The sequence below is a fragment of the Aliirhizobium wenxiniae genome (assembly GCF_014201355.1).
GTDB classification, from domain to species: Bacteria; Pseudomonadota; Alphaproteobacteria; order Rhizobiales; family Rhizobiaceae; genus Neorhizobium; species Neorhizobium wenxiniae.
Map to the genome: position 1 here is coordinate 171131 of NZ_JACHEG010000002.1, position 112891 is coordinate 284021.

A 112891-nucleotide genomic window follows, 5' to 3' on the forward strand; every position below is an offset into this window, starting at 1 on the left:
GTTCCCGCCTCCAGCACCGCATAACCTGCATCTTCGAGCGTGTCGGCGATCGTGAAGCGGATCAGCGCCTCATCCTCCACGACCAAAATCGTCTTCTGCCGGAAGCTATCCATATGCAATGCCCTCGCTCTGGTTTCAGAACATCAACGCATATGGATGGGAAAGGATTACGGCAGAGCCTGTGCCAATTCGAAACATGTTTAATAAAATGCGAACGAATGACTTCAGCGACCGGTAGTTATGGCGCTCAGTCTGCCCATTCCGGATCACTGGTAAAGACGATGGTCAACCAGCGATCGGGCCCCTCGCCGCCGATCGCCTCGCCGATCTCGTCACGGATCGCATCCCATTCGGAAAGATGACGCGGCGGCCAGTCGGATGGGGCGATGAAGAAGAGCTCGATCTGCCGGCCGCGGCCGACACGAGCGACATAAGCGCGGTATGAGAGAAAGCCATGGCGTTCGACGATCGCTTCTGCGACCGCATCGACATGCTGTTTCAGCTCGACCGGGGTGACCAGGAGAATATCGGCCACTGCCTGGCGCACATTCGAAAGCGGCACCGGCGCGATGATCAGGCAGATGAGCGCGAGCGCCCCCGGATCGATATAGGGGCTCAGCCATTCGAACTCCGTTCCCTCGATTGCGTGGCCGGCGGCAAAGGCGACCAGCAAAGCCGAGGTCAGTGCTGCGGTCATCGCCCATGCCTGGCTGTCGAGGGCAACGAAGCTTGAATTCAGCTCCCGATTGGCGCGGCGGCAGAACAGCCACATGAAAAAAGAGACCGTCACGGTGACGATCGTGAAGATTACGGCGGGACCGAAATCGATCGGCCGTCCGCCAGAAAGCAGGCTGCCGACGGCGCTGATGAAAGCGTAGACTGCAGCGCCCATCAGAAGCGTGCCGTTCAGGCCGAGCACCATCGGCTCCAGATGCCAGAAACCGACACTGAAACGATCGATCAGCTTTCCTTTTGCCGTCGGCTCCGCCGAAGTGACGATCAGCCTTGAGACCAGCAAGGCCAAGAACGTCATGAAGGCGTCGGTCAGGGAATAGAAGCCATCGAAGACGATGGCGAAAGAGCCGGACACGAGACCGACGGTAATGCCGAATGCAGCCAATAAGGCCGTGACGGCGATGGACAGCCGAAGAAGTGACTGCTCGCTCACGGGTATTCTCCATTGGAGCAGAGGCTCACGCCCCTGCCCTTTCTTTGATTTTCTCAGGGCGATGCCCTGCCGCGGCATGCAGGAAGACAGCCGCCACAGTCAGCCGATAGCGGCCGACCATGTAGAAATGATAACATGAGTGGCTTCTATAGAAGCGTCAGCTCACTTTCGACAAGGCCTGTTCGATATCGGCGATGATATCGGCTGCGTCCTCGATGCCAATCGACAGGCGCACGACGTCTGGACCGGCACCGGCTGCAATCTGCTGCTCCTCGGTCAACTGGCGATGCGTCGTCGATGCCGGGTGAATGACGAGCGAGCGGGTGTCTCCGATATTGGCGAGATGGGAGAATAGCTGCAGCCCCTCGACGAAACTCTTGCCGGCCTCGTAACCGCCTTCAATGCCGAAAGTGAAGACCGAGCCTGCTCCCTTGGGCGAATAATGCTGCTGCAGCAGATGGTTTGGATTGTCCTCAAGGCCTGAATAATTGACCCAGGCGATTTTCGGATGCTGCTTCAGCCATCTGGCGACCGCCAGCGCATTGTCGCAGTGTTTCTGCATCCTGAGCGGCAGGGTCTCGATGCCGGTCTGGATCATGAACGCATTGAAAGGCGAAATGGCCGGCCCGAGATCGCGCAAGCCAAGCACGCGGGCAGCGATGGCGAAGGCGATATTTCCAAAGGTTTCGTGCAGGACGATACCGCCATATTCGGGCCGCGGCTCGGACATCATCGGATATTTGCCGGATTTCGACCAGTCGAAGGTGCCGCCGTCGACCAGAATGCCGCCCATCGAATTGCCATGGCCGCCAAGGAATTTTGTCAACGAGTGCACAACGATATCGGCGCCGTGTTCAAGCGGCCGCAACAGATAGGGGCTTGCCATCGTGTTGTCGACGATGAGCGGCAGGCCGCGGCGGTGAGCAATGTCAGCGACTGCCGAGATATCGACGAAGGTGCCACCCGGATTGGCGAGGCTTTCGATGAAGATCGCGCGGGTCTCCCCGTCGATCGCCGCTTCGAAACTTGCCGGGTCGTCGGTATCGGCCCAGCGCACATGCCAGTCGAAATTCTTGAACGCGTGGCCGAACTGGTTGATCGAGCCGCCATAAAGACGCCGGGCAGCGACGAAATTCGCGCCGGGCTGCATGATCGTGTGGAAGATCAGCATCTGCGCCGCATGACCGGATGCGACGGCGAGTGCCGCTGTGCCACCCTCGAGCGCCGCCACCCTCTCCTCAAGGACAGCCTGGGTCGGGTTCATGATCCGGGTATAGATATTGCCGAACTGCTGCAGGCCGAAGAGCGCCGCCGCATGGTCGGCATCGTTGAAGACGAAGGAAGTCGTCTGGTAAATCGGCGTTGCCCGTGCGCCCGTGGTCGGGTCGGGTGCCGCACCGGCATGAACGGCAAGCGTGGAAAATCCCGGATTGAATGGCGGCATCATACCCTCCCCAAAATGTGACTTGTTTTATCTTGTCGCAGCAAAGCGCGGACGTTGACGGGGATCAAGGAATATAATTCTGCCGGGCGCATCTTTCTCGAAACGAAGGAGGACGTCATGGGAAGGATGGCATTCGAGGAACATACGAGCATTTCGCGAAGGTTCCTTAGCTGGTGCGCGGAGGCATGGTCGGCTGCGGCGGAAGCCGAGGAAATCGCGATGCTGGATGAAGCAACGATCCGGCAGATTTCCAAGGATTGCGCAATCGCGCCGGATGATCTGCTGCAGCTGGTCAAGGCAGGACCACACGCCGCGGATGAAATGATCGAGATGATGCGTGCACTCAACATCGATCAGAGCGACGTGGCGGTCCTGCATCCGGCTCTATATCGGGAGATGCAACTGACGTGCAGCAAATGCAGGTCCAAAAGCCGCTGTCGACACGATCTTGAGGCTGAAGTAGCCGACAGAGAGTTCGTCGGCTATTGCGGCAATGCGGTAAGCCTGAACACGATGCGCGCCGACCCGGAATTGCTGCAAAGCTGAGAGGCTGCCTTGAAGCGTGGCGGTGATCCGAGGGATCCCGACACGCTTCTCTATTGTCAGCCGACGAGCCTCGGATATTCGATCGCCGGGCAGCGGTTCATCACGACCTTGATGCCTGCCGCTTCGGCCTTGGCAGCGGCCGCGTCGTCGCGCACGCCGAGCTGGCCCCAGATCGCGGCCGGCGGGGTTTCCAGCGCCAGCACTTCATCGACCACACCATCAAGATATTCCGGCGCTCGAAATACATCGATCAGATCGATCGGCTCCGGGATGTCGGCAAGCGTCGCATAGGTCTTGCGGCCAAGAATATCCTTGCCGGCCTGCCCCGGATTGACCGGATAGACGTTATAACCACGTTCGAGCAGGAACCGCATGACGCCAAAGCTCGGCCGATCCGGCTTGGGCGATGCCCCGAGCAGCGCGATCGTGCGGGTCTCCTTCAATACCCCGGCGATATAGTCGTCGTCATAACGATCATGGTTCATATACGGCTCTCCCGGCGGTTCCGTCCGCTCATTTGGTCGTCTCTACCTCTATCTAGTCTCTCGGATCCTCTGCCGCCAACATGTTGCGGCGCTTCACATGGTCGCGAGGACCGACCCAGGGATGCATTCAGGGATTTGCCTCATTTGTTGCGGGAACATTCCAGCTTTGTTCGCAACACTTTAGAGAGGGCTAACAATTTAACGAAAGATTACCGACAAAGGTTATTGCTGCCGCCCTCCCATCGCCCCACCCATCAGCGGAAGGTCGGCGACGTAAGGGCGATAAATTTGTGGCATTAAAATACCACATGCATAACGCGCTGTTTTTGCTTGGTTTATTTTTCGAGTTGCCAAATCGTCAAAGTTGACCGGCTGCACGCGTCACGCTATAAGCGCGCCAGATTGCGGACCTTAACGGGCCCGCTTTCTTTTTGGCGCCTGAAAGGCTGCCAATACAAGCAACAAGAAACGCCCCGGCGACCGGTTTCCGGGCTCGGGGATCAAACGAAAGAGAAAATCATGTCTACCTTCGTTCAGAAGCCTGCAGAGGTGGAGAAGAAGTGGGTGATCATCGACGCCGAAGGGCTCGTTGTCGGCCGCCTCGCCACCATTGTTGCCAACCGTCTGCGCGGCAAGCACAAGGCTACCTACACCCCGCACGTTGACGATGGCGACAACGTCATCATCATCAACGCTGAAAAGTGCGTCCTGACCGGCAAGAAGTACACCGACAAGAAGTACTACTGGCACACCGGTTACCCGGGCGGCATCAAGGAGCGCACCGCACGCGCCATCATCGAAGGCCGCTTCCCGGAGCGCGTTCTCGAGAAGGCTATCGAGCGCATGGTTCCGCGCGGCCCGCTCGGACGTCGCCAGATGAAGAACCTGCGCGTTTACGCCGGCTCGAACCATCCTCATGAAGCACAGCAGCCGGTCGTTCTCGACGTGGCTTCGCTGAACAGCAAGAACACAAGGAGCGCCTGATAATGGCCGATCTTTCCTCTTTGAAGGACCTCGCTCCGGCTGAAGGCCAGGCAGCACCGGTTCACGTCCGCAAGGTCGATGCGCAGGGCCGTTCCTACGCAACCGGCAAGCGCAAGAACGCCGTTGCCCGCGTTTGGGTTAAGGCTGGCTCTGGCAAGATCATCATCAACGGCCGCGATTTCACCGCGTATTTCGCACGCCCGGTTCTTCAGATGATCCTGCAGCAGCCGCTGGTTTCGGCTGCCCGCACCGGTCAGTTCGACATCATCGCTACCGTTGCCGGTGGTGGTCTTTCCGGTCAGGCCGGCGCCGTTCGTCACGGCCTGTCCAAGGCCCTCACCTACTTCGAACCGGGCCTGCGCTCTGTTCTGAAGAAGGGTGGCTTCCTGACCCGCGACAGCCGTGTTGTTGAACGTAAGAAGTACGGTAAGGCCAAGGCTCGCCGTTCCTTCCAGTTCTCCAAGCGCTAATCGCTTCCGGATTTATGCTTTTCGAAAGGCGGGGCTTCGGCTCCGCCTTTTTCTTTGCGCGTTCGACAGCACGGCAAGCGCGATCCAACAAAAAGCCGCCGCCTTCCTTTCGGTAGGCGACGGCTGAAAATCGAGGACGAGGCTTTGCGGTCAGTTGATCAGTCGCACGGCACTCGAACCGGAGCTTGAGCCCGGCTGACTGGACGAGGAGCCGCCCTCATAAGGCTCGATATTCCAGTTGGAGGAGTTCATGATCATCGTGTTGACGACCATATTGATACGGCTGGTCTGGTTCGTCTTCGAATTATAGGTGACGTTGCGGTTCGGCAGATAGATGATGCCGCTCAACGTCTCGCTCACAGATCCGTTGAAGATATACTGCTGCTTGTTCGAGTTGTTGGAAGCGCTGCTGGTGGCCTCGTACATCAGGATCCCGCCGTACGGGCCCGACGTGGGAGCAGAAGCATTGAAGGTCAGGCCGCCATTGGCGCGGATCTCGCTGTTGACATCGGGAAAGTAGAAGGTCACGCCCTCCGCCTTCACCGTCGCGCCGGAATTTATGATCATGCGCCCCTTGATGATGTGAAGGCCGGGCGCGAACGTGATCGTCGGGCTGCCGTTGAACGTCACGTCACAATGCATGCCTGGCTTCAAGGTGAAGGTCGAGCCGTTCGGCACGCCGGATGTCTCGCATTTCGCGGGCAGCACCGGCTCCGCGAACCTGCCAGCATAAGGGTCGGGGGCAGCAGCACAACCGGTCTTCAAGTTTGTCAGCGTGCCGCCGTTCCTGATGTAGTTCGTGCCCTTGACGCAGAAGCGCGGCGTCTCGATCTTGGCTCCGGCATTCATGATGAAGGCCGGGTTGGAGGTGGAAAGAACGTCCACGCCACAGTTCTCCGATTTCACGTTCGCACCGGAATTGATCAGCACGGCCTGAGACGTGTTGGCAAGCACGTGAATACATGCCGCCCCGTCACTAACGGCCTCTCCGCCAGATTTGCTGGTTGCCATGGCTGTTGCGGTGACAACCAGTTTGAAATTATCGATGCCGACAATACCGAGAAAGGAATTCGGCATCGTGTAGGTATAGGTGCCGGTTACGCTGCCATCGCTGTTATTGGTCACGACGAGAGGGTTCTGGCTCGTACCGGTCGATACTGCAGGCATGAAGCCTGCCGCAGTGGCCGGGCGCTTGGCGCTATCGCTTTCACCGGCCGCGGCCAGAACGGCTGCATCGAGTTGCCCCTGGATCCTGCTTCGCTCGAAATAGGCGGAAGATGCATCAACAGCACCGCCACCCGCCACAATCAGGACCGGCAACATGACCGCGGTGGCGATTGCAAAGTTGCCACCGCGATCGCCACCCAATCTGCGCACGCCGGCCAAGGCTACATTCAAAAATACTAACATTATCAACGCCCAACCCGAAATCATGATATGATGTCCGAATAAGCGGGAGGCTTTAAATGTACTTGAATGAAATACTTCCGATTTTATGCTTCACCAGATCTTAACTATCAGACACGCTGGAAATCGATGAGAAGGTCTCGCTCCGATACAGAAATCGAGGCGAGCAAGGTGGCGGTTTGCCGCTTCCGATCCATCAAGATTTGAGATTTGCCTATCACGCCCCGATCGCCAACGTGACGGATTGCGAAACGATGAAAGAGCAATACATGTCCAGCCTGCCGGCCACTTCTTTTGCCCAACTTCCCGCCCCGCCCTATTATGTCGTCGCCTTTTCGTCCTGTCGCACCGCAGGCGACAATGGATATGGCAATATGGCCGATGCCATGGTCGAGCTTGCCAGCCAGCAGCCGGGCTTTCTCGGCGTCGAGAGTGCGCGTGGCATTGACGGTTTCGGAATAACCAATTCCTATTGGAAGGACGAAGACAGCATCAGGGCATGGAAGGCTGTGGTCTCGCATGCCGCGGCCCAGAAACTGGGCCGGGAGCGCTGGTACGAGGATTATCAGGTGCGGATCGCGCGGGTGGAACGAGCCTACGGGTTCGAGAAACAGGGATAGGGATGGCAAGCAAATCGATCGACAACGCCTTTACGGCGAAAGCTTCAAGGGGTGCTGCGACCGACCCGACCTATGCGGGCGCTCTTTCCTTCATGCGGCGGCGTTATTCCAAGGATGTCGAGGGCGCAGACGCTGTCGTTCTCGGCATTCCCTTCGATGCCGCCGTCTCCAACAGACCCGGCGCGCGCTTCGGGCCGCAAGCGATCCGCCGCGCCTCGGCGATCTTCGACAATGATCCGCAATATCCCTTCGCACGCGACCTGTTCGAAGCCATGGCCGTGGTCGATTACGGTGATGTCCTGCTCGACTACGGCAATCATCAGAAGACGCCGGGCCTGATAGAGGAGACGGCAGCCGGGATCATTGCCTCCGGCGCTTTCCTGCTGTCGCTGGGCGGCGATCATTTCGTTACCTGGCCGTTGCTGAAGGCCCATGCCGAAAAACATGGCCCGCTTGCTCTTGTCCATTTCGATGCGCATCAGGATACATGGGATGACGATGGCGAGCGGATCGACCATGGCTCGTTTGTCGCCCGCGCCGTGCGCGAGGGCGTGATCGACGCGGCGCACTCGATCCAGATCGGCATCCGCACCCATGCGCCGGAGGATTTCGGCATACGCATCCTGCACGGTTACGATGTCGAGGATATGGGCGCGCAACAGATCGCCGATACCATCCTCGCCCATGTCGGCAATCTTCCGGTCTATCTCACCTTCGATATCGATTGTCTCGACCCGGCATTCGCCCCGGGCACAGGCACACCGGTCGCCGGCGGGCCGTCCAGCGCGAAGATCCTGTCGGTCCTGCGCAAGCTCGGCAGGCTCGACATCCGTGGTACCGACGTGGTGGAGGTGGCGCCGGCCTATGATCATGCCGATATTACCGCCATTGCCGGGGCAAGCGTTGCAATGTATATGCTCGGGCTCAAGGCCGAACGTCTGGCCCAAGAAAAAGCAGCTCTTTAACAAACTGATTCAACGGGCTGGTAAAGTGATTCCGGCTCCTTCTCCAAGGCACTGATTTAACAGGATAAAGGCAATGACACCGAAGATCTTCATCGATGGCGAACACGGCACAACGGGACTGCAGATCCGCACCCGCATGGCCGGCCGCCGCGACGTTGAGCTTCTGTCTATCCCAGAAGCCAAACGGCGCAACGCCGCCATGCGCGAGGATCTGCTCAACAGCGCCGATATCGCCATTCTCTGCCTGCCCGACGATGCGTCGAAGGAAGCTGTCGGCATGCTGTCCGGCAACAACAAGGTGCGCATCATCGACACCTCGACCGCCTATCGGATCGCGCCTGACTGGGCCTATGGTTTTGCCGAGATGGACAAGGCGCAGGCAGACAAGATCAAGGCCGCCCGACATGTCGCCAACCCCGGCTGCTATCCGACCGGTGCGATCGGCCTCATCCGTCCCTTGCGCGCTGCCGGCATCCTGCCGGACGGTTATCCCGTCTCCGTCAATGCGGTCTCCGGTTATACGGGCGGCGGCAAGCAGATGATTGCGCAGATGGAAGACCAGTCCCGCGAGGATGCGATCTCGGCCAACAATTTCGTCTATGGCCTGACGCTCAAGCACAAGCACGTGCCGGAGATGAAGACCCACGGCCTGCTCGACCGCGCACCGCTGTTTTCTCCTTCCGTCGGCCGCTTCGCGCAAGGCATGATCGTGCAGGTGCCGCTGTTCCTCGATGACCTGAAGGATGGCGCAACGATCGAAAGCATCCATGCGGCGCTCGTTGCCCATTATGCCGGCCAGGATATCGTCACCGTCGTGCCGCTCGAAGAAAGCGCAAAGCTCGGCCGCGTCGATGCGGAAGAACTGGCCAATACCGACCGCATGAAGCTCTTCGTGTTCGGCACACCGGGCGGCGCGCATGTCAATCTCGTCGCCCTGCTCGACAATCTCGGCAAGGGGGCTTCGGGTGCGGCCGTGCAGAACATGGACCTGATGCTGTCTGCCTGATGACCGCTTATGCCCCATCCCTCCCTGCAGATCTTGTGGAGCGATGGGACATCCAATCTGCAGAACTGATTGCAGATACGCGCACGAGTCTCGTCCATCGCGTTATTCGCCGCGATGGCTCCGGGGCGATCAGCAAGCAGCTGAAACCCGAAGGACTGCACGAACTGTCCGGCGTCGATTTTCTCGATTGGCGCCAGGGCAGTGGCAGCGTTCGGGTTCTTGATCGCGTAGAGACGGCCTGCCTGCTTGAAGATGCCGGAACGCTGATGCTGAAGGATTACCGGCTCGCGCATGGCGAAGATGCCGCCAACGACATCATCCTCTCGGTTTTGGCTGAACTGCATTTGGCATCAGCGGACACGCCAACTGACAGCCTCGTTCCGTTACGGTCGCATTTCCGGCCCGTGTTCGATCGGGCATCCAGGGAGGATAGACCCGAGCTTTCGGCCGCTCTGACCTACAGCGCCTGTATTGCGGACGATCTTCTCTCATCTCAGACCGATATCCGCCCGCTGCACGGCGATCTGCATCATGAGAATATCGTCAGCGGATCGGAGCGAGGCTGGCTCGCGATCGATCCTCAAGGGCTTCTCGGCGATCCGGCCTATGATGTCGCCAATGTCTTTGGAAATCCGGACGGCGCGTTTACGGATATCATCGACCCGCGGCGGATCATCCGCCTTGTCGACCTGTTTGCGCCGGCCATAGGCTGCACCAGAGAGAAGATCCTGCGTTACGCGATTGCCCATGCAGGCCTGTCGATCTGCTGGTCTCTGGAGGGCGGCGACAGGATTTCAGGAGAAGGCAATGCGATGGAGCGCTTTGCCTTCCTGAATGTTGCGAGACGAATGCTGGAAGAGCCTGCCGTCAGCCTCTGACTTCGATCACCGCTTCCCGTTGATATTCGCCGAAGAAGGCGCGGAAATGCGCGACAGCGAAGCCGAGCACGATCAGCGCCATGCCCTGATGCGCAAGCGCCATGTCGAGCGGGACCTGAAAGATGAGTGTCGAGATGCCGATTGCCGCCTGAATGCAGACGAGAATGAACAGCAGCACGGCGCGGCGCGCGTGGGTCGTTGCCGGAGCCTTCGAGAGCGAAATGATCATGTGCAGGAAGACTGCCGCGAGGAGAACATAAGCGCCGCAGCGATGCACGAACTGCACCGTCTTGGGGTTTTCGAAGAGATTGATCCACCACGGATTCTGGATGAACAGATCACCGGGAATGAAGGCGCCGTCCATCAGCGGCCAGGTGTTGTAGCTCAGGCCCGCATCGAGGCCGGCAACGAGTGCGCCGAGATAGATCTGGAAGAGCACGAGGAAGGCGATCGCACCGGCCGCCCATTTCGACCTCTCCGTCGGCGCACGGTCCTTCGCATGAGGCGCCAGCCCCCGCATGATCCACACACAGGCGGAAAAGATCAGACAGGCGATCACGAGATGGGTGGCAAGGCGGTATTGCGAGACGCTTACGAGTTTGGTGAGGCCGGACGAGACCATCCACCAGCCGATGAAACCCTGAAAGCCGCCGAGCGCAAGCGTGCCGAGCAGCGGCAGGCGCACCCGCTTTTCAATGCGGCCCGTAACCCAGAAGAAGGCAAGCGGCAGCGCGAAGATGAGGCCGATGGAGCGGGCGAGGAAACGGTGCGCCCATTCCCACCAGAAGATCGACTTGAACTCATCGACCGTCATATGGCTGTTGAGCAGTTGATATTGCGGGATGCGCTGGTAAAGCTCAAACTCTTCCTGCCATTCGGCGGCATTGAGCGGCGGGATGACACCGTGGATCGGTTTCCATTCGGTGATCGACAGGCCGCTATCGGTGAGCCGTGTGGCGCCGCCGACCAGGACCAGACAGAAAAGCGTAAAGATGACGAGACCGAGCCAGATGCGGACCGCCTTGCGGTTCCGGTCCAGCCGTCCGGTTTCGCGCGTCGCTTCGATAATGATCGTGTCCGTTGCCGACATGGTGACGACTCCTGCCATTCATGGCTTCATTCGGGCCGCAATCGGGGGTGCTCATCGGCCCGTTTTCATGGGACGCCGTGAGACAACGCGCCACAGCGGCACATCGTCTCCGGTTTCCACGTTGCTTTGCCTCATGGACCCGTGCAAAACAAGCCCCAAGGCTTTGCGGCATCCGGTCGCGGCCGCGAAGGTCATGGAGGATGTTCGGTGCCGCGTTGGAGAAGTTTTGTCGGTACCATCCTGATCATCATCCTGGTGATCACCTATGCGCTTGCCGCAACGACCATAGCAACGCTGACGCTCGCCACCTCCCCGTGGTGGGTGCATTTCCTTTACTTTCTTCTGTCCGGCCTGCTGTGGATCCTGCCTGCGATGCTGATCATCAAATGGATGGCCGGTCCGAGACCGAAGCGATAGACGTATACCGCAGGTTAACCAGACCCAACGCTTCCAACCGGCCTGTCAGTGGCATAAACCCATTCTTCTTGCTCACCGCCCAATATAGCAACGATCATATGGGTGATGGATGACCGCAAGGGTAAATCATAACGACACGCATACTCCAGTGGCTCTCTCGGGGACGGTGGAGAAACCGGTGATGCATTTCGATGAACTCGAGATCACGCTGGTACGCGACATTTCTTCCATCGAAAACGAATGGCGGCGTCTCGAAAACCGCGAATGGAATTCACTCAATCAGAGCATCGACTGGTGCCGTGCCTGGACTTCGGCGCATCAGAGCGCGCTTTTGGCCGTCACTGGCTCGGTCGGCTCCCGCATCCTGTTCCTGCTGCCGCTGGAGATCGCCCAAGGCAGGTTCGGGCGCATTGCGCGGCTACCGGGCGGGCGGTTCAACAATCTCAACACCGGGCTTTTCGACGAGGCGCTTGTTACGCCGGATGCGAATGCGCTGCGACGGTTCAGGGCCAATATCATGCGGTCCTTGCGTGGTGTTGCCGATCTTCTCGTGATTGATGAAACTCCATTGCGCTGGAAAGGTATCTCGCATCCGCTCAGCGAGCTGGCCTCAATCGAAAACCAAAACCATTCGTTTCAGTTGACGCTCCTAGACACGATGGAGGCAACACTTTCGCAGATCAACGCCAGGACACGGCGCAAGAAGTATCGCGTCCAAGTCCGCCGTTTGGAGGCGATCGGCGGTTTCGATTATATCGTGGCCACTACGCCGGACGAACAGCACACGCTTCTTGAGCGGTTCTTTTCCCAGAAAGGCGAAAGGCTGAAAGCGTTCGGCCTACCGGATGTGTTTGCCCCTGCCCCGACACGTGATTTCCTGCACCGGCTGCTGGACACACCGGCACAAGGCAAGGACAAGTCGCTATCCATGCATGCGATACGCCTGAAGGGAGAACATGACGGCCATATCGCGGCGGTCACCGGCCTTTCGCGCAAGGGCGGCCACGTGCTTTGCCAGTTCAGCTCCATCGATGACAGCATCGGAGCCGAGGCAAGTCCGGGGGAGCTGCTTTTCTGGCTGGCGATCGAACGCAGCATCGAAGACGGGGCGACGCTTTTCGATTTCGGCATCGGCGACCAACCCTACAAGCACAGCTGGTGCAATCAGGAAACCGTGCTGCACGACATGGTCTTGCCAATCAGCAACAAGGGTTCTGTGCTTGCTGGCCTGTATCTGGCGCAGACCGGCATAAAGACTGCGATCAAACGGAACCACAGGCTCTATGCCCTGGCCCAGCGCTGGCGCTCCCGTCGCGACGGTCAGGATTGACAGAGTTTCAAGCGGCGCTGCGGCGGCGCGATGACGGCGACTGGCTGTCGTCCGGCTGTGCCATGACGAGCAGATTGCGGAAACCGGCATCGGCATAGGTGACGACAAGCTCGGCAATGGCATCTTCGGTAAAGCCCGGAACCGAAAGAATGATCTCCGTTCCATCCGCGCGCAAAAGACGCTTCAGGCTGCCTGTATCTGCAGGACCACATTCGATCAGCACAAGGTCATAGGCGTCGGAAAGCGCATCGATGATCATCGTCAGGCGATCTGCGGCACGCATCGCACGAACAGGATCGGAGATGCCCTGCGGCACGATATGGGCCTCTGAGAGGCGATCGGGATGGATGGCCTCGCCGAAGGCGGTTTCTCCGCAGAGAAGATCAGTGATCCCTGGTAGCCGGTCATGCTCGGCCATCAGACGCGTCGGGCAGGCAGATCCGGTCAAATCGATAAGGATCACGTTTCGACCGGCTTCCGCCACGGCGCGGGCCAGCATGACGCTGGCCGTCGAGCCGCCATCACCATTCGGAGACACGGCAACGGCGACGGGTACAGCGTGACGCTGGAGGTAATGGGCAACCGAGCCGATTGTGAAGCTGGTATCGACGACGGGAGCGATTTCAGTCTCGTCGGATCCGACAGGTTCCGGGCTGGCTACATTGATCTCTTTTGCCGGTGGAGCGGCTGCCGGTGCGGGCGGCAGGACGGCGGTGCGAACCTCCTCCTTCCGTTCAATCACGGCTCTCTGCTCCGGCAGCGCCGTGGTCTCGACCCGCGTTTCACGCGAGACGATGGCGGCGGCTGGCGCTGCGGCCGGCAACGGCGCTTCTGCAATCTTCTCTCGTTCCTGAACCGGCGCAGGCTCCAGCGAAACCTCGCGATTGATCGGTCGGAGTGCCCGGCCGCTGAACAGTTCGGAAATCATCACGATCAGGCAGCTGACAATCAGTGCCGCGAGCGTCACGACGGTGACGATCGGGATAACCTTGGGGAAATAGGGCTCGGACGGTTCAACTGCTTTGGACACGACACGGGCATCGGCTGGCGAGGCATTGCCATCGAGCCGGGAAGTCGCCTCACGATAACGAGCAAGATAGGTTTCAAGCAATTGCCGCTGGGCGGCGGCCTCGCGTTCCAGTGCGCGAAGACCCACCTCTTCCTCTCCGGCGCGAGCGGAATCTGCTTTCAACGTATCGAGCTGTGCCATCAACTGCTGCTCGCGCAGGCGAGAAACCTCGGCCTCGCTGTCGAGGCTCGCCAGAACCTTACGGGTTTCGCTGGCAATCTGCTGTCGGATTTGCGCCAGCTGTGCCCGCAGGCCCTTGATCCGGGGATGGCCGTCGAGAAGTGATGTCGCCTGATCCGAAATCTGCGCCTGAAGATTTGTCTCTGCTTCCTTGAGCCGCTGGATGACCTGCGATCCCGCAACATCCGCAATTGTATCGGGTGCCCGCCCCGCACTCAGCGCGGTGCGAACATTTTCCACTCTCGCCTCGGCATTGGCCCGCTCTCCGCGCACACGGGTGAGTTCGGTCGAGATATCATTCAACTGCTGACTGGAGAAGCTGTTGGTTTCATTCGTCCGGAACAGTCCATTTCTGGACCGATATTCGGCAACCTTGCTCTCGGCCTCCTTGACCTTCTGCGTCAGATTGGCGATCTCCGGCTCGAGCCATTTGGCCGTTTCCGAATGCGTATCGAGCTTGGCGCCACTCTGGAGCTGAAGATAGACCTCGGCCATATTGTTGGGAATGGTTGAGGCAAGGATCGGATCGTGTGAAGAGAATTCGACGCCGATGACGCGGGAGTTTTCAACCGCGTAGACTTGCAGCCTCTCGCGGAATTTCTCCACGACGCGGTCTTCGGGATCGAGCGTCATGGGGTCGGGTTTCAGACCCGACATGACCAGAAAGTCAGGTAAAAGCGATCGAGCGGCCGGATCGAATTCCTTGTATTGGGCAAGGTTCAGTTCGCGAGCGACACGACGGATCAGATCGGTCGACTGCAGAAGCTGCGCCTGGCTGGTGATATTGAGACTGTCGAGCACCGGATCGTTCCCGGCCCCCCCGCCCTGCCCACCCGTGAGGTTCGGGGAACGGGCTTCGATCAGCAGTCGCGTCTCGGCCTTGTAGCTCGGCGTCATCATGCTGGTAACGACAAGAGAGGCGACGGCCGCAAAGGCAGTAACAGCGATGATCCGCCCTTTGCGCGCCCACACGGCGGCGATCACGCGGCCCAGATCGATATCCACGTCCTGGTAATTGCCGTTGGCACCCGACATCACACACTCCAGCGTCTCAAGTCAGCGAATGGTAAAGGACCATGGTAACGCTGCGGTTAATGAACCCATGTTTTCGAAGTTGCTGGTCTTGAGCTCCACCTTTACCCGCCATTAACCCTAACAGATCCATAACAAACAAAATGATACGAACAGCCGGAGCCTGAGTGGGACATGGTCGTTGCCCGACGCAGACAAGTGCAGACCCGTAAGGTGCTGGCAGCGGCCTTGGCCGTCACGGCCGCACTGTTGAGCGGCTGTGCCTCCAGCCCGCCGCCGGCAAAGGGCTTTGAGACAGCTGCATTGCAGCCCTATCGGCTGGATAGCGGTGACCGTCTGCGAGTCACCGTGTTCGAACAGCCGGGACTGACAAACACCTACACGGTCGATCAGGCCGGCTATATCGCATTCCCGCTGGTCGGACAGGTCGCGGCCCGTGGCCAGACCCTGCCCGCGCTAGAAGGCTCTATTGCGGGCCGTCTGAAGCAGGGTTACCTGCGAGATCCCGACGTCAGCATCGAAATCGATCGCTATCGCCCCGTTTTTGTCATGGGTGAAGTCGGACGGCCGGGCCAGTATTCTTACGTGCCGGGCATGACGGCGCAAAATGCGATCGCCATTGCTGGCGGGTTCACCCCGCGTGGCAACGAGCGGGACGTCGACGTGACACGCAAGGTCAATGGACAGGTGGCGACCGGCCGCACGGCAATCACCGCCCCGATCCTTGCCGGCGACACGATCTATGTCCGCGAGCGCCTGTTCTGACCCAAGATGCGGCCCCTTCCCCCCTTGCGCATCCTGCATTGCTTCCGCAATCCGATAGGCGGGATCTTTCGGCATGTGCGCGATCTGGTGGAAGAGCACAGCGCCGCTGGTCATCAGATCGGCATTTTGTGCGACAGCTCGACGGGCGGCGCCTACGAGGACGCGCTGTTCGAGACCATCAGGCCGAAGCTCGCCCTGGGACTGACGCGTCTGCCGATGCGGCGGGCCATTTCGCCCTCGGACATGATCGCTCTTGCCAAGAGCTATCGGCATATAAAAAGTTTGCAGCCGGACGTCCTGCACGGACATGGCGCCAAGGGTGGCGCAGTGGCCCGGACGATTGGCTCAGTGTTGCGGGTAAACAGGTATCGCGTAGCCCGCGTCTATTCTCCGCATGGCGGCAGCCTGCATTTTGCCCGGTCATCACCGACCGGGCAGATTATCCTCAGGCTTGAGCGCTTCCAGGAGAATTTCTGCGATGCCATCGCCTTCGTCTGCGATTACGAGAGGCGGACCTACGAGGCGAAGGTGGGAACACCAAGACCACATTCGCAGGTCATCTATAACGGTATAAACGAAGCCGAATTCGCACCCGTCTCGCTGGAGCCGCAGGCAGCGGATTTTCTCTTTATCGGCATGATGCGCGACATGAAGGGGCCGGACGTGTTTATCGACGCCTTCCTGCGCACCGAACGCCGCATCGGCCGGCCTTTGACCGCAATGATGATCGGCGACGGTCCCGATGAAGACAAATACCGGGCCATGATCTCGGAGCTCGGGCTTGATCGGCGCATGCAGATGCTGCCCGCCATGCCTGCCCGCAAGGCTTTTGCGCTGGCCACAACAATCGTGGTTCCGTCCCGCGCGGAGGCAATGCCCTATATCGTGCTCGAAGCACTCGCGGCAGGCAAACCCGTTATTGCATCCAGGGTTGGCGGCATACCGGAAGTGCTGGGCGAAAGCAGCGAGGCACTTGCCATTCCGGGTGACGCCCAGGACCTCTCCAGCATCATGACAGCCGCCGCAACACAACCTGATTGGCGTGTCCGCACCATGCCGAAACCCTCCGCCTTCAAGTCAGTGTTCTCCGCACAGGTGATGGCGCGCGACATGCTGGGGCTCTATCGGGATGCCCTGCAGACCGGCAGTAAAAAGTCAGCCTAAATGCTTCCTTAGCATCTTGCTGATAAGCGATTTTTCATGATCTCTCCGTTTACAACCGGGAGACAAGGGACCGTTTCATGAGCGACTTGGGCAATCGGCAGGACCTGGACCTAGAGGCATTGCGCCGCAGCATCGCGGATGGCGGATCACATACGGTACCGGCAACGCCCGTCGAGCTTAATCCGTTCGCCAAACAGATAGCCGACCAGTTTCGCGACAACAATTATTCACCGACTATGCTGATCGGACAGTTTCGCCTGTTCGAACTCGCATCGCTTCTCGCGATAGGTCTGCTTGCATGCTATTTGCAGCCGGTTCCTGCTGACAGTCATTTCCTTACTCGTTTCGTTGTAACTGCCGTTGGCGCAACGTTGACGGTGCTGTTTCTGCAGCTAGCCGATACTTATCTGATACCCTCGATCCGTGCGGCGCGACGGAATGCCGGCCGAGTACTCGCCGCGTGGGCGATGGGCTTCATTCTGACCTATCTCGGCGTCTCGATCGCCGAAGGTGTGCTTTATCCCGTCGGCGCCGCAACGATCTGGTTCCTGTGCGGCTGCACCTTCCTGCTCGGCGAACGCCTTCTGACCGCCTATGCGATCCGCCACTGGGCGCGCAACGGCGTGATGGAACGCCGCGCCGTCATCGTTGGCGGCGGCGAGCCTGCGAAGCAGTTCATCCGTGCACTGGAACAGCAGCCGGACAATGACATTCGCATCTGCGGTATCTTCGATGACCGCGGCAGCGACCGTTCTCCGAGCGTCGTGGCCGGTTATCCTAAACTCGGCACATTTGCCGAACTGGTCGAATTCGCGCGGCTCGCGCGCATCGACATGCTGATCATCGCCTTGCCGGCAAGCGCAGAAGCGCGCATCCTGCAGCTCCTTCGCAAACTCTGGGTGCTTCCCGTCGACATCCGGCTTGCGGCTCATGCGAACCGTCTGCGTTTCCGTCCCCGCTCCTACTCGCATGTCGGCTCGGTGCCGATGTTCGACATTTTCGACAAACCGATCCGCGACTGGGATTCCGTTGCAAAACGTGCCTTTGACATCGTTTTCACACTCATTGCGATCGTACTTCTGTGGCCGATAATGCTGGCCGCCGCGATCGCGGTCAAAACGACGTCCGAAGGCCCGATATTGTTTCGGCAGAACCGACATGGTTTCAACAACGAGACCATCAAGGTTCTCAAGTTCCGTTCCATGTATACGAACATGAGCGACCAGACGGCGGTCAAAGCGGTCACCAAGGGTGACCCGCGTGTTACCCCGGTGGGACGCTTCCTGCGCAAATCATCGATCGATGAACTGCCGCAGCTCTTCAATGTGCTGAAGGGCGAACTTTCTCTGGTCGGCCCACGCCCTCACGCCGTTCACGCTCAGACGGGAGAACGCAAATATGTCGATGTCATCGAAAGCTATTTCGCCCGTCACAGGGTCAAGCCCGGCGTCACCGGATGGGCACAGGTCAAGGGCCTGCGCGGTGAATTGGATTCGGATGAAAAAATCCGTGCCCGTACCCAGCATGACCTGGACTATATTGAGAACTGGTCATTGCTCTTCGATCTCAAAATCCTGTTTCTGACCCCGATCAGCCTGTTCAACACGGACAACGCGTATTGAGCACGGCGAATTTCGAAACCCGGGCCCAGCGCCTTTCCGCAGCACAAATTGCCCGGCTTCTCGGGGCCGGCCTGCTGGCGTTCGGTGTCTTCCTGTCCGGTTTCGTCATCTCGGAACCTGCGCCATACGAACTCGTCATGGTGATGCAGATTGCCATCTGGTTCCTGCTTGGCCTGCGCATTTCGCGCACTGTCTGCCTTCTGCTTGCCCTGCTTATGGTCTTCAATATCGGCGGCATGTTCTCCATTACCGTCATGAAGGATATGAGCGGCGCGCCGATGTATATCGCCGTCTCGATCTTTCTTGCGTTAAGTTCGGTCTTCTATGCCGCGATCATCGAGGATGATCCGGGCAAATTCGAACTGATCTTTCGCGTCTGGGTGGTTGCAGCGATCATAACGGCGCTTCTCGGTATTCTCGGCTATTTCAACGCCTTTCCCGGCGCCCATATGTTTACCCGCTACGATCGCGCCATGGGTGCGTTTCAGGATCCGAACGTGTTCGGGCCTTATCTCATCGCCCCGATCCTCTACATGCTCTATCGGCTGCTGACAGGTCGCATCATGGAAGCGCCGTTTCTGATCGCCGGCATACTGGTACTGGTCATAGGCGTATTCCTTTCATTTTCCCGTGCAGCCTGGGGGCTACTGCTTTTCAGCGGCATTGCGCTTGTCGTCGCTATGCTTTTGAAGGAACGGACAACCGCGTTTCGGCTGAAGATCCTGATGATCTCAGCAATTGCAGCACTAGCGCTCATTCTTGCCCTGGTCATTGCTCTTCAGATTCCTCAGATCTCGGACCTTTTCACCAACCGTGCCAAGCTGGTGCAGTCATACGACGGAGCAAGATTCGGCCGTTTCGAACGGCACCGGATCGGCTTCCTGATGGCTATGGAGCGCCCATTCGGGCTGGGCCCAATGGCATTCGGCAAGATCTATGGCGAGGACGAGCACAATATCTGGCTGAAATCACTGACGACCTATGGCTGGCTGGGTGCCGTGACCTACCAGATCATGATCTGGTCGACGATCTGGATGGGTTTCCGCTACCTCCTGCGGGAGCGACCATGGCAGCCCTATCTGATGATCTGCTGGGTCATGATCCTTGGCCATTCGCTCATCGGCAACGTCATCGACACCGACCACTGGCGACATTTCTATCTGCTTCTCGGCCTCCTGTGGGGTTGCTACGCGCTTGAGCATAGGCATATGCGGCGGCAACGCGCCATAACCGCTACAGCAGATGCTGCAAGCGCTTGACTTCAGCCGAAGCCATTCCAATTCATAAGCATGATCACTGCAGCACAATTGCGCGCAGCCCGCGCCATGATCGGGCTTTCGATCGAAGAGCTTGCAGAGGCGGCCAGCGTCTCTGGCAACAGCATTCGTGATGCCGAGGCTTCAACAGGCAATCCCGAGCCGGAGCTTTCAAGAAAACTGAAGCACGCGCTTGAATCCCGCGGCATCATCTTTGTTGCCACCGGACAGCAGGATGCCTCCGGTCCCGGAGTCCGGCTGCATCAACAGCGTGCGGACGAAGGTATCAGGCCTCAGAATCTAAATTCGACTAATGACGACTAGATTCCATAAATTTTCTGGAACCATTTGAGTCGAAACGCGTTTCTCCGCCGAAATCTACATCGGGGACATGCATGACACGCAGCAACAACCTTTATCTCATTATCGGCGCACTGATCGTAGTGGTAGCCGGCCTTAGCTTCTATCTCTACCGCGAAGAAACAAAGCCTGAAGGCGTTTCGATCAGCATCGGGGAGAATGGTGTGAAGGTTGAAGGACAATAAAAGTAAAATTGCGTATATAAACTTAACTACATAAGCGCATCCTTTAATTCACATTACCTTTGGCAAAGTCGCTGAACACGAAGAGGGGTTCACATGACATCGCATCTCAGCACTGCTGACATCGAGGAAAAAGGATTGAGGAAAGTATGGAGCGTCGCCGATTTTTCGCGCCGCTATCGCCTCGATACCGAAGAGGAAGCAAGACTTCTGAAGCTTCTAGGCCCTTTCGCTACCCAGCAGGAACTGCTGATGAACGCGAGCCGGTCTCCGCGTTTCAGATAATATCCCGGAAAAATATCAGGAAGCACTCGTCGATCGAGTGCTTCCAATTCTGCGCTTGATTATTTCCTATACTTAAAAGCAAACTTCCACTGCGGCGGAACATTTTAATCCGCCAGCGGGTTACTTCTCCGTGGATTTATCATTTATGCGCGACGCTGAGGCTTACGCGCGGAGGAGAAGAGATGTTCAGGATGGTTTCAAAATTCGGACTTGCGGCGGCCCTTTCTGTCGCAACGTGCTCGGTCTTTGCCATGCCGGCCGCGGCACAGGATGTGGAACTTCGCATCGGACCGGATGGAGTACGCCCGGTTATACGCGACCGCGACCGGGATCGTTACGGCGATCGCGACCGCGACCGCGGCTGCAGTCCCGGTGAGGCACGTGCCGCTGCACGCGACGAAGGACTTCGTCGTCCCGAGGTGGTTCGCGTGACATCACGCAGCGTGACCGTTGAAGGTATGACACGAAGCGGTCCTGACCGCATCACGTTCGCAAACCGACGAGGTTGCCCAATCATCTGATACGGGATGCTTTTAGGAAATCAATCTTGTCCTGCCCTACCTTGCGCGTGGGGCAGGACTTTTTCGTCGGATCATGTGCAACCTGCATCAAGACCGGGATTTTTCGCTTGCGCCAGGAATGTCATGCCAGTATGGAAGTCTTGCTCTCGAAGCAGGTCGGAATGTAGCGCAGCCCGGTAGCGCACTTGACTGGGGGTCAAGGGGTCGTGGGTTCGAATCCCGCCATTCCGACCAATTATCCCCCATATAAAATCAGTTTGGATTTTATCTCTCGCGGTTCGCACTATGGATCGTCGAAGGGCGTTTTTTCGCCGTTCCCCTCTATCTCGACAACGGCTCTTCCCGCAAATCGCAAGTCCCCTTCACCCGATAAAAAAATGCCGCCCCGTTGTACGGAGCGGCATCGCAGATCCCGGAAAGATCGAACACCTTAACGATAAGGCGAGTAGCACTGCTGGCGGGGGCCGTTATAGGGCTGGAAGGTGTTGTCATATGTCCGGTATGAACGATAGCGAGCATAGCACCAGTTCACGTGGCTATTGCCGCCGACATAACTGCGCTCCGACGGAGCGTAGCGAGGCGCGGCCAGTGCGCCGCCGATGATAGCACCAGCTGCGAGCCCGCCAATGATGGCACCTGCGTTCGAGCCGCCGTGATGGCGATGGTGACGCCAGCGACGATCACTGTAATACCGGCGATCATCACGCCAGCGACGGTCGTCACGCCAGCGACGATCAGAATAACGTGGTCCGTAACGTCGCCAGTCATGACGGCCTTCACGCCATTGGACCTTTTCAACCTGCTGTGAGGCTTGAACCGAAGGGGCGCTTACCATCGGAAATGCATTTGCCGGTGCAATGCCAGTCAATGCGGTAACCGCGGACACCAGGATAATTGCAAGTTTCTTCTTCATTTCATTCTCCTCGGAATGTCTCCCTGAGGTAAATGATCTGATTTACGTGCTGAACCAGAGGTGAACGATCAAATTCCAGTGATCACATATAGTTGTAGTGATCTGTGCCAGTTATTTCAGCGCACCTGATCGAGCAGCCGCTTGCATTCCAGGAGATCGAACAGCGCCTCTTGAAGTAAGGCGCGATCCTCCTTGCCCACACTCGACTTTCCGATCGACACTTCCGGAGTGCCGTCGTCGCCGGACGAACCGAAGCCGAAAAAGCGACCACTGGGCTTTACTTTCGGCCGGCCCAGAACCTGGTCTTCCTCGGTTGCTCCAACTTTGGGCTCAGCATGTTTTTCGCTATTTGAGGCAATGATCGCGTCCATGGTGGCAACATCGCCCGAGGCGATAGCCGCAACGAACTTGTTGCCATTCGTCTTCAGAAGCTTCTGCACGCCTTTGATCGTATAACCGTGATCGTAGAGAAGATGACGGATGCCTTTCAGCAATTCGACGTCCTCAGGCCGGTAATAACGACGACCACCGCCCCGCTTCATTGGCTTGATTTGCGTGAAACGAGTTTCCCAGAAGCGCAGAACGTGCTGCGGCAGATCGAGATCATCTGCCACTTCGCTGATCGTGCGGAATGCATCCGGGCTCTTGTCCACGCTCAAACCTCCAAACAGCGGCTGTGAAGCCGACCCAAGCCATGCCATCTCGCTTCAGATCTGACTCGAGAACGGCCGGGTGACAATTCATAATCCTGGTATCGCATGCCGATTCCGGCTTTCGTGGCGATGCGCCAGACTACGCCCGGTTTCCCACTTATCTCAATGGGTTGAGAGCGAGGATTCAAGCATGTTCACAGGAATGAGATAAAATAGGGGCTTGCGCAGAACGTTTCCGCTTTTCTTCAAAGCGCTAAATCGCTCTATCTCTTTGTATGACGAAATTCCGCACGCAAAATCGGTGCCCGATTTGGCCGGAATTTCTCCAAGCTCAGGCGACCGGAGCCGCAGACTTCTGCTTGGCCTTGCGGCTGGTATGAGACTTCAAGATCCGTTGCTTCAGGACATTGGAAGCCTTGAAGGTCATGACCCGGCGCGGAGAAATCGGCACTTCCTCACCGGTTTTCGGGTTGCGTCCGATACGCTCGTTTTTCGAGCGGACCTGAAAGGTCGCGAAGGAGGAAAGCTTCACGACCTCGCCGCGAATGATCGCGTTGCAGATCTCATCGATTACCGTCTCTACGAGCTCCGCCGACTCAGTCCGGGAGAGCCCAACCTTGCGAAACACCGATTCCGCCAAGTCTGCACGCGTCACTGTCTTTCCGGCCATGATCCCCGCCCAGTTTGCAAATTGATCTCGTCAAAGCCACCCAAGACTATTTTGCTTGGCGATCAGGGTCAAGCACCTGTCGCCAATCAGTTATTTGTTCCGGAAGGCCGTGGTATTCCTACCAGCGAACGAGAACAGAACCCCAGGTAAATCCACCGCCCATCGCTTCGAGCATCACCAGGTCGCCCTTCTTTATCCTGCCGTCCGAAAGGGCCACTGAAAGTGCGAGCGGGATCGATGCCGCGGACGTGTTCCCATGAAGATCCACAGTCACGACCACCTTCTCGGGCGGAATGCCGAGCTTTTTGGCAGACGCATCAATGATACGGCGGTTGGCCTGGTGTGGGACAAGCCAGTCGATATCATCGGCTGTTGTGCCAGTAGCTTCGAACGCGCCTTCGATAACGTCCGTGATCATGCCGACAGCATGCTTGAAGACCTCGCGGCCTTCCATGCGCAGGTGGCCAACCGTTCCGGTAGAGGACGGGCCACCGTCGACATAGAGCTTTTCCTTGTGGGAGCCATCAGAGCGTAGCTTGGCAGTCAGGATGCCACGATCGCCCACGGTCCCCTCGCCTTCCTGGGCCTCGAGCACGAGTGCGCCCGCACCGTCGCCGAACAGAACGCAGGTAGTGCGGTCCTTCCAGTCGAGGATACGCGAGAAGGTCTCAGCGCCGATTACAAGTGCGCGGCGTGCCATGCCGCCGCGAATATGCAGATCGGCCGTTGCCATCGCATAGACAAAACCGGTGCAAACGGCCTGCATGTCGAATGCGTAGCCATGCTCCATGCCGAGACGGCGCTGAATATCGACTGCGGTTGCCGGGAAAGTATTGTCCGGCGTAGAGGTCGCGACCAGAATGAGATCGATGTCGTCAGGCGTCAGACCGGCGTTATCAAGCGCTGCGCGTGCGGCCTGTTCACCGAGCGAGGCCGTGGTTTCGCTTTCGCCGGCGATATAACGCTGCGTGATACCCGTGCGCTGGACGATCCATTCGTCGGTCGTATCGACGATGTCTTCCAACTCACGATTGGTCACTACCCGTTTCGGGAGCGCTGCCCCATAACCACGAACTACTGATCGGATCATTCTCAATCACATCCTGTCGTCATGCAGCTTCAGGACCAGCCGGAGGCTGATGCTTGGCATGATAAAGTGTCAAATCCTGCGCGATCTTCGCGTTCAGGTCGTTGCGCGCCATGTCATAAGCGACATCGATCGCTGCGGCAAAGCCATCGGCAGTAGTACCGCCATGGCTCTTGATAACAATGCCGTTCAGGCCAAGGAATACGCCGCCATTGACCTTGTTCGGATCCATCTTCTCGCGCAGCCGGTCAAAGGCGGGTTTAGCCAAAAGATAGCCGATCTTGGCAAGGAATGTGCGGGACATCGATTCGCGCAGCAACGTCGCGATCTGCTTGGCAGTGCCTTCAGCCGTCTTCAGCGCGATATTGCCGGTGAACCCTTCGGTAACGACAACGTCGACCGTACCCTTGCCGATATCGTTGCCTTCGACAAATCCGTGATAGGCGATCGTCGGAAGGTTAGCCTCGCGCAGTAACCGGCCGGCTTCCTTGACTTCTTCCTGCCCCTTCACCTCTTCAACGCCGACATTGAGAAGGCCAACCGTCGGGCGGTCGATCTCGAACAGGGCGCGCGCCATGGCGCCGCCCATCAGGGCGAAATCGAGAAGCTGCTGGCTGTCAGCGCCAATCGTGGCCCCAATATCCAAAACAATGCTTTCGCCTTTGAGGGTTGGCCAGATGCCGGCGATTGCCGGGCGCTCGATATTGGCCATCGTCCTCAGACAGAACTTGGCCATAGCCATCAGAGCGCCGGTGTTTCCAGCAGAAATGCAGACATCCGCCTCTCCGAGTTTCACCGCCTCGATGGAGCGCCACATGGACGAAACGTAACGGCCCCGCCGCAGGGCTGCGCTCGGTTTTTCGTCCATGGTGACGGCGACTTCGCACTCGTGAAAAATAGAGCGGTCGCGCAGTTTCGGGTATTTGGCCAGCAACGGCTCGCATTCGGCCTTCAACCCATAGATGATGAAGGTCGCCTCGGGGTGCCGTTCGAGGGCCTTTGCAGTACCGGGTATGACAACCTCGGGACCGAAATCACCCCCCATGGCATCCACAGAAATTCTGATCACGCGTATCTGATCCTTATCTTCGACCAACCGGACCTGCCGTTGAAAGCCGTCCGGCTGTCGTCGCCAGCATTCCGGCCATGCTCATGCTTGGCCCTGCCGGCGAAATCGTGGCCAAAATATAGTTTTCGCCGCCCCTTACAACAGGCCTAGTCTTTTTTCCAGTCCTTGAGGGCAGCGAACGGATTGGGCCGGTCATTCTTGCTGTCGGCAGTGCTCTCGATATGGTCGGAAAATTCCACGCCCGATTTGCGCGGATAGGGATCGATCGCCAGCGCCGCGAACTCCGTGATCGCCTCGCCAATATCGATCGAATCTCCGGCAAACTCCTGCGGGAGATCCGGCCCGTCCGGATCGAGCACCATCTCGGCCGCGTCCTTGGCGACCACGCGGGCAAGTTTTGAACCCTCAGGCACAAATATCTGCTCGAAATCTTCATTGATGCGCGTTTCGACCGGCTCCAGCGTTACAACGCAGGCCTGGACAATCTCAGCCTCGACGCGGCCCTTGACGCGCACGCCGTCCTTCTTCCAGCGCGACAAATAGACTTCCGCCTGGAGCGACTTCACATCCAGCACCTGCCACATCTCGGCGAGGTCCTTGCGCTCGCGGTCATCGGCAGACACCTTGACTGTAACGGCATTGGCCGAAATGTTTCCGACTTTGACCGGATATGAAAATGGCGGCTTTCCCGCCGAATTGTTATCGTTCTTCATCTTTCCTCACTTTCCCGTTTCAGCCGTCCAAGGGCTGCGGGATAACCGCGTTGCCGCGGGCGATATCGTCTTCCGGCGTTGCAGCGAGATGCCGCTCCGCCTCGGCCATCCATGCTGCCAGCCGCGCCATATCGGGCGCAGACTGGTTTTCCGGATATATGTTGCGGGCAAGCCCTTTCGCCAACTCTTCAAGATCGCCTGCGTCGAGCGCCTTGGCATAGGTCTCAAGCCGCCCATAAAACATGCCGGCGAGTTTCTTCATGCGTTTGGGAACGCCCTGATCACCGATCCCGAGCTCGCGGATCGAATGATCGAGATCCTGGAAAAACGCATCCACAATTTCCTGCGCCAGTTCCTGCCCGCTGGTCGGAGACTTCGCAGTCCGGCGAAAAAACAGGATCATTGTGATCGAGAGCATTTCGTAGCGGCCCATGACCGTGTCGGGCACGCCAAGGTCCGTGTAGAACATCGGCACGCGGGCAGCCGAGGTCAGAGCCGCATATTGCCGGTCGACAATGGCCCGATTGTGTTTTTTCTTTTTGAACAGCCCGAAGATCATCGATAACTCCCGCGAATGTCCGGGCCTAATGTTGCATGGAGACGAAAGCTGGTTTACCGAAGCAGGCGCGAATTGCAATGCCGTTCGGCCGGGGCCGCAGACGGGATGCGTTCGATCCGGAAAAGGTTTGGCATTGCAGGGTTCTCTTCCCCGGAATAGCCACAATGGTGATGAACAGCAGAAGTCCGGTCTCAAGCGCCGGTCTCGTTTACCTGGGGGATCCCGTTGAAGAAGCGGACTGTCGAGTACGGTATGAATTTTCTGAATAAAACCGCCATCAGCCTTGTGCTTGTCGCTTCTGTCACCGCCGCTGGCTGCACGTCGATGAATATCGGCGACACCATGTATAACGGCTATGTGATCGACCAGAAGTCGCTTGCCCTTATCCCCGAAGGTTCGAGCCGCGAACAGGTGCTGCTGACGATGGGCACGCCATCGACAACGGCGACCTTCGATTCGGAAGTGCTCTATTACATTTCCCAGAGGCGCGAGCGCGCCGCCGCCTTCATGAAGCCGAAGCTGGTCGAGCAGTCTGTGCTCGCTATCTATCTCAACAAGGACGGCGTCGTCGCCCGCAAGGCGAACTACACGCTTCAGGACGGTAAGGTATTCGACACGATCTCGCGCACCACGCCGACCGGCGGTCGCGACCTGACCTTCCTGCAGCAGATTCTCTCGAGCGGCTCTGGCCCCGGTGCAGGTGCGGCAGCCATGCGCAGCCTGCTTAAAAACTAAAAAAGCTCATCTGATGCAAAGAAGCCCGCGGATCGCTCCGCGGGCTTCTTTGCATCAGATGAGGTGGCAGGCAGTTCATCCCGCGAGGATCGCCAGCAGCAGCAGGGCCACGATATTGGTGATCTTAATCGCCGGGTTCACAGCCGGGCCTGCCGTATCCTTGTAGGGATCACCAACAGTATCGCCCGTGACCGAAGCCTTGTGGGCGTCGGAACCTTTCAGGTGGCGCTGACCATCCTTGTCGACGAAACCGTCCTCGAAGCTCTTCTTGGCGTTGTCCCACGCACCGCCGCCCGATGTCATCGAGATGGCGACGAAGAGACCATTGACGATCACGCCGAGAAGCGAGGCTCCGAGCGCTGCAAAAGCCGAGGCCTTGTCGCCGCCGGAGATCAGAAGAACCCCGAAATAGACCACGATGGGGGCCAGGACCGGCAGCAGCGACGGAATGATCATCTCGCGGATAGCCGCACGCGTGAGGATATCGACTGCACGACCGTAATCCGGCCGATCGGTGCCCTGCATGATGCCCGGCTTGTCGCGGAATTGGCGACGAACCTCCTCGACGATAGAGCCGGCCGCCTTGCCCACGGCGGTCATGGCAATGCCACCGAAGAGATAGGGAATGAGGCCGCCGAAGATCAGACCTGCGACAACATAGGGGTTCGCAAGGCTGAACGAGATCGCCCCGACCCCTTCGAAGTAAGGATATTGCTGCGGATTGGCGGCAAAATACTGCAGGTCGTTGGAATAGGCGGCGAACAATACGAGTGCACCAAGACCGGCGGAACCGATGGCGTAGCCCTTGGTGACCGCCTTGGTCGTATTGCCAACGGCATCGAGCGCATCGGTCGACTTGCGCACTTCCGGCGGCAGATGAGACATCTCGGCGATACCGCCGGCATTGTCGGTGACCGGGCCGAAGGCGTCGAGCGCGACGATCATGCCGGCAAGGCCGAGCATGGCGGTCACGGCAATACCCGTGCCGAAGAGACCACCCAACTGATAGGTGGCAATGATGCCGCCGACGATGACGATTGCCGGAAGCGCCGTCGATTCGAGCGAAACGGCAAGCCCCTGGATAACGTTGGTGCCGTGACCGGTGACCGAAGCCTGGGCAATCGAATTGACCGGGCGTTTGTTGGTGCCTGTGTAATATTCGGTGATGACGACGATCAGCGCAGTGACGACAAGGCCGACAAGACCGCAGACGAAGAGGCTGGTGCCGGTAATTTCCTTGCCGGCGACGGTGCCGATCACACCCCAACCGACCGTCATCGACGTGGCGACTGCGAGACCAAGGATGGAAAGCACGCCGGTTGCGATCAGGCCCTTGTAGAGAGCCCCCATGATCGAGCCGTTGCTGCCGAGCTTGACGAAGAAGGTACCGATGATCGACGTGACGATGCAGACGCCGCAGATCGCCAGCGGATAGAGCATTGCCGATTCGAGCACCGGAGCGCCGGCAAAGAAGATTGCCGCAAGCACCATGGTTGCAACCACGGAGACCGCATAGGTTTCGAACAGGTCAGCTGCCATGCCGGCGCAATCGCCTACATTGTCGCCGACGTTATCGGCAATCGTTGCCGGGTTGCGCGGGTCGTCTTCGGGAATGCCGGCCTCTACCTTGCCGACGAGGTCCCCACCGACATCCGCACCCTTGGTGAAGATGCCACCGCCGAGACGAGCGAAGATCGAGATAAGCGAAGCGCCGAAGCCGAGCGCGACTAGCGCGTCGATGACCTCACGCGAGCTGCTTGCATGCCCGAGACCGGAGGTCAGCACCCAGTAGTAGATCGACACACCGAGAAGTGCGAGACCGGCAACCAGCATGCCGGTGATTGCACCCGACTTGAAGGCGATATCAAGCCCCGCAGCAAGGCTATGGGAAGACGCCTGCGCCGTGCGGACATTGGCCCGGACAGAAACATGCATGCCAATAAAACCTGCAGCGCCGGACAGAACCGCGCCGATTATAAAGCCCAAGGCAGCCGTGCCGGACAGAAGCAGCCATGCAAGAATGGCAACGACAACGCCTACGGCGGCAATCGTCATATACTGGCGTGTCAGGTAGGCTTGAGCCCCCTCACGAATGTAGCCGGCAATTTCCTGCATGCGTTCATTGCCCTGGTCGGCGGCAAGTACGGAACGCGTCGCCCACACGGCATAGATGATCGACAGCAGACCGCAGACGATCACACCCAAAATGACTGTCATACTATTTTCCTCTCCCTGATCGCCGGGACGAAAAATCCCGGCTGCGCATTTCCCTGCGGATGCTCTCCCCTCCCAAGGAAGCGTTTCCGCCATGCGAAGCGAGATTGCGGTGGAGATGAAATGACGTCAAGCCCCGCCCGGGCAAGGGCTCAAATGGACGCAGGTTGTAATATGAGTTAATACTCGCCTTACAACGACTTCGCCGACGAACGCCTGAACAGCAGGGCCGCGATCAACAGCAGGCAGATCACGGCAACCGGCCAGATGACCATGTTGATGAAGGACCAACCCCAGGTGACGAACACCTTGCCGGAGGAGAAGGAGGACAGCGCCACCGTGCCGAACAGCACGATATCGTGAAAACCCTGAACCTTGTCGGCTTCATGCGGCCGATAGCTGGATGCGACGATTGCGGTCGACCCGATAAAGCCGAAATTCCAGCCGATGCCGAGCAGGACGAGTGCGCCCCAGAAATTCCACAGCTCGATGCCGAGATGCGCGACGACGGCACACGCCATCATCACGAAAATGCCGATTGCAACGACCTTCTCCGCACCGAACCGGGAGATAAGCGAGCCGGTGATGAAGCTCGGCCCGAACATGGCGAGCACATGCCACTGGATACCCAAAGTCGCCATTTCAGGCGGGAAACCGCAACCGATCACCATGGCAAGCGGCGCTCCGGTCATGACGAAGGTCATCAGTGCATAGATGCAGATGCCGCAGATCATGCCGGTGAGAAAGCGCTGCGTCAGCACGATCTCTTTCAGAGGTCGTGCCGGCTCCAAGCTCTGGGTGGCCGTCTTCGTCTGCGGAAGCTTGAGGAAGGAGAATATGCCGATCCCCGCCAGGCAAATCGGAATGAGCGCGATGAAAGCTCCCGCAAAAGTCACCGGGGCAAACAGGTCCTTTGCCCAGATGACGATCTGCGGACCTAAAATCGCCGAGACGATGCCCGCACCGAGGATCCAGGAGATTGCCTTGGGCTTGTAGGAGGACGGCGAAGCGTCTGCGGCGGCGAAACGGATTTTTTGGGTAAAGCCGGAGGACGTGCCGATGAACAGAAGCGCCAGGGCGAAGAGCCAGAAGCTCTCGCGAAAAAGTGCGATCGCGGCGAAAGCACCGCCGGCAGCCCCGATCAGGCAACCGGCCATGAAGGCTTCACGGCGACCGAGAAAACGCGACAGAATGGCGATGACGACTGCACCGCAGGCCGTTCCGACATTGAAGGCGGTGATGGGGGCTGTGGCGAGCGATTTGTCGTCGCCGAGCAACTGATATCCGGCAAGCGAGCCGATGGCGATCGACAGAGGCGCTGCCGAACCGAGGATCGCCTGGCTAGTGGCAAGCAATGTGACATTGCGGCGGGCGGCGCGCACTTGCGTCTGAAGACCGTCCACCACGCCATCCATTTTCTGCCCGCCTGTTATTTCTTGTCGCTACGGACCTGTTTGGCGATACGGTCGAGAACCGCATTGACGATGCGCGGCTCGTCTTCCTCAAAGAAGGCGCGTGCGATCTCGACATATTCGGTGACGATGACCGGAACCGGAACGTCCTTGCGCTCGAGGATTTCAAATGTGCCGGCGCGCAGGATGGCGCGGAGCGTCGAATCGAGACGCGAGAGCGGCCAGTCTTCCTGCAGCGAGGAGCGAACGATCGGGTCGATCTTGGTCTGGTCGCGTACGACGCCCGAAACGATCGAGCGGAACCAGGACGGGTCGGCCTTCAGATAGGTGTCGCCGTCGAGTTCCTGGCCGAGGCGATGGGCCTCATACTCGGCCACGACCTCAAGCACGCCTGTGCCGCCGATATCCATCTGGTAAAGCGCCTGCACGGCTGCGAGGCGGGCTGCACCGCGCTGGTTGACCGGTTTGACCTGTTTTTCTTCGTTAGACATCAGCGTGCACCGTTCAGCTTTTCGCGCACGGCAATCATGGTCAGCGTCGCACGGGCTGCAAAGCCGCCCTTGTCCTTGTCCGAGCGGCGCGCGCGCGCCCAGGCCTGATCGTCGTTCTCAACGGTCATGATGCCGTTGCCGATCGCAAGCGATTCCGACACAGCAAGATCCATCAATGCGCGCGAGGATTCGTTGGAAACGATATCGAAGTGATAGGTCTCGCCGCGGATGACCATGCCGAGGGCGACGAAACCGTCATATTCGGTGCCGCCATTTTCGGAAGCGTCGAGCGCCATGGCGATCGTCGGCGGAATTTCCAGCGCACCGGGAACGGTAATCACGTCAAAGGTCGCTCCCGCCTCCTTGAGCGCCGAGGTTGCACCGTCGAGCAGGGCATCAGCCATATCATCATAGAAGCGAGCCTCTACGATCAGGATGTGTGGAGCGGTTTCGAGCGACATGGATCACCTTAAGATACGTGTATTCGGTCCGGCAAGTGGCGGACTTCTAGCATGGGCGCGGTCAAAACACGCCCGGAGGCACTTGGCAAGCGATTTTGCGGGAACGAGGCCTGCATGCCGGGAATAGGATCGTCTCAAGACGCTCCACAATACTTTATCAATCCCGGTCCGGATCATCTCCATAGCCAGTAATTAATTATCTGTTAAACTACAGAAACAAAGCGTATCACTCTTGCCACCTTCGTTTTATTAGACATCTATTATTCGACGCATAGATGCAGGTGAATAATGGACAAGCACCGTTTCCAGATGGATGAGATGGACGACCTGCTGCTGAAGATATCGATGGCCCGCGGTCTGGAAGAGATCATGACCGTGGTCAGGCAATCCGCGCGCCGACTGATCGGCGCCGATGGTCTCGCCTTCATCCTGCGTGACAAGAATGAATGCTATTATGTCGACGAAGACGCCATCCAGCCGCTGTGGAAAGGACAACGTTTCCCTATGGAGGCCTGCATTTCCGGCTGGGCGATGCAGCATTCGCAAGTGGTCGTCATAGATGACATCACCAAGGACCCGCGTATTCCGCAGGATGCCTACCGCCCGACTTTTGTCAAAAGCCTCGCCATGGTGCCATTGCGACCCGACGATCCGCTTGGCGCGATTGGAGCCTACTGGTCAACCGTCGGCACGCCGTCGGACGACAGCGTCTACAGCTTGCAGCGTATTGCCAATACGGCGGCGGTGGCGATGGCCAATGTGGCACTGACCAATTCACTTGCCGAAGCGCGCGACGAAGCGGCACGCGCCCGCGATGCGATGATCCTCGCCATGGCATCACTTGCCGAAACACGCGACCACGAGACGGGCGACCATATCCGTCGCACGCAACATTATGTGCGCGTGCTTGCCGAGGCGCTCAACCGGCGCGAACCGGAAACGACGGGACTCGATGAAGAATTCGTCGACTTGCTCTACAAGTCGGCTCCGCTTCACGATATCGGCAAGGTCGGTATTCCTGACCGCATCCTGCAGAAGCCGGGCCGGCTCGACCGGGCGGAATACGACATCATGAAGACCCATGCCGATCTCGGCCGCACGGCGATCGCCACAGCCGAGCGTTATATCGGCTCGAGCAACCCGTTTCTCAGCCTCGCCAAGGAAATCGCCCATTGCCATCATGAAAAATGGGATGGAACCGGTTATCCGCGCGGGCTGAAGGGAGAAGACATTCCGCTTGCAGGCCGGATAATGGCTGTCGCGGACGTCTATGATGCGCTGGTGTCAGAACGGGTCTACAAACCCGCGATGAGCCACAACGATGCCGTTACCATCATCACCGGCGAAAGCGGCAAGCATTTCGATCCGGCCGTTGTTGCGGCATTCGGCGATGTTGCCCCGCAGTTTGCGGAAATCCATCGCCAGTTCTCACAACCGATTTGAAGCTGAAAGACCTCAGGCCTTGGCCGGAAACTCCGCCAGGCGGGCCGCATAGCGCGCCATCGTATCCACTTCGAAATTGACGAAATCGCCGGGCTTGCGGTCACCCCAGGTGGTTACGGCAAGTGTATGGCGGATCAGCAGGATATCGAAATCGGTGCCGTTGACCGCATTGACGGTCAGCGATGTGCCATCAAGGGCGATGGAACCCTTGGGCGCGACGAAACGTGCGAGATCTTCCGGCGCGCGCAAGGTGATGCGAACCGCCTCGCCTTCCGCTTCGACCGCAAGGATCTCGGCCTTGCCATCAACATGACCGGAAACGATGTGGCCGCCGAGCTCGTCGCCGATCTTCAGCGCCCGCTCGAGATTGATCCGCGTGCCTTTGGTCCACGATGAGATCGTCGTCAGGCGCAGCGCTTCTTCCCAGGCCTCGACTTCGAACCAGCGTTCGTTGCTGCCGTCTTCAGGAAGCGTGGTCACCGTCAGGCAGACTCCCCCATGGGCGATCGAAGCGCCCATATCGATGGTCTTCGGGTCGTAATTGGTGGAGATGCGCAGCTTCACGCCTTCATCCAGAGCGGTCAGCTCGGAAACCGTGCCGATATCGGTGACAATACCCGTAAACATCAAAGGCCTCTTTCATATTCGAAGCTGCGGTCGGCGCCGAAACGCTCCTGCCGCACGCACTGAAATCCTGCCGGAATATCGGAAGGCGTCGCCGGCGATTCAATCCCGCCCGCACCGACAACAAGCTCGGACTGAGCAAGAACGAGGCGATCGACCAGGCCGGCATCGAGGAAGCTACGACCGACCCTTGCTCCACCCTCGACCATAAGTGAGGAAATTCCGCGTGTAGCGAGATTGGCCAGAAGGTCGCGCAGATTGGCCGCCTGCAGAACCTCGACACCTGCGGACATCAGCGCGCGCAGGCGCTCCTCGTTCGACGGATGCGTCTCGCAGAAGGGATCTGTGACGGCGACGACCGGAACCGTGCCGGTTGATTTAACCAGCTTGGACGACAGCGGCAGTTCCAGACGACGATCGAGAACGATCCTCAATGGCGAGCGGCTTTCCAGTCCCGGCAGGCGAACCGTTAGTTCGGGATCGTCAACCAGCGCGGTACCGATGCCGACAAGAATGGCGTCGTTTTCCGCACGCATCATATGCACCTGGGCGCGTGACTGCGGGCCGGTGATCAGCAGTTCCTCGCCACGTCGGCCGAGCATGCCGTCAGCAGAAACCGCAAGCTTAAGAGTCACATAGGGCAATCCCCTCGTCTGACGCGAGAGGTAGGCCGAAAGCACGCGACGCCCCTCGTCCTGCAGCAGACCGGTCTCAACGACGATACCGGCTTCGCGCAGGATTCCGAAACCGCGACCGGAAACCCGAGGGTCAGGATCATTGAGGCAAACGACGACACGGGCCACGCCTGCAGCAACCAGGGCGTTGGCACAGGGCGGCGTGCGGCCGTAGTGCGAACAGGGTTCGAGCGTAACGTAGGCCGTTGCCCCCCTCGCCCGCTCGCCGGCAACGGCCAGCGCCTGCGTTTCCGCATGGGGGCGACCGCCAACGGCGGTCACGGCCTGTCCGACGATCTCACCGTCCTTGACGACGATGCAACCGACGGAAGGATTGGTTGCCGTCAGACCGGCATGCCATCGCGACAGCCGCAAGGCGGCTGCCATGAAGCGACCGTCGTCGGCAGCACTCGTCAAGAGCCCTCTCCGGATTCCAACCCCGGATCTCGGGCAAGCTTGGCGTTGATCTCCTCGATCACCTTCTCGAAATCTTCCGCGTGGGAGAAGTCGCGGTAAACCGAGGCGTAACGAACGAAGGCAACGTCATCGAGGCTTTTCAGGGCCTCGAGCACCTGCAGACCGATCTGCTCGGATGAGATTTCCGCCTCACCCGAGCTTTCCAGCCGGCGAACGATACCGGATACGGCACGTTCGATGCGATCGGCATCCACCGGCCGCTTGCGAAGCGCAATCTGGAAGGAACGCACAAGCTTGTTGCGGTCGAAAGGTGCCTTGCGGCCGGTCTTCTTCAGCACCATCAGTTCGCGCAGCTGGACGCGTTCGAAGGTGGTGAAACGACCGCCGCAATCCGGGCAGATGCGACGCCGGCGGATGGAGGTGAAATCCTCCGCCGGACGGCTATCCTTGACCTGAGTGTCTTCAGAGCCGCAGAAAGGGCAGCGCATCGGCTCTCCTTACAGGTAGGGGTACATCGGGAAACGGTCGGTCAGTGCGACGACCTTTTCGCGAACTGCAGCTTCCACGGCAGCATTGCCTTCATCGGAATTGGCAGTCTTCAGACCGTCGAGAACCTCGACGATGAGGTTACCGATTTCCTTGAACTCGGCCTCCTTGAAACCGCGGGTCGTGCCGGCCGGCGTGCCGAGACGAACGCCCGAAGTGACGAAGGGCTTTTCAGGGTCGAACGGAATGCCGTTCTTGTTGCAGGTGATGTAACCGCGGCCAAGGGCAGCCTCGGCGCGCTTGCCGGTGGCGTTCTTCTTGCGCAGATCGACCAGCATCAGGTGGTTGTCGGTACCGCCCGAGACGATGTCGAGACCGCCGGCAACCAGCGTTTCCGAGAGAGCCTTGGCGTTCTTGACGATCTGGGCTGCGTAATCCTTGAATTCCGGCTGCAGCGCTTCACCGAAGGCAACGGCCTTGGCGGCGATGATGTGCATCAGCGGACCGCCCTGCAGACCGGGGAATACGGCCGAGTTGAACTTCTTGGCCAGATCCTCGTCGTTCGTCAGGATCACGCCACCGCGCGGGCCACGCAGCGACTTGTGGGTCGTGGTCGTGGCAACGTGGCAATGCGGGAACGGCGACGGATGCTGACCACCGGCAACGAGACCGGCGATATGCGCCATGTCGACCATAAGATAAGCGCCGACTTCGTCAGCGATCTCGCGGAAACGCTTCCAGTCCCAGATGCGGGAATAAGCGGTGCCGCCGGCGATGATCAGCTTGGGCTTGTGTTCGCGCGCCTTCTTGGCAACGTCGTCCATGTCGAGCAGGTTGTCGTCTTCACGCACACCGTAGGAGACGACGTTGAACCACTTGCCGGACATGTTGACCGGCGAACCGTGGGTCAGGTGTCCCCCGGAATTCAGGTCGAGACCCATGAACGTGTCGCCCGGCTGCAAGAGCGCGAGGAAGACGGCCTGGTTCATCTGCGAACCCGAGTTCGGCTGGACGTTGGCGAAGTTGACGCCGAACAGCTTCTTGGCGCGCTCGATTGCAAGCTCTTCGGCGATATCGACGAACTGGCAGCCGCCATAATAACGCTTGCCCGGATAACCTTCGGCATACTTGTTGGTCATGATCGAGCCCTGGGCTTCGAGCACGGCGCGCGAGACGATGTTTTCAGATGCAATCAGCTCGATCTCGTGGCGCTGACGACCGAGTTCCCTCTCGATCGCGCCAAAGATTTCCGGGTCGGTTTCGGCGAGCGGGCGGGAGAAGAATGCTTCGGTATTCGACATGAGCAAGGCTCCTGGGAGAGGTAAGAAAGCGGTGTGAGGCGTCTTAGCGCTCTGCCCGTTGAAGGGCAAGACAAAGAGCGACATTTGCGCGCTCTGCCGCGGTATCAGAGATACTGTATCCCGCCTCTTTTCAATTCATTCAGGCTTTAAGCCCGAGAAACTGATCAGCCTCGCCTAAACTGCAAACAATAGGAAAACTGAGCCGTCGAATTCGTTGCTGCGATCGGTATCAACGGAAAAAGGCCGGGCAACACGACCCGGCCTTTCATCAAGATATTACCGCCAGTTTATTGCGGCAGCAGGTCACTTTCAGTGAGCGCCCCTTGGCGCTGTTCAATGCCGGTGGTCGTCTGGAGCGCCAGTTCCTGATTGCCATCCTTCTGGTAGATATCGTCGCGGAACTGGACGACACGGTCCTTCGCCGACCATGCGGTGATGTAGACGATATAGACAGGCACTTCCTGGGCGAGCTTGATCGGATTGTTCTGCCGGGTCGAGATGACGCGTTCGATCTCCTGACGCGACCAACCTGGCGTATCACGCAGCAGCCAGGTGATCATGTCGCGAACGTTCTGGACGCGCATGCAACCGGAGGATTCGAAACGCATCAGCTTGTTGAACAGGCCCTGCTGCGGCGTATCATGCAGATATTCGTTGTTCGGGTTGTGGAAGTTGATCTTGGTCGAAGCCATGGCGTTGATCTTGCCTGGATCCTGACGGAACATCAGGTTTGGTGCCTTAGTTGCGTTCCAATCTACGGTTTCCGGCGCCACTTCCTGACCACGACCGTCGAACAGTCGAATCTGGTTGCGGGTCAGGTAGGTCGGATCCTTGCGCATCAACGGGACAATATCTTTCTCGACGATCGAGCGAGGTGCCGTCCAGTACGGATTGAGAATTACTTCATAGATCTTGGAGTTGATCGCATGGGTCGGACGGTCGATACGGCCAACAACGGCATTAGTGCGCAGGGCGACACGGTCGTTCTCTACGGCCTCTATATACATGGCCGGGATATTGACCATGAGATAACGCTGACCGAGATCACCTGACATGGACTGAAGCCGCACGAGGTTGGTCTGCAACTGCATCAGTCGCGTCTGTGCCGGAACGTTGAGCGCCTTCACAGTGAATTCGCCAAGTACACCATCTGCCGGGAGACCGTGCCGAGCCTGGAAACGTTTCACGGCGCCATCGACATAGCTGTCGAAAGCCGTCGACATGCCGGCACCCTCGTCAAGGTCTCCGGAAATGGTGAGGCGCTGGCGAAGCTGCTGAACGCTAGAATCGGCGACGCCGAGCTGCAGGCGGGTCGACGGACGCACTTCCGGCCAGCCGCCGTTGGAAACGATCGACTGGTAGGTGTAAATTGCCTGCTGGATATTGGCAGGACCTTCGGTGCCCAGGATCGGGTTGTTCGAGACAACACCAACAGCAGTGCGCGAGCCCCGCGCATCGAACTGATCGTCCCAACTGCCGCGCCGCGGGGCATTGATGAGTGAATCAATCGGGCTCTGTGCAAGCGCCGGTGCGGCCAATGCCGCGGCACCCGCCGAAACAGCAGAACGCAGCAGCGCGCGGCGAGACAAAACTTCAAGTCCGATTTTCTTCGACATCATTCAATCCATCTGATCCCGGTCAACAGAACAGCGCTACAGGGATATGGTTAAAAAGGCGCAAAAGCCAAGCAGGTGCCCTTTTCGGCCCGCTCTGCCTCAATCGGCAAAGCCCCTTTTTACCGATTGCTTGAACATGCCCGGTCCCATAGCAATATGGCCAATTCGTGTCACCAGGCGAAGGGTCACAAGCCTGTGTTGCGCTGTGACTTTTCTGCCGTATCCCAGGCATAAAATTCACACTTCGGTTTGGCGCATGTGGCTGACAGCTGGCCGGATCTTCGTTTGGCAACGAAATTCGTCGTAGCCAGAAGGCACCCCGGCACGGGAGCATCAAGCGTGCGCCTTCATTTTACAGTCTTGCCCTTTTTATCGCTTTCCGCAAAACAGGCGACCATTGAAGAATCACCCTCGGCGCGAGCAATCGTCCGAGAACGCAACTTCCCAACAAAGCGCCAGTTTCAAGCAAGGCGACAGCAATAAATTCTATGACTTATAAATATAGGGGTGGAGAAATTAAATGCAGTGGAAACCGATAAACACTCTCATTCCAAACAAGCTGGTCTTTCTATTGTTCGATCATCTTGAGAGCGCTCAGTGGGTCGGTTACGTCAACGAAGACGGCATTTGTGAATGGCCTGACAAAGTCCGCGGATATCGTCCGACAGGCTGGCAGGAGGTGATTGTGGACCTGACCCGTATCAAGGCCATCGGCGGCTGATTCTACACCATTTCCGGATACAAAACGAGCAAAACGGAGCGTAGGCCTTACGCTCCGTTTTGCTTTTGTGCGTCACCGCATGACTGGAGGCAATGTGGAACGCCAAGCCCTTAGTGGTTTAAAGGCAGATCGCAGTTCCGGTCCGATTACATCCGGTAAGCGATCGAGTCGTTCCAGAAGCGATCGAGGCGCTGCAGAAGACGATTCATCTGGGAGAATTCGCCTTCGCCGATACCGCCGACCTTTTCGATCGAGCCGATGTGGCGTTCGTAGAGCTTTGCGACGGTTTCGGCGATTTCCTGGCCGGCCGGCGTCAGGCTGATGCGAACCGAGCGACGGTCGATGCGCGAACGGGCATGGTTGATGAAGCCCAGATCGACCAGCTTCTTGACGTTGTAGGAAACGTTGGAGCCGAGATAGTAGCCGCGGGAGCGGAGTTCACCGGCTGTCAGTTCCGAATTGCCGATGTTGAAAAGAAGGAGTGCCTGGACGGCGTTGACATCATCGCGACCCTGACGGTCGAACTCGTCCTTGATGACGTCGAGGAGACGGCGGTGGAGACGTTCCACCAGATGCAGCGATTCCATGTAAAGTCCACGGATCGTATCTTCGTGCGGATCTGCGACTGCCGGTGCCTGCGGCTTGAGCTTCGTGTTCATCATAACTGCCTCACTGTTTTGTTTGGCGGTGTGTTTGTTTGTTCCCGCCTTGAGACAGACCCTATCGAATGCGCATAAAATTCGACTTAAAACACTTGATTAACAAAAGCCTACCGGCATTTTCGGATTTTGTCGGCACTGTGGCGAAGACCTTCCTCTCGCTTTTTCTGCCTATAAAAATCAACATCTTAGCTCGGAAAAATCGCTAAAATTCGAGCTAAATGCCTTTAGGATCAAGGTGAATCAATCCTTACCTTCTCCTCTTTGCGCCTGCCTTCCAGCCATAATGCGAGACGAAATACGACATAAAGGCTTGCCACGAGAACGTTCAGAAGCGGGACGAGATGGTTCTCGCCGAAAATTTCGGGCCAAACGACATACATTAGAATTTGGATGATAGCCGCCATTGTCCACAAGACCGCGCCCCAGGATACGGCAAGCCACAAACCAAGAGAAGCAACCGGGAAAAGAACAGCAAGTGCCGGAGCGGTAACTCGCCAAGGCAAGTCCAGCAGATCGAAACGAGCTCGGCCTTCGAGCGAATACCCGACGAGCATCGCCCAATATTGCATGCCGAACCAGAAACAGGTGGCGGCAATCATCCTCATGAAGAAGACGAACAGGAGCTCGGTCAGCGTGCGCCGTGGCGTCGTGGGTGAATCAGGTTCCATGGACATCGATATATAGGCGCATCAGGCCAGCCGCCAGCCACACGCATGGCAGCAATGCTTGATCCTGACCATTCATAAACAACTTGTCGCATGCTAAGGACCGGCCAACAAAAATAACGGAGACACCGTCATGGATAAGACGCATCTCGTCGACGAGATCACCGGGCACCGCAGGATGCGGCGCAATCGCAAGGCAGACTGGGTCCGCCGCATGGTGCAGGAAAACCGGCTGACGGTCGACGACCTGATCTGGCCGATCTTCATTACCCACGGCACCGGCATTTCCGAGCCGCTGGCGGCCATGCCGGGTGTCAACCGGATGAGCGTCGACAAGGCAGTGGAAGCGGTGAAAGAAGCGGCCGATCTCGGCATTCCGGCAATCGCGCCCTTCCCGGACATCGAGATGGAACTGCGCGACCCGACCGGTTCGCACATTCTCGACGCCAACAATCTGATGAACAGGTTCATTCGCGAGACCAAGAAGGCCGTGCCTAATATCGGCCTGATCACCGATGTGGCGCTCGACCCGTTCACCAGCCATGGCCATGACGGCATCCTGCGCGAAGGCATCATCGTCAACGACGAGACCGTTGATCATGTGGTGAAGGCCGCCGTGATGCAGGCGGATGCGGGCGCCGACATCATCGCACCGTCGGAAATGATGGACGGCCGCATCGGCGCCATCCGCCGCGGCCTGGATGCGGCAGGCCATCAGGATGTCGGCATCATGTCCTATGCGACGAAGTTCTCGTCCGGATTTTACGGTCCCTACCGCGAGGCGATCAATACCGGGGGCCTGCTGAAGGGCGACAAGAACAGCTATTACATCTCTCCTGCCAACGGCACCGAAGCGCTGCGTGATGCTGCCCTCGACGTCGAAGAAGGCGCCGACATGATGATGATCAAGCCCGGCCTTCCCTATCTCGATATCTGTTGGCGCGTGAAGGAGGCTTTCGGCCTTCCGACCTATGCCTATCAGGTCTCGGGCGAATACGCGCAGATCAAGGCGGCCGCGATGAACGGCTGGATCGATGGCGACCGAGTGATGATGGAAACGCTTCTCTGTTTCAAGCGCGCGGGCTGCGACGGTATCCTCACCTATTTCGCCGTCGACGTTGCCAAGAAGCTGGCAAAGGGCTGATGCTGCACGCGCGCGTCAGGACCTGGCCGAGACTTGCTAAGGTTGCAATCTCTCCCCATATGATTGGGGAGAAACAGGAGACCGGTTATCAATGAGCCTCGACCCGAACCCGACTTATGCCGCACCGCAGGACTGGCGCGCCTATAGCGGCGTTCTTTCACGCCGGGTGTTCGCCTTCATTCTCGACTATCTGATCGTGCTACTGCTCTGCATTCCGGCGGCGGTGATCGTCTTTTTTCTCGGCATCATCACGCTCGGCCTCGGCTTCATGCTTTATCCGGCGCTGTTTGTGATCGTGGCGCTTCTTTATTTCGGCATGACGCTGGGCGGCCCGTCGCAAGCCTCACCCGGCATGCGCGCCATGGGTATTACGCTGATGCGAACCGATGGTCGGCGATTGGATTTCATGACAGCGATGGTCCACACAGTGCTGTTCTGGCTGATCAACTCGATCCTCACGCCGCTCATCCTGCTTGTCGGCCTGTTCACCGAAAGGTCACGTTTGGTGCATGACATGCTGCTCGGCACGGTTATCGTCAGGGCATCCTGACCACTGCTCCAAGCACGGCCAGCTATTCGATTTTGGTGATTGGCCGTGCTTAAAACCAAGCCCCGAAAAGCGCATGGTTGACGTTTTCCATTTATGCGCCATGGTATGACATTTCTCACTCCATGACGGGATCGGCCATACATCCATGAATACCCAGACAACGCCTTCCCCGCAGTTTTATCTGACGGCTCCGGCAGTTTGTCCTTATCTTCCGGGTGAAATGGAACGCAAGGTGTTCACCCACCTCGTCGGCCCCCGTGCGGCGGAGATGAACGATCTCCTGACCCAGGGCGGTTTCCGTCGCTCCCAGAATATCGCCTATCGACCGGCCTGCGAAGCCTGCCGCGCCTGTGTGTCGGTGCGCATACTTGCCGGTGAGTTCGAGCCGACACGCTCGATGAAACGCGTCATGTCGGCAAATCGCGACCTGATCGCCACCGTCCAGCCGGCCCAACCGTCGACCGAGCAGTTCGCGCTGTTCCGACGCTATCTGGATGACCGGCACCAGCATGGCGGCATGTCGGACATGTCCGCCCTCGATTATGCGATCATGGTGGAAGACACGCATGTCAACACGCGGCTGATCGAATACCGGATCCGCGAACCGGGATCCGGTCTCAGCAAGCAGCCACAGGGAGAGCTGATTGCCGTCGCACTCACCGACATGATGAGCGACGGGCTTTCTATGGTCTATTCCTTCTTCAACCCGAAGTACGAAAAACGTTCGCTCGGGACCTTCATGATCCTCGATCACATCGACCGCGCACGTTCGCTCGGCCTGCCGCATGTCTATCTCGGTTACTGGGTCAAGGGATCACCCAAGATGGACTACAAGACCCGCTATCAGCCGCAGGAACAGTTGATGGCGCGCGGTTGGGAACGGTCTCTGCCTTCGGCAACAGATAGCGACGACTAGCGGGCGTTGATGAACAACCATCGCCGCGGACTTTTTCTGACCATCGCCGGAGGCATTGCGCTCTCTTTCGACGTGCCTCTGGTGCGGCTGGGCGGCGGAGAACTCTGGCAGACACTGGCGCTACGCTCGCTTTCGACTTTCGCGCTGGGCGTTCTCATCTGGGCCCTGCTCTCCCGGCTTCAACCGGGCAATCCCGTACTTCGCCCCGGAAAGGCCGGCCTGCTTGCCGGTCTTTTCTATGGGTTTTCGACAATCACCTTCCTTGGCGCCGTCTTCAATACAACAACGGCGAATGTCGTCTTCATCGTCGCCTTCACGCCGATGTTCGCCGCACTTTTCGGCTGGGTACTACTGCGCGAACAGCTTTCAAGATCGACATGGATCACCATGATCGCGATGATCCTCGGGGTCGGGATCATCGTCTCAGGTGGCCTGTCCGGAGGCGAGTTACTGGGCAATATGCTGGCCCTGGCAACGACGCTTCTGCTTGCAGGCGCGATCACCATCGGCCGTAAGACAAGGGTCGATCTGGGGCTGGTGCCGCTTGCTGCAACTATTATTCCCGCAGTCTTCGGTCTGGCGATGATGCAGCCGGGTGGATTGATGTCTGTTCCCTCCCCTTTCTGGATCCTGCTCGACGGGCTGGTGATGCTGCCGGTCGCCTTCTGGTGTCTGGCGACCGGTCCTAAATACCTGACCGGCGCTGAAGTCGGCATGTGCTACCTGCTTGAAACGGTCCTCGCACCGATCTGGGTCTGGATGATTTTTGCCGAGGAGATGGAGGCACGGACGATGCTGGGCGGAGCGATCCTGATCCTTTCGCTGATCAGCCACGCGCTCTGGCAGATGCGACGCGGCAACCAGCGTCTGGGTCTCTCCTGAGCAATTTGCCGGGCAGATGGTCATTCGAAAGATCGGCAATTCCGAAGGTGTCATCATCCCCAAAGAGATCTTTGATCGGCTGGGCTTGAAGGCGGGAGATGAGGTCGAGATCCGTGGTTAATCGGATCAAATGGTGCTGAAACCGATGGAAGGCGATTTCGCGCGACAGTAACAGATCAACGAATATTATAGAGGTTGGCGGTGTCTATCTGCCTTTATCGATGGCAACAAAAGGATTGCCATTGTTGCCGCGGGTGTGCTCCTGATGGACAACAGTTTCGCCATCGAAACTGATGAAGTGATCCTGTTTCCTTCGTCCGCTCCCTTGCCGCCTGGAATATCGACGAGGATGGCGCAACTCGCTTTCTTCGCGACCACTGCGTTCCCTATCCCGCGTAGGCGCCGATCATAGCCGAAACGATATCGCAGCCCCCGAAAACGTGATATCGTCTCAGCTCAATCCGTGGAGGGCGGTATGGGCGAGACAGTGACGATCCAGAGGATCGGGGACAGATGCGGCATCATGTTGCCGCAGGAGCATCTTGATAAGCTAGGTTGGAAGGAAGGGGATCTTATCGAGATCCGCTCCGATCAGGTTCATCTCGAATTCATCGCACCGCATGACGAGGAAAGCGAGGAGCCTAGATCCTTTTCTCTGACGAATGGAACCGCGATGAGAAACTACCTCACGGCACTCAAGGAACTGGCCAGACATTAAAAGGCGCCGCCCATCAGGAATGATGAACGGCGCCAGATTTCAGTGGCTTCACATCAGCCAGCAAATTTTCCGCTGCGTGGAAAACCCTTTGGAACGGTACGTCCGGCCGAAGCGCGATCACCCATCCATTCGAGCAGCTCGTCCTTCGTGCGGTTGAAGGCACGGCCGGCGCTGTCTTCCCAGGAAAGACCGGCGTCCATGGCAAAGCACTTGATGTCGGAAATGCCGCCATCCTTGTAGCGCTGCAGGCGCACACCCTTGCCGCGGGTCATTTCCGGCAGTTGCTCGAGCGGGAAGACCACCATCTTGCGGTTTTCGCCGACGATCGCCACGTGATCGCCCGAAACTGGCACGACGAGCTTCGTCTCGTCCGGCATGCCGACATTCATCACCTGCTTGCCCTTGCGGGTATTGGCGACCATCTCGCTCTCGGCGACAATGAAGCCGTAGCCGGCGGTCGAGGCGATGATCATCTTGCGATTTGCGTCATGCACGAAGGCGGTCAGGATGTCCTGATCGTTTTCCATATCGACCATGATACGGATCGGCTCGCCATGGCCGCGACCACCCGGCAGCTTGTCGCCTCCGAGCGTATAAGCCTTGCCACCGGTCGTCACGAGGAGAAGCTTGTCTGTCGTTTGGGCTGGGAAAGCGATCTTCGGCCCGTCACCTTCCTTGAAGGTGAGGCTCGACGTATCGGCCACATGACCTTTCAGCGCACGGATCCAGCCCTTCTGCGAGATGATGACGGTGATCGGTTCCTTTTCGATCATCGCCTGCTGGATGGCTTCGATATCGGCTTCCGGCGCTTCGGCAAACTGGGTGCGGCGGCGGCCGAGTTCGGTCGCCTTGGCATAGGTCTTCTTGACGTCCTGGATCTCGACCTCGATCATCCGCCACTGCTTCTCGTCGGATGCGAGCAGCGCCTCGATGTCGGCCTTTTCCTTGGTCAGCTTGTCGTTCTCGGTGCGGATCTCGAATTCCTCGAGCTTGCGCAAATTGCGCAGCCGCATGTTGAGGATCGATTCCACCTGGAGATCGGTCAGAGACCAACGCTCGACCATGACCGGCTTTGGCTCATCCTCTTCACGGATGATGCGGATCACTTCGTCGATGTTGAGATAGGCAATCAGCAAACCGCCCAGGATCTCCAAACGCCGATCGATCGCAGCCAGACGATGGCGCGAACGGCGAACGAGCACGTCCTTGCGATGTGCCAGCCATTCGACCAGCACTTCGTTCAGTGCCATGACCTTGGGCACGCGGCCCATGGACAGCACGTTCATGTTGAGCGGAATGCGGCTTTCAAGCTCGGTCAGCTTGAACATCGATTCCATCAGCAGCGTCGCATCGACGGTACGGCTCTTCGGCACGATGACGATGCGCACGTCTTCCGCCGATTCATCGCGGATATCGTCGAGCAGCGGAAGCTTGCGAGCAATCAGCAGTTCGGCGATCTTTTCGATCAGGCGCGATTTCTGTACCTGATAGGGAATTTCGGTGACGACGATCTGATAACCGCCACGACCGAGATCTTCCACTTCCCACTTGGCACGGACACGGAAACCGCCGCGGCCGGTCCTGTAGCTCTCGATGATCGATTCACGGCTGTCGATGATGATGCCGCCGGTCGGAAGATCCGGGCCGGGCACGAAATCGACCAGCTTCTCGACGGTCGCATCAGGGTGCCTGATCAGGTGAAGCGCCGCGTCGCAAAGCTCATGGGCGTTATGCGGCGGGATGGATGTCGCCATGCCGACCGCGATACCCGTCGCGCCATTGGCGAGCAGGTTCGGGAAGGCGCCCGGAAGAACCGTCGGCTCCGAATTGCTTTCGTCATAGGTATCGCGGAAATCGACGGCGTCCTGATCGATGCCTTCCAGCAGGAGCTCGGCCACCGCCGTCATCTTGCTTTCGGTGTAACGCATCGCAGCGGGGCTATCGCCGTCGATATTGCCGAAATTGCCCTGGCCGTTGACGAGCGGATAGCGCAGCGAGAAATCCTGCGCCAGGCGCGCCAGCGCATCGTAGATCGCCTGGTCGCCATGCGGGTGATAGTTACCCATCACTTCGCCGACGATCTTCGCGCATTTGCGGAAGGCGGTGTTGGGGCGAAGGCCCATCTCGCTCATCGCATAAACGATGCGGCGATGAACGGGCTTCAAGCCGTCACGAACGTCCGGCAGCGCGCGGTGCATGATGGTGGATAGCGCATAGGCGAGATAGCGCTCTTCGAGCGCTGCCTTGAGGTCCACCGGTAAAATGTTGTCGCCGCCGTCGTCGCCGGGCGGATTCACGATCTGTCCCATGGGCTTTGACTAGCTCAAAGCCCGCTTTTCAGCAACAAAGCCGGGGATATCAGCCTGTGGAGAAACTAACGCTTTGATAAGGGCGTCACAAAAATGGCTCAAGCCCTTCGTCACAAAGCAATGGACGTTTCATCCACCAGACCTATAAATGCGTTTGATTTCACGGGCAGTTTTCTGCCGCAGGAGGCTTTTCATGCGTTACTCTTCCTCAATCAGGCTGCTTGCAGCCGGAACGACCCTCATTGCACTCGGCACACCTGCCCTGGCGCTTGATGGAAACGATCTGGTCAAGAAGCTCAACGGCGCCCTCTACATGCAGCAGGGTGCAGGCATTGTGCCGGGATCCGTGGAGGTCAACGGTTCCAACGTCACGCTCAGAAACAGCCGTTTCGAAGCCGGCACAGGCCAGGGCAGCCTGCCGCTCGGCACGATCGAGATGGAAGGCGTGGAAGAGGATGCCGGTGGCTATACGATCGAGACCGTGACATTCGAGAATGTCGACGTGCGGCAGGAAAAGACCGAAATCCGCGCCTCCGACATCGTCATGAGCGGCGTTACCGTGCCTGCCAGCACCACCGGCAATTCACTGGATTCGGTATTGCTCTATGACGAGGCAACGACCGGCCCGATGGAGATCAAGCTCGACGGCAAGAGCGTCGCATCGATCGGATCGTCGAAGCTGACCACGGATGTGTCCAACGACGACAAGAAGATCAGCTTCGACCTGCAGGTCGCCGACATCAAGGCTGATCTCGGTACGATCGACGATCCGGCCACGAAACAGACGATCTCGGACCTCGGCGTCACCTCGCTCGACGGCAAGGTCAGCATGACCGGAAGCTGGGACCTGGAACCCGGCACGCTGGCAATCGAGGAATATGCGTTCGACTTCGCCAATATCGGCAAGCTCGACATGGCTTTCAGCCTCTCCGGCTACACGCTCGATTTTGTCCGCTCCGCCAATGAAACGGCGCGTGCGATGGAAGCCAATCCGAACAAGCAGGAAGCCGAGCAGGCCGCCAACCTCGCCATGCTCGGTCTGATGCAGCGCCTGACCTTCAACAGCGCAATGATCAGCTTTGCGGATGACGGAATTACCGAAAAGGCACTGGATGTCGTCGGCAAGCAGCAGGGCACGAGCGGCGACCAGCTCGCCCAGATGATCAAGGCGATGACGCCGATCGTGCTTGCCCAATACAACGTTCCGGAACTGCAGAACGCGCTTAGCCAGGCGGTCAACACCTATCTGGACAATCCCGGCAGCCTGACGATCACAGCCCAGCCGCAAAGCCCGGTTCCCTTCCCGATGATCCTCGGCGCTGGCATGGGCGCCCCGAACACGCTGCCGCAGGTGCTCGGCGTAACGGTCAAGGCAAACGACTGATATCGTCATCTCAGGATTGTAAAAGCCCGGAGCGCACCTCCGGGCTTTTTTTGCGTCAGTGCGCCGGAGACGGCGCGAGAGAGGCATGCTCCTTGTCGTGGAGAGCGAAACGATCGATCATGCTGGCGCTGGCCTCATTGGCTCCCCTCACCTCGACCTCGGCGCCCCGGCGGCGGAACTTCAGGACGATCTGGTCGAGTGCATCGACAGCCGAAATATCCCAAAGATGGGCGCGGCTAACATCGATCGTCACATGTTCAGGTTTCTCTTCGAAATCGAAAGCCTGAAGTAGCGAATGGGTCGAGGCGAAGAAAATCTGCCCCTCAACCTCATAAATCCGCGATGCGTCCTCCAGCCTCGACGACACCTTGAACATGCGCGCCACCTTGCCGGCGAAGAACACGCCCGACAGCAGCACGCCGACTATCACGCCCTTGGACAGATCGTGGGTGAAAAGCACGACGGCAACTGTCGCCAGCATGACGATGGATGACGTGCCGGGATGGCGCTTCAGATCGACGATCGACTTCCACGAAAATGTGCCGATCGACACCATGATCATGATCGCCACCAGCGCCGCGACCGGCACGATGCGCAGGATATCATCAAGGACCAGAAGCAGGATCAGCAGGAAGGCACCGGCAACGAAGGTGGAGAGGCGTCCGCGGCCACCCGAAGAGACGTTGATTACCGATTGACCGATCATTGCGCAGCCACCCATGCCGCCGAACAGACCGGAGACTATATTGCCCGTGCCCTGCCCGACGCATTCGCGGCTCTTGCTGCTGACCGTATCGGTCATGTCGTCGACGATCTGCGCGGTCAGCAATGACTCCAGCAACCCGACCGCGGCAAGCGCCAGCGAATAGGGGAAGATGATCTGCAGCGTCTCGAATGTCAGCGGCACCATGGGAAGCGCAAAGACCGGAAGTGCGGTCGGCATTTCACCGAGATCGGCGACGGTCCGGACATCGATGCCAAAACTCAGCGTCACGATCGTCACGACGACGATGGCGACAAGCGGCGACGGCACGGCCTTGGTCAGATAGGGAAACAGATAGATAACAGCGAGCGCCAGCGCGATCAGCGGATAGGTGACCGCGGGAACGCCGATCAGCTGCGGCAGCTGGGCCGTGAAGATGAGGACCGCCAGCGAATTGACGAAACCGGTCATAACCGACTTCGAGACGAAGCGCATCAGCCGGCCAAGCTTCAACATGCCGGCGATGATCTGCAGCACGCCCATCAGCAATGTTGCGGCGAAGAGATATTCGATGCCGTGCTCCTTCACCAGCGGCCCCATCAGGACGGCCGTGGCTGCGGTTGCGGCGGAGATCATCGCGGGGCGGCCGCCGGTAATGGCTGTGGTGCAGGCGATCGCTACGGAAGCGAATAACCCAATCTTGGGGTCGACACCGGCAATGACGGAAAAACCCACAGCTTCCGGGATAAGGGCCAGAGCGACGACGATGCCGGAAAGAACATCGCCACGGATATTGGAGAACCACTCACGGCGGTAATTGGTCAAACTTGTCATGGAAAATCGCACACATTCGCGCATCGCCGCAGGAAATATCCGGGGTGTGAAAACGGCTGATGCTTTGCGTTGTCCGGCGGATCGGCGGCCGGAAGAGCCACCCGGGAGTTTCACCCGAGTCCTTGTGGTGTGTGCTGTTTAGACGCGGCTGCGAGAAGCAGCAACAAAAAATGACATAGCCCGGAAGGCTTCAACCTTCCGGGCTATGATTTCCGGTCGATCTGAAACGGTACTATCGATTTTACTCGAGAACCTGGATCACCGTGTGGGTCTGGGGATCGACGATCACACGTCGCTCATTGACGATGGTGTAACCGTAATTGTCATAGCCCTGAACCGGGCGGACTTCGACAGTATCGGGCAATACCCGCCCGACCAGTACATCGCCTTCATAAGGCACGGATTCGATCGGCTGTTCCATCACGTAGGTGCGCACTTCACCGGGCAGCACGACCGTGGAATTGGTGGTCACCGGATCCTGGGTGATCACGGTGGTTTGGGCGAAAGCCACACCGGAAAAAGCCATCGAGGCCGCGGATACGGCCAGCAGGAACTTACGCATGTTGTTTCTCCCTTGCTTCTGCTGGCAGTAACAACACGGTCGGGATGAGATGGTTCCGCATTTTTAACTGCCTTAATTGTGGCAGAAACCATGGCAAAACTGCAGCAATACATACGATCCTGCCCGAACGGGCAATTCGAACAGTCTGAACTTCGCCGGAGACTTGGATACGGTCAGGCGGCTTGGCTGTCGAGACGCCGATCCATTTGCTGCCTGGACGTCAGGCGGAACATGCCAACGAGCTCGCGCAGCCGCTGTGCCTCCGTCATCAGAAGCGCACTTGCCGCATTGTTTTCCTCGACCATCGCCGCGTTCTGCTGGGTGCCCTGATCGAGCAGATTGACTGCACTGTTGATCTCCCCCAGTCCAACCGACTGTTCCCGAGCGGAAACCGCTATCGCCTCGACCTGAACATTGATCGCCTCAATGCGCCTGCTGATCCCGGTCAGGGCTTCGCCGGTATCACGCACGGAACGGACACCATCCTTCACCTCGTCCGCCGAAATCCGGATGAGCTGCTTGATCTCGCGTGCGGCATCGGCCGAGCGGCTGGCGAGTGCCCGCACCTCCTGCGCCACGACCGCAAAGCCGCGACCCGCGTCCCCTGCCCTTGCGGCCTCGACACCGGCGTTCAGCGCCAACAGGTTGGTCTGGAAAGCGATCTCATCGATCACTCCGATGATACCTGAAATCCTTGCGGAGGATCCTTCTATACGCTGCATGGCATCCAGCGCATTCGAGACGAGGCCCCGCGTATGCTCCGCCGCCGTGTTCGCCTCGCTTGCAAGGCCATGTGCCTCCTGCGAGCGGCGCGACGAGTTGCCGACATTGGCGGTAATCTCGTCCAGAGCTGCTGCTGTCTCCTCAAGCGAAGCCGCCTGCTGTTCCGTGCGGCGGGAGAGATCATCGGCACTGCCTGCGATCTCGCGGCTTCCGCCTTCGATCGAGCCGCTCGCATGGGCGATTTCCGTCATCACATCCGCAAGGCGAGCCACAGTCTGGTTAAGGTCGCTTCTAAGCGCCTCGAAATCGGGAGCGAAAGGCTCCGACAGCGTGAAGGACAGATCACCCTCGGCCAGGCGCTGCAGACCGCCGGCGAGGCCACGCGTTGCCTGCTGAAGTATCCTGCGCGCTTCGGCTTCCGCTTCCTCGTGCATGCGCTTGCGTTCGTCCTCGGCATTGGCACGAGCCTCTGTAGCCTCCTGCTCAAGCCGCCTGTTGGCAATGGCAGCCTCGCGGAAAGTATCGAGTGCCTCGGCCATCGCACCGAATTCATTGCGACAGTGCAGCGCCGGGATGGTGATATCCGTCTGGCCATCGGCCAGCCTGCGCATGGCTCCCGTCATGGCGACGACCGGGCCGGTGATCGAACGCCCGATCAGCCAGACGCCTGCGGTCAACATGGCGATGGCGCCAAGAAGAAGTGCGGCGACGATGATGAGATTGCGTTCCGCAACCAGCTCGTTCTCGGCCAGTGTTTCAGCCCGTCGCGTCTCATTGGCTACGCGGACAGCTGCGACCTGCGGTTCGAGCGCCCGGTAGGCTTCAGACACGTCGGCTTCCGACTTTGCCTCCTTCAAGCTGCCATCTGCATAAAGTTTGAAAGCCGTCCGATAAACTTCCAATGCATCCATGACCCGGCTGCGCTGCGCGCCCGGACGAAAAGCCTGCTTGACCAGAACGGTAAAGGTCTCCGCCTCTGCTGCATGCTTTTCGAGATAGCCAGCATCACGACGCAGGATGAAATCCTTCTCGTGTCGCCGCATCATCAACATGCTGGCGCGAATGGCTACATCCTCGACAGACTGAAGGCGATCCTCGATCGAGTGTACGGCGGAGCGCATGGCGCCCTCAAGGCCGTTATTCTGGTCTAGCCCAAGATCCTGATTGTCTTTTACCAGCGTTGCAAAGGCGGCCTCATAGGCCGTAAGCCCCTCACCCAACCGGTCGAGATTGGCAGTAAGCTCACCGATTGCCGAAGACCTCAGCCCATCGAGCCGGGTATGAACACCCGCAATCGCCGTTTGAAACTTCTCTACCGCCGCGATGTCCTTGTTCAGCAGGAAATACTGCTCCCAAAGCAGGCTGTCGCTCACGCTCGCGGACATCATGGAGACCTCCGCCTGTCTTTCCGTCAGCGCGTCCGCAGTAGCCCGATAACTTGCCTCGATTTGTCTCTGGCCAAGAAAAATCGCCGAAATGGCCATGATGCCGACGAGAGCCATAACGGCGAGCAAAAGCACACGGTGAGAAATACGCAGATGAGAAAACAAGGCCAAGTCGTTAATCCCGAGGCAAATGAATATGCCGCGATAACTGCCTGTCAGGGTTTAAATAAACCTCAATCAGAAGATTAAAAGTTGTTCCCAATTTTGCAATGCAGCAATGCAACTTCGCATTGCACAGCTATGCAAAACGGCGACCCTAGGGCCGCCGTCGAGATTACTTGATAATGTTCAAATCGGAGGACTGAAATCAGTCCTTCTTAACCGGCGGGATCGGGCGGATCGCCAGTTCGCGCAGCTGCGTCGGGGTAGCTTCCGACGGGGCGCCCATCAGAAGATCCTGTGCCTGCTGGTTCATCGGGAACAGCGTGATTTCGCGCAGGTTCTTGGCACCGGTCAGGAGCATGACGACGCGGTCGACGCCGGCTGCCATGCCACCGTGCGGAGGCGCACCGTACTGGAAGGCGCGGTAGAGGCCGCCGAAGCGATCTTCCACGTCCTGCTGGGAAAGGCCGACCATTTCGAAGGCCTTGACCATGACTTCCGGCAGCTGGTTACGAATCGAACCCGAGGCGATTTCGAAGCCGTTGCAGACCATGTCGTACTGGTAGGCCTTGATCGTCAACGGATCCTGGTTTTCCAGTGCTTCAAGGCCGCCCTGCGGCATCGAGAACGGGTTGTGGGCGAAGTCGATCTTCTTGTCTTCTTCGTTGTATTCGAAGAACGGGAAGTCGACGATCCAGCACAGCGCGAACTGGTCCTTGTTGGCCAGACCCAGTTCGTCGGCAGCACGGTTACGGGCTTCGCCTGCGAACTTGTAAAACTTCTCCGGTTCGCCGGCGACGAAGAAGCAGGCATCGCCCGCTTCGAGGCCGAGCTGCGCTGCAATCGCTGCCGTACGCTCTTCGCCGATGTTCTTGGCGAGCGGACCGGAGCCGACAACCTTGCCTTCTTCTTCCTTCCAGAAGATGTAGCCGAGGCCCGGCTGGCCCTGCTGCTGCGCCCAGGCGTTCATGCGGTCACAGAATGCGCGGCTACCGCCGGTCTTTGCCGGGATTGCCCAGACTTCAACCTTCGGGTTCGAAGCGACCATGCCGGCGAAGACCTTGAAGCCGGAACCGGCGAAATGCTCGGTAACCGCTTCCATCTCGATCGGGTTGCGCAGGTCCGGCTTGTCGGAACCGTATTTGCGGATCGCGACGTCATACGGGATGCGCGGGAATTCCTTGGTGACCGGCTTGCCTTCGGCAAACTCTTCGAAGATGCCGCGCATGACCGGCTCCATCGTTTCCCAGACTTCTTCCTGGGTGACGAAGCTCATTTCGAGGTCGAGCTGGTAGAATTCGCCCGGCAGGCGGTCGGCGCGCGGGTCTTCGTCGCGGAAGCACGGAGCGATCTGGAAATAACGGTCGAAACCGGCAACCATCATCAGCTGCTTGTACTGCTGCGGAGCCTGCGGCAGGGCGAAGAACTTGCCGGGATGGATACGCGACGGCACGAGGAAGTCGCGTGCGCCTTCCGGCGAGGACGCGGTCAGGATCGGCGTCGAATATTCGGTGAAACCGCCGATCGTCATTTCGCGGCGCATGGCGGCGATGATCTGGGTGCGCTTGACGATGTTCTTGTGCAGAGTTTCGCGGCGCAGATCGAGGAAGCGGTACTTCAGGCGCACGTCTTCCGGATATTCCGGCTCGCCGAAGACCGGCAGCGGCAGTTCCTTGGCAGCCGACAGAACCTCGATTTCCTTGGCGTAGAGTTCGATCTCGCCGGTCGCCATGTTCTTGTTGACGGTGTCTTCCGAACGCGCCTTGACAGTGCCGTCGATGCGGATGACCCATTCGCCGCGAACGACTTCAGCCGTCTTGAAAGCCGGGCTGTCCGGGTCGCAGACCACTTGGGTCATGCCGTAATGGTCGCGAAGGTCGACGAAGAGCACGCCGCCATGATCTCGTACACGATGGACCCAGCCGGAGATGCGGACATTGGAGCCGACATCCGACTTGCGGAGGGCTGCACAGGTGTGGCTGCGGTAACGATGCATGACTTCAATCCTGGACTGATGCTTGGGAACGGCTTTTATGGCGTGCAAAGCACGGCCGCCGATCGCATGGAAAATCGGCGCGAAAAGCGCATGTGTGCTCCGATTTGTCAAGGTTGCAATGCCTCGGCAAGCCCGCTTAGCACATGATAGTCGGCATCCGCCAAGCTTCAGGCCATCATAAGGCTGCGTACTTATGTCCCTTCGCCGCCTCTTCATTGTTCAGGCCAAGGGTGCGATTATCGATCCATGGTCAAGTTTGTCCCGGTCATGCTGATGCTTCTGGCCGCGCTGTTTCTGGCGCGAGGGCCGGCCATCTATGGTGCACAACCGGCACGGGACCATATCCATGCCAGCCATGCCGAACTCACCCTGCATCGCGGGCTTACACCGGTAGACGGCCACCAGATCGAGATACAGTGCTCCAAAGCAGGATGCGCGCTTGCATCCTGCCAGGTGCAATCGGTCACGGCCGCCATTCTCCCGGATTGCCCGTCTGCAATTCAGCCATCCCGTTCACTGGCTTACGCTCTGCCGCGGGACGTAACATTGTCTTCGCTGCACAATGAACCCGCCTCGCCTCCTCCCAAATCTCCGATTGATCACCCTCAGGCGGCCTGACCGCCCGAAGCGAAACATTCGTTCGCCGATCCCAAGGAGATTATCGTGAACAGACAGAAATTTGCGGCGAGATCGCTCGCCTTCGCAGTCATGAGTGCTGCGTCCTTTATTGCCACTGGCGCTATGGCCGCGGAAATGGTGGTCTACAAAAGCCCCTATTGCGGCTGCTGCGAAGCATGGGCCGAGGCGCTGAAAACATCCGGCATCCCGCTTCGCATGGAAAATGTCGAGCACATGGACGCATTAAAGGCCGGTTACAAAGTGCCGGAAGACGCCTGGAGCTGCCACACGGCCGTAGCGGACGGCTATGTGTTCGAAGGCCATGTGCCGCTCGAAGCCGTCAATCGTGTGCTGGCGGAGCGTCCCGAGATCACCGGCATCGCCGTTCCCGGCATGCCGAGCGGCTCATTGGGGATGGGTGAGGATTCGTCGGCATCCTATGATGTCATCGCCCTCAACAAGGACGGTAGCCAGTCGGTCTACATGGAGATCAGACCGTAACAGCGGTCGTCCTGCCCCGATCGGTATCTGCACTCGAACATTCGCCCTTACCCTTCCCATACAAGGCCGAGGGCGAGTGACATTCAAGGTTTGAACACCACGTTTATCGGCAGGGCGCGCAATTTTCACACGGCGTTGTCAGCTTAAGTCATTTCCGGCCTGTCGTTTCCATGCGCATCACGCTACAGCTTTAGCGACACCCCCGCGTAAAGATTCCCTTCATGTCCCATATACGCCCCCTCGTGCCCCTTCTCGTCACCGCAGGCATCCTGATCGGTGGAAACGGGCTTCAGGGCACCTATATCGCGCTGCGCGGCACGGCCGAAGGCTTCACGCCCACGGTCATCGGCGTGATCGGCGCGGGATATAGCGTCGGCTTCGCGGTCGGCTGCATCTATGTCTCGCGGTTGTTGCGGTCGATCGGACATATCCGAACCTTTGCGGCAATGGCCGCGATCGGAGCCTCCTGCTCCGTCGTCATGGCGCAGGTGATCGATCCCGTCGCATGGGCATTGCTGCGTTTCCTGATCGGCATTGCGGTCGCCAGCCTTTTTGCAACGGTCGAAAGCTGGATCAATGCCAAGGTGACGAACGAAAACAGAGCCAGAACGCTTTCGATCTATCGTTTCGTCGATCTCGGCTCTGTCACCTTCGCTCAATATCTCATCCCAACTGTCGGCATCGAAGGACAGGCGATCTTTGCCATCATTACAATCGCCATGACGTTATCGCTCGTGCCGATTTCCGTTGCCGACAAATCCAGTCCTGCTCCGCCGGATGCCGTGGCCTTCGACCTCAAGGAAGTCTGGCGGATCTCGCCGCTGGCCGTCGTGGGCGTCGTCGCCGTAGGTCTCTCCATGGCGGCCTTCCGCAATATCGGGCCGGTCTATGCGCATGAGATCGGCATGGATATCACGTCGATTGCGACCTTCATGAGCGCCGGCATCATCGGCGGCGTGGTTTTGCAATATCCGCTCGGCCTTTATTCCGACAAGCTGGACAGACGGCGCGTGATCGTCTGGGCAACGATCGGTTCGATCCTGACCGGCGGTTATCTCTCCTTCGGCGCCGGCACCAACGAGACGGCCAACATCATTGCCGTTTTCCTGTTCGGCGCGTTTTCCATGCCGCTCTATTCGCTGTGTTCGGCACATGGCAACGACCATGCAAAGCCGGGGCAATATGCGCTGGTTGCCGCCGGCCTGCTGTTCTTCTGGTCGGTCGGCGCGATCGTCGGCCCGCTGCTAGCGGCCACACTGCTCCAGTATCTCGGCCCACGCGCCTTTTTTGCCTATACGTCCTTCATCTTTGCCGGTTTTCTGATCTTCACCATCATGCGCATGGGGGTAAGGCCGCCCGTGCCGCCATCGGAGCGGCATTCCCGCTTCCGCGCCCTTTTGCGCACATCCGCCTATTTCAACCGGCTGGCGGCACCGCCTGAAAAAGATGGCAGGGACTAACACCTCAGCGAGCCTCTCCCGGTCTTGACATGCGCGGCTCAAAGGGAAAGGAAGGTTGAACACCGCACGTGAACGGACCAATGATCGAAACAACCGCAGCTCTTCAAGACGCCTGCGCCAAGCTGGCGCAATCGGATTTCATCACCATCGACACGGAGTTTCTGAGGGAAACGACGTTCTGGCCGGAACTCTGCCTGATCCAGATGGCAAGCCCGGACATGGAGGTCCTCGTCGATCCGCTGGCAAAAGGGCTGGATCTTGCGCCCTTCTTCGAGCTGATGGCGAACCCAGCAGTGGTGAAGGTTTTCCATGCCGCAAGGCAGGATATCGAAATCGTCCACCACCTCGGCAAACTGGTGCCGCATCCGATCTTCGACACTCAGGTTGCCGCCATGGTCTGCGGTTTCGGCGACAGCGTCTCTTATGACCAGCTCGTCAGCCGCATCAAGAACGTCCATATCGACAAGTCATCCCGCTTCACCGACTGGAGCCGCCGGCCGCTTTCCGAAAAACAGCTCGATTATGCACTGGCCGACGTCACCCATCTGCGCGACGTCTATCTGGCGCTCAAGGAACAGCTGGAACGTGAAGGCCGTGCGCTTTGGCTGACCGAGGAAATGGCGATCCTCGAAAACCCGTCCACCTACGACCTGCATCCGGACGACGCGTGGCAGCGGCTTAAAGCCCGCCTGCGCAAGCCGACCGAGCTTGCCATTCTGAAATTTGTCGCCGCATGGCGCGAGCGCGAAGCCCGCAGCCGCAATGTGCCGCGTTCGCGGGTGCTGAAGGACGACGCTATCTACGAAATCGCGCAGCAGCAGCCGAAAGATACCGAAGCGCTCGGTCGCCTGCGCACCATTCCCAAGGGCTGGGAGCGTTCAGCCTCGGGTACAGCTATCGTCGAAGCGGTCAATGCCGCGCTCGCACTGCCGAAGGCCGACATGCCGCATCCGCCCAAGCACACCCATGTGCCGGAAGGCACTGCTGCCGCCGTCGAATTGTTGAAGGTGCTGCTCAAGCTCATCTCCGACAAGCAGGGTGTGGCCGCCAAGGTCATCGCCAATACGGACGATCTGGAAAGGATCGCGTCCGAAGGCGAAAATGCGAACGTGGCGGCACTTTCCGGCTGGCGCAAGGAACTGTTCGGCGACACGGCGCTGAAACTGATCGAAGGCGGTGTGGCACTGCGCTTCGTCAACAAGAAGGTCGAGGCGGTCGAGCTTTAAGCTCGACCAGTTCTCAGCCGAAAGATCGATCGCCGGTCACGGATGCATCTTCGCGCCCTTGGTGATCTTGTCGACCACCTTCTTTTCTGCTCTCAGCGCGATGCCGACCAGCTTGGCATCATCAGGGCCAAACCGCGAGAAGACCTCGCGATTGGCGGCATCGTGACCGGTCGCGAACATCTCTTCGATATAGGCTGATGTGATGACTTCGCGCTCCAGAGAGCGCTTGTGGATTACACGCATCGTCTGCTGATCAGCGCCAAGCACGACAATCGGCTGGATCGACAGTGGATTATAGACATTATCCACCACGTCCCGATATGCTTCGCCGATGATCGCCGGTGACTGAGCGATAATGCCGCTCGTCAAAAATGCGGTAACGTTGAGCTTCTGCCAGGTGGTGAGGTCATCACGGACAACAATCGCGATCTTGGTATCGAACATGCAGGAAAACTCCATTCGGGGTATCGAAAGAGCCGAACACTTAGCGGCTGCCGGTGCAGACGGTCTTGAACGTTCGTGCAAAGGGCAATTCCGAGACGGCATGCGCGTTGCCATGCCGAGCAGAGGTGTAGAGCGTATCGAGGCGCGCTTTCACGGAAACGGCTTTTCACCGCACCGCCACGATACCTATGCGCTGGGACTGACGCTTCATGGCGTGCAGACATTCCGCTATCGAGGTTCCGAACGGTTCAGCAATCCCGGCAATGTCATCGTCCTGCATCCGGACGAAGTGCATGACGGTGCGGCCGGCACCGATGACGGGCTTATCTACCGGATGATCTATCTGCCGCCAGAACTGATCGGGGCAGTCGAAGGCCATCACACTGCGCTGCCTTTCGTCGGAAATCCTGTCGTCGCGGATGCCGGCCTCTGGCAGGCACTTGCCGACATTCTCGACGATCTGGATCATGAACCGGATGCGCTCGCACTCGACGATTCAGTGATGCGGATCGCCGCCGGCCTTTCGCGCCAGGCGGGCATGCCTCGCAAGGTAGTGACGGCTACGGCCCGAACCGCAGTTATGTCCGCCCGCGATTTTCTTGAGGATCACAGCGCCGAGACGGTACGCTCGAACGATCTGGAGACGATTACCGGCCTCGACCGTTATGAACTGGCGCGGCAGTTCCGCCGACTTCTCGGCACCAGCCCGCACCGCTATCTCGTCATGCGTCGGCTGGAACAGGCGAAAAGGCTGATGTCGATCGGTGCCGGACTTGCCGAAACCGCTGCCGACGCGGGGTTTTCCGACCAGGCGCATTTTACCCGGCACTTCCGCAAAGCCTTCGGCATGACACCGGGCCGCTGGAACGATTTGCGCACCAGATCGCGATAATCACAACCCGATCCACGGCGATCTGGCCCGTTGAAATTCCAGTCATCAAATCTTCATCGCACCATCACTTGCGCGTCATGCGAGCATTCTATCGACGCTCGCATGTTCAATGCGAAACGATCAGGTGTTTTCATGACCAAAACCTTTATCACTTCCGTTGCGTTCGCGGCGCTCCTCGCCGGCTCCGCTCTTGCGGATGGCAAGGAGTTTCCCGCCAAGCTCGCCGGTCAGGCGATCCTGCCCGCCAACACGATGACGGCAGCTCCCGCCGATGCACCCGAGTTCCTCAAGACCTCGGGCAAATTCACGACGCCGGGCAAGCGCGTCGAGAAGCTCGGCACCGTTGACGGCAAGGACGGTGCACGTGTTACCGACGTCAAGCTGCCGCTCGATGGCCAGCCGATCCAGGGTTTCTCCGGCATCAAAGCAATGGCTGACGGCACGTTCTGGACGCTTTCCGACAACGGCTTCGGCTCCAAGGCCAATTCCTCCGACGCCATGCTTTTCCTGCATCAGGTGAAGTTCGACTGGGCGACCAACAAGGTCGACGTCGTCAAGAACATCTTCCTTTCGGATCCGAACAAGATCGCCCCCTTCCCGATCATCATGGAAGGTTCCGAGAAGCGCTATCTGACGGGCGCCGATTTCGACATCGAGTCGATCCAGCCGGTGGCTGACGGTTTCTGGCTCGGCGAGGAATTCGGTCCCTACCTGATCAAGGTCGATGCGCTCGGCCAGCTCACCGACGTCATCGCAACGGTCGTCGATGGCAAGCCGGTCAAGTCTCCCGACAATCCGACCCTCTCCATGCCTGCCAATCCGGCTGCCAAGGTCCCGGTCTTCAACCTGAAGCGCTCGGGCGGTTATGAGGGCATGGCCATGTCCAAGGACGGCTCCAAGCTTTACGGCCTGCTGGAAGGCCCGCTCTTCCTCGAAGACGGCAAGGTAGAACAGGTCGATGGCCGCACCGCGCTGCGCGTCATCGAATTCGACATCGCCTCGAAGAGCTTTACCGGTCGCTCCTGGCTCTATCCGCTGGCTGAAAAGGGCGTTGCCATCGGCGATTTCAACATGCTGGACGCAACGACCGCTCTCGTCATCGAGCGCGACAACGGCGCCGGTACCAAGGACAAGGCCTGCGCCGATCCGAAGCAGCCGAAGCCGGATTGCTTCGAGGCTCCGGCCGAACTGAAGCGCGTCTACAAGATCGAGTTCAACGACGCCAATGTCGGCAAGGCCGTCCGCAAGATCGGCTATATCGATCTGCTGAACATCCAGGATCCAGACAACAAAAAGAAGGTCGCCGGCGGTAAGCCGGGCGTCTATGACATGCCGTTCGTGACGATCGAGAACGTCGATCAGGTCGACGCCACCCATATCGTCATCGGCAACGACAACAACCTGCCCTTCTCAGCCGGCCGCGCGGTCGACAAGGCAGACGACAACGAGTTCAGCCTGCTGGAAGTCGGTGAATTCCTGTCTGCAAAGTAACTCCATTTGGCATCATGATCCGAAGGCGTCCGGACACACCGGGCGCCTTTTGCCGTTGCGGACTTGCGCCAGCTCAGACGCGATACCCAAGCGTGAAGCGCGTTGACTTTCGCGCGCCCGACCGTGTAATCGCGGGTGCGTTGCAACCAGCTTTTCGTCCTATCTTTTTCTGCATTTCCATCGGTTGCTTTTCCGCCATTCATTCCAGAGGTCAGCCATGGCAGACACTGTTTCGAAGCTGCAATCGGCACCGGAGCCTTCCCGAGGTCTAGCCGCGATGGCCGCGAACATGCCGGCAAGCTATTTCGGCATCGTGCTTGGCCTTGCCGGTCTCGGAAACGCCTGGAGGTCCGCAGCCCGCGCATGGGACTTGTCTGCTCTGGTCGGCGATATCATCCATGTCGTGGCGGCACTCGTCTGGGCTGTGTTGGTCATCCTCTACCTCATGAAGGCGATTACGGCGCCGGCGAAGCTTGTCGCCGAGGCAGAACATCCGGTGCAATGCTGTTTCATAGGCCTTGCCGGCGTCTCGACCATGCTGGTCGCTGGAGGACTTGCTCCCCATTGGACGGCCGCCGCCTATGTGCTTTTCGCACTGGGTTTCGCCTTCACGCTGGCTTTCGGCGTCTGGTATACAGGCAGCCTTTGGCAAGGCAGACGGGATATCAGCACCACGACGGCCGTCCTTTACCTCCCGACTGTTGCCGGCAGTTTCGTCTCAGCCACGGTCATTTCCGCGCTCGGTCATCCCGAGGTGGGGCAACTCGCCTTCGGGGCCGGGCTTTTCTCCTGGCTGGCGATGGAATCCGTTATTCTCAACCGGCTGCTCACCGGGCCGACACTTGCCATTCCGATGCGGCCGACGATGGGCGTCCAGCTCGCGCCAGCTCCCGTCGGCGCAGTCGCCTATATCGCTGTCAGCGGAGGCGCACCGGACCTTTTTGTCCATGCCTTGATTGGATATGGCGTTCTACAATTGCTGATCCTTGCCCGGCTCTGGCGCTGGGTTTTTGAGGCAGGCTCGGTGCCCGGGCTATGGGCCTTCAGCTTCGGCATCACGGCAATCGCCACCGCACCTACCCTTCTCACAGCCCACGCAGACGGCGGAGCTATCCCTGCCCTTGCCGCACTCCTCTTCGTCTTCGCAAACATCTTCATTGCTGCGCTGATCGGCATGACCCTGTCCCTCATCACCCGAGGCAGGATGTTTCAGCCGGCCTGAAAAAATGTGAGCCGGAACGTCGATTGACTGTCGGCATATAGGACCGATGCTCGTCCTATGAGCATCGATCCGGCAAAACAGGAGGAAACGAGCATGCCAAGCACGATAAAACTACACCGCGTCCTGGCAACGAGCCCTGAAAAGGTCTATCGGGCCTTCATCGAGGCTGATGCGCTGACCAAGTGGTTTCCGCCGAACGGCTTTACCTGCACCGTCCATCACCTCGATGCAAAAGTCGGCGGCACATTCCGAATGTCCTTCCGCAACTTCACTACCGGCCAGAGCCATTTCTTCGGAGGCGAGTTTCATGAACTCGTTCCCGGCGAGCGCATCCGCTACTCGGACAGGTTCGAAGACCCTAACCTGCCGGGCGAGATGCAGGTGACCATCCTGTTGAAAAAGGTTTCGGTGGGAACGGACCTCGACATCACCCAGGCGGGCGTGCCCGACATCATCCCGGCGGAAGCCTGTTATCTCGGCTGGCAGGAATGCCTGCGCAATCTCGCAAGGTTGGTGGAGCCGAATATCGAAGAATGATGCCGTCGGGAAACGGAGGTCGGCGGCAAGATATCTCGCCGACCTCGCTTTTATTACTCGAACTTGAAAGCCAGCCGCTTGCCGGTCAGCTTCGCCAGCTGCTGCAGGCGTCCGTCCAGACGCTCGCCGGCAAAATTGGCGTATTCGTGCGGGACGACGAACTCTAGATCCAGATCCGGCGTTGCCGACTGGCGGAAGGTCAGGTGGTTGACGAGGCCGGGCATGGATGCCGAGAACAGGTAAACCACACGCAGCAGCCCGCCCAAAAGCTTGGCAAGTTCGAGGAGACGCGGCGTTGCGATCGTCGCAAGCCCATCGGTATCACCGTTATCTCCAACACCCTCGAAGCGATAATAGTTCGCCAATGCCAGATAGGCTCGCCCGGGATGCGTAATGCCGACAAAAGACGAGTGCGCGATGACGTTCATGGCCTGAGCACCGCGATAATCCGGATGGGCACGCCAGCTGATATCGGCGACAAGGCAAGCGGCCTGTCGATAACGGCCTTCCTCTTCGGTCTCGTTGATGCCGAAAAACGGCACCATGCGGCCGGTCCAGTCGGCAAGCTCGCGGGCATGTTCCGGAGAGCGGGCACGCAGGATCGCGAGCTGGTCGGCGGCAACCAGAAGCGGGTCCGCGTCACGCTCGGTGTCCGGCAGCCGGGAATAAAGGTAACCTTCACGCACGCCCTGCGCCGAGAAGGTGATCCGGGCGGGCTTCATGACGCTCAGCACTTCCTGCATGGCGATCGCGCCATAGGGAAGAAGCGAGCGACGGTTCTTGGAAACCGCCTGCCATGCGCCTTCCTTCGAGTCCTTGGCTGCGATCACCTCATCGAGAAACTTCTGCATTTCCTCGAGCGACAGTTCATAGCCCTGCATCATGTGCAGCGGATAATTGGTCATCTCCATGTGGAGCTTGGCGATGTTACGCCATGTGCCGCCAACGGCGTAGAACGTCCGACCTTCGCCCTTTTCAAGAAAACGGGCGGTATTGACCTGCTTGCGGGCGAAACTGCGCGCCTTGGCAAGTGAGTTACCGGAGGATTCCGACAGTCTCAGGCCACCAAGCGGCAGGGTAATGCCGCGGCCGAATTCATGGCCCTTGATATCGATGAGCTCAAGCGATCCGCCGCCGAGGTCGCCGGCAATGCCATCCACATCATGGAAACCGCTGATGACACCAAGGGCGGAATACTTGGCCTCTTCCTCGCCGGAGAGAACCTGGATTTCCTGTCCGAGAATTTCTTCGGCATTGCGGATGAAATCGGGACCGTTGCTCGCTTCACGCGCTGCCGCGGTCGCCAGAACATAGATATCTGTGGCGCGCGCCTGGTCGGAAAGCGCCTTGAAGCGCTTCAACGCAACCAGAGCGCGCTCGACGCCCTCGTCGTCCATGCGACCATTCGCGCCCAAGCCCTTGCCCAGTCCACACAGTACCTTTTCGTTGAAAAGCACCGTCGGGGCCCGAGTCAGCCCCTCGTAGACAACCAGACGAACGGAGTTGGATCCGATATCTATAACGGAAACAGGGGCGATGCCCGGGAGCCGCCCCTGAGCTTCAGAACTTACCATACTGCCTATTTCTTACGGCCGGACATTACTCCGGCAATCAGTTTCGGTGCGCTTGACTTCAAGGCTTCCCCGCGGCCGGAAAGGCTCGGGTTGGTCATGAAGTAGTGCTGGGCGTTGAACGGTTCCTCACCCTGCCGCACCTCCATGCGCCTTGACGTGCCGTCGGGCAGTATCTCGTAGCTCTGCTGGTTGTCAATCAGATTGCCCAGCATAATCTGTGATAGAACCTGTTCATGCACCGTTGGGTTGAGCAGCGGCACCAGCGTCTCGACACGACGGTCGAGATTGCGCGGCATCATGTCGGCAGAGCCGATATAGACAAGCGCCTTGTCCGATGGCAGGCCCTGGCCGTTGCCGAAGCAGAAAATGCGGCTGTGTTCGAGGAAGCGGCCGACGATCGACTTGACGCGAATCTTGTCAGACAGTCCGGGAACCTGAGGACGAAGGCAGCAAATGCCGCGCACCACCAGTTCGACGTCCACGCCCGCATGACTAGCGCGGTAAAGCGCGTCGATGATCTCAGGATCGACCAGCGAGTTCATCTTCATCCAGATCGCGGCCGGACGACCGGCCTTGGCGTGAGCGATCTCCTCCTCGATATGACGAAGAATGCGGGGACGCAGCGTGTAAGGTGACACCGCCAGCTTCATGCTCTCCTTCGGCTCACCGTAACCGGTGATGAAGTTGAAGATATTCGCCATGTCATGGGCGATCTTCGGATTGCAGGTGAAGAAGGAAAGATCGGTATAAATCTTGGCGGTGATGGGGTGGTAGTTACCGGTGCCGAGATGGCAATAGGTCCTGAGCTTGCCGTCTTCACGGCGGACGACCATCGACATCTTGGCATGGGTCTTCAGTTCGATGAAGCCAAACACGACCTGCACGCCTGCGCGCTCGAGGTCGCGCGCCCAGCGGATATTGGCCTCTTCATCGAAACGCGCCTTCAACTCGACCAGCGCCGTCACCGACTTGCCCATTTCGGCAGCATCGATCAGCGCTCGGACGATCGGGCTGTCGTTGGAGGTTCTGTAGAGGGTCTGCTTGATGGCGAGCACGTCGGGGTCGCGGGCGGCCTGCAGAAGGAACTGCACAACCACGTCAAAGCTTTCATACGGATGGTGGACCACCATGTCCTTTTCGCGGATGGCAGCAAGGCAGTCGCCAGCATGGTCGCGAACCCGCTCCGGAAATCGGGCATTGTAGCTTTCAAAGCGCAGGTCTTCGCGCGGCGCCTTGGTGATTTCCGACATGGTGTTCAACGCGAGCAGGCCGGGAAGAACCGCAACGCGGTTTTCCGGCACGCCGAGTTCCTGCACGACGAACTGGCGCAGCGAGGCCGGCATTTCACTATCGGTCTCGATGCGGATGACCTTGCCGCGGCGGCGGCGCTTCAATGCCGTCTCGAAGAAGCGAACCAGATCTTCCGCTTCTTCTTCGACTTCCAGATCGCTATCGCGAATGATGCGGAACGTGCCGGCACCCCGGACTTCGTAACCAGGGAACAGACGGTCGGTGAACATGCCGACGACATCTTCCAGCGTGATGTAGCGGATCGTCGTGCCGTCATCCGGCAGGCGGACGAAACGATCGAGTGTCGTGGGCAGACGCAGCAGACCGGTCATCGGCTCCTTGCCGTGCAGGCTGTGCAGCTGCAGGCCCATGGAGAAACCGAGGTTAGGAATGAAGGGGAAAGGATGCGCCGGGTCGATCGCCAGCGGCGTCAGCACCGGGAAAAGGTCTTCCTCGAAATCGGTCGCGAGCCATGCACGATCTTCTGCGGAGAGTGCGTTCGGGCGGACGATGAGGATGTCTTCCTGCGCCAGATATTGCTGCAGCACAGCGAGCGAGGCCTGCTGCTCCATCTGCAGATTATCGATTTCCTGCAGGATCGAGTCGAGCTGCTCGGCCGGCGTCTTGCCATCGGGGCTGCGGATGACGATGCCCTGACGGACCTGACCTTCGAGGCCGGCAACACGCACCATGAAGAATTCGTCGAGGTTGGCAGCCGAAATGGACAGGAACCGGACACGTTCCAGAAGCGGATGCGCCGTATTCAACGTTTCTTCCAGAACGCGGCGATTGAACTGCAGCCAGGAGAATTCGCGGTTGATGAAGCGGTCGGAGCTTGCAAGCTGCTCCTCGAAGCTCGGGATCGCCTCAACAACAACTTCCTTGGCTTCAGGCGTTTCGGCGATCTGGTCCATGAGCTCCATCCTCAGTGTTAAGCCTTTCGGCCGTATAATGTTTTGACGACGGAACTGTGACAGTCAATCTCCCGCGTCGGCTTGACCGAAACTCTCCAGCACTTCCGCAGCCAGCATCCGGTTGATACGGGTGCCACGCGAGAGCGCCAGATGGTCCAGTTGCTCGACCACACGCTGCGCCGTATCGAGCGAACGCTCCATCCGATTGACGATATAGCTTATCAGTTTGTCATCAATGTTAAGCTGCCGGTCGGAAAACAGCTTGATCATCACCTGAGCGAGAAGCTCCTCGTCAGGCTCGCCGATTTCAACGACGGTCGCAGCCTTCAGCCGAGACTTCAGATCCGGCAGTTCGACGGCCCAAGAGGTCGGCCAGAGCCGCGACGTCATCAGCAATGTCTGGCCATGCTGGCGCACGGCATTGATGACATGAAAAAGCTCGGCATCGTCAAAACCACGGCGATCGGCATCCTCGAACAGGACCGGGCCGCCCGCGGCGATTTGCGATGCGTTGGAACCGACGACGGGATGGATTTCCTGCCCCCCCGACTGCTCGCACCAGATATGCGCGAGATGGGATTTTCCCGATCCGACCGGGCCTGCCAGCACGACCACCGGTGAAGGCCAGTTGGGCCACTCGTCAACGATCGACACGGCTGCGGCCATGCGTTCGGACACCATGAGGTCGTCGCGTCCGCGGGCGGCATCGTGGGAAAATCGCAGGGGCAGTTGTTCGCCCTTGCCTTGCGGGCGGTCCATAGGGTCAGTCATAAAATTTCAGTTATTCTCAGGAGCTTCGATTTCACGCGCGGCGGTCTTGTGGTCGACGGCGTGAGCTGCGCCCTCCTCCCAGGGAAGTTCGGCGGAGCGGCCATAATAGATATCGCTATCAAGATACCGTGCCAAGGCGAAACGGACAAGCACACCAACCACCGCAGCCGCAGGCACTGCGATCAACAGGCCAACGAAGCCGAAAAGTGCACCGAAGGCAAAGAGCGCGAACATCAGCCAGACCGGATGCAGGCCGACGCTCTGGCCGACCAGTTTCGGCTGCAGGATATTGCCCTCGAGGAACTGGCCGGAGAAGAATACGGCGGCGACAGCGAGGATCCAGGGAAAATCCGGCCAGAACTGCACGAGCGCCACGCCGATCGCCATGACAAGACCGATCAGCGAGCCGATATAGGGAATGAAGGAAATCATGCCAGCGACAAAGCCGATCAGCAGGCCGAAATTCAGCCCGACGAGCGACAGGCCGACTGCGTAGTAAATGCCGAGGATGAGGCAGAGCGACCCTTGGCCACGGATGAAGCCGGCAACGGATTGATCCATGTCGCGGGCGATCTGGCGGACGATCTGCACCTGATCCCGAGGGATCCAGCTATCGACCTTGCGCACCATGCGATCCCAGTCGAGCAGGATGTAGAAGGCGACGACCGGGGTGACGACCAGCAGCGACATGACGTCAACGATCGCCTTGCCGGAATTCCAAATCTGCGCCAGCAAGGATCCGACAAAACCTGCCCCCTGGCTCAGCACCTGGGAAAAGTTCTCCTTCACCGTTTCGATCTGGGTCGAGATCCAGGGCGGCAGGAAGGATGTCTGCGGGCTGGAGATGATCTGCTGTAGTTCTGTGATGTAGCCTGGGATCGCCGCCGCGAATTGGGTGAACTGGCTGATGATGATCGGGATCACGAGCATCAGTGCCAGCGCGAATATGGTGACGAAGCAGACGAGGATAACGATCGTCGCCATGGTGCGGCTGAGGCCCCGCCGTTCAAGCCAGTCGGCAACCGGATCAAGGAAATAGGCGAGCGCCATTCCGGCTACGAATGGCAGGAGAATGGACGAGAAAAACCACAAGAAAAGGATGAAGCCGACAAGCACGCCGAGCCAGAACAGGATGTGGCGCTTCAGGCTTGCGCCACTGACGTGATACGGCATATCTGCTCCTTGTGGATCGCGGATCGGGTTTCCCATGGCATATGAGGGGCTTGCCGGACGAGGTCAAGTTCACATCCCGGTTAGCGACCATGCCTGTGAAATGCCTTTAAAACATGGCCGAAACGCTTGCATATCCGGGCGTGCCGTGCAATTGGCGGCAGCTTATAGTTCCCTTTGGGTCCGGACTGGAGATGGATTATGAGCGAGGCAGGCAAGAACGGTCTCACCTATAGTGATGCAGGCGTCGACATCGATGCCGGTAACCTGATGGTCGAGAAGATCAAGCCGGCGGTGCGTTCCACCCGGCGTCCCGGCGCAGACGGCGAGATCGGCGGTTTCGGCGGCCTGTTCGACCTGAAGGCCGCGGGTTTCAACGACCCGATCCTAGTCGCGGCCAATGACGGTGTCGGCACCAAGCTGAAGATCGCCATCGACGCCGATTTCCACGACACGGTCGGTATCGACCTCGTCGCCATGTGCGTCAACGACCTCGTCGTGCAGGGTGCTGAGCCGCTGCTGTTCCTTGATTATTACGCAACAGGCAAGCTCGACCCCGACCAAGGTGCCGCGATCGTCAAGGGCATTGCGGCTGGCTGCGTCGAATCCGGCTGCGCGCTGATCGGCGGCGAGACGGCTGAAATGCCGGGCATGTATTCCGACGGCGACTATGACCTCGCAGGCTTTGCAGTCGGCGCTGCCGAACGAGGCCAGCTTCTGCCGGCCGGCGACATCGCGCCCGGCGACGTCATTCTCGGTCTCACCTCTTCCGGCGTTCATTCCAACGGTTTCTCGCTGGTGCGCAAGATCGTCTCGCTTTCCGGCCTCGGCTGGGATGCCCCTGCACCGTTCGCGGCAGACAAGAAGCTCGGCGAAGCGCTGCTGACTCCGACCCGCATCTATGTGAAGCCGCTCCTGAAGGCGATCCGCGAGACGCATGCGCTGAAGGCACTTGCCCACATTACCGGCGGCGGCTTCCCGGAAAATATTCCGCGCGTCCTGCCGAAGCATCTCGCAGCCGAGATCGAGCTCGGCAACATCCCCGTCCCGGCCGTGTTCTCGTGGCTTGCCAAAACCGGCGGCGTCGAGCCGAAGGAAATGCTGCGCACGTTCAACTGCGGCGTCGGCATGATCGTCGTCGTCTCGGAAGAAAACGCCAAGGCCGTCACCGATGTGCTTAGCGCCGAAGGCGAAACCGTCGTGCAGCTCGGCCGCATGGTGGAGCGCGCTGAAGGCAGCGCCGGCGTCATCTACAAGGGCACGCTCGGCCTCTGATAACACCAAGCCTGGTGAAGGGTTAAGATCATGAACTCGGCCAAAAAGCGCGTCGTCGTCTTCATCTCGGGCGGCGGCTCCAACATGGTATCGCTGGCCGATGCCTGCGCGGAACCGGGTTTTCCGGCCGAGATCGTCGCGGTTATCTCCGACAAGCCGACGGCCGGCGGGCTCGCCAAGGCCGAGGCGCGCGGCATCAGGACTTTCGTGTTTGAACGCAAGGCCTATGCCGGCAAGGTAGAACATGAGGCGGCAATCCTTTCCGCGCTTGCCGACATCAATCCCGACATCATCTGTCTCGCCGGTTACATGCGGCTGATCTCGGGCGATTTCATCCGCCCGTATGAGGGTCGCATTCTCAACATCCACCCTTCCCTGCTGCCACTCTTCCCAGGTCTTCACACGCATCAGCGTGCCATCGACGCCGGCATGAAGATCGCCGGCTGCACCGTGCATTTCGTCACCGAAGGCATGGACGAGGGTCCGATCGTGGCGCAGGCGGCCGTGCCGGTCATTTCCAATGACACCGCCGACACGCTGGCAGGACGCGTGCTGACAGTCGAACACAAGCTTTATCCGATGGCGCTGAAGCTGCTTTCCGAGGGCAAGGTGAGGATGGAGGGCGGGCGGGCTGTGTCCGCGCAGGCTACAGCGCCTGCGACCTTCCCGCAGATTATCTCACCGATCGAGGCTTGAACTCAAGCCGCCATCAGCTGCAGCGGATGCAGCGTGCCGTCGCTGTAGACGAAGCGGCCGTCGCGGAAAGTGGCACGGATGCGGTGGACGTCGCCGGTCTCGACAGCCACAAGATCGGCGCGCTGGCCGATCACGATTTCACCGCGATCGGTAAGGCCTGCCGCGCGGGCGGCATTTGAGGTTGCCATGGCGACGGCCTTGGGAAGGCCAATGGTCATGATATCGGCAAGTTTGAAGATTGCGGGAACGAAGGCGGCCGGATGGTAATCCGCTGCAATCGTCGACAGCAGGCCGGCGCTGGCTGCGTCGAGTGCGCTCAGATTGCCTGACATGGACCCGCCACGCAGCGCGTTCGGCGCGCCCATCAGCGTATGCAGGCCACGACGAATGGCTTCTTCTGCCGCCGCCATCGTCACCGGAAACTCGCTGATCGTCACGCCGAGATCGAACATCTCTATGACCTTTTCGGCGCTGTCGTCATCATGCGAGGCGAGCGACAGACCATGCTTCTTCGAAAGCGCGACGATTTCCTTCAACCGCGTTTCGATCTCCGGGTTGCTGCGCATCTCGATGCGCTTGTTGATCATCTCCTGGGCTGTCTCGATCGAGATCGAGCGACGCTCGGACATGCTCAGCACGTAAGCTTCGATATTGTTGTACTGGCCCTGCCCCGGCGTGTGGTCGGTCAGCGACACCATGTCGATCTCGCCGGCTTCAAGCAGCCGCTCCAACGTCGGCGCGGCACCGACATTGGTGATCTCGTAACGGGCATGAACGCGGTGGTCGATCAGAAGATCGTCACGCAGCCGGTTGATGCCCTCGATCACGGCCGAGGTGGTCTCCAGCGAGCGGACATTGCCGTAGACGCTTTCGGTGGCGAATGAGACGGCTGCATAGGCAGTCGTCACACCATGAGCGGCAAGCTTCTTGTCCAGTTCATGGATGCCGAAATCGATCGGCATCTCCGCCTTCGGACGCGGGGAAATCTCGCGCTCGATCATGTCACCATGCAGGTCGACGAAACCGGGCATCAGGTAACGCCCGCCGCCGTCGATCACGGCATCGGCAACCGGCTCGTCACGGATTTCGGCAATCGCGCCGTCCTCGATCCTGACCGAGCCGCCTTCAACGATCTGGTCCGGCAAAACGAGGGTGAAGTTGCCGAGCCACATGATCATCTCCTAATGCTTTCGGTCTGTCGGCTGGAGCCGTTAGGCGCGTTTCGTGACATTGGTGTGAAGCTGCAGAAATTTCACACAGCGGATGATACTCAGCCTGACGTCAATTCCGCACGATGCAGCATAGCCCACTGCAATGCGATGATCGTCTTGGCATCGGTGATCTCTCCTGTGGCGATCATCCTGTAAGCATCATCGAAGCCCAGAGTGACGATCTCGATATCCTCCGCCTCGCCTTCAAGGCCACCACCGAGACCGACCCTCTTATCGGCATCGACGCTGGCGAGGAAGAGCGACAGCTTTTCCGTCAGAGCGCCGGGGCTCGCATAAACGTCGCAGATATAGCGCGCCTTCTCTATGCTGAAACCGGTCTCTTCCATTGCCTCGCGAACAACGGCTTCGGCCGGTATTTCACCATCGTCAACGAGACCGGCAGGGATCTCCAGCATAAAAGCCGGGTCGCCATTGGCAAAGGCGCCGGAGCGGAACTGACGGACGAGAACGACAGTATCATCGGCTGGATTGTGCAGAAGAATGGCGGCAGCGCTGCCGTGATCATGGACTTCGCGAGTGACCGTAACGACACTCCCATCCCGCATCTGCTGCTCGAAGGTGAGCATCTCCAACGTCACAAATCCCTTCCACAGGGTCTTTCTCGATAAGAGGCGCACTCGGTCTGCTTCGGAAGTGTCGATATCGATCATGTCCGTTCCTGTACTTCTGATTCTCGTCGATGATGCAGGATCAGCTCTTGCGGAGCCAGACCTTGTTGTCGTGGACGGCTGCGCCACCGAAGGGAGCAACGGGGTCGGCGCCGGTCAGGACATTGATCCCCTCGCCGTCAAGATGCGCGTCGTTGGGCCATAGCCCTTCGGCGATCAGCACGCCCGGCTTTGCGCCCGGCACCAGCTTAGCATGAAGGCGGATTTCGCCACGGCGATTACCAAGACAGACGATATCACCATCGACAACGCCCAGACGTTCTGCATCGCTCGGTTCGATCATCACTTCCGGCCGGCCTTCCTTCTGTATCGAGCTTTTCGTCTCGGCAAAGCTGGAATTGAGGAAGCTGCGCGACGGAGAGGTCGCCAGCCGGAACGGATGCTCGGCATCAACCGTCTCGATCACCGCGACATGGTCCGGGAAGCGCGGCAATTCCGTGTGTGGGCCAAGCGGACCGACGCTATCCGGCGTGCGGTCGGGCGACGGGCCGTTTATCCAATCCGGCGAGAAACGGAACTTTCCATCCGGATATCCAAAGCCCTTGATATAATGGGCCGTGTCGAAATCCGGCTGGGCATCGATCCACTTGTCGGCCTTCAACTCGTCATAGGAGCTCCAGCCGCTATCGGCCAGGATACGGTCGATATGGCTTCGCTCATCCTTACCGAAGCCGGCGAAGTGATCGACGCCGAGGCGCTTTGCCAGTTCCTCGATGACGAAGAGATTGGTGCGCACCGTTTCCGGCGGCTCGACCAGCTTGGGCCCAAGCAGGATATGCTGCTGGCCGCCGGCGCGATAAAGATCGTCATGTTCGAGAAACATGGTCGCCGGCAGCACGATATCGGCCATCCTCGCCGTATCGGTCATGAACTGTTCGTGCACAGCGGTGAACAGGTCGTCGCGTAGAAATCCCTGCTTTACCAGGCGCTGCTCCGGCGCGATGTTCATCGGATTGGTGTTCTGGATCAGAAGCGCCGTGACCGGGCCGCGATGACGCAGCGCCACAGGATCGCCGGTCAGCACACGGCCGATCTGCGACTGGTCGAGCATGCGGATTTCCGGATCCATATAGGCGGTGCCCATCAATTCGGACTTGTTCAGCCGGAATATCTCGCCGTTATTATGGAAAGCGCCGCCGCCTTCATACTGCCAGGAGCCGAGAACAGTCGCGATCGAAAGCGCTGCATGCATCGCCGCCGTGCCGTTGCGCTGGCGGGAAAAGCCGTAACCGAGGCGGAAGAAGGTTTTCTTCGTCGTGCCGATCAGTTTTGCGAAGTCCTCGATCTCCTCGACCGAAAGACCGGTGATTTCCGACGCCCATTGCGGCGTGCGGGATTCCAGGTGCGCTTCGAGACCAGCCGGATCGTCGGCATATTTCGCCATATATTCGCGGTCGGCATAACCGTCGCGGAAGGCGACATGCATGAGGGCGCAGGCGAGTGCGGCATCGGTGCCGGGGCGAAGAACGATCTTCACGTCAGCCTGTTTCATCGTCGGATTGTCGTAGATGTCGACGACGACGATCTTCGCGCCACGTTCCTTGCGGGCCTTCACCGCATGGGTCATCACATTGACCTGGGTGGCCACCGCATTGGTGCCCCAGATGACGACGCAATCGGACTTGGCCATCTCGCGCGGATCAGGGCCGCGCAATGCGCCGGTGCCCATCACATAACCGGTCCAGGCCATGTTGGTGCAGATCGTGCCCATGAAGCCCGAATATTTCTTGGCGTGGCGAAGGCGCTCGATACTGTCGCGCTGCACCTGCCCCATCGTGCCGGCGTAAAAATACGGCCAGACGGCTTCGGAACCATGCTTGGCTTCGGCCTTGACGAAGGCATCGGCGATCTCGTCGAGTGCCGCTTCCCAGGAAAACTCCTGCCAATTGCCATCGCCCTTCGCACCTTTGCGGCGCTGCGGGACCATGAGGCGACCCGGATGATAGATGCGCTCAGAATAACGCGCGACCTTGGCGCAGATGACGCCAGCCGTATAGGTGTTATCAGACGACCCGCGCACACGACCGATCCTGCCGTCCTCGGTCAGATCGACATCCAGCGCACAGGCGCTCGGACAGTCATGCGGACAGACGGTATGGCCGACAGAATTGTGGCCGGGCTTGCTTTTGACAGAGATGGGGGTCGCGATGTTCATGGCTTTTCTATATTGCAAGCGAAGGCCCGCCAAAAGCGCCATTTGGCAGTCATCAATTTAATTCAAGCGAGACACAGGTTCAGATGAACTACCGGCATATCTACCACGCGGGCAATTTTGCCGATGTTCTCAAGCACGCCGTTCTGGCGCGGCTGGTTCGCTACCAGCAGAAAAAGGACAAGGCGTTCCGTGTGCTCGACACCCATGCCGGCATCGGTCTTTACGATCTGTCGTCGGAAGAGGCTCAGAAGACCGGCGAATGGGCGGAAGGCATCGGCCGACTGATGGAAGCCGAGCTTCCGGCAGATGTCGCCGAAATCCTCGAACCTTATTTCGCCGCGATCCGAGAACTGAACCCCAATGGCGGCATCAAGCTTTATCCCGGCTCGCCGAAGCTTGCCCGCATGCTGTTTCGCCCGCAGGATCGGCTTTCGGCGATGGAGTTGCATCCGGACGACTATAACCGCCTGCACAATCTGTTCGAGGGCGACTTTCAGGTTCGCGTGACCGAACTTGATGGCTGGCTGGCTCTCGGCGCGCATCTACCGCCGAAGGAAAAGCGCGGCATCGTTCTGGTCGATCCGCCCTTCGAGGAAGCTGGAGAATACGAGCGGTTGGCGAAGGGGCTGGCGACGGCGTATCGCCGCTTTTCCGGCGGCACCTATTGCCTCTGGTATCCGATCAAGAAGGGCGCGCCGATCAAGTCCTTCCACGAGGAACTTCAGGCGCTGGAAATCCCGAAAATGCTCTGCGCCGAGCTTTCGGTAAAAAGCGATCGCGAAACCACCGGGCTTTCCGGCACCGGCCTCATCATCGTCAATCCGCCCTTCACCCTGAAGGACGAGTTGCATGCGCTGCTGCCGGTGCTCAAGACCGTGCTCGGTCAGGACCGTTTTGCCTCACAGCGCGCCTTCTGGCTGCGTGGCGAAGAAGGCGGACGCGGCGAGGAATGATCGCCGGGAGGATCTCTAGGCCTTTTCCTGATGCTTGGCCCGCTGAATATCCAGTGGCTCGTGGCGGCGGAACTGTGAGCGCTCGAAAATGAAGATCACCACCAGCGCCATGACGAAGGGGATGATCAGGTAGAAGAGCCTGAAGACGAGCAGTGCTGCAATGACATCAGCCGGATTCATATCTGGAAGACCCATGACGAAGACGAGTTCCAGGACACCTAGACCACCCGGCGCATGAGAAAGAAGGGCGGCGGAAAAGGATACGAGAAAAATCCCGAGCACGACCATGTATCCGGGATTTCCGGCCTCCGGCAGAGCAAAATAGATGATCCCAGCAGCGCCGATCAGCTCGATCGGTGCGATCAAAAGCTGCGGCAGCACGACCCGCGGTGCGGGATAGACGATATTGACCGATCCGAGTTTCGACAGCCGGAGTGTCAGCGGCTTCAGCTTCATGAAGCTTGCGACGACATAGAGACCGATCAACACCAGCAGGAAATATCCCAGCGCCGCTGAGGCTTCGACCGGGATCAGATCACCGAAACGGGCAATCACTTCAGGCTCGATGACAAGAATGACGCCGATCAGCATCAGTGTCCCGAGAATGAAGGTGAAGGAACACATGGCGATGAGAACGCCGATTTCTGCCGGCGTCATGCCCCTTGTCGAATAGGCGCGGTAGCGGACAACGGCACCGGAGACAACAGAAGCGCCAATATTGTGCGACAATGCGTAGGTGGTGAACGAGCAGACGGTGATGAAAAACCAGTCGATCTTGCGCCCGAGATGCATCAAGGCGATTCGGTCGTAACCGGCCAAGGCCCAGTAGGCGACGAGGCTTGAAGCCGCGGCAAGACACCAGTGTGTCTTGGGAATAGCGGCAAGACTTACCCACAGATCATCGAGAGAAAGCCCCCTCAATTCCTTGTAGAGAAGCCACGCCGAAAGCGCTATCGTCAGGCCGCCCACGGCAGGCCACAGGTATTTCTTGAATGTCATTCAGCTGTTTCGCTCTTTGCTCCCCACCTCGATCACTGCATGCAGCCATCAGCGAATTTACACTCTATTCGCCTGGACACTGAACATTCAACAATTACAACGCTCTCGTGTTCCAATGGTGAGGATTCGTGATCATGATGAAGAAATCGTCAGCTCTCCGCGAGGTCCTTTTTGCCGCAGCGATCATGCTCGCAACAGCGGCTTTGACATTGTCCCCGGTCAATGCGCAGGAACGTCGCCAGGATCGAGCCCAGGACCGCGCCGGAAATTTCGACTTCTATGTGCTCTCGCTCTCATGGTCTCCGACCTTCTGCGCCACTGCCAAGGGCGGTCGCAACGACCAGCAATGCGGCATAGACAAACGGTTCCGCTTCGTCGTGCATGGCCTGTGGCCACAATATGAAAAGGGTTATCCGGACTTTTGCCGAACCTCCGAGCCTGAACGGGTACCGCGTACGGTTGGCGAAAAGATGTTCGACATCATGCCATCGATGGGACTTGTCGGCCATCAGTGGCGAAAGCACGGTAGCTGCTCCGGGCTGGACCAAGAGACCTATTTCGACAAGGTTCGCCAGGCCTATGAGCGTGTAGAGATTCCTGCCGACCTAACCCACGGCGACCGGCCGCTCAGCCTTTCCGCGGACGAAATCGAGCAAAAGTTCCTCAGCGCCAATCCTGGCATGAGCCACCGCGGCATCGCCGCGAGCTGCGAGGGACGCCAGTTGGAAGAAATCCGCATCTGCCTCACCAAGGATCTCGCTTTCCGCGACTGCGCCGAAGTCGACCGCCGAGGCTGCACGATCAGCCAGATCACCCTTCCGCCAGCACGCTGACAAATTTCAAAGAGGAAATCCGATGAAAATTCTTTATTCCCCCGCCTCCCCTTATTCAGCCAAGTGCCGCATGGCGGCGCGTCATCTCGGTATTGCACTGACCGAGGTGAAGACCGACACAAATTCGGCACCAGCGGAACTGACCGACAACAATCCGCTCGGAAAGATCCCCGTCCTGATCCGCGACGGCGAAGCGCCGATCTATGACAGCGTCGCGATCATGCATTTTCTCGACCGTAAGTCGGGCGGCAAACTTTATCCGAAAAAGGATGAGAAGCGCACCGAAGCGGAAGTGCTCGAGGCGCTGTGCGATGGTGTGATGGACTGCCTTCTTTCGATTGTCTACGAGCGCCGTTTCCGCGGCGAGGAAAACGCCTATCAGCCGTGGATCGACAAGCAGTGGGCCAAGGTCGTCAAATCACTCGACTACCTGGAAAAGAACCTGCCGAAGACCGGCAAGAAACTGCATGGCGGCCATTTCGCGCTCGCAGCCATGATCGGTTATCTCGACCTGCGCTTTAACGGCCAATGGGCCGAAGGCCGTCCGGAACTTGCTTCCTGGCCGGATATCTTTGCCAAGAAGTTTTACCATTATGCGGAGATGAAGGCAGCGGCGTAAATCTACCCGGACATTTCATGTCAGCCTGTTCGAACCAATCAAGGGGCCGGTTCAGGCCCCTTTTAAATTTTCACCGCCTCGCCGGTCGATAACGACCGAATATTCTTGCCATCACGGGCAATCGGATCGAGAACATATCATCCAAAAATCAGGGAGGTGACGATGGCCAAAGGTCAGGTTCGCAGCAACAAAGAAGTTCGGAAACCCAAGAAGGACAAGGGCGCTGAGAAAGTCGCGAAAACGCCCGGTTCGCAGGTGAAAAATTCCGAAAGCTCAATCACCAAGAAGTAACTCACGCCGCTGGGCGGAAGCCCGCGGCGGTTGGGGTGGTGGCCGGATCTGGCAAGATGACGAAAAAGCCTTTCCGGCCGGTACCGCATAAATTTTCTGTCGAGCGAAGCAGGAGAACTCGCTCCTGTAGGCCTAATCCGGCTGGCTACGCTCCCAACCCCTGGCAGAGTTAGACTTTCTTCCTAGTCGGCCAAACGGCTGAATAGCTTGCCCTACCCCGCTCGTCCGCTACCATGAGACGAACGGCGGGAGGCCGTGATGGAGGAAATCATATGACGATCACTCGATTGACGCGGCGCGCCGCGCTTGTTCTTGCCGGCTCTGCCCTGTCGGCTTTGTCTCTCGGCCAGCCGGCGGCGGCGCAGACATTTCCCGACCGGACGATCACGCTGGTCGTGCCTTTTGCCGCCGGCGGCTCGACGGACGTGGTCGGTCGCGTCGTTGCGCAGAAGATGGGCGATATCCTCGGCCAGCAGGTCGTGGTGGAAAACGTTGCCGGCGCAGGTGGCAATCTCGGTGCCGACCGCGTGGCCCGCGCAGACCCGGATGGCTATACGATCCTCATGGGCACCGTCGCAACACACGCACTCAACCCATTGATCCTGAAGCAAAAGCCGTACGATCCGGAAAAGGATTTCTCACCGGTTTCGCTGCTCGTGGTGGTACCGAACGTGCTGGTCGTCAACCCGAAGCTCGAAGTCAATTCCGTGGCAGAACTGATCGAGCTGCTGAAAAAGGAACCGGACAAATATTCCTATGCATCGTCGGGCAACGGCACGCCGCTGCATCTCTCCGGTGAACTGTTCAACAGCATGGCGGGTGTGAAGATGCAGCACGTGCCTTATAAAGGCGCCGGCCCTGCGCTCAACGACCTTCTCGGCAACCAGATCTCGATCATGTTCGACAACCTCCCCTCGTCCTCCAGCCATATCAAGGGCGGGACGCTGAAAGCGCTCGGCATCACGACGAAGGAACGCGCGCCCTCCTTCCCTGACGTGCCGACCGTGGCCGAGACCGTGCCGGGTTATGAGACTTATACCTGGAACGCCCTGTTCGCCCCCGCTGGCACGCCTCCGGAGGTGGTCGCAAAGCTAAACGAAGCCGCCAATACGGCGCTTAAGGATCCAGCCGTCGCCGGTCGGATGAAGGACTTTTCCGCAACGATCGTCGGCTCCACACCGGAAGAACTCGGCAAGCATGTGACCGCCGAACTCGCCAAATGGAGCCCGGTCGTCAAGGCCGCCAATATCCAGATGGACTGAAGATTTTCACATACAAAAAAGCCCGCGGCATTCACGCCGCGGGCTTCCCCAGCCTGTTTAGGCTAAAGGGCTGATTAGAACTTCACGCCGATACCGACCTTGACGCTGTGGTCGTCATAGCCCTTCGAGAAGGAGCCGCTATCGAGATTGTAGTCCTTGGAACCGTAGTCGGTGTAACGGTATTCGAGACGGGCCGTGATGTTGCTGGTGACGAAGGCTTCAGCACCTGCACCGACCGTGTAACCAACGGCAGTCTTGCTTTCCGACGAGGTTGCGTCAGACAGCTTGTTGTCCTGGATGGCAACACCGGCCGTACCGTAGATCAGGAAGGGGTTCATGTCGTAACCGACGCGACCACGCAGCGAGCCGTTCCAGCCAGCCTTGCCTTCGAGATCAGGATAGGTGCCGTCCTTTTCGCCGTTGTAGGCGACATCGCCTTCAACACCGTAGACGATCTGGCCGCTCTGCCAGTTGTAACCGGTGTAGAGACCGCCACCAAGCTTGCCATCACGATCACCAGCGCCGAAACGGCCCCAGTCGTAAGCACCGGTTGCACCGAGGTAGTAACCCTGCCAGTTGCCAACAGCCGGAGCAGGTTCTTCAACGGCGACCGGCGCCTGCGGGATCTGGTCTACAGCGTCAGCAGCATTGGCCGCGGAAATTGCGATAAAGCTTGCAGCCGAAGCCATCAGAGTTGCGATGAGAATACGCATACATTTTTCTCCTTTTAATGCTGCCGGGAAGGCGTCACATCAACATTGTTGGCGACAGCTTTGTTCCCTGCTCGCTGAGGAGAAATTTGGAATGCAATTGAGGAAATGAGAGAGCCGAATTGTGAATTGTTTGCGGCAGAAAGAAGGCTAAATCTTGATGTTGCATCGCCGCAACATGTATTTCATTAACCCTAATACAATACTAATTCGATGATTAACTTATTTACATTTCTTTCTTATTTCTTAACAGGTCAAAATATCCAAGTCAATACACGCGAAATCTGATGACAATCATCAAGCCGCACCAAAGATGCGCTTATTGTTCGAGTTTAGATCAAACAGATCGCATCTCGGCTCCTCCCGTTTATGCTTCGAAATACCTGTCTATGCATGCCGCTGCCGACCTCACACCGGCACGACCGTCTGAATGCCGCCGCATTTCGTCAACGGCCTCGATTGAGGCGCAACAACCGCGCCTGCTTCCAAACCGCCTCACTGGACACTATCTGTGAAAGCAGAAATCGACTTCGATTCGAGATATGGCGAGCCCGGCGCCTAAGCGCGACGTGGCGGAGATATGGAATGAACGACAAGAAGCTGCCGGATGGCGGCGTTCTCTATGACGAGATCGATGATGACGAGGATGACGCAGCGGCGCCGGATACGGCTGCCGACGCCGTTACCGCCTCGATCGACTGGAACGAGGCGGTAAAAAACGAAAGCGGCCTCAAGGGCGCCGATCTGATCGCCGAATTCGTCAAACATCTGCCGAACGCGCCGGGCGTCTATCGCATGTTTAATGAGGCCGGCGACGTCATGTATGTCGGCAAGGCGCGCAGCCTGAAGAAACGCGTCGGCAATTATGCGCAAGGAAGGCTGCATTCAAACCGCCTCACCCGCATGGTGCGCGAGACGACGCATATGGAATTCGTCACGACGCGGACGGAAACCGAAGCGCTGCTTCTCGAAGCCAATCTGATCAAGCGGCTGCGCCCTCGCTTCAATGTGCTTTTGCGCGACGACAAGTCGTTTCCCTATATTCTGATCAGCGGCGATCACCGCGCTCCTGCTCTATTGAAGCATCGCGGCGCGCGGGCACGCACAGGCCAGTATTTCGGGCCATTCGCCTCGGCCTCCGCCGTCGGCCGCACTATCAATTCATTGCAGCGCGCATTCCTGCTGCGCACCTGCACCGACAGCGTGTTCGAGACGCGCACGCGGCCCTGTCTTCTTTATCAAATCAAACGCTGTTCCGGCCCCTGCACGCATGAAATCAGCGATGCGGGCTATGCCGATCTGGTAAAAGAGGCCTCCGACTTTTTGTCGGGCCGCAGCCAGAATGTGAAGAACACGATCGCTGCCCAGATGCAGGAGGCTTCGGAAGATCTCGATTTCGAGCGTGCTGCAGTCTATCGCGATCGCCTTGCGGCGCTTTCGCATGTCCAGAGCCATCAGGGCATCAACCCGGCCGGCGTCGAGGAAGCGGATATCTTCGCCATCCATCACGAGGGCGGACTGACCTGTATCCAGGTCTTCTTCTTCCGCACCGGCCAGAACTGGGGTAACCGCGCCTATTTCCCCAAGGCAGATCCGCAAATGACGGCAGCCGAAGTGCTGAACGCGTTCCTTGCGCAGTTCTACGACGACAAGCCGATCCCGAAACAGATCCTGCTTTCCGAAACGGTAGAGGAACAGGATTTGCTGGCGCTCGCCTTTTCCGAAAAGGCAGGACACAAGGTGGCGATCCTAGTGCCCCAGCGGGGCGAAAAGCGCGATCTCGTCGATCACGTTCTCGCCAATGCCCGCGAAGCGCATGGCCGCAAGCAGGCCGAGACCTCCTCGCAGGCGCGCCTGCTCAAGGGATTGGCCGAGACCTTTGCGCTCCCTTACGTGCCGCGGCGTATCGAGATCTACGACAACTCGCATATCATGGGCACCAATGCCGTCGGCGGCATGGTCGTGGCGGGGCCGGAAGGTTTCGTGAAGGGCCAGTATCGCAAGTTCAACATCAAATCGACCGACATCACGCCGGGCGACGATTTTGGCATGATGAAGGAAGTGATGACGCGGCGCTTCTCCCGCCTGATCAAGGAAGAAGGCATTCCCAACCGCAGCATTTCAGCCGCCACGGCAAGCGAAGCCGAAACCAGCTCCGACGACATCAATGACGCCTCTTTCCCGGCATGGCCCGACGTGATCCTGATCGACGGCGGCCAGGGGCAGATGACGGCCGTTCGCGCCATTCTCGACGAACTCGGCATTCGCGATGTCGTGACCGCGATCGGCGTCGCCAAAGGCGTCGACCGTGATGCCGGCCGCGAGCGGTTCTTTGCCGATGGCAAAAGCGACTTTTCGCTGCCACCGCGCGATCCGGTTCTCTATTTCATCCAGCGCATGCGCGACGAGGCCCACAGGTTTGCGATCGGTTCTCACCGAGCACGCCGCAAGAAAGAGATGATAAAGAACCCGCTGGACGAGATTTCCGGCATCGGACCGGGCAGAAAACGCAAACTCCTGCAGCATTTCGGCACGGCCAAAGCGGTATCGCGCGCGGGCCTCAACGATCTCATGGCAGTCGAAGGCATTTCGGAGGCTGTGGCAAAGCAGGTGTATAACCATTTTCATGAAACCCGGCCGGGTTGAACACACCGGATTGCCCCTCATCCGCCTGACGGCACCTTCTCCCCGCTAGCGTGGAGAAGGGCAAATCCCCTCGCCCCGTTTACGGAGAGAGGGTTACGGTGAGGAGCAGATCTCGCTGGGACGAATTGATCGCCTGTCACAATCGTCTGTAAAAAAGCCGCGAAACCGGTTGACGCTTGGCCTTCGACGCATCAACTAGGGGACAACCCGCAAGCATAGGTACGATATGGCTTCCCGCGCATACAATATCCCCAATCTTCTCACCTATGCGCGCATCATTGCCGTGCCGGTGATCGTTCTCTGTTTTTTCGTCGAGGGGAAGCTCGAAAGCTCTGATACGGCTCGCTGGACGGCACTGTGGCTGTTTGTCATCGCCTCGCTTACCGACTATCTCGACGGCTATCTCGCGCGCATCTGGAACCAGACGTCGAATATCGGCCGCATGCTTGATCCGATCGCTGACAAACTACTGGTCGCGTCGGTGCTGCTGCTGATGGCAGCGGACGGGACGATTGCCGGCTGGTCGCTCTGGGCAGCGATCACCATTCTCTGCCGTGAAATCCTCGTCTCGGGCCTGCGTGAATATCTTGCCGCGCTGAAAGTCTCCGTGCCGGTCACACGGGTCGCCAAATGGAAGACGACGATCCAGATGGTATCGATCGCCTTCCTGCTCGCCGGTCCAGCCGGCGACAAGGTCGTGCCTTATATAACCGAAATGGGCATCGCGCTTCTCTGGGTCGCTGCGATCCTGACTTTCTACACCGGCTATGACTACTTCAAGGCTGGCGTGAAGCATCTGGTGGATGCGGATTGAGGGCTCTGGAATGAAGGTCAATCTCATCTATTTCGCCTGGGTCCGCGAACGCATCGGCAAGACCGAGGAAGAGATGGAACTTCCCAAGAGCGTCGTGACCGTTGGCGATTTGCTGAGCCATCTGAAAGGCTTGGGCGAAGAATACGAGACCGCGCTTCAATTTCCGGACGTGATCCGCGTGGCGATCAATCAGGAACATGTCGAGCATGACGAGGCGATCGCCGGTGCCCGCGAGATTGGCATATTTCCGCCGATGACGGGCGGGTGATACGGTGAGTGTCCCCTCTCCCACCATCCGCGTGCAGGCGCATGATTTCGACCTTCAGGCGGAAGTCGATGCCCTGAGTGGCGGCCGCATGGATATCGGCGCCATCGTTTCATTCGTCGGGCTCTGCCGCAGCGAGCAGGGAGGCCTTTCGGCGCTGGAACTTGAGCATTATCCCGGCATGGCGGAAACGGAGATGAAGCGGATCGCCGATCTTGCGATCGAGCGTTTTTCACTGATGGGAGCGACGGCCATCCACCGTTATGGCCGGATCGAGCCGGGCCAGAATATCGTGTTGGTCATCGCTGCCGCGCCACACCGGCAGGCCGCCTTCGATGGCGCCAATTTCATCATGGACTACCTGAAAACCTCGGCCCCCTTCTGGAAGAAGGAACATGCGGCCGACGGCACCGCCGGAGAATGGATCGAAGCCAAAGGCATCGATGACAAGGCGAAGGACAAGTGGGGCTGAATATCGCCTCCAGTCAGATGGTCACCCGCTCCCGCCGGCTGAGAACCAGCAGCAGAACCAGCCCCGAAATGACCGCCAGATCGCGCCAGAAAATCGGCCCGTAACCACTCCATAACGTTTCGGCGACACCGACCAGAGCCGCACCCGCCGCCGATCTGATCGGGTTCCAATGCCCGCCGGCAGCAGCGATCAGCACGACTTTCAGACCGAAAAGCAGGCCGGCACCGAAATCCATCGTGCCGTAATAGGAGGTCGCGAGCACGCCGCAGACGGATGCATAAAGCGCCGCCAGCGCGTAGGCCGAAACGAAGATTCGTGCCGAACTGACGCCGGACAGTTCGGCCGCAAGAGCATCGTCGGAAACTGCCCGCCAGCAGCGGCCGAAGCGGCTATGCCTAAGCGTGATGTGGCCGATGACAACCATGACCAGCATCAGCGCCGTATTGATGAGCTGCAGCATCGTCAGCCCAACGGAAAAGCCGGCCCCCTGCCAGAAGACGATGCGGCCATCAAGAAAAGGCGGCAACCAAAGTTCGCGCGTATCGGAGGCAAGCCGCGCGCCTTCCATCAGCACCATCACCAGACCGAGCGAGGCGACGATCATGGCATTCGGCGAGACGGCTGAAAGCGGCCGCATGACGAACCTCCCGATCGCGACGCCTGCCCCTACCCCGCCCATCAATCCAACCACCGCACCAAGCGCCAGCGATGCGGGCAGAACAAGCCACAACCGATCCCAACCGATATAGGCAAAGAGGAGATAGACATGGCCTGAAAAGGCGAAGATCGCGCCATAGGTAATGTCGGCGCGTCGGGTTACGGCAAAGGCGATAGCATAACCGAAAGCCAGCGCCGCGTAGAGCGATGCAATCGGCAGAGCATTGGCGATCTGCTGCAGGAAATAGGCCATGCGGCGCTCCAATAGGTGAGATCGAATATAACTGGTAAAAGCCATTTTGAAAGTTATAATTGCCCATGACCTTTTCATGGACACGACATCGTTTTGCCGGGGGTGCGCTGGCGCTGGACGTCGCCAACAGCGTCATCCTGCGCTTCGACCCTGCCCGCAGCGTGGATCGGTTTGCCAAGCCGGCACAGCTGGATGCATTTGCGAAAGCTGCAGGCGAATTCTCCGCGGAGCGCGCGCTGTTCGGCACGCCTGCTGCCTTACAGAAGCCGAACGAGGCATCTTTCATTGCGATGCGTGAGGCGATCGACCGGTATTTTCGGGCCTGCGTAAGCGAGGCAGAAACACCGCGGCTTCTCGCCTCACTGCTGGAGGCGGTCGCCACGATACTGCCGCTGGGAGCCAAGGGATCGCTGGAGGCGGAGACGGCCTATTCGGCTCTGAGGCTGTTATCCGAGACCGAAAAGAAGAGGATCAGAATCTGCGGCAATTGCGGCTGGTTGTTCATCGACCGCAGCAAGAACCGCAGCCGCATCTGGTGCGACATGTCCGTCTGCGGCAATCGGGTCAAGGCTGCGCGTCACTACAATGCCAGGAAGGATCGGCTGCCATGAAGGGCACGGCGCTCGCGGCCGCTCTCGCAATCCTTGCTCTCGCCTCCTGCCAGCGGGAAACCGAAGGAAAGCTGGTCGAACTCTCCGGACGCATTTTCGTGTTCAACTATCGCGTGGCCACGGCCAACTATCTCGTCACACTGAAAAAGCTTCGCCCTTTGCCGGATGGCAGCATCGTTACGGCAGAGTTCGAAAATCCGAAGGGTGGCGATACGTTGCTGGCGCGGGAAAAGATCTTTCCCATCGATGAGAAGATCGTCATCCAGAGCCCGCATCTGCAATGCGTGCGCAAGGATCACCCCTATGCAGTGACCATCCGCATCCTGTCGGCGTCGGGAGATATGCTGCAGGAGATCGAAACGAGCATCACCTCGGATGTCGACCAGAGCGTGCTGCCTGCCAAGCCGCTCGTCGTTGGGCCGGGCTATACGCCCAATCCGGATGTCTTTCACGCCGATGGAAGCCGGGACATGTCGGGTGACAGCAACTGCCCTGCATAACAAAAAAGCCGGAGCGTCAGCCCCGGCTTTTTCAAATATCAATCGTGTGGCGATTAGCCGACGATTTCGGTTTCTGCGAACCAGTAGGCGATTTCCTGAGCGGCAGTTTCCGGAGCATCCGAACCGTGAACCGAGTTTTCGCCGATCGACAGAGCGAACTGCTTGCGGATCGTGCCTTCAGCTGCCTGGGCCGGGTTGGTCGCGCCCATGATTTCGCGGTTCTTCAGGATGGCGCCTTCGCCTTCGAGAACCTGAACGATGGTCGGGCCGGAGGTCATGCCTTCAACCAGTTCGCCAAAGAACGGACGTTCCTTGTGAACTGCGTAAAAGCCTTCGGCTTCGCGCTTCGACATCCAAACGCGCTTGGACGCGATGATGCGCAGGCCGTTGTCTTCGAATACCTTGGTGATAGCGCCGGTCAGGTTGCGCTTGGTGGCGTCCGGCTTGATCATCGAGAAGGTGCGTTCAATCGCCATCTTGTCTATCCTTTGTTTCCAGGGGCACTTTGCCAGGGGAAAGTTGGCGGTGTTTACCCGCCCCAAGCGCCGGAAACAAGGGGGTCCCGGCCATTGTCTTGGCTATTGTCACATCCCGAACCCGAATTTCACGCCGCCGTCACACTGCGCCCAACGCCCTCGTAAAGATCGAGGCAGCGCTCGAACCACGCTGCAACCGGGTCATCGGCAGCCAGCACATTCCCGCCGGCGGTGATCCGCATCCACTGCAGGGCGCCGAACAGGATATAGTCTGCAAACAGCGGGCCATCGCCACCGATGAAGTCCTGGTAACCAAGCATCTGGCGCATCGGCTCCAGTTTTGTTGCAAACCCGGCAACCGCAGCCTCACGCCCGGCACGCAGATCTTCCAGCGACCGACCAAGCATCTTCTCGCGTGTCGTCCGGAAATAGGTCCGGTCGGTCTCGTCCAGCATGTCGTGAATATCGGCAACCGCGATGCCGGTGATCGCGGGATGGATGATGCTCTGCGAGAAACGCTCGACGAACCGGGACAGCGCCTTGCCACCCTCCCCGCCGAACAATGTCGGGCGGTTCGGATAATGCTCCTCCAGATAAAGCGCGATATCGAAACTGTCGCGGATCAGTTCGTTGCCGTCCCGCAGGATCGGCACCGTCTTGGAAAATCCGTTTTCCAGTTCCGGGATCTGGGTGAAGGGCGTCGGTTTCTCGATGAAATCGAGCCCCTTGTGCTTCAGCGCCAGAACCACTTTCCAGCAATGCGGAGAGAAAGGGCGGCTCTCGTCGGCACCGCAAAGGGAATAGAGGATACGGGTGGTCATCAAGTCGCTCCAATTCATCCGTTCGAAATTTGATGATGAGCAGGAATTTGGCTGCAATCCAATCAGAAGATTTCATGCGTTGCATAAGACCCGCGTGATGGGCTTTGCTGTAGATAGAAATTCTCAAAACGAGCCACGCGGGAGAACCATATGCAGCGCCATTTCCAGATGCTTGCCGATTACAACCACTGGGCCAACAACCGTGTCTATGATGGCTGCGCAGCACTTAGCGACGAGGATTACCGTGCGGATCGTGGTGCTTTCTTCGGCTCTGCGCATCGCACGCTTAACCATCTCCTCGTTGCCGACCGGATCTGGCTGAGGCGCATCACCGGCATCGGCACGGCGCCGATGGAGCTGAATGTCATCCTGTTCGAGGATTTTGCCGAGCTTCGCGCCGCGCGGAAAGCAGAAGATGATCGCTTCATCGCACTGACGAAATCCCTTTCGCCGCAAGATTTCGAGCGGGCTGTGACCTATACGCCGGTCAGCAATCCTGTTCCGGTTACCGATCCTCTCGCCGGCATGCTGGCACATGTGTTCAACCACCAGACCCACCATCGTGGGCAGATCCACACGATCCTGACCTCGCTCGGCCAGCCTTCCATCGTGCTCGACATGATTGCGTTTCTGCGGATCGATGGAAAACGCTGGATGTCGTGAACTGGGCCTTAACCCTCTTTCGCACGAATCCGAGCCTCAATTGCAATCCATGGCCGCATTTCAGCGGATGTTAACGCGCTGCCGCAATCAATCGTCTTCACGTGTGAACGATCAGGAGACGACGGATGTCGACCCAGGCCCGAAAAGTAGCTCAGGACAGGACATTGCAGGCGGTAAGCCAACATATGGCCCGCATCGAGGTGAACGGCCTGCCCCGCAATTACGAGCTCTTTTACGAGGCCCATTGCGGTACCGATGTCGGACTGTCGCGCGAAATCATGGCCCTGCCGGTCTCACCTAGCCAGACGGCGCTGGACGAGATCGGCATCCGCTACCAACTGCCAGGCTTTGTTGCCAGCGGCCTGCCGCAATCCCGCAATCCGGATATCCAGCTGATCGCCAGCCTACGCGAGAAGATGGCGAGCGGCGCCGAGCAGAAGCGTGGCTTTAGCCGAGCGCTGGAAGCCGTTGCAAAAAGTTTGCGCGAGGATAACGGCGCTGGCCCAGGCGATATCCTTGCCGAAATCGAATATCTCAGCGTCTCGCTTTCCGATGCTGTGGTCGCAGAAGCGGAACTCGAAGCCGCCCTGCGTTCCGGCGCCAATCTTCTGACCGTTGCCGAACAGGACGCGTCCAGCGCACGCGCCGTGATGCTGCGCGACCGAATGACCGGCCTGCCCAACCATGCAGCCTTCACCGAAAAGCTGGAAGCGCTTTATGCGGACGACAACGAAAGCCGCGATACGGCGCTTTTCCTCGTCGCCGTCAGCGACATTTCCGAACTCGCCGACACCTATGGCGAGGCAACCGCCACCCGGATCGTCAAGAAAACGGCCGCGATCTTCCGAAAGACGATCAAGAAGGACGATTTTCTTGCGCGCATCGGCAAGGCCGAATTTGCCTTTCTGTTCCGCCATGTCGGCCGCGACGCGATCAAGCCGATCGCAACCCGGCTGATGGCGTCGATCAACGACAATCTCGTCTTCGCTACCTCCGAGGGCACGCCGGCGATCCGGCTTTCCATGGGAGCCGCCATGGCAACAGAAGCGTTTTCACCGCAGCAATTGCGCCAGCAGGCGGTGCTTGCCGCCGAGGCGTCAAGGTCCTATCCGCGCACCAATGTGATCATTCACGGGGACACCGGCCGACCGGGCGTCTAATCTGCGCTCTGATCCGGGCGATCCCTTGCGTTGACAACGTGTTTCGGCCAAAACCGCCGCCATGATCACGATTACTGACCTTTCCGCCCGCATTGCAGGCCGCCTGCTTCTCGACAACGCCAGCGTCTCGCTCCCGGCGGGCGCCAAGGTCGGCTTGATTGGCCGCAACGGTGCGGGAAAGTCGACGCTTTTCCGCGTCATCACCGGCGATCTCATTGCCGAGAGCGGATCCGTGACGATCCCGAAGAATGCCCGGATCGGACAGGTCGCGCAGGAAGCGCCGGGCACGGAAGATTCGCTCATCTCCATCGTCATGGCCGCCGACAAGGAGCGCACGGCGCTGATGGCGGAAGCCGAAACGGCAATCGATCCGCACCGCATCGCGGAAATCCAGATGCGGCTTGTCGATATCGACGCTCACTCGGCGGAAGCGCGTGCAGCGAGCATTCTTGCCGGCCTCGGCTTTAATGCAGAAGCCCAGCTCCGTCCTGCCTCGTCATTTTCCGGCGGCTGGCGAATGCGTGTGGCGCTGGCAGCGGTGCTATTTGCCGAGCCTGATCTGCTTCTGCTCGACGAACCAACGAACTATCTCGATCTCGAAGGCACGATGTGGCTGGAAGACTATGTGCGCCGTTACCCGCACACGGTCATTGTCATTTCGCACGACCGCGACATGCTGAACAACGCGGTCAATTCGATCGTGCATCTCAACCAGCAGAAGCTGACCTTCTATCGCGGCAACTACGACCAGTTCGAGCGCCAGAAGGCCGAAGCCGACGAATTGCAGATGAAGGCGAAGGCCAAGAACGACGCCGCGCGCAAGCATCTGCAAAGTTTCATCGATCGCTTCAAGGCCAAGGCGACCAAGGCCAAGCAGGCCCAGAGCCGCGTCAAGGCGCTGGAGCGCATGGGCACAGTGGCGGCCGTGATCGAGGATCATGTCCAGCCGATCACTTTCCCCAAGCCGGAAAAGATCCCCGCTTCGCCAATCGTTGCGATCAACAAGGGTTCGGTGGGTTATGAACCCGGCAAGCCGATCCTGAAGAATATCAGCCTGCGCATCGACAATGACGATCGCATCGCGCTGCTCGGCTCGAACGGCAATGGTAAGTCGACCTTCGCCAAGCTGATCTCTGGCCGTCTGCAGACCGATGGCGGCGAGATGAAACTCGCTTCTTCACTGTCGATCGGCTTTTTCGCCCAGCACCAGCTGGACGACCTGATCCCCAACGAAACGCCTGTCGATCACGTGCGCCGGCTGATGCCGCAGGCGGCGGAAGCGCAGGTACGTGCCCGCGTCGCGCAGATGGGGCTTGCAACCGAAAAGATGAATACCGCCGCCAAGGATCTGTCAGGTGGCGAAAAGGCACGCCTGCTGATGGGGCTTGCCGCTTTCCATGCGCCGAACCTTCTGATCCTCGATGAACCGACCAACCATCTCGACATCGACAGCCGTCGAGCGCTGATCGAGGCGCTGAACGACTATGACGGCGCCGTCATCCTGATCTCGCACGATCGCCACTTGATCGAGGCGACCGTCGACCGGCTGTGGCTGGTCAATGACGGCACGGTCAAACCGTTCGAAGGCGATCTCGAAGAATATCGGGACCTGATCATCGCCGCTGGCCGCAAGAAGGACGACAAACCGCAGGCCGCCGCGGACGAACAGGTCAACAAAGCGGACCAGCGCAAGGCGAATGCCGAAAAGCGAGCCTCGCTTGCGCCGCTGAAGAAAAAGATCAACGAAATCGAATCCTTGACCGCCAAGCTTGAGAAGCTGATTCAGGCGCTTGATAAAGAACTTGCAGACCCTGCCCTTTATGAAAAGGCGCCTGCCAAGGCAGCGAGCAAAGCCAAGGAGCGAGGCGAGGCCGCCGCAAAGCTTTCGGCCGCCGAAGAGGAATGGCTGATGCTGTCCTCGGAATATGAAGAGGCGATGGCCGGATAGAATCGCTTCCCTCTTCCTCGGGATTGTCCCGAGGATCTATCCACGTTGCTGTCGGCCGAAATGACAGCAGATCCCTGGGACGAGCCCAAGGATGACGGACTGCACAAATGCCGTCAGGCCGGTTGCCACCGCCCTTCGTGATGCATAGGTAAAGGCTTCCCGATTGCACGAGGAGGCCATGATGAACCTGTTTCTCGAAACAGACGACGACCAGAACACGATCGCTTTCGTTACCGAGCAGAACAGCAAGTCGGACCGCCAGTTCAGGACACCGGAATTCGAGAAGGATCGCGACGCGCTGAAAGCGATGATCGAGCGTGAGGACCGGCTGATCGTGCCGGTGCGGCGTGGCAAATGGCTGTTCGATTTCCATCGGTCGAAGGACAATCCGCTCGGCATCTGGCGTCGCCTGCCGGGGAACCTTGAGCCGCGTCATGATGCGACTTGGGAAACGGTCTTCGATTTCGACGCTTTCTGTCTGAAAGAGGGCAAGCGCTGGATCTATTCCGGCGCGATCACCTCCCCTTACGAACCAACGCGGGTCCTGCTGATTCTCTCCGACGGCGGTTCGGATCAGTTGCGCCTCCTGGAATTCGACACCGAAACCAAGACGATCGTCGAGGGCGGCTTCGACACACCGACGGCGCGGGCCCATGCAACTTGGCTGAGCCCGGACGAGATCGCCTATTTCGGTTCGGTCGACGAGTTTTCCGCCACCCGCTCCGGCTGGCCGCGGGTCGGCCGTATTCTCAAGCGCGGTGCCGATCCCAAGGATGCTCCGATCCTGTTCGAAGCCGGAAAGGACGACGTCTATGGCGCGGCCAGCGTCATCGATCCACTGTTCTGGGGCGGCAAGCCGGACGAGCGGAAGATCGAGTTCTTCACCGTCGGTCACGAAATCGGTAAGGCGAGCGTGCATATCCGCAACGCGAGTGGAGAGATAGAGCGCCTCGATCTGCCCGTGGAAAGCGACAGCGACCTCAATCACACCCATGCGATCTGGCGGGCGAAGACCGGCGAACGCTATCCGACCGGCACGCTCATCCTGCAGGACTTTCATCCTTTCGGTCCCGAACCGCTGACGAACCCGCGCGTTCTGTTTTCGCCGAAGGACGGCCAGTCTGTATCGCAGTTCACCCTGCTCAAGACCTGGGCCGTCTTCATCGTCGTCGATCGCATGGTGCCGAAATTCTATCTGGTCGACCTGACCAAGCCTGATCCGACACCGGAAGAACTGCCTCTGCCGGAAGAGCTGCAGACGGTCGGCTTCCGGATGTTCGATGCGGACCTGACGCTCGGCGAGGAAATCCTCACCGTCATCGGCCAGGGCTTTCTTCTGCCCTCCAGCAGCTTCCGTCTCGACCTGGCGGATCACGATGCCAAACGCGAGCTCGTCCCGACAGGAACCTCGCCCGCCTATTTCAATGCGGAGGGCATGACCTCGGAACTTCTCGAGGCAATCTCGGAAGACGGCACCCGAGTGCCCTATCACATCACCCTGCCCCGTAACTGGACCAAGGGCGAACTACCGGTACTGATGTATGGCTATGGCGGTTTCGGCGTATCGCTTTCGCCCGTTTATTCCGGCGCATACGGCATGCTGCTCGAACAGGGCGGCGCCTTCGTGCAGGCTTATATCCGTGGTGGTGGAGAGCTTGGGCCGGACTGGCATACGGTCGCCAAGGGCAAGGGGCGCCACAAGGCGTTCGAGGATTTCGTCGCCGTTGCCCGCGATCTGGTCAAACGCGGTTATACCAAGCCATCCCGCATCGCCTGCAACGGCGGCAGCAATGGCGGGCTTCTGACCGCCGTCATGGCGACGCGTTATCCTGATGACTTTGGTGCGGTCTGGACCTCCGTGCCAGTGATCGACATGTCGCGTTTCCACATATTCCCGGCCGGCCGCGCTTGGATGGATGAATACGGCAATCCGGACGTGGTCGACGATCTAAATGCCATGCTCACCTATTCGCCGCTACATCAGGTGAAGCCGAAGAGCGAGATCACCTATCCACCGATCTATATCGAAAGCTCGACCAATGACGACCGGGTGCATCCTTCCCATGCGCGGCGTTTCGCCAAGCGGCTGATCGATGCGGGTCACGAGCCTTTCTTCCGCGAATACGGATCGGGCGGCCACGGCGGTGCCGGCGACACAAGCGAAATGGCCGAGCGCCGCGCGATGGGCTACAGCTTCCTGCGCCAGACAATCATGAGAGACTGACCGGATAAAGAGAACCGGAGGCGCACGCTTCCGGTTTTCACATTTTGCAGCTTTCGGATATTGCGGCTTAAGAGCCGAGTGCGGACGGGCAAACATTCAGCAATAACCACCCATTAACCATGTTCGACGAAAGATCACGCGAACTGATTCCCGCGTCATTTTTCATCGAGAACCTTTTATGCCGGTCCGTGCTGCCTGTGCCGCTGCTGTTGTCATCAGCCTTCTTTCCTCCTGCGCAGGCAAGCCGCCTTCTGAAGGCGGGTCTCTCAGCTCAGCCTTTGCCGCCGGTGAAGCCGCCGGGTCGCTGAAAACCAAGGACGATGCAAAGTCGCCGGTTGCGCTTACGCCCGCGGCCTGGGGCCGACTCAACAAGATGGGCGGCCTTGCCGGACGTGAACTGACGGTGAGCTCGATCTCCGATATCAAGCTGCGCGACAAGGAAGTCGTTCTGACCTTCGATGACGGGCCTATGCCGAAAAAGACCGAACGCATCCTCGCCACACTTGATCAGTTCGGCGTGAAAGCGTCGTTCATGATGGTCGGCCAGATGGCCAAGGCGCATCCCGACCTCGCCCGCGAAGTCGTGGCCGAGGGTCATACGATCGGCAGCCATACCTATCGCCACCCGGATCTCGCCCATTTGTCATTCGACGAAGCCGTTGCCGAGGTCGAGAAGGGCCGTAAGGCCGTGGAGGCAGCAACCGGCGTCGAGGCCGATTTCTTCCGTTTCCCCTATCTCGCCGATTCGAAGAAACTGAGGCTATGGATGGGTAACCACAAGATGGTTGTCATGGATGTCCAGGTCGATTCGAAGGACTATTTCAAGGACACGCCGGCCGCAGTCGCGACACGGACGATGGAGGCGCTACGCGCTCATCGCAAGGGCATCATCCTGATGCACGACATCCACCCGCGCACCGCCGCGATGCTGCCGGCGCTGCTGATTCAGCTCAGGGCTGAGGGTTACAAGGTCGTCCAGCTGAAATACGGCAAGCCGTCTTCGGACATGCTCGTCGCCTCCATCACCAAGCCACTTTTTGCCACCAATTGAGTGAGAGATTAGGAAGAAGGCCGCTCAGGCCTTCTTCATCCAACGGCCTTCGGGCGACTGCTGCCAGTAAGTCAGCGAATGTCCCTCACCCTTCAGACGCTTCCATTCGGCGCGCGCGCCCTCGAGCTGGCTCTGGTCGTAACCATCGAACATGAAGACGACGCGTTCGTAAGGATCGAGCGGCGGAGGGGCAGCACCGTCCACCACGAAACGGACAGTCGCACTGTTGGCGTTTTCGCTCGCCGTCGTCAGCAGCACGGGCTGTGCCTCCGCCATAGGCGCGGCGTCGGTACCATGCGGCAGAAAGCTCTCGTCGCGAAAGGTCCACAGATGCGCGTCGAGCATATCCCGGCGCGTATCATCACTAGTCTGCACAACCACCTTCCAGCCGCGCTCAACGCTCTTTTCGAGGAGCGCCGGCAGCGCATCCTCGAGCTTCGATTCGGTCAGGTGGTAGAAGAGAACTTCGGTCATCAGCCCTCGTAATTCGCCCGTACGAGTTCGTCCAGCAAACGCACGCCATAACCCGACGCCCAGGACGTGTTGATCTCGGTCTGCGGCGAATTCATCGCGGTGGCGGCGATGTCGAGATGCGCCCAAGGCGTATCGCCGACATAACGCTTGAGGAACTGCGCAGCCGTGATGGAACCGGCAGGACGACCGCCGCTGTTCTTCATGTCGGCAAAACGCGAGTCGATGATCTTGTCGTATTCCTTGGCGAGCGGCATGCGCCACAGCTTTTCCGAAGTGACTTCGCCGGCTGCCGTCAACTGAGCGGCCAGCGTGTCGTCGTTGGAAAACAGGCCGGCGTGGACGTTGCCGAGGGCAACCACGATCGCGCCGGTCAAGGTTGCGAGATTGACCATGAAACGCGGCTTGAAACGTTCCTTGGTGTAGAAAAGCGCGTCAGCCAGAACGAGACGGCCTTCGGCATCGGTATTGATGATCTCGATCGTCTGGCCGGACATGGAGGTGACTATATCGCCAGGGCGCTGAGCATTGCCATCGGGCATGTTTTCCACAAGGCCGAGAATGCCGACGGCGTTGACCTTCGCCTTACGGGCGGCAAGTGTGTGCATGAGACCGATAACCGCAGCCGCGCCGCCCATATCGCCCTTCATGTCCTCCATGCCGGCACCCGGTTTGATGGAAATGCCACCGGTATCGAAAACCACGCCCTTACCGACGAAGGCAACAGGCTTGTCTTTCGCCTTGCCACCGTTCCAGTGCATGACGGCCAGACGCGGCGGACGAACCGAGCCCTGCGCCACACCGAGCAGCGCACCCATGCCTAGCTTCTTCATTTCGTTTTCGGTGAGAACCTCGACCTCGACACCGAGTGCCTTCAGCTCCTTCGCCTTCTCGGCAAACTCCACCGGGCCGAGCACGTTCGGCGGCAGGTTGACGAGATCGCGGGCGAGAATCACGCCGCCGGCAATCGCCTCGGATGTCGCGAAGGCCTTCTTGGCGGCAGCATGCCCGGCTATGACGATCTTCACGTCGACCGATGCCGGCTTGTCGTCATCCTTCTTCGCAGTCTTGTAGGTATCGAATGCGTAGGAACGCAAAAGCATGCCGAGCGCGAAATCCGCCGCCTGCGCTGCGGTCACCTCAAGACCCGGGACATCGAGGAAAACGACGGCCTTCTTGGCGGTCTTGAGATTGGCGGCGGCAACGCCACCTGCCCGCAGCCAGTCATGGGCGATCAGCGCATCCGGCTTTCCGAGGCCGATGACCATCAGCCGATCCGCGTCGGATCCGTGCGGTGCAATCACGTCGAGCACGGTCATCGTCTTTGCGGAAAACTTGGCGATCTCTGCCGCACGTGTCCCGACGCCCTGTGGATCGGCCTCGGACGAGCCGGATGCGGGCTGATCGCCGGAGAGCTTCAGCTGAATGGCCAGGGAAGCAGCTACGGAAGAGGATTTGGCAAAAGAGATTTTCAGTTGGACGGACATCGGCACTCCACGTCTTCTTATTCAGAACATGGCGCCGATCTTCACCCTTTCAGCCGCGAAGGCAACCCCGCCAGAGGAAGGCTTTAGTACCTGTGGGCGAATGTCACCCGGTTTTGAAATGTCACAACAAAAAATAAAAGTCGGCTAGCCAACATTTTTGTGACGTGGCATCTGTCGCAAAGACCTCATCGATCACATAGATAGGCTCAGCGTCATCATGGGATGGCGGAGCAGCAAAATGTCGGACGGGAATGAAGCTTCTCGAAACTTACATATTGCGCCGGATATTCCTGATGTTCCTGGTGGCACTCATTCCGGTGCTTACGATCATCTGGACAATCCAGGTGCTTGGGCGCATCAATCTGGTCACGGACACGGGCCAGTCGATGGGCTCGTTCATGCTGCTTGCCAGCTACATCCTGCCAACCATCCTGCCGGTCGTCATGCCGTTTGCCTTCGTCATCGGCATTACCCAGACGCTGACAGCGATGAACAACGACTCGGAGCTGCCGGTCATCGACGCGGCAGGCGCCAGTCGCAGCATTATCTATCGGCCGATCATCGGGTTGGCCGTTGTGCTCGGCATCGTTTCCTTTTCGGTGACTAACTTCCTTGAACCGGCATCGCGGCTGGGTGTGCGCCAGATGATCGCCGCGGCCTATGCCGACCTGCTTTCTTCCGTCATCGAGGAAAAGACGTTCCGCAGCGTTGAGGACGGTCTCTATGTCCAGATTTCCGAACGGCATTCGGGCCGCCTGCTAAAAGGCCTGTTCGTCGTCGATTATCGCGACCCGAACTTCGATCTCATTTATTATGCGAAGGAAGGTTCAGTCGACCCGGGCGGAACTTCGCTGACGATGCGCGACGGCGAGGTTCATCGCAAGTCGCCCGATGGCCGCATCTCGATCGTGCGCTTCGATTCCTATGCCTTCGATCTATCGGCCATGACCAAGTCGGACGGCGAGGCTTTGCCCATGTCTTCGGGCGACCGCGGCCTCGGCTTCCTGCTTGATCCCGACACGAATGACCCGGCGTATCAGCGCTCACCCAACAAGTTCTTCTCGGAGCTTCACCGCAGGCTTTCCGACTGGCTTTATCCGATTTCGTTCGCACTCGTCTCGCTGGTGGTCGCCGGCAGCAGCCGTTCACATCGTCAGGCGCGCGTCCATCCGATGATATATGCGCTGCTGATCGCCTTTGGCCTGCGCTGGCTCGGATTTTCGGCAACCAACCTGACGGAGCGCAACCCATCCTACGTGCCGCTCGTCTATGCTATTCCGCTCATCACCGTTGTGGTTTCGGCCTATATGCTGGCAACCAACCGGCAACTCCATATGCCGCGGACCATCACCCGTAACATCAGCCGAATGAATGGCATGCTGCTCAGCCGCTTGAAGATATCGTCCAAGTCCGGTGGAGGTGCATCATGATTTTCTCCACGCTCGGCCGGTATTTCTTCACGCGTTATATCGTCACGGCTTTCTGGTTTCTTCTCGGCGTCAGTTCGATCATCATGCTCGCCGATTTCAGCGAAACGACGCGCAAGCTTTCCGGTCTGACCGATTATAGCGTAGTCGGTGCGCTTGCGATGACGCTCATGCGCCTGCCGCTCATCCTGCAGCAGACGATCCCGACACTCAGCCTATTCATCGGCATGACGGTGCTGATCGCGCTCAACCGCCGCTATGAACTGGTCGTTACGCGAGCCGCCGGCATTTCCGTCTGGCAGTTCATGTTCCCGTTCATCGTCGGTTCCTTCCTGCTGGGGCTGTTTACGATCCTGGTTATCAATCCGGTCGGCGCCTGGGGCCAGCGCGAATCGGTTTCGATGGAGGCCGACTGGCGACAGTCGAGTAATCGCGCCAAGGTCAGCAAGTTCGTGCCGTGGATTCGCCAGATCAGCGACGACGAGGACGTCATCATCGGTGCCAAGAGCTACAAGGACCAGGGAGCCGAGCTGATCGACGTGGTGGTTTTCCACTTCGATAAGGGTGGCGCTGTGACCATGCGACAGGATGCGCGCACAGCAAAACTCGAAAATGGTTACTGGCTTCTTACCGACGTTCTAGAGAATCGCCCGGGAGAGATTCCGGCGCGCAAGGTCACGGAACAGGTTCGTACCAACCTGAAACAGGAATACCTTCAGGAAAGCGTATCGCAGCCCGAAAACGTTGCATTCCTTGATCTTTCCCGGAAAATCGAGATCAGCCGATCATTCGGCATCTCAACCAAAGCGCTGGAAACCCAATTCCACTCGCTTTTGTCCCTCCCCATCCTGCTTGTGGCCATGACTCTCATTGCTGCAACAGTTTCGTTAAAATTCAGTCGCTTCGCCCAGTCCCGATCCATGATTCTGGGTGGAATAGTTTCCGGCTTCGTGCTTTATGTCGTCAGCGTGCTTGTAAAAGCGTTCGGAAGCAGCGGAGCGATTCCTCCGTTCGTGGCGGTCTGGATACCAGTCATCGTCGCAACGGCAGTGGGGGCTACGATCTTGCTTCATCAGGAGGACGGCTAGTGGCGGTCAGTAACCGCAGAAATATAAGACGGCTTGCCGCCGCTCTGCTGACAGGTGTGTCTGCGTTCGTATGTGGTGTCACGACGGATGTCGTGCATGCCCAAGGGCTTGCGCCTGTGCAATCGGACGACGCGAAGATGCTTCTTCGCGCCAACGAGCTCACCTATAATCAGGATTCCCAGCAGGTCACCGCTCGCGGTGGTGTGCAGATTTATTACAATCGCTATCGCATGGTCGCTCAGCGGGTCGAATACGATCAGAAGAGCGGTCGCGTCATGGCGTCTGGCAATATCGAGCTGATCGAGCCGGGCGGCACGCGTGTTTATGCGGACGAACTGGATGTGACGGACGACTTCGGACAGGGCTTCCTCAATTCCCTGCGCGTGGAGACGACCGACAATACCCGTCTTGCAGCTGAAAGCGCGGAACAACAAAGCAGCGACGTGATGGTGCTTAACAACACCGTCTATACGGCCTGCCTTCCCTGCGCACAGACCCCGGGCAAGGCACCTCTGTGGCAAGTCAAGGCACAGCGCGTCATCCGCAATGGCCAGACCCACACGATTCGCCTCGAGAATGCGCAGTTCGAGCTATTCGGCATGTCGCTGGGCCGACTGCCATTCCCGATCACGGTCCCGGACGAAACGGTCGAGCGTAAATCAGGCCTGCTGTTCCCGCGCTTCAGTGCCGATGATAATCTCGGTTTCGGCTTCGGGGTGCCCTATTACCATGTCTTCTCGCCAAGCATGGACGCCACGATCACGCCGACCTATTACAGCAACCAGGGTCTGCTTGTAGAAGGCGAAGTCCGCAACAAGTTTGAAACCGGCGAACACACGTTCCGATTCGCGGGTATCAATCAGCAGAATTCCGGTTCATTCGATGCCGGGACGGCAGACCGGGAATCCGATACCCGCTTCATGGCGGCCTCCAAGGGCGAGTTCCACATCAATCCGCGCTGGACTTTCGGCTGGGATGTGATGGCGCAGAGCGACAACAACTTCTCGCGAACCTATAATCTTGATGGCTTCGACAAGGAAACGTTCACCAACGACGTCTACCTGACCGGCCTCGGTGCGCGGAACTATTTCGATCTGCATGGCTACTATTTCGACGAGCAGGACGATGCCGAGACCAGCTTGCTGGAACGCCAGCAGGCTATCGTTTATCCGGTTCTCGACTATAGCTGGTATGCACCGGAAGCCGTTTTTGGCGGTCAGCTTTCGTTCAACGTTAATCTGACCAACCTTTCCCGGAGGGCCGAGGATAGTTACTCCGTAGGCGGTAGCGATCGCTTCCCTGGCTTGGAAGGCAGCTATAGCCGCTTCACCGCCGAGGCAGAGTGGAAGCGTACGATCACGACGGATCAGGGACTGCAGCTGACACCATTGCTGGCATTGCGTGGCGACGGTCTACGCAGCACCTCGTCCAGTGCCGGAGGTTCCTATTCCGGTTCGCTGGAAGACGATCCGAGCGGGCGTTACATGGCGACCGCAGGTCTTGAAGCGCGCTATCCGTTCCTGATCACCGCCGGCAGCAGCAGCCATATCATCGAGCCGATCGCGCAGATTTATGCCCGTCCGGACGAGCAGATGGCGGGCGGCCTGCCGAACGAAGATGCACAGAGCTTCGTCTTTGACGCGACAAGCCTGTTCGAACGCGACAAATTTTCCGGGTATGACCGGATCGAGGGCGGCACACGTGCCAATGTCGGTATCCGATATACAGGCTCGTTTGATAACGGTGTGGGCCTGCGCGGCATTTTCGGCCAGTCCTATCAGCTCGCCGGCGAGAACTCTTTCGCCAGCGCCGATCTCGTCAATGCTGGCGCCAATTCGGGTCTTGAAAACAACGTGTCGGACTTTGTCGCAATGGCGGCAATCGACCTGCCGCAGGGCTTCAGCCTGTCGACGAATACCCGGTTCGACAAGGATACGTTCGACGTCCGCCGCACAGATGTTGGCTTCGACTACAAGACGCCTCGCGTGACCGGCAAGCTCGTATACACCAAAGTTGAGGCACAGCCGGAATATGGTTCGACGAGCTCGACCAATATCCTGGAAAAGTCGATGAGCTTCCGCATCAACGAGAACTGGTCCATCGCCGGCAAGGCGACCTGGGATCTCGACGACAACGAAGTCACGCGCCGCGGGCTCGGCTTCAGCTATGCCGACGAGTGCACGATCTTCACGATCGCCTATACCGAGAAGACAGACTCGAGCAAGGCGAACGACTGGAGCATTGGCGCGCGCCTGAGCTTCAGAACGCTGGGCGACGTGAATATCGGGTCGACGAGCGATTACGACGAACAACAGACTTTCCGTTATTGATCGCGCAGAATTGACGGCGCACTTGGGGCGCCGTCATGGTTTTGCCGCAACGATTGCGCATTCGGGCACGCTTATAGTAAAAGGCGACCTGCAAGTCGCATGACAAGTCCGAGCGCAAGAGGAGTGGACTGATGTTTGGAGTGATCGAAACGCGCAGACTGGCGATAGCCATGGCTGCACTGGCGGCTTCGCTCGTCATCGATCCCATCGTGGCCGCGGCCCAGACCAGCGGCGTGGCTGCAGTGGTCAACCGCACGCCGATCACCACTGCCGACGTTGCACGTCGGGTGGCTTTCCTTCGTCTGCAGCGACAGAAGGCCGACAGCAATACTGCGCGTGAACAACTGATCGACGAGACGTTGAAGCGTCAGGAAATCGCTCGCGTCAAGATGTCCGTCAGCACCGACGATGTCGATGCGTCCTTCGCGCGGTTTGCCGCCAGCAACAAGATGACACCTGACCAGATGGGCAAGATCCTAGATCAGGCGGGCGTGACGTCACAGCATTTCAAGAATTTCATCGCCGTGCAGATGAGCTGGCCGCGACTGCTCAATGCCCGCTATGGCGGCGGCGGCAGCCGGATGTCCAGCCAGGAGCTGGTCACCCGGATGATGGAGAGCAAGCAAAAGCCGGTCACCACCGAATATTTCCTGACGCAAATCATCTTCGTCGTCCCGCCGGCGAAGCGCAATGCGATCCTCAACAAGCGCAAATCTGAAGCGGAAGCATCCCGGTCGAAATTCCCGGGCTGCGATCAGGCAAAGGATTTTGCGGCGACTATGATGGACGTATCCGTTCGCGACCTCGGCCGCGTCATGACACCCAATCTGCCGGATGACTGGAAACCGCTGATCGAAAAGGCGTCTCCAAATGGGACGACCGCTACCAAGATCACCGAACGTGGCGTCGAGTTCCTTGCGATCTGCAACCAGCGTCAGGTTTCCGATGACGTTGCCGCGGAAGCCGTGTTCCGTGCCGAAGACCTTGGCAAAACCGAGAAGAGCGGCACCAATCCGAACGACAAGAAATATCTCGACGAATTGCGCTCCAAGGCGCAGATCGATCGTCGCTGACCCAAGGCATTCCGGAGTTATCATGGCGTTCGACCGCCCGCTTGCATTGACCCAGGGCGATCCCGCAGGGATCGGCCCGGACATCACCTTGGCTGCATGGGCGGCGCGGCGGGAAACCGGCCTGCCGCCTTTCCTTTTCATCGGTGATCCTGCGGTCCTGAAGTCTCGCGCGGCTTTGCTCAATCTCGATATTCCGATCAGGGAAGCATCTCCCGAAACGGCTGCTTCAGTGTTCGATAGTGCGATCCCCGTTCTTGCCCTTCCGTCAGGTGTCGAAGTTGCTGCCGGTGAGCCGCATGTAGCGACCGCTCGCGGGACGATTTCATCGATCGAAACGGCCGTCGACCTCTGCTTTTCCGGCCGCGCCTCCGCTGTCGTGACCAATCCGATCGCAAAATCGGTTCTCTATCAATCCGGCTTCAAGTTTCCGGGTCACACAGAATTCCTGGCCGACCTCGCGCAGAAGGTGACGAACCGGTGCTATCTACCGGTGATGATGCTTGCCGGGCCGAAGCTGCGCGCCATCCCGGTGACGATCCATATCCCGCTCAAGGATGTGCCGACGGCGCTGACGGAAGACCTGATCGTGGATACCTGCCGGGTTGCCAACGAGGATCTGAAGAACCGTTTCAGCATTTCCAGACCGCGCATCGCCGTTGCTGGCATCAATCCGCATGCGGGCGAAGATGGTGCGATCGGCGTTGAGGATCAGGAGATCATTCATCCCGCTATCGTCAGACTGCGCGACGAAGGTCTGCATGTGTTCGGGCCGCTGCCGGCGGATACGATGTTTCATGACGAAGCGCGCTCACGTTATGACGTCGCGGTCTGCATGTATCACGACCAGGCGCTGATCCCGGCGAAGGCACTGGGCTTCGATACGTCGGTCAATGTCACGCTCGGCCTTCCCTTTATTCGCACCTCGCCCGACCACGGCACGGCCTTCGGCATTGCCGGCCAGGGCGTGGCGCGCGAGACGAGCCTCGTTGCGGCACTGAAGCTGGCAGCAGAACTGGCAACGAACACAGATGCAAAAACTCCCGCATTCGGCGTAACCGTCTGATGGCAACTCTTGACGGACTCCCGCCGCTTCGCGACGTCATCCAGCGCCATGGGCTGGATGCGAAAAAATCGCTCGGTCAGAACTTTCTCTTCGACCTCAACCTGACGCAGAAAATCGCCCGCTCGGCGGGTTCGCTCGAAGGCGTGACGGTGTTCGAGGTCGGTCCCGGCCCGGGCGGACTCACACGTTCCATTCTTGCGCTTGGCGCAAAGAAGGTGATCGCTGTGGAGCGTGATGCGCGGGCGCTGCCGGTGCTTGCCGAGGTTTCCGACTTCTATCCCGGTCGTCTCGAAGTCATCGAAGGCGATGCGTTGAAGACCGATTTCGCCGCTCTTGCCGCAGAGAAGGCCGATGATGGTCCGGTCAAGATCATCGCCAACCTGCCCTATAATGTCGGCACGCAGCTGCTGCTCAACTGGCTTCTTCCGGAAAACGGCCAATGGCCTCCCTTCTGGGAAAGCCTGACGCTGATGTTCCAGAAGGAGGTCGGCCTGCGCATTGTCGCGGACGAGGAAGACGATCACTACGGCCGGCTTGGCGTGATCTGCGGCTGGCGGACGGATTCGCATATGGTGTTCGACGTGCCGCCCCAGGCCTTTTCACCGCCACCAAAAGTCACCTCGACCGTGGTGCATCTGACACCGAAGGCCAATCCCCTTCCCTGCGATGTCAACAAGCTGGAACGCATCACCCACGCCGCCTTCGGCCAGCGCCGCAAGATGCTGCGCCAGAGCCTGAAGCCGGTCGGCGGCGAAGCGTTGCTCAACAAGGTCGGTATCGATCCTCAGCGCCGCGCAGAGACGCTTTCCGTCACGGAATTCGTCGCGCTGGCCAACGCGCTTTAAAGCGCGTTGGCCAGCGCGATCAACCCATTCAATTCATGAAGCCTTGCGTTCCCAGCTTACGAAGGGGTCGGCGAGGTTCTTCCAGAGTTCCGGGGTGAAAGCGGGAGCATCGACCAGACAGGTATCGAGTTCTGCTCTGATTTTCTGCTCGTCCATCGGATCTGCACCGATGAAGACGATCTCCTGCCGCCGGTCACCCCAGACGGGATCGAGATAGGGCTTCATCATCTCGGCGAATTCCGGCGTCTGTGGCCAGCGTTCCTTCGGCACCGCCGACCACCAAAGTCCCGTTCTACCAGTGCGAACCAGCGCACCCGCCTGGCTGATCTCGCCGACGAAATGCGGGCGTGTCGCCAGCCAGAAAAAGCCCTTGGCACGGACGACGCCTGGCCACGACCTGTCGATGAAGCGCTGGAATTTGGCCGGATCGAAGGGCATTCTGGCGCGATAAACGAATGAGCGGATACCGTATTCTTCCGTTTCCGGCACATGGTCCTTGAAACCGTGCAATTCCTTGAACCAGAGTGGATGCTGTTCCGCCTTGTCGATATCGAAACGGCCGGTGCCCAGCACATCTGTGAGGTCCACCTTGCCGAAATCCGTCTCGATCAATTTGGCATCCGGATTGAGCGCCACGATGATTTTGCGCGCGGCGTCGCGTTCGTCGGGTGTCGCAGTGCCGACCTTGTTCAGCACCACCACATCAGCGAATTCGATCTGCTCGACCAAGAGATCGACAATGGTGCGATTGTCCCCCTCGCCCGCCGTCTCGCCGCGATCCGCAAGGAAGTCACCTGAACCGTAGTCCTTCAGCAGATTGGCGGCATCGACGACGGTCACCATCGTGTCCAGCCTCGATATGTCCGAAAGGCTGCGCCCGTCCTCATCGCGAAAATCGAAGGTCGTGGCGACAGGCAACGGCTCGGCAATGCCGGTGGATTCGATCAGCAGGTAATCGAACCGCCCCTGCTCGGCGAGCGCGCGTACCTCTTTCAGGAGATCGTCACGCAGCGTGCAGCAGATGCAGCCATTGGTCATTTCCACAAGCTGCTCTTCGGTGCGCGACAGATTGGCGCCACCATCACGCACGAGGGCGGCGTCGATATTCACCTCGCTCATGTCGTTGACGATCAGGGCCACGCGCATTCCCTGCCGGTTGGCGAGAATATGGTTCAGCATGGTGGTTTTGCCGGCACCGAGAAAGCCGGAAAGCACGGTGACGGGAAGCTTGTTTTTCATTGCACATGTCCATTGCGATTATCGTAACGTTATACTATTACATCATCATGTGATCGAGGCGCTGTCAAGCCATCGCGGCGAAGGCACCTCATCACGCAAGTTCACTGGACAAGCTTCGGCGCGTCTCCTATCAAGGGTGCGCTACGGTTCTGCATTCGCAGATGAAAAGGGAACGCGGTGGGGTCTTTTGGACCGATCCCGCGACTGCCCTCGCAACTGTAAGCGGCGAGCCTTTCGTCACAGCCACTGGCCTTTCGGCCGGGAAGGAGACGAGAAGGCATTCGAGCCGCAAGTCAGGAGACCTGCCGTGGCTAAGGCTAGACCAATACCGGACGAGGTGTTCCGGCAGGGAGATGTTATGACGCAAGCGACCCCGTCGCCCGCCATTTTGATGCAGACCGCAATCGCGGTCGTGCTTCGTCCTGCCTTTCATCCCGGCTCAGCCATTTTCTTTGAAAGGACAGGACATGAAACTCGGCTTGATCGCCGCATTCTTTGCGGTTTCCACCGCCGCACTTCCCGCAACGGCATTCGCAGCCTCGACCAGCTATCCGCTGACAGTTGAGAATTGCGGACAGAAGGTAACCTTCGACAAGGCACCGTCAAAGATCGTTTCCATCGGCCAGGGCATGACCGAAGTGCTCTATTCGCTCGGCTTGGCGGACAAGGTCGCCGGCACGGCCGTCTGGGTCGGCCCGGTTCTGCCGCAATATGCAGAGGCGAATGCGAAGATCAAACGGCTTGCCGACAATGATCCTAGCTTCGAGTCGATCGTCGGCCTGGAACCGGATCTGGTCGCGGCCGAATTCGAATGGCATGTCGGGCCGATGGGCTCCGTCGCCAAGCGCGAACAGTTTTCCGATATCGGCGTCAATACCTATCTGTCGCCGGCCGATTGCGTTGCCAAGACCAATCTCGATGGTGGCGATGGGGTGCGCAAGGAGCTATTCACGATGGACCTGATCTATCAGGAGATCGCCGAGCTCGCCGAAATCTTCGACATCCAGGATCGCGGCACCAAGCTGATCGCCGATCTCAAGGCGCGTGAAGCCGCCGCCGTCGCCTCGATCAAGGGCGCGGAAGCCAAGAACATGCCGATCGTCTTCTGGTTCTCCAGCAAGGAAACCAAGGGCGACGCCTTCATTGCCGGCAAGAACAGCGCACCGGCCTATATCCTAAAGACGCTCGGCGCGACGAATGTCGTGACGACGGAAGAAGAATGGCCGCTGGTCGGCTGGGAAACGATCGCTCAAGCCAACCCGGCGGTGATCGTCATCGCCACGATGGACCGCCGCCGTTATGCCGCCGATGATCCGGCGGTCAAAACCTCCTTCCTCGAAAACGATCCGGTCGTCAGCCAGCTCGATGCGGTGAAGAACAAGCGCTTCGTGATGATGGACGCACAATCGATGAACCCGACGATCCGCACGATCGACGGCATCGAGACGCTCGCTGAGGGCATTCGCTCCTTCGGACTTGCGAACTAGGCCGTGCCGCCTGCACCGCCCGCCATCCGGCCGGGCGGTGTCTCTCCGGCATCTCATCCGTCTTCCGAAAGGACAGGACATGAAATACGGCCTGATCGCCGCTCTTATTGCGTTTCCCCTCACCGCTTTGCCATCCGTGGCATTCGCCGCCCCGACCAGCTATCCGTTGACGATCGAAAATTGCGACTCAAATGTCGTCATCGAAAAAGCCCCGCAACACGCCGTCGGCCTCGGCCAGAACAGCACCGAGATCCTGCTGATGCTGGGTCTTGCCGACCGCATGGCCGGCAGTGCCATCTGGGTGTCACCGGTTCTGCCCGAGCTTGCAGCCGACAATGAAAAGGTCCATCGCATCGCCGCCAACACCCCGAATTTCGAGGCTGTCGTGGCACGCGAACCGGATTTCATCGCGGCTCAGTTCCTCACCTCTGTCGGACCGCAGGGACGTGTCGGAACACGCCAGCAGTTTTCCGATCTCGGCGTGCCGAGTTATGTTTCGCCGACCGATTGCGTGGTGACCGACAATAGCGTTTCCGACGGGAGCCGGAAGAAGATGTTCTCGATGGATCTGCTCTATCAGGAGATCGACGAACTTTCGCGCATCTTCGACGTGGCGGATCGCGGCGAAAAGCTGATTGCGGAGATAAAGGCACGCGAAGCGGCGGTGCGCGCACGCGTGGCTGACAAGGCGAAGGATGTCAGCCTCGTCTACTGGTTCTCCTCGCCGGAAGTCGCAGGCGATGCATGGGTGGCCGGCAAAAACGGCGCATCCGGCTATATTACCCAGGTTCTCGGTGCCAGCAACGTTGTTGCATCGGAACAGGAATGGCCGCTGGTCGGCTGGGAAGCGATTGCCGCGGAAGACCCGACGGTGATCGTCATCGGCACGATGGACCGGCGCACACAGGGGGCTGACGATCCGGCCGTGAAGAGGACGTTCCTCACCAAGGATCCGGTTGTCAGCAAGCTCGAAGCCGTCGAGAAAGGCCATATCGTCGAGATGGACGCCCAGGCGATGAACCCGACGATCCGCACGATCTCCGGCCTTGAAACCGTCGCCGCCTCCCTCGAACGTTTCGGATTGCTGAAGTGACGCCATCCCGCATCAGGCTCTGGGCCGCCGGCACTGCCGGCGTCCTCCTCGTCCTCGCCGCCCTTCTCGTCGCGATCACCGCAGGCGTTGCGATCGGCGAGATGACCATTCCGATGAAAACCACGGCTGCTGCGGTGACCAACCGTCTCGGCCTCACCGATATCGCCGTGCCGCGTATTCAGGAAGCGGTGATCTGGGATTACCGTCTGTCGCGCTCGCTGGTTGCCGCCTTCTGCGGTGCCGGACTGGCGCTTTCCGGGGCTATCCTGCAGTCGCTGCTTCGTAATCCGCTGGCAGAACCTTACGTGCTCGGCATATCGGCCGGTGCCTCGACAGGTGCGGTGTCCGTCATGCTGCTCGGCTTCGGCGCGGGGGCGATCTCGCTATCGGCGGGTGCTTTTGCCGGCGCGCTTCTCGCCTTCGCCTTCGTCGTGATGCTGGCCAGCGGGCGACAGACGGCGGATCGCACCATCCTTGCCGGTGTCGCCGCCTCGCAGCTCTTTAATGCGCTCACCTCCTATATCGTCTCGACCTCGGCCAATGCCGAACAGGCGCGCAGCGTGATGTTCTGGCTGCTGGGCAGTTTTGCCGGCGTGCGCTGGCCGGATGTGGCGCTTGCCGCCTCCGTCGTCAGCATCGGCCTTATCGTCTGCATCTGGCATTCCCGGGCGCTCGACGCCTTCACCTTCGGCGAAGATGCAGCCCGCTCGCTCGGCATTGCCGTCCAGCGGGTCCGCGTCGTCCTACTGCTGGTCACGGCCCTGATGACCGCCACGATGGTCAGCATGGTTGGCGCGATCGGTTTCGTCGGGCTGGTCATTCCTCATGCAGCCCGCTTCATCGTCGGGCCGGGGCATATGCGGCTGCTGCCCGCCTGCGCGCTCGTCGGCGCGCTGTTCATGGTGGTTGCCGATATCGTCTCGCGCATCATCATCGCGCCGCAGGTGCTTCCCATCGGCGTCGTCACGGCGCTAGTCGGCGTGCCTTTCTTCTCGGTCATTCTCTACCGGGCAAGGAGGGTCGCATGACGCTCGCAGCCAATGCCGTCCGCTGGCTTGCCGGCCGTAAGGTGATCGTCGATGGCGTTTCCGTCTCGGTGGAGCCGGGCCAGACGCTCGGACTGATCGGGCCGAACGGATCGGGGAAATCCTCGCTCATCCGCCTGCTGGCGGGTCTGAGAGCACCCGCAGAGGGCGACGTGCTGCTCGACAATCGCAAAATCGCCGGTTTCGGCCGCCGCGAGCTTGCCCGCCGTGTCGCAGTCGTCGAACAACATTCGATGACCGAGGCGAATGTCACCGTACTCGACGTGGTGAAGCTCGGGCGCACGCCGCATCGCTCCGCCCTTTCTCCCTGGACCGGCGCTGACGATGAGATCGTCGAGGATGCACTTGTCCGCGTAGGCCTCACCGATCGTCGCGACCAGTTCTGGCATACGCTTTCGGGCGGCGAGCGGCAGCGGGTTCAGCTCGCCCGGGCGCTGGCGCAATCCCCCTCGGTGCTGATCCTCGACGAGCCGACCAACCATCTCGACATCCAACACCAGATCGACATCCTGCGGCTGGTGGAAGACCTGTCGGTGACGACGGTGGTGGCGATCCACGACCTTAACCTCGCCGCCCGGTTCTGCGATCGCATCGCCGTGCTGTCGGAAGGAAAGCTCATCACCTGCGGCACGCCCACCGAGATCCTCACCGAACAGATGATCGCCGATGTGTTCGGGGTCGAGGCGCATGTCTCCACCTCGGCCCATCACGGCCGCCTCCATATCCAATTCCTGATGTAGGCAAGACAGATGCAAAACTGGTCCATCAAGGATGATATCCGCGACTACTGGAGCCTGCGCGCCCAGACCTATGACCTTAGCCCCGGCCACGGCATCGCCAGACATGCAGAGATCGAAGCCTGGAGCCATCTGATCCGCCGCCATCTCGGGGATGGCGAAGGCAGGAAGGCGCTCGACCTCGCCTGCGGCACTGGCGTGATGACAATGCTGATGCATGGCCTCGGCTTCAAGGTGACGGGACTGGACTTTACCGAACCGATGATGGCGCGTGCCCGGCGCAAGTCGGATGAGGCGAATGCTTCGATCCGGTTTCTGACGCGCGATGCGGAAGAGACGATGGAGCCGGACGGTACTTATGACGTCATCATCGCCCGACATCTCGCCTGGACACTGACCGATCCCGAAAAGGCATTCACAGACTGGCTGCGCATTCTCAAGCCCGGCGGTCGCCTGCTGATCATCGACGGTGATTTCGTCCGCAAGCACTGGATGGAGAGGCTTCTCCCCCTGCTCGACCGCGTGTTCGGCAAGCAGCAGGACGGCCATAGCCTGCTGACACCGGAGCAATGGCACCATCACGAGCGGATTGTCGGTCAGGTGCATTTCAAGGATGGGATCAGGGCGGATGATACGGTGAAGCTGTTTAAGGCAACCGGATTTGGCGAACTCAGGATCGAGACGGATCTTGCCGATATTCGCCGCAGTCGCGGTATCCGGCTTCTGTCGCGCAAAGGCCTTGCCTCGACGCTGCAGCACCGTTTTGCGATATCCGGCAGAAAGCCGCTCTGACTACAGCTTCGGCTCTTCGGTCAGCAACGTGCCGACAAAGTCGAACAGGCCATGACGACGGTCGCGGCGGACGCGCTCGGCGTTGACGATACAGTTGACGTGGCCGAAAGCCTCGTCGAGATCGTCGTTGACGATGACGTAATCGTATTCGCGCCAGTGTTCGATCTCGGCGCGGGAGTTCAGCAGCCGCGTGCGGATCACGTCTTCCGAATCTTCCGCACGGCGGTGCAGGCGGGACTGCAGCTCGGTCATGGTCGGCGGCAGGACGAAGATCGAGACGATGTCGGCCTTCATCTTTTCCTGCAGCTGAAGTGCGCCCTGCCAGTCGATGTCGAACAGCATGTCACGGCCCTCGGCCATGGCCTGCTCCACAGGCTCGCGCGGCGTTCCGTAGAAATTGCCGTGTACTTCTGCCCATTCCAGCAATTCGCCATTGTCGCGCATGCGCTCGAACTGCGGGATGGTGATGAAGTGATAATGCTTGCCGGCAATTTCGCTCGGACGCTTGGCGCGTGTCGTGACGCTAACGGAGATTTCGAGACTGTGGTCGTCTCTGAGCAGGTTGCCAGCGATCGTCGATTTTCCGGCACCGGAGGGAGACGACAGCACGAGCATGAGCCCGCGTCGGGCAATTTTCGTATCTGCCTTGTCTGACGATGTCGGGGCCGGGCTCATCTCTTACTCCAGATTCTGGACCTGTTCGCGGAACTGGTCGATGACGACTTTCAGTTCGATGCCTGCAGCCGTTACAGCAGCGGAATTGGATTTGGAACAGATGGTATTCGATTCCCGGTTAAATTCCTGTGCAAGGAAATCGAGCTTGCGGCCGATCGGACCGCCCTTTTCCAGAAGCTCGCCGACAGCGGCCACATGTCCCTTCAGCCTATCGATCTCTTCGCGCAGGTCTGCCTTGGTCGCCAGAAGGGCCACTTCGGCATAAAGCCGGTCGCGATCGAGAGCCGACTTGTCCTGCATGATCTGGTCGAGCTGCTGGTTCAGGCGGCGTGCGATCTCTTCGGGCGAGCGCGACGCATCGGTCTCGACGATATAGGTCAGTTCGGCGATACGGGCCACATGTGCAGCGAGCACGGCGCGCAGTGCAGCCCCTTCCGTCTCGCGCATGCGCTTGAGGTTTGTAAGGGCCGTCGTCAGGCCCGACAGGATCGCGGCGTCACGGGCGAGAAGCGCATCCTCGCCGTCTTCCTGCTCGCGGATATCGACGAGACCGCGGATCGAGATCAGCGTATCG

Annotated in this window: 110 protein-coding genes, 1 tRNA gene, 1 pseudogene, 1 riboswitch and 1 other annotated feature (2 of these 114 cut by a window edge); of the genes and pseudogenes, 64 read left to right on the forward strand and 48 right to left on the reverse strand. The window is 59.1% G+C overall.

The window, feature by feature from the left end; genetic code table 11:
- The 3 genes from HNQ72_RS08785 to HNQ72_RS08795 form a co-directional block, all read right to left on the reverse strand.
- Positions 1-113 carry the 5' end (the start) of a response regulator gene (locus HNQ72_RS08785; RefSeq protein WP_183991698.1) on the reverse strand. Its footprint begins 298 nt before the window's first position, so the window shows 113 of its 411 coding nt (coding positions 1-113); the start codon lies at positions 111-113; its stop codon lies beyond the left edge, outside the window.
- Positions 114-247: 134 nt separating this feature from the next.
- The gene (locus HNQ72_RS08790) at positions 248-1168 is read right to left on the reverse strand and encodes a cation diffusion facilitator family transporter (RefSeq protein ID WP_244654243.1); all 921 of its coding nucleotides are present in this window, start codon (positions 1166-1168) and stop codon (positions 248-250) included.
- Positions 1169-1325: 157 nt separating this feature from the next.
- Entirely contained in the window at positions 1326-2612 is a 1287-nt protein-coding gene (locus HNQ72_RS08795) for an O-acetylhomoserine aminocarboxypropyltransferase (protein WP_183991702.1), read from the reverse strand.
- A gap of 117 nt (positions 2613-2729) precedes the next feature.
- Between HNQ72_RS08795 and HNQ72_RS08800 the strand changes: the two genes are divergently transcribed.
- The gene (locus tag HNQ72_RS08800) at positions 2730-3158 is read left to right on the forward strand and encodes a DUF6455 family protein (RefSeq protein ID WP_183991704.1); all 429 of its coding nucleotides are present in this window, start codon (positions 2730-2732) and stop codon (positions 3156-3158) included.
- A gap of 56 nt (positions 3159-3214) precedes the next feature.
- Here HNQ72_RS08800 and HNQ72_RS08805 read toward each other — a convergent pair whose 3' ends face one another.
- The gene (locus tag HNQ72_RS08805; protein WP_183991706.1) at positions 3215-3643 is read right to left on the reverse strand and encodes a CoA-binding protein; all 429 of its coding nucleotides are present in this window, start codon (positions 3641-3643) and stop codon (positions 3215-3217) included.
- A gap of 519 nt (positions 3644-4162) precedes the next feature.
- Here HNQ72_RS08805 and rplM point away from each other — a divergent pair.
- Both rplM and rpsI read left to right on the forward strand, forming a co-directional pair.
- Positions 4163-4627: a 50S ribosomal protein L13 gene (gene rplM / locus HNQ72_RS08810; protein WP_148145307.1), complete on the forward strand. Its 465-nt coding sequence runs from the start codon at positions 4163-4165 to the stop codon at positions 4625-4627.
- Between the two features lie 2 nt (positions 4628-4629).
- The gene (rpsI, locus tag HNQ72_RS08815; protein ID WP_183991708.1) at positions 4630-5097 is read left to right on the forward strand and encodes a 30S ribosomal protein S9; all 468 of its coding nucleotides are present in this window, start codon (positions 4630-4632) and stop codon (positions 5095-5097) included.
- Between the two features lie 150 nt (positions 5098-5247).
- Here rpsI and HNQ72_RS08820 read toward each other — a convergent pair whose 3' ends face one another.
- Positions 5248-6507 (reverse strand): TadE/TadG family type IV pilus assembly protein, encoded by a 1260-nt coding sequence (locus HNQ72_RS08820; protein WP_183991710.1) that lies wholly within the window; start codon positions 6505-6507, stop codon positions 5248-5250.
- A 266-nt stretch (positions 6508-6773) separates the two neighbouring features.
- Between HNQ72_RS08820 and HNQ72_RS08825 the strand changes: the two genes are divergently transcribed.
- From HNQ72_RS08825 to HNQ72_RS08840, 4 genes are all read left to right on the forward strand, one after another.
- Positions 6774-7124, forward strand: a complete 351-nt coding sequence (locus tag HNQ72_RS08825; RefSeq protein ID WP_183991713.1) for an antibiotic biosynthesis monooxygenase family protein — start codon at positions 6774-6776, stop codon at positions 7122-7124.
- 2 nt (positions 7125-7126) lie between these two features.
- Positions 7127-8089 carry an agmatinase gene (gene speB, locus HNQ72_RS08830; protein WP_183991715.1) on the forward strand — a complete coding sequence of 321 codons (963 nt, stop codon included), beginning with the start codon at positions 7127-7129 and terminating at the stop codon, positions 8087-8089.
- A 73-nt stretch (positions 8090-8162) separates the two neighbouring features.
- A complete protein-coding gene (gene argC / locus HNQ72_RS08835; protein ID WP_183991717.1) occupies positions 8163-9095 on the forward strand; it encodes an N-acetyl-gamma-glutamyl-phosphate reductase in 933 nt (310 codons plus the stop codon).
- Entirely contained in the window at positions 9095-9973 is an 879-nt protein-coding gene (locus HNQ72_RS08840; protein ID WP_183991719.1) for an aminoglycoside phosphotransferase family protein, read from the forward strand. The genes argC and HNQ72_RS08840 overlap by 1 nt, the downstream gene beginning before the upstream one ends.
- Here the strand turns inward: HNQ72_RS08840 and HNQ72_RS08845 are convergent.
- Positions 9963-11063 carry a COX15/CtaA family protein gene (locus HNQ72_RS08845; RefSeq protein ID WP_183991721.1) on the reverse strand — a complete coding sequence of 367 codons (1101 nt, stop codon included), beginning with the start codon at positions 11061-11063 and terminating at the stop codon, positions 9963-9965. The two genes, HNQ72_RS08840 and HNQ72_RS08845, sit on opposite strands and share 11 nt — an antisense overlap.
- A gap of 207 nt (positions 11064-11270) precedes the next feature.
- Between HNQ72_RS08845 and HNQ72_RS30500 the strand changes: the two genes are divergently transcribed.
- Positions 11271-11480: a DUF2842 domain-containing protein gene (locus HNQ72_RS30500; protein WP_183685026.1), complete on the forward strand. Its 210-nt coding sequence runs from the start codon at positions 11271-11273 to the stop codon at positions 11478-11480.
- A gap of 181 nt (positions 11481-11661) precedes the next feature.
- Positions 11662-12810 carry a GNAT family N-acetyltransferase gene (locus HNQ72_RS08855; protein ID WP_244654335.1) on the forward strand — a complete coding sequence of 383 codons (1149 nt, stop codon included), beginning with the start codon at positions 11662-11664 and terminating at the stop codon, positions 12808-12810.
- A 7-nt stretch (positions 12811-12817) separates the two neighbouring features.
- Here the strand turns inward: HNQ72_RS08855 and HNQ72_RS08860 are convergent, their stop codons facing one another.
- On the reverse strand, positions 12818-15094 hold the full coding sequence (locus HNQ72_RS08860) for an exopolysaccharide transport family protein (protein WP_183991725.1): 2277 nt from the start codon (positions 15092-15094) through the stop codon (positions 12818-12820).
- A gap of 171 nt (positions 15095-15265) precedes the next feature.
- Between HNQ72_RS08860 and HNQ72_RS08865 the strand changes: the two genes are divergently transcribed.
- From HNQ72_RS08865 to HNQ72_RS08905, 9 genes are all read left to right on the forward strand, one after another.
- Positions 15266-15856, forward strand: coding sequence for a polysaccharide biosynthesis/export family protein (locus HNQ72_RS08865; RefSeq protein WP_183991727.1), 591 nt, complete (start codon positions 15266-15268; stop codon positions 15854-15856).
- 6 nt (positions 15857-15862) lie between these two features.
- Positions 15863-17020, forward strand: a complete 1158-nt coding sequence (locus tag HNQ72_RS08870) for a glycosyltransferase family 4 protein (RefSeq protein ID WP_183991729.1) — start codon at positions 15863-15865, stop codon at positions 17018-17020.
- A gap of 77 nt (positions 17021-17097) precedes the next feature.
- Complete coding sequence (locus HNQ72_RS08875; RefSeq protein ID WP_183991731.1) at positions 17098-18642, forward strand: undecaprenyl-phosphate glucose phosphotransferase; 1545 nt, start codon at positions 17098-17100, stop codon at positions 18640-18642.
- Positions 18639-19901, forward strand: coding sequence for an O-antigen ligase family protein (locus tag HNQ72_RS08880; RefSeq protein ID WP_183991733.1), 1263 nt, complete (start codon positions 18639-18641; stop codon positions 19899-19901). The genes HNQ72_RS08875 and HNQ72_RS08880 overlap by 4 nt, the downstream gene beginning before the upstream one ends.
- A 30-nt stretch (positions 19902-19931) precedes the next feature.
- Positions 19932-20222: a helix-turn-helix domain-containing protein gene (locus tag HNQ72_RS08885; RefSeq protein ID WP_183991735.1), complete on the forward strand. Its 291-nt coding sequence runs from the start codon at positions 19932-19934 to the stop codon at positions 20220-20222.
- A gap of 71 nt (positions 20223-20293) precedes the next feature.
- Positions 20294-20443 carry a hypothetical protein gene (locus HNQ72_RS08890; protein WP_183685025.1) on the forward strand — a complete coding sequence of 50 codons (150 nt, stop codon included), beginning with the start codon at positions 20294-20296 and terminating at the stop codon, positions 20441-20443.
- 93 nt (positions 20444-20536) lie between these two features.
- The gene (locus tag HNQ72_RS08895; protein ID WP_183991737.1) at positions 20537-20725 is read left to right on the forward strand and encodes a hypothetical protein; all 189 of its coding nucleotides are present in this window, start codon (positions 20537-20539) and stop codon (positions 20723-20725) included.
- A 182-nt stretch (positions 20726-20907) separates the two neighbouring features.
- Positions 20908-21246: a hypothetical protein gene (locus tag HNQ72_RS08900; protein WP_183991739.1), complete on the forward strand. Its 339-nt coding sequence runs from the start codon at positions 20908-20910 to the stop codon at positions 21244-21246.
- A gap of 157 nt (positions 21247-21403) precedes the next feature.
- Positions 21404-21480 (forward strand) — tRNA-Pro (locus HNQ72_RS08905).
- A 196-nt stretch (positions 21481-21676) separates the two neighbouring features.
- On the opposite strand, the gene HNQ72_RS08910 is transcribed toward HNQ72_RS08905, so the two are convergent.
- The 7 genes from HNQ72_RS08910 to HNQ72_RS08940 form a co-directional block, all read right to left on the reverse strand.
- On the reverse strand, positions 21677-22159 hold the full coding sequence (locus tag HNQ72_RS08910; RefSeq protein ID WP_183991741.1) for a BA14K family protein: 483 nt from the start codon (positions 22157-22159) through the stop codon (positions 21677-21679).
- A 116-nt stretch (positions 22160-22275) separates the two neighbouring features.
- A complete protein-coding gene (locus HNQ72_RS08915; protein WP_183991743.1) occupies positions 22276-22812 on the reverse strand; it encodes a MerR family transcriptional regulator in 537 nt (178 codons plus the stop codon).
- Positions 22813-23143: 331 nt separating this feature from the next.
- Complete coding sequence (locus tag HNQ72_RS08920) at positions 23144-23482, reverse strand: integration host factor subunit alpha (RefSeq protein ID WP_139673127.1); 339 nt, start codon at positions 23480-23482, stop codon at positions 23144-23146.
- A gap of 118 nt (positions 23483-23600) precedes the next feature.
- Complete coding sequence (locus tag HNQ72_RS08925; RefSeq protein ID WP_183991745.1) at positions 23601-24572, reverse strand: beta-ketoacyl-ACP synthase III; 972 nt, start codon at positions 24570-24572, stop codon at positions 23601-23603.
- Between the two features lie 19 nt (positions 24573-24591).
- Positions 24592-25638: a phosphate acyltransferase PlsX gene (plsX, locus tag HNQ72_RS08930; protein WP_183991747.1), complete on the reverse strand. Its 1047-nt coding sequence runs from the start codon at positions 25636-25638 to the stop codon at positions 24592-24594.
- A 146-nt stretch (positions 25639-25784) separates the two neighbouring features.
- On the reverse strand, positions 25785-26351 hold the full coding sequence (locus HNQ72_RS08935) for a YceD family protein (protein WP_183991749.1): 567 nt from the start codon (positions 26349-26351) through the stop codon (positions 25785-25787).
- A 19-nt stretch (positions 26352-26370) separates the two neighbouring features.
- Positions 26371-26910: a ubiquinol-cytochrome C chaperone family protein gene (locus HNQ72_RS08940; protein WP_183991751.1), complete on the reverse strand. Its 540-nt coding sequence runs from the start codon at positions 26908-26910 to the stop codon at positions 26371-26373.
- A 219-nt stretch (positions 26911-27129) separates the two neighbouring features.
- On the opposite strand from HNQ72_RS08940, the gene HNQ72_RS08945 reads away from it, so the two are divergent.
- Complete coding sequence (locus HNQ72_RS08945; RefSeq protein WP_183993056.1) at positions 27130-27645, forward strand: outer membrane protein assembly factor BamE; 516 nt, start codon at positions 27130-27132, stop codon at positions 27643-27645.
- 75 nt (positions 27646-27720) lie between these two features.
- Here the strand turns inward: HNQ72_RS08945 and HNQ72_RS08950 are convergent, their stop codons facing one another.
- The 4 genes from HNQ72_RS08950 to ribH all read right to left on the reverse strand — a co-directional run bounded on the left by HNQ72_RS08950 (position 27721) and on the right by ribH (position 32223).
- Positions 27721-29862: a sodium-translocating pyrophosphatase gene (locus HNQ72_RS08950; protein ID WP_183991753.1), complete on the reverse strand. Its 2142-nt coding sequence runs from the start codon at positions 29860-29862 to the stop codon at positions 27721-27723.
- A 188-nt stretch (positions 29863-30050) separates the two neighbouring features.
- Positions 30051-31274, reverse strand: a complete 1224-nt coding sequence (locus HNQ72_RS08955; protein WP_183991755.1) for an MFS transporter — start codon at positions 31272-31274, stop codon at positions 30051-30053.
- A 14-nt stretch (positions 31275-31288) separates the two neighbouring features.
- Positions 31289-31762, reverse strand: a complete 474-nt coding sequence (gene nusB / locus HNQ72_RS08960; RefSeq protein ID WP_183991757.1) for a transcription antitermination factor NusB — start codon at positions 31760-31762, stop codon at positions 31289-31291.
- Positions 31762-32223 (reverse strand): 6,7-dimethyl-8-ribityllumazine synthase, encoded by a 462-nt coding sequence (ribH, locus tag HNQ72_RS08965; RefSeq protein WP_183991759.1) that lies wholly within the window; start codon positions 32221-32223, stop codon positions 31762-31764. The genes nusB and ribH overlap by 1 nt, the downstream gene beginning before the upstream one ends.
- 288 nt (positions 32224-32511) lie before the next feature.
- Here ribH and HNQ72_RS08970 point away from each other — a divergent pair, with 288 nt between their 5' ends.
- The gene (locus tag HNQ72_RS08970; protein ID WP_210319553.1) at positions 32512-33666 is read left to right on the forward strand and encodes an HD domain-containing phosphohydrolase; all 1155 of its coding nucleotides are present in this window, start codon (positions 32512-32514) and stop codon (positions 33664-33666) included.
- A 12-nt stretch (positions 33667-33678) separates the two neighbouring features.
- Here the strand turns inward: HNQ72_RS08970 and HNQ72_RS08975 are convergent, their stop codons facing one another.
- The 5 genes from HNQ72_RS08975 to HNQ72_RS08995 form a co-directional block, all read right to left on the reverse strand.
- Positions 33679-34293 carry a riboflavin synthase gene (locus HNQ72_RS08975; RefSeq protein WP_183991761.1) on the reverse strand — a complete coding sequence of 205 codons (615 nt, stop codon included), beginning with the start codon at positions 34291-34293 and terminating at the stop codon, positions 33679-33681.
- Positions 34293-35351 (reverse strand): bifunctional diaminohydroxyphosphoribosylaminopyrimidine deaminase/5-amino-6-(5-phosphoribosylamino)uracil reductase RibD, encoded by a 1059-nt coding sequence (gene ribD / locus HNQ72_RS08980; protein WP_183993058.1) that lies wholly within the window; start codon positions 35349-35351, stop codon positions 34293-34295. The genes HNQ72_RS08975 and ribD overlap by 1 nt, the downstream gene beginning before the upstream one ends.
- Positions 35352-35377: 26 nt before the next feature.
- Positions 35378-35869, reverse strand: coding sequence for a transcriptional regulator NrdR (gene nrdR / locus HNQ72_RS08985; RefSeq protein ID WP_183991763.1), 492 nt, complete (start codon positions 35867-35869; stop codon positions 35378-35380).
- Between the two features lie 9 nt (positions 35870-35878).
- A complete protein-coding gene (gene glyA, locus HNQ72_RS08990; RefSeq protein WP_210319554.1) occupies positions 35879-37168 on the reverse strand; it encodes a serine hydroxymethyltransferase in 1290 nt (429 codons plus the stop codon).
- A 287-nt stretch (positions 37169-37455) separates the two neighbouring features.
- Positions 37456-38784 (reverse strand): L,D-transpeptidase family protein, encoded by a 1329-nt coding sequence (locus tag HNQ72_RS08995; RefSeq protein WP_183991767.1) that lies wholly within the window; start codon positions 38782-38784, stop codon positions 37456-37458.
- A 520-nt stretch (positions 38785-39304) separates the two neighbouring features.
- Here HNQ72_RS08995 and HNQ72_RS09000 point away from each other — a divergent pair.
- Entirely contained in the window at positions 39305-39505 is a 201-nt protein-coding gene (locus tag HNQ72_RS09000; RefSeq protein WP_112510327.1) for a hypothetical protein, read from the forward strand.
- A gap of 146 nt (positions 39506-39651) precedes the next feature.
- On the opposite strand, the gene ldtR is transcribed toward HNQ72_RS09000, so the two are convergent.
- Both ldtR and HNQ72_RS09010 read right to left on the reverse strand, forming a co-directional pair.
- Complete coding sequence (ldtR, locus tag HNQ72_RS09005) at positions 39652-40164, reverse strand: transcriptional regulator LdtR (RefSeq protein WP_148145573.1); 513 nt, start codon at positions 40162-40164, stop codon at positions 39652-39654.
- Positions 40165-40397: 233 nt separating this feature from the next.
- A complete protein-coding gene (locus HNQ72_RS09010) occupies positions 40398-40841 on the reverse strand; it encodes a DUF6163 family protein (RefSeq protein ID WP_244654241.1) in 444 nt (147 codons plus the stop codon).
- 124 nt (positions 40842-40965) lie between these two features.
- On the opposite strand from HNQ72_RS09010, the gene hemB reads away from it, so the two are divergent.
- From hemB to HNQ72_RS09040, 6 genes and pseudogenes are all read left to right on the forward strand, one after another.
- Positions 40966-41976, forward strand: coding sequence for a porphobilinogen synthase (gene hemB / locus HNQ72_RS09015; protein WP_183991771.1), 1011 nt, complete (start codon positions 40966-40968; stop codon positions 41974-41976).
- Between the two features lie 91 nt (positions 41977-42067).
- Positions 42068-42526 carry an RDD family protein gene (locus tag HNQ72_RS09020; RefSeq protein WP_183991773.1) on the forward strand — a complete coding sequence of 153 codons (459 nt, stop codon included), beginning with the start codon at positions 42068-42070 and terminating at the stop codon, positions 42524-42526.
- 145 nt (positions 42527-42671) lie between these two features.
- Positions 42672-43442, forward strand: coding sequence for an arginyltransferase (locus HNQ72_RS09025; RefSeq protein ID WP_183991775.1), 771 nt, complete (start codon positions 42672-42674; stop codon positions 43440-43442).
- Between the two features lie 9 nt (positions 43443-43451).
- Entirely contained in the window at positions 43452-44324 is an 873-nt protein-coding gene (locus HNQ72_RS09030; RefSeq protein ID WP_183991777.1) for a DMT family transporter, read from the forward strand.
- A gap of 16 nt (positions 44325-44340) precedes the next feature.
- Positions 44341-44439 (forward strand): annotated as a pseudogene (locus HNQ72_RS09035) (AbrB/MazE/SpoVT family DNA-binding domain-containing protein); the annotation flags it as partial.
- Positions 44440-44799: 360 nt separating this feature from the next.
- On the forward strand, positions 44800-45042 hold the full coding sequence (locus HNQ72_RS09040) for an AbrB/MazE/SpoVT family DNA-binding domain-containing protein (protein WP_183991782.1): 243 nt from the start codon (positions 44800-44802) through the stop codon (positions 45040-45042).
- Positions 45043-45095: 53 nt separating this feature from the next.
- Here the strand turns inward: HNQ72_RS09040 and parC are convergent, their stop codons facing one another.
- Positions 45096-47351 carry a DNA topoisomerase IV subunit A gene (parC, locus tag HNQ72_RS09045; RefSeq protein ID WP_183991784.1) on the reverse strand — a complete coding sequence of 752 codons (2256 nt, stop codon included), beginning with the start codon at positions 47349-47351 and terminating at the stop codon, positions 45096-45098.
- A gap of 193 nt (positions 47352-47544) precedes the next feature.
- On the opposite strand from parC, the gene HNQ72_RS09050 reads away from it, so the two are divergent.
- A complete protein-coding gene (locus HNQ72_RS09050) occupies positions 47545-48735 on the forward strand; it encodes a hypothetical protein (RefSeq protein ID WP_183991786.1) in 1191 nt (396 codons plus the stop codon).
- 55 nt (positions 48736-48790) lie between these two features.
- On the opposite strand, the gene HNQ72_RS09055 is transcribed toward HNQ72_RS09050, so the two are convergent.
- From HNQ72_RS09055 to aspS, 4 genes are all read right to left on the reverse strand, one after another.
- Positions 48791-50272 (reverse strand): SulP family inorganic anion transporter, encoded by a 1482-nt coding sequence (locus tag HNQ72_RS09055; protein WP_210319555.1) that lies wholly within the window; start codon positions 50270-50272, stop codon positions 48791-48793.
- A gap of 67 nt (positions 50273-50339) precedes the next feature.
- Positions 50340-50397 (reverse strand) — a sequence feature (sul1 is cis-regulatory element that is thought to sense ions involved in sulfur or methionine metabolism; They are found in Alphaproteobacteria).
- A gap of 116 nt (positions 50398-50513) precedes the next feature.
- A complete protein-coding gene (locus HNQ72_RS09060) occupies positions 50514-50834 on the reverse strand; it encodes a DUF1236 domain-containing protein (protein ID WP_148145350.1) in 321 nt (106 codons plus the stop codon).
- Positions 50835-51007: 173 nt separating this feature from the next.
- A complete protein-coding gene (locus HNQ72_RS09065; RefSeq protein WP_373289331.1) occupies positions 51008-53113 on the reverse strand; it encodes a methyl-accepting chemotaxis protein in 2106 nt (701 codons plus the stop codon).
- 196 nt (positions 53114-53309) lie between these two features.
- Entirely contained in the window at positions 53310-55100 is a 1791-nt protein-coding gene (gene aspS / locus HNQ72_RS09070; RefSeq protein WP_183991789.1) for an aspartate--tRNA ligase, read from the reverse strand.
- 246 nt (positions 55101-55346) lie between these two features.
- On the opposite strand from aspS, the gene HNQ72_RS09075 reads away from it, so the two are divergent.
- The 4 genes from HNQ72_RS09075 (at position 55347) to rnd (ending at position 58905) form a co-directional block, all read left to right on the forward strand.
- On the forward strand, positions 55347-55718 hold the full coding sequence (locus tag HNQ72_RS09075) for a hypothetical protein (RefSeq protein WP_183991791.1): 372 nt from the start codon (positions 55347-55349) through the stop codon (positions 55716-55718).
- A gap of 45 nt (positions 55719-55763) precedes the next feature.
- On the forward strand, positions 55764-56219 hold the full coding sequence (locus HNQ72_RS09080) for a DUF411 domain-containing protein (RefSeq protein WP_244654240.1): 456 nt from the start codon (positions 55764-55766) through the stop codon (positions 56217-56219).
- Positions 56220-56440: 221 nt separating this feature from the next.
- Positions 56441-57679 (forward strand): MFS transporter, encoded by a 1239-nt coding sequence (locus tag HNQ72_RS09085; RefSeq protein WP_183991793.1) that lies wholly within the window; start codon positions 56441-56443, stop codon positions 57677-57679.
- Positions 57680-57759: 80 nt separating this feature from the next.
- The gene (gene rnd / locus HNQ72_RS09090; protein WP_183991795.1) at positions 57760-58905 is read left to right on the forward strand and encodes a ribonuclease D; all 1146 of its coding nucleotides are present in this window, start codon (positions 57760-57762) and stop codon (positions 58903-58905) included.
- Between the two features lie 36 nt (positions 58906-58941).
- Here the strand turns inward: rnd and HNQ72_RS09095 are convergent, their stop codons facing one another.
- Positions 58942-59349, reverse strand: a complete 408-nt coding sequence (locus tag HNQ72_RS09095; RefSeq protein WP_183991797.1) for a DUF2000 family protein — start codon at positions 59347-59349, stop codon at positions 58942-58944.
- Between the two features lie 100 nt (positions 59350-59449).
- On the opposite strand from HNQ72_RS09095, the gene HNQ72_RS09100 reads away from it, so the two are divergent.
- From HNQ72_RS09100 to HNQ72_RS09115, 4 genes are all read left to right on the forward strand, one after another.
- Positions 59450-60241: an AraC family transcriptional regulator gene (locus HNQ72_RS09100; protein ID WP_244654239.1), complete on the forward strand. Its 792-nt coding sequence runs from the start codon at positions 59450-59452 to the stop codon at positions 60239-60241.
- Between the two features lie 132 nt (positions 60242-60373).
- A complete protein-coding gene (locus HNQ72_RS09105) occupies positions 60374-61732 on the forward strand; it encodes an esterase-like activity of phytase family protein (RefSeq protein ID WP_183991801.1) in 1359 nt (452 codons plus the stop codon).
- A 217-nt stretch (positions 61733-61949) separates the two neighbouring features.
- Entirely contained in the window at positions 61950-62954 is a 1005-nt protein-coding gene (gene tehA, locus HNQ72_RS09110) for a dicarboxylate transporter/tellurite-resistance protein TehA (RefSeq protein ID WP_183991803.1), read from the forward strand.
- A gap of 93 nt (positions 62955-63047) precedes the next feature.
- Entirely contained in the window at positions 63048-63491 is a 444-nt protein-coding gene (locus tag HNQ72_RS09115; protein WP_183991805.1) for an SRPBCC family protein, read from the forward strand.
- Between the two features lie 53 nt (positions 63492-63544).
- On the opposite strand, the gene ppx is transcribed toward HNQ72_RS09115, so the two are convergent.
- The 4 genes from ppx to HNQ72_RS09135 all read right to left on the reverse strand — a co-directional run bounded on the left by ppx (position 63545) and on the right by HNQ72_RS09135 (position 69213).
- Positions 63545-65065 (reverse strand): exopolyphosphatase, encoded by a 1521-nt coding sequence (gene ppx, locus HNQ72_RS09120; protein ID WP_183991807.1) that lies wholly within the window; start codon positions 65063-65065, stop codon positions 63545-63547.
- A gap of 5 nt (positions 65066-65070) precedes the next feature.
- Entirely contained in the window at positions 65071-67269 is a 2199-nt protein-coding gene (locus tag HNQ72_RS09125) for an RNA degradosome polyphosphate kinase (RefSeq protein ID WP_183991809.1), read from the reverse strand.
- 63 nt (positions 67270-67332) lie between these two features.
- The gene (gene hdaA, locus HNQ72_RS09130) at positions 67333-68040 is read right to left on the reverse strand and encodes a DnaA regulatory inactivator HdaA (RefSeq protein WP_183991811.1); all 708 of its coding nucleotides are present in this window, start codon (positions 68038-68040) and stop codon (positions 67333-67335) included.
- A gap of 6 nt (positions 68041-68046) precedes the next feature.
- Positions 68047-69213 carry an AI-2E family transporter gene (locus HNQ72_RS09135; protein WP_183991813.1) on the reverse strand — a complete coding sequence of 389 codons (1167 nt, stop codon included), beginning with the start codon at positions 69211-69213 and terminating at the stop codon, positions 68047-68049.
- Between the two features lie 198 nt (positions 69214-69411).
- On the opposite strand from HNQ72_RS09135, the gene purM reads away from it, so the two are divergent.
- Together purM and purN are read left to right on the forward strand one after the other, a co-directional pair.
- A complete protein-coding gene (gene purM, locus HNQ72_RS09140) occupies positions 69412-70485 on the forward strand; it encodes a phosphoribosylformylglycinamidine cyclo-ligase (protein ID WP_183991815.1) in 1074 nt (357 codons plus the stop codon).
- A 30-nt stretch (positions 70486-70515) separates the two neighbouring features.
- Positions 70516-71181 carry a phosphoribosylglycinamide formyltransferase gene (gene purN / locus HNQ72_RS09145; RefSeq protein ID WP_210319556.1) on the forward strand — a complete coding sequence of 222 codons (666 nt, stop codon included), beginning with the start codon at positions 70516-70518 and terminating at the stop codon, positions 71179-71181.
- A gap of 2 nt (positions 71182-71183) precedes the next feature.
- Here purN and HNQ72_RS09150 read toward each other — a convergent pair whose 3' ends face one another.
- The 3 genes from HNQ72_RS09150 to HNQ72_RS09160 form a co-directional block, all read right to left on the reverse strand.
- Positions 71184-72353 (reverse strand): alpha-D-ribose 1-methylphosphonate 5-triphosphate diphosphatase, encoded by a 1170-nt coding sequence (locus tag HNQ72_RS09150; protein ID WP_183991817.1) that lies wholly within the window; start codon positions 72351-72353, stop codon positions 71184-71186.
- Between the two features lie 98 nt (positions 72354-72451).
- Positions 72452-73063: an NUDIX domain-containing protein gene (locus tag HNQ72_RS09155; RefSeq protein ID WP_183991819.1), complete on the reverse strand. Its 612-nt coding sequence runs from the start codon at positions 73061-73063 to the stop codon at positions 72452-72454.
- Positions 73064-73103: 40 nt separating this feature from the next.
- Positions 73104-75236, reverse strand: a complete 2133-nt coding sequence (locus HNQ72_RS09160) for a molybdopterin-containing oxidoreductase family protein (RefSeq protein WP_183991821.1) — start codon at positions 75234-75236, stop codon at positions 73104-73106.
- A gap of 83 nt (positions 75237-75319) precedes the next feature.
- Here HNQ72_RS09160 and HNQ72_RS09165 point away from each other — a divergent pair, with 83 nt between their 5' ends.
- Positions 75320-76189, forward strand: coding sequence for a 23S rRNA (adenine(2030)-N(6))-methyltransferase RlmJ (locus HNQ72_RS09165; RefSeq protein ID WP_183991823.1), 870 nt, complete (start codon positions 75320-75322; stop codon positions 76187-76189).
- A 15-nt stretch (positions 76190-76204) separates the two neighbouring features.
- Here HNQ72_RS09165 and HNQ72_RS09170 read toward each other — a convergent pair whose 3' ends face one another.
- On the reverse strand, positions 76205-77188 hold the full coding sequence (locus tag HNQ72_RS09170; protein ID WP_183991825.1) for a lysylphosphatidylglycerol synthase domain-containing protein: 984 nt from the start codon (positions 77186-77188) through the stop codon (positions 76205-76207).
- A gap of 137 nt (positions 77189-77325) precedes the next feature.
- Between HNQ72_RS09170 and HNQ72_RS09175 the strand changes: the two genes are divergently transcribed.
- From HNQ72_RS09175 to HNQ72_RS09185, 3 genes are all read left to right on the forward strand, one after another.
- Complete coding sequence (locus HNQ72_RS09175) at positions 77326-78021, forward strand: ribonuclease T2 family protein (protein WP_183993062.1); 696 nt, start codon at positions 77326-77328, stop codon at positions 78019-78021.
- A 22-nt stretch (positions 78022-78043) separates the two neighbouring features.
- On the forward strand, positions 78044-78640 hold the full coding sequence (locus HNQ72_RS09180) for a glutathione S-transferase (protein ID WP_183991827.1): 597 nt from the start codon (positions 78044-78046) through the stop codon (positions 78638-78640).
- Between the two features lie 563 nt (positions 78641-79203).
- Positions 79204-80193 (forward strand): Bug family tripartite tricarboxylate transporter substrate binding protein, encoded by a 990-nt coding sequence (locus tag HNQ72_RS09185; RefSeq protein ID WP_183991829.1) that lies wholly within the window; start codon positions 79204-79206, stop codon positions 80191-80193.
- Between the two features lie 74 nt (positions 80194-80267).
- Here the strand turns inward: HNQ72_RS09185 and HNQ72_RS09190 are convergent, their stop codons facing one another.
- Complete coding sequence (locus HNQ72_RS09190; protein WP_183991831.1) at positions 80268-80906, reverse strand: outer membrane protein; 639 nt, start codon at positions 80904-80906, stop codon at positions 80268-80270.
- Between the two features lie 582 nt (positions 80907-81488).
- On the opposite strand from HNQ72_RS09190, the gene uvrC reads away from it, so the two are divergent.
- The 4 genes from uvrC to HNQ72_RS09210 all read left to right on the forward strand — a co-directional run bounded on the left by uvrC (position 81489) and on the right by HNQ72_RS09210 (position 85100).
- Positions 81489-83549 (forward strand): excinuclease ABC subunit UvrC, encoded by a 2061-nt coding sequence (uvrC, locus tag HNQ72_RS09195; RefSeq protein WP_183991833.1) that lies wholly within the window; start codon positions 81489-81491, stop codon positions 83547-83549.
- A 226-nt stretch (positions 83550-83775) separates the two neighbouring features.
- Entirely contained in the window at positions 83776-84363 is a 588-nt protein-coding gene (pgsA, locus tag HNQ72_RS09200; RefSeq protein ID WP_183991835.1) for a CDP-diacylglycerol--glycerol-3-phosphate 3-phosphatidyltransferase, read from the forward strand.
- Between the two features lie 10 nt (positions 84364-84373).
- On the forward strand, positions 84374-84631 hold the full coding sequence (gene moaD / locus HNQ72_RS09205; RefSeq protein ID WP_183991837.1) for a molybdopterin converting factor subunit 1: 258 nt from the start codon (positions 84374-84376) through the stop codon (positions 84629-84631).
- A 4-nt stretch (positions 84632-84635) separates the two neighbouring features.
- The gene (locus HNQ72_RS09210; RefSeq protein WP_183991839.1) at positions 84636-85100 is read left to right on the forward strand and encodes a molybdenum cofactor biosynthesis protein MoaE; all 465 of its coding nucleotides are present in this window, start codon (positions 84636-84638) and stop codon (positions 85098-85100) included.
- 13 nt (positions 85101-85113) lie between these two features.
- On the opposite strand, the gene HNQ72_RS09215 is transcribed toward HNQ72_RS09210, so the two are convergent.
- Positions 85114-86010, reverse strand: a complete 897-nt coding sequence (locus tag HNQ72_RS09215) for a branched-chain amino acid ABC transporter permease (RefSeq protein WP_183991841.1) — start codon at positions 86008-86010, stop codon at positions 85114-85116.
- Between the two features lie 65 nt (positions 86011-86075).
- Between HNQ72_RS09215 and HNQ72_RS09220 the strand changes: the two genes are divergently transcribed.
- Positions 86076-86621, forward strand: coding sequence for a CGNR zinc finger domain-containing protein (locus HNQ72_RS09220; RefSeq protein WP_183991843.1), 546 nt, complete (start codon positions 86076-86078; stop codon positions 86619-86621).
- Positions 86618-87121: a hypothetical protein gene (locus tag HNQ72_RS09225; RefSeq protein WP_183991845.1), complete on the forward strand. Its 504-nt coding sequence runs from the start codon at positions 86618-86620 to the stop codon at positions 87119-87121. The genes HNQ72_RS09220 and HNQ72_RS09225 overlap by 4 nt, the downstream gene beginning before the upstream one ends.
- 53 nt (positions 87122-87174) lie before the next feature.
- Here HNQ72_RS09225 and ndk read toward each other — a convergent pair whose 3' ends face one another.
- Both ndk and HNQ72_RS09235 read right to left on the reverse strand, forming a co-directional pair.
- Positions 87175-87597: a nucleoside-diphosphate kinase gene (ndk, locus tag HNQ72_RS09230; RefSeq protein WP_148145381.1), complete on the reverse strand. Its 423-nt coding sequence runs from the start codon at positions 87595-87597 to the stop codon at positions 87175-87177.
- 128 nt (positions 87598-87725) lie between these two features.
- Positions 87726-88418, reverse strand: coding sequence for a glutathione S-transferase family protein (locus HNQ72_RS09235; RefSeq protein ID WP_183991847.1), 693 nt, complete (start codon positions 88416-88418; stop codon positions 87726-87728).
- A gap of 150 nt (positions 88419-88568) precedes the next feature.
- Between HNQ72_RS09235 and HNQ72_RS09240 the strand changes: the two genes are divergently transcribed.
- The 5 genes from HNQ72_RS09240 (at position 88569) to HNQ72_RS09260 (ending at position 95464) form a co-directional block, all read left to right on the forward strand.
- Positions 88569-89081 carry a DinB family protein gene (locus HNQ72_RS09240; RefSeq protein ID WP_183991849.1) on the forward strand — a complete coding sequence of 171 codons (513 nt, stop codon included), beginning with the start codon at positions 88569-88571 and terminating at the stop codon, positions 89079-89081.
- Between the two features lie 125 nt (positions 89082-89206).
- Complete coding sequence (locus HNQ72_RS09245) at positions 89207-90241, forward strand: GGDEF domain-containing protein (protein ID WP_183991851.1); 1035 nt, start codon at positions 89207-89209, stop codon at positions 90239-90241.
- A gap of 61 nt (positions 90242-90302) precedes the next feature.
- Positions 90303-92189 (forward strand): ABC-F family ATP-binding cassette domain-containing protein, encoded by a 1887-nt coding sequence (locus HNQ72_RS09250; protein ID WP_183991853.1) that lies wholly within the window; start codon positions 90303-90305, stop codon positions 92187-92189.
- Positions 92190-92370: 181 nt separating this feature from the next.
- Complete coding sequence (locus HNQ72_RS09255) at positions 92371-94413, forward strand: prolyl oligopeptidase family serine peptidase (protein WP_183991855.1); 2043 nt, start codon at positions 92371-92373, stop codon at positions 94411-94413.
- 178 nt (positions 94414-94591) lie between these two features.
- Positions 94592-95464: a polysaccharide deacetylase family protein gene (locus HNQ72_RS09260; RefSeq protein WP_183991857.1), complete on the forward strand. Its 873-nt coding sequence runs from the start codon at positions 94592-94594 to the stop codon at positions 95462-95464.
- Between the two features lie 24 nt (positions 95465-95488).
- Here HNQ72_RS09260 and HNQ72_RS09265 read toward each other — a convergent pair whose 3' ends face one another.
- Both HNQ72_RS09265 and HNQ72_RS09270 read right to left on the reverse strand, forming a co-directional pair.
- The gene (locus HNQ72_RS09265) at positions 95489-95938 is read right to left on the reverse strand and encodes a DNA polymerase III subunit chi (protein ID WP_183991859.1); all 450 of its coding nucleotides are present in this window, start codon (positions 95936-95938) and stop codon (positions 95489-95491) included.
- Positions 95938-97422, reverse strand: a complete 1485-nt coding sequence (locus tag HNQ72_RS09270; protein WP_183991861.1) for a leucyl aminopeptidase — start codon at positions 97420-97422, stop codon at positions 95938-95940. The genes HNQ72_RS09265 and HNQ72_RS09270 overlap by 1 nt, the downstream gene beginning before the upstream one ends.
- A 251-nt stretch (positions 97423-97673) precedes the next feature.
- Here HNQ72_RS09270 and HNQ72_RS09275 point away from each other — a divergent pair, with 251 nt between their 5' ends.
- The 6 genes from HNQ72_RS09275 (at position 97674) to rsmA (ending at position 105248) form a co-directional block, all read left to right on the forward strand.
- Positions 97674-98852 (forward strand): LptF/LptG family permease, encoded by a 1179-nt coding sequence (locus HNQ72_RS09275; RefSeq protein WP_183991863.1) that lies wholly within the window; start codon positions 97674-97676, stop codon positions 98850-98852.
- The gene (gene lptG, locus HNQ72_RS09280) at positions 98849-99937 is read left to right on the forward strand and encodes an LPS export ABC transporter permease LptG (protein WP_183991865.1); all 1089 of its coding nucleotides are present in this window, start codon (positions 98849-98851) and stop codon (positions 99935-99937) included. Before HNQ72_RS09275 ends, lptG begins: the two co-directional genes overlap by 4 nt.
- On the forward strand, positions 99937-102267 hold the full coding sequence (locus tag HNQ72_RS09285; RefSeq protein WP_183991867.1) for an LPS-assembly protein LptD: 2331 nt from the start codon (positions 99937-99939) through the stop codon (positions 102265-102267). The genes lptG and HNQ72_RS09285 overlap by 1 nt, the downstream gene beginning before the upstream one ends.
- A 140-nt stretch (positions 102268-102407) precedes the next feature.
- On the forward strand, positions 102408-103340 hold the full coding sequence (locus HNQ72_RS09290; protein WP_373289399.1) for a SurA N-terminal domain-containing protein: 933 nt from the start codon (positions 102408-102410) through the stop codon (positions 103338-103340).
- 22 nt (positions 103341-103362) lie between these two features.
- Positions 103363-104403: a 4-hydroxythreonine-4-phosphate dehydrogenase PdxA gene (gene pdxA, locus HNQ72_RS09295; protein WP_183991871.1), complete on the forward strand. Its 1041-nt coding sequence runs from the start codon at positions 103363-103365 to the stop codon at positions 104401-104403.
- The gene (gene rsmA, locus HNQ72_RS09300) at positions 104403-105248 is read left to right on the forward strand and encodes a 16S rRNA (adenine(1518)-N(6)/adenine(1519)-N(6))-dimethyltransferase RsmA (protein ID WP_183991873.1); all 846 of its coding nucleotides are present in this window, start codon (positions 104403-104405) and stop codon (positions 105246-105248) included. The genes pdxA and rsmA overlap by 1 nt, the downstream gene beginning before the upstream one ends.
- Before the next feature lie 33 nt (positions 105249-105281).
- Here rsmA and zigA read toward each other — a convergent pair whose 3' ends face one another.
- Positions 105282-106487 carry a zinc metallochaperone GTPase ZigA gene (gene zigA, locus HNQ72_RS09305; RefSeq protein ID WP_183991875.1) on the reverse strand — a complete coding sequence of 402 codons (1206 nt, stop codon included), beginning with the start codon at positions 106485-106487 and terminating at the stop codon, positions 105282-105284.
- Positions 106488-106614: 127 nt separating this feature from the next.
- Positions 106615-106811, forward strand: a riboswitch (cobalamin riboswitch).
- 143 nt (positions 106812-106954) lie between these two features.
- On the opposite strand from zigA, the gene HNQ72_RS09310 reads away from it, so the two are divergent.
- The 5 genes from HNQ72_RS09310 (at position 106955) to HNQ72_RS09330 (ending at position 111642) form a co-directional block, all read left to right on the forward strand.
- Positions 106955-107974, forward strand: a complete 1020-nt coding sequence (locus HNQ72_RS09310) for an ABC transporter substrate-binding protein (protein ID WP_183991877.1) — start codon at positions 106955-106957, stop codon at positions 107972-107974.
- A 79-nt stretch (positions 107975-108053) separates the two neighbouring features.
- The gene (locus tag HNQ72_RS09315; protein WP_183991879.1) at positions 108054-109067 is read left to right on the forward strand and encodes an ABC transporter substrate-binding protein; all 1014 of its coding nucleotides are present in this window, start codon (positions 108054-108056) and stop codon (positions 109065-109067) included.
- Positions 109064-110095 (forward strand): FecCD family ABC transporter permease, encoded by a 1032-nt coding sequence (locus HNQ72_RS09320; protein ID WP_183991881.1) that lies wholly within the window; start codon positions 109064-109066, stop codon positions 110093-110095. Before HNQ72_RS09315 ends, HNQ72_RS09320 begins: the two co-directional genes overlap by 4 nt.
- Positions 110092-110853 (forward strand): ABC transporter ATP-binding protein, encoded by a 762-nt coding sequence (locus HNQ72_RS09325; protein WP_183991883.1) that lies wholly within the window; start codon positions 110092-110094, stop codon positions 110851-110853. The genes HNQ72_RS09320 and HNQ72_RS09325 overlap by 4 nt, the downstream gene beginning before the upstream one ends.
- A 9-nt stretch (positions 110854-110862) precedes the next feature.
- Complete coding sequence (locus HNQ72_RS09330; RefSeq protein WP_183991885.1) at positions 110863-111642, forward strand: class I SAM-dependent methyltransferase; 780 nt, start codon at positions 110863-110865, stop codon at positions 111640-111642.
- Here the strand turns inward: HNQ72_RS09330 and gmk are convergent, their stop codons facing one another.
- Together gmk and HNQ72_RS09340 are read right to left on the reverse strand one after the other, a co-directional pair.
- Positions 111643-112317, reverse strand: coding sequence for a guanylate kinase (gmk, locus tag HNQ72_RS09335; protein WP_183991887.1), 675 nt, complete (start codon positions 112315-112317; stop codon positions 111643-111645).
- A gap of 3 nt (positions 112318-112320) precedes the next feature.
- Positions 112321-112891 carry the 3' portion of a YicC/YloC family endoribonuclease gene (locus HNQ72_RS09340; protein WP_183991889.1) on the reverse strand. It continues 317 nt past the right edge of the window, so 571 of the gene's 888 nt are visible here — the last part of the coding sequence; its start codon lies beyond the right edge, outside the window; it ends in the stop codon at positions 112321-112323.

Bases quoted from the DNA above. Each gene is read 5' to 3' on its own strand.
- HNQ72_RS08795 (WP_183991702.1), bottom strand. From the start codon at position 2,612: ATGCCGCCATTCAATCCGGGATTTTCCACGCTTGCCGTTCATGCCGGT.
- HNQ72_RS08800 (WP_183991704.1), top strand. From the start codon at position 2,730: ATGGGAAGGATGGCATTCGAGGAACATACGAGCATTTCGCGAAGGTTC.
- HNQ72_RS08805 (WP_183991706.1), bottom strand. From the start codon at position 3,643: ATGAACCATGATCGTTATGACGACGACTATATCGCCGGGGTATTGAAG.
- rplM (WP_148145307.1), top strand. From the start codon at position 4,163: ATGTCTACCTTCGTTCAGAAGCCTGCAGAGGTGGAGAAGAAGTGGGTG.
- rpsI (WP_183991708.1), top strand. From the start codon at position 4,630: ATGGCCGATCTTTCCTCTTTGAAGGACCTCGCTCCGGCTGAAGGCCAG.
- HNQ72_RS08820 (WP_183991710.1), bottom strand. From the start codon at position 6,507: ATGTTAGTATTTTTGAATGTAGCCTTGGCCGGCGTGCGCAGATTGGGT.
- HNQ72_RS08825 (WP_183991713.1), top strand. From the start codon at position 6,774: ATGTCCAGCCTGCCGGCCACTTCTTTTGCCCAACTTCCCGCCCCGCCC.
- speB (WP_183991715.1), top strand. From the start codon at position 7,127: ATGGCAAGCAAATCGATCGACAACGCCTTTACGGCGAAAGCTTCAAGG.
- argC (WP_183991717.1), top strand. From the start codon at position 8,163: ATGACACCGAAGATCTTCATCGATGGCGAACACGGCACAACGGGACTG.
- HNQ72_RS08840 (WP_183991719.1), top strand. From the start codon at position 9,095: ATGACCGCTTATGCCCCATCCCTCCCTGCAGATCTTGTGGAGCGATGG.
- HNQ72_RS08845 (WP_183991721.1), bottom strand. From the start codon at position 11,063: ATGTCGGCAACGGACACGATCATTATCGAAGCGACGCGCGAAACCGGA.
- HNQ72_RS08855 (WP_244654335.1), top strand. From the start codon at position 11,662: ATGCATTTCGATGAACTCGAGATCACGCTGGTACGCGACATTTCTTCC.
- HNQ72_RS08860 (WP_183991725.1), bottom strand. From the start codon at position 15,094: ATGTCGGGTGCCAACGGCAATTACCAGGACGTGGATATCGATCTGGGC.
- HNQ72_RS08865 (WP_183991727.1), top strand. From the start codon at position 15,266: ATGGTCGTTGCCCGACGCAGACAAGTGCAGACCCGTAAGGTGCTGGCA.
- HNQ72_RS08870 (WP_183991729.1), top strand. From the start codon at position 15,863: ATGCGGCCCCTTCCCCCCTTGCGCATCCTGCATTGCTTCCGCAATCCG.
- HNQ72_RS08875 (WP_183991731.1), top strand. From the start codon at position 17,098: ATGAGCGACTTGGGCAATCGGCAGGACCTGGACCTAGAGGCATTGCGC.
- HNQ72_RS08885 (WP_183991735.1), top strand. From the start codon at position 19,932: ATGATCACTGCAGCACAATTGCGCGCAGCCCGCGCCATGATCGGGCTT.
- HNQ72_RS08890 (WP_183685025.1), top strand. From the start codon at position 20,294: ATGACACGCAGCAACAACCTTTATCTCATTATCGGCGCACTGATCGTA.
- HNQ72_RS08895 (WP_183991737.1), top strand. From the start codon at position 20,537: ATGACATCGCATCTCAGCACTGCTGACATCGAGGAAAAAGGATTGAGG.
- HNQ72_RS08900 (WP_183991739.1), top strand. From the start codon at position 20,908: ATGTTCAGGATGGTTTCAAAATTCGGACTTGCGGCGGCCCTTTCTGTC.
- HNQ72_RS08910 (WP_183991741.1), bottom strand. From the start codon at position 22,159: ATGAAGAAGAAACTTGCAATTATCCTGGTGTCCGCGGTTACCGCATTG.
- HNQ72_RS08920 (WP_139673127.1), bottom strand. From the start codon at position 23,482: ATGGCCGGAAAGACAGTGACGCGTGCAGACTTGGCGGAATCGGTGTTT.
- HNQ72_RS08925 (WP_183991745.1), bottom strand. From the start codon at position 24,572: ATGATCCGATCAGTAGTTCGTGGTTATGGGGCAGCGCTCCCGAAACGG.
- HNQ72_RS08935 (WP_183991749.1), bottom strand. From the start codon at position 26,351: ATGAAGAACGATAACAATTCGGCGGGAAAGCCGCCATTTTCATATCCG.
- HNQ72_RS08940 (WP_183991751.1), bottom strand. From the start codon at position 26,910: ATGATCTTCGGGCTGTTCAAAAAGAAAAAACACAATCGGGCCATTGTC.
- HNQ72_RS08950 (WP_183991753.1), bottom strand. From the start codon at position 29,862: ATGACAGTCATTTTGGGTGTGATCGTCTGCGGTCTGCTGTCGATCATC.
- HNQ72_RS08955 (WP_183991755.1), bottom strand. From the start codon at position 31,274: ATGGATGGCGTGGTGGACGGTCTTCAGACGCAAGTGCGCGCCGCCCGC.
- nusB (WP_183991757.1), bottom strand. From the start codon at position 31,762: ATGTCTAACGAAGAAAAACAGGTCAAACCGGTCAACCAGCGCGGTGCA.
- ribH (WP_183991759.1), bottom strand. From the start codon at position 32,223: ATGTCGCTCGAAACCGCTCCACACATCCTGATCGTAGAGGCTCGCTTC.
- HNQ72_RS08970 (WP_210319553.1), top strand. From the start codon at position 32,512: ATGGACAAGCACCGTTTCCAGATGGATGAGATGGACGACCTGCTGCTG.
- HNQ72_RS08975 (WP_183991761.1), bottom strand. From the start codon at position 34,293: ATGTTTACGGGTATTGTCACCGATATCGGCACGGTTTCCGAGCTGACC.
- ribD (WP_183993058.1), bottom strand. From the start codon at position 35,351: ATGGCAGCCGCCTTGCGGCTGTCGCGATGGCATGCCGGTCTGACGGCA.
- nrdR (WP_183991763.1), bottom strand. From the start codon at position 35,869: ATGCGCTGCCCTTTCTGCGGCTCTGAAGACACTCAGGTCAAGGATAGC.
- glyA (WP_210319554.1), bottom strand. From the start codon at position 37,168: ATGTCGAATACCGAAGCATTCTTCTCCCGCCCGCTCGCCGAAACCGAC.
- HNQ72_RS08995 (WP_183991767.1), bottom strand. From the start codon at position 38,784: ATGTCGAAGAAAATCGGACTTGAAGTTTTGTCTCGCCGCGCGCTGCTG.
- HNQ72_RS09000 (WP_112510327.1), top strand. From the start codon at position 39,305: ATGCAGTGGAAACCGATAAACACTCTCATTCCAAACAAGCTGGTCTTT.
- ldtR (WP_148145573.1), bottom strand. From the start codon at position 40,164: ATGAACACGAAGCTCAAGCCGCAGGCACCGGCAGTCGCAGATCCGCAC.
- HNQ72_RS09010 (WP_244654241.1), bottom strand. From the start codon at position 40,841: ATGTCCATGGAACCTGATTCACCCACGACGCCACGGCGCACGCTGACC.
- hemB (WP_183991771.1), top strand. From the start codon at position 40,966: ATGGATAAGACGCATCTCGTCGACGAGATCACCGGGCACCGCAGGATG.
- HNQ72_RS09020 (WP_183991773.1), top strand. From the start codon at position 42,068: ATGAGCCTCGACCCGAACCCGACTTATGCCGCACCGCAGGACTGGCGC.
- HNQ72_RS09025 (WP_183991775.1), top strand. From the start codon at position 42,672: ATGAATACCCAGACAACGCCTTCCCCGCAGTTTTATCTGACGGCTCCG.
- HNQ72_RS09030 (WP_183991777.1), top strand. From the start codon at position 43,452: ATGAACAACCATCGCCGCGGACTTTTTCTGACCATCGCCGGAGGCATT.
- HNQ72_RS09040 (WP_183991782.1), top strand. From the start codon at position 44,800: ATGGGCGAGACAGTGACGATCCAGAGGATCGGGGACAGATGCGGCATC.
- parC (WP_183991784.1), bottom strand. From the start codon at position 47,351: ATGGGACAGATCGTGAATCCGCCCGGCGACGACGGCGGCGACAACATT.
- HNQ72_RS09050 (WP_183991786.1), top strand. From the start codon at position 47,545: ATGCGTTACTCTTCCTCAATCAGGCTGCTTGCAGCCGGAACGACCCTC.
- HNQ72_RS09055 (WP_210319555.1), bottom strand. From the start codon at position 50,272: ATGACAAGTTTGACCAATTACCGCCGTGAGTGGTTCTCCAATATCCGT.
- HNQ72_RS09060 (WP_148145350.1), bottom strand. From the start codon at position 50,834: ATGCGTAAGTTCCTGCTGGCCGTATCCGCGGCCTCGATGGCTTTTTCC.
- aspS (WP_183991789.1), bottom strand. From the start codon at position 55,100: ATGCATCGTTACCGCAGCCACACCTGTGCAGCCCTCCGCAAGTCGGAT.
- HNQ72_RS09075 (WP_183991791.1), top strand. From the start codon at position 55,347: ATGGTCAAGTTTGTCCCGGTCATGCTGATGCTTCTGGCCGCGCTGTTT.
- HNQ72_RS09085 (WP_183991793.1), top strand. From the start codon at position 56,441: ATGTCCCATATACGCCCCCTCGTGCCCCTTCTCGTCACCGCAGGCATC.
- rnd (WP_183991795.1), top strand. From the start codon at position 57,760: ATGATCGAAACAACCGCAGCTCTTCAAGACGCCTGCGCCAAGCTGGCG.
- HNQ72_RS09095 (WP_183991797.1), bottom strand. From the start codon at position 59,349: ATGTTCGATACCAAGATCGCGATTGTTGTCCGTGATGACCTCACCACC.
- HNQ72_RS09100 (WP_244654239.1), top strand. From the start codon at position 59,450: ATGCGCGTTGCCATGCCGAGCAGAGGTGTAGAGCGTATCGAGGCGCGC.
- HNQ72_RS09105 (WP_183991801.1), top strand. From the start codon at position 60,374: ATGACCAAAACCTTTATCACTTCCGTTGCGTTCGCGGCGCTCCTCGCC.
- tehA (WP_183991803.1), top strand. From the start codon at position 61,950: ATGGCAGACACTGTTTCGAAGCTGCAATCGGCACCGGAGCCTTCCCGA.
- HNQ72_RS09115 (WP_183991805.1), top strand. From the start codon at position 63,048: ATGCCAAGCACGATAAAACTACACCGCGTCCTGGCAACGAGCCCTGAA.
- ppx (WP_183991807.1), bottom strand. From the start codon at position 65,065: ATGGTAAGTTCTGAAGCTCAGGGGCGGCTCCCGGGCATCGCCCCTGTT.
- HNQ72_RS09125 (WP_183991809.1), bottom strand. From the start codon at position 67,269: ATGGACCAGATCGCCGAAACGCCTGAAGCCAAGGAAGTTGTTGTTGAG.
- hdaA (WP_183991811.1), bottom strand. From the start codon at position 68,040: ATGACTGACCCTATGGACCGCCCGCAAGGCAAGGGCGAACAACTGCCC.
- HNQ72_RS09135 (WP_183991813.1), bottom strand. From the start codon at position 69,213: ATGCCGTATCACGTCAGTGGCGCAAGCCTGAAGCGCCACATCCTGTTC.
- purM (WP_183991815.1), top strand. From the start codon at position 69,412: ATGAGCGAGGCAGGCAAGAACGGTCTCACCTATAGTGATGCAGGCGTC.
- purN (WP_210319556.1), top strand. From the start codon at position 70,516: ATGAACTCGGCCAAAAAGCGCGTCGTCGTCTTCATCTCGGGCGGCGGC.
- HNQ72_RS09150 (WP_183991817.1), bottom strand. From the start codon at position 72,353: ATGTGGCTCGGCAACTTCACCCTCGTTTTGCCGGACCAGATCGTTGAA.
- HNQ72_RS09155 (WP_183991819.1), bottom strand. From the start codon at position 73,063: ATGATCGATATCGACACTTCCGAAGCAGACCGAGTGCGCCTCTTATCG.
- HNQ72_RS09160 (WP_183991821.1), bottom strand. From the start codon at position 75,236: ATGAACATCGCGACCCCCATCTCTGTCAAAAGCAAGCCCGGCCACAAT.
- HNQ72_RS09165 (WP_183991823.1), top strand. From the start codon at position 75,320: ATGAACTACCGGCATATCTACCACGCGGGCAATTTTGCCGATGTTCTC.
- HNQ72_RS09170 (WP_183991825.1), bottom strand. From the start codon at position 77,188: ATGACATTCAAGAAATACCTGTGGCCTGCCGTGGGCGGCCTGACGATA.
- HNQ72_RS09175 (WP_183993062.1), top strand. From the start codon at position 77,326: ATGAAGAAATCGTCAGCTCTCCGCGAGGTCCTTTTTGCCGCAGCGATC.
- HNQ72_RS09180 (WP_183991827.1), top strand. From the start codon at position 78,044: ATGAAAATTCTTTATTCCCCCGCCTCCCCTTATTCAGCCAAGTGCCGC.
- HNQ72_RS09185 (WP_183991829.1), top strand. From the start codon at position 79,204: ATGACGATCACTCGATTGACGCGGCGCGCCGCGCTTGTTCTTGCCGGC.
- HNQ72_RS09190 (WP_183991831.1), bottom strand. From the start codon at position 80,906: ATGCGTATTCTCATCGCAACTCTGATGGCTTCGGCTGCAAGCTTTATC.
- uvrC (WP_183991833.1), top strand. From the start codon at position 81,489: ATGAACGACAAGAAGCTGCCGGATGGCGGCGTTCTCTATGACGAGATC.
- pgsA (WP_183991835.1), top strand. From the start codon at position 83,776: ATGGCTTCCCGCGCATACAATATCCCCAATCTTCTCACCTATGCGCGC.
- moaD (WP_183991837.1), top strand. From the start codon at position 84,374: ATGAAGGTCAATCTCATCTATTTCGCCTGGGTCCGCGAACGCATCGGC.
- HNQ72_RS09215 (WP_183991841.1), bottom strand. From the start codon at position 86,010: ATGGCCTATTTCCTGCAGCAGATCGCCAATGCTCTGCCGATTGCATCG.
- HNQ72_RS09220 (WP_183991843.1), top strand. From the start codon at position 86,076: ATGACCTTTTCATGGACACGACATCGTTTTGCCGGGGGTGCGCTGGCG.
- HNQ72_RS09225 (WP_183991845.1), top strand. From the start codon at position 86,618: ATGAAGGGCACGGCGCTCGCGGCCGCTCTCGCAATCCTTGCTCTCGCC.
- ndk (WP_148145381.1), bottom strand. From the start codon at position 87,597: ATGGCGATTGAACGCACCTTCTCGATGATCAAGCCGGACGCCACCAAG.
- HNQ72_RS09235 (WP_183991847.1), bottom strand. From the start codon at position 88,418: ATGACCACCCGTATCCTCTATTCCCTTTGCGGTGCCGACGAGAGCCGC.
- HNQ72_RS09240 (WP_183991849.1), top strand. From the start codon at position 88,569: ATGCAGCGCCATTTCCAGATGCTTGCCGATTACAACCACTGGGCCAAC.
- HNQ72_RS09245 (WP_183991851.1), top strand. From the start codon at position 89,207: ATGTCGACCCAGGCCCGAAAAGTAGCTCAGGACAGGACATTGCAGGCG.
- HNQ72_RS09250 (WP_183991853.1), top strand. From the start codon at position 90,303: ATGATCACGATTACTGACCTTTCCGCCCGCATTGCAGGCCGCCTGCTT.
- HNQ72_RS09255 (WP_183991855.1), top strand. From the start codon at position 92,371: ATGAACCTGTTTCTCGAAACAGACGACGACCAGAACACGATCGCTTTC.
- HNQ72_RS09260 (WP_183991857.1), top strand. From the start codon at position 94,592: ATGCCGGTCCGTGCTGCCTGTGCCGCTGCTGTTGTCATCAGCCTTCTT.
- HNQ72_RS09265 (WP_183991859.1), bottom strand. From the start codon at position 95,938: ATGACCGAAGTTCTCTTCTACCACCTGACCGAATCGAAGCTCGAGGAT.
- HNQ72_RS09270 (WP_183991861.1), bottom strand. From the start codon at position 97,422: ATGTCCGTCCAACTGAAAATCTCTTTTGCCAAATCCTCTTCCGTAGCT.
- HNQ72_RS09275 (WP_183991863.1), top strand. From the start codon at position 97,674: ATGAAGCTTCTCGAAACTTACATATTGCGCCGGATATTCCTGATGTTC.
- lptG (WP_183991865.1), top strand. From the start codon at position 98,849: ATGATTTTCTCCACGCTCGGCCGGTATTTCTTCACGCGTTATATCGTC.
- pdxA (WP_183991871.1), top strand. From the start codon at position 103,363: ATGGCGTTCGACCGCCCGCTTGCATTGACCCAGGGCGATCCCGCAGGG.
- rsmA (WP_183991873.1), top strand. From the start codon at position 104,403: ATGGCAACTCTTGACGGACTCCCGCCGCTTCGCGACGTCATCCAGCGC.
- zigA (WP_183991875.1), bottom strand. From the start codon at position 106,487: ATGAAAAACAAGCTTCCCGTCACCGTGCTTTCCGGCTTTCTCGGTGCC.
- HNQ72_RS09310 (WP_183991877.1), top strand. From the start codon at position 106,955: ATGAAACTCGGCTTGATCGCCGCATTCTTTGCGGTTTCCACCGCCGCA.
- HNQ72_RS09315 (WP_183991879.1), top strand. From the start codon at position 108,054: ATGAAATACGGCCTGATCGCCGCTCTTATTGCGTTTCCCCTCACCGCT.
- HNQ72_RS09325 (WP_183991883.1), top strand. From the start codon at position 110,092: ATGACGCTCGCAGCCAATGCCGTCCGCTGGCTTGCCGGCCGTAAGGTG.
- HNQ72_RS09330 (WP_183991885.1), top strand. From the start codon at position 110,863: ATGCAAAACTGGTCCATCAAGGATGATATCCGCGACTACTGGAGCCTG.
- gmk (WP_183991887.1), bottom strand. From the start codon at position 112,317: ATGAGCCCGGCCCCGACATCGTCAGACAAGGCAGATACGAAAATTGCC.